Source organism: Actinomyces sp. B33 (assembly GCF_028437565.1).
In the GTDB taxonomy this organism is placed as follows: domain Bacteria; phylum Actinomycetota; class Actinomycetes; order Actinomycetales; family Actinomycetaceae; genus Pauljensenia.
The window spans coordinates 1-114,346 of the sequence record NZ_JAMRYR010000002.1 but is presented as its reverse complement, the minus strand read 5'-3'; the positions used below and the strand labels follow the sequence as shown (position 1 = coordinate 114,346).

Annotated in this window: 98 protein-coding genes and 1 tRNA gene (1 of these 99 cut by a window edge); 41 read left to right on the top strand and 58 right to left on the bottom strand. The window is 72.1% G+C overall.

The genetic code is table 11. The annotated features are described in order from the left end of the window. The 5 genes from aroA to M3T53_RS02980 form a co-directional block, all read left to right on the top strand. Positions 1-575 carry the end of a 3-phosphoshikimate 1-carboxyvinyltransferase gene (aroA, locus tag M3T53_RS03000; protein WP_272432976.1) on the top strand. The gene continues 721 nt to the left of window position 1, outside the view, so 575 of the gene's 1,296 nt are visible here — the last part of the coding sequence; its start codon lies off the left edge, out of view; the stop codon is at positions 573-575. After that, positions 572-1,654: a ribosome small subunit-dependent GTPase A gene (gene rsgA, locus M3T53_RS02995; protein ID WP_272432975.1), complete on the top strand. Its 1,083-nt coding sequence runs from the start codon at positions 572-574 to the stop codon at positions 1,652-1,654. Before aroA ends, rsgA begins: the two co-directional genes overlap by 4 nt. Before the next feature lie 99 nt (positions 1,655-1,753). Beyond that, a complete protein-coding gene (hisN, locus tag M3T53_RS02990; protein ID WP_272432974.1) occupies positions 1,754-2,551 on the top strand; it encodes a histidinol-phosphatase in 798 nt (265 codons plus the stop codon). Between the two features lie 424 nt (positions 2,552-2,975). Next, complete coding sequence (locus M3T53_RS02985) at positions 2,976-4,184, top strand: exonuclease SbcCD subunit D (RefSeq protein WP_272432973.1); 1,209 nt, start codon at positions 2,976-2,978, stop codon at positions 4,182-4,184. Next, positions 4,181-7,345 carry an AAA family ATPase gene (locus M3T53_RS02980; protein WP_272432972.1) on the top strand — a complete coding sequence of 1,055 codons (3,165 nt, stop codon included), beginning with the start codon at positions 4,181-4,183 and terminating at the stop codon, positions 7,343-7,345. Before M3T53_RS02985 ends, M3T53_RS02980 begins: the two co-directional genes overlap by 4 nt. 4 nt (positions 7,346-7,349) lie before the next feature. On the opposite strand, the gene M3T53_RS02975 is transcribed toward M3T53_RS02980, so the two are convergent. The 3 genes from M3T53_RS02975 to M3T53_RS02965 are packed head-to-tail and all read right to left on the bottom strand — an operon-like array spanning position 7,350 to position 9,793. Beyond that, a complete protein-coding gene (locus M3T53_RS02975) occupies positions 7,350-7,847 on the bottom strand; it encodes a DUF6912 family protein (RefSeq protein WP_272432971.1) in 498 nt (165 codons plus the stop codon). A 12-nt stretch (positions 7,848-7,859) separates the two neighbouring features. Then, a complete protein-coding gene (locus M3T53_RS02970) occupies positions 7,860-9,167 on the bottom strand; it encodes an AAA family ATPase (protein ID WP_272432970.1) in 1,308 nt (435 codons plus the stop codon). Beyond that, on the bottom strand, positions 9,164-9,793 hold the full coding sequence (locus tag M3T53_RS02965; protein WP_272432969.1) for an SAF domain-containing protein: 630 nt from the start codon (positions 9,791-9,793) through the stop codon (positions 9,164-9,166). The genes M3T53_RS02970 and M3T53_RS02965 overlap by 4 nt, the downstream gene beginning before the upstream one ends. A 162-nt stretch (positions 9,794-9,955) precedes the next feature. Between M3T53_RS02965 and M3T53_RS02960 the strand changes: the two genes are divergently transcribed. Continuing rightward, complete coding sequence (locus M3T53_RS02960) at positions 9,956-10,171, top strand: helix-turn-helix domain-containing protein (protein WP_272432968.1); 216 nt, start codon at positions 9,956-9,958, stop codon at positions 10,169-10,171. Here the strand turns inward: M3T53_RS02960 and M3T53_RS02955 are convergent. After that, complete coding sequence (locus M3T53_RS02955) at positions 10,166-10,729, bottom strand: hypothetical protein (RefSeq protein ID WP_272432967.1); 564 nt, start codon at positions 10,727-10,729, stop codon at positions 10,166-10,168. The genes M3T53_RS02960 and M3T53_RS02955 overlap by 6 nt on opposite strands. Positions 10,730-10,842: 113 nt before the next feature. On the opposite strand from M3T53_RS02955, the gene M3T53_RS02950 reads away from it, so the two are divergent. Next, a complete protein-coding gene (locus M3T53_RS02950) occupies positions 10,843-11,592 on the top strand; it encodes a LysM peptidoglycan-binding domain-containing protein (protein WP_272432966.1) in 750 nt (249 codons plus the stop codon). Continuing rightward, a complete protein-coding gene (locus tag M3T53_RS02945; protein WP_272432965.1) occupies positions 11,589-12,086 on the top strand; it encodes an Rv3235 family protein in 498 nt (165 codons plus the stop codon). The genes M3T53_RS02950 and M3T53_RS02945 overlap by 4 nt, the downstream gene beginning before the upstream one ends. Before the next feature lie 7 nt (positions 12,087-12,093). Here the strand turns inward: M3T53_RS02945 and secA are convergent, their stop codons facing one another. From secA to mtrA, 6 genes are all read right to left on the bottom strand, one after another. Continuing rightward, on the bottom strand, positions 12,094-14,928 hold the full coding sequence (gene secA / locus M3T53_RS02940) for a preprotein translocase subunit SecA (protein ID WP_272432964.1): 2,835 nt from the start codon (positions 14,926-14,928) through the stop codon (positions 12,094-12,096). Positions 14,929-15,163: 235 nt separating this feature from the next. Further along, positions 15,164-15,808, bottom strand: coding sequence for a ribosome hibernation-promoting factor, HPF/YfiA family (hpf, locus tag M3T53_RS02935; protein WP_272432963.1), 645 nt, complete (start codon positions 15,806-15,808; stop codon positions 15,164-15,166). 321 nt (positions 15,809-16,129) lie between these two features. After that, positions 16,130-16,810 (bottom strand): ComF family protein, encoded by a 681-nt coding sequence (locus tag M3T53_RS02930; protein ID WP_272432962.1) that lies wholly within the window; start codon positions 16,808-16,810, stop codon positions 16,130-16,132. Between the two features lie 136 nt (positions 16,811-16,946). After that, positions 16,947-18,617, bottom strand: coding sequence for an LpqB family beta-propeller domain-containing protein (locus M3T53_RS02925; RefSeq protein WP_272432961.1), 1,671 nt, complete (start codon positions 18,615-18,617; stop codon positions 16,947-16,949). Then, positions 18,617-20,254: an MtrAB system histidine kinase MtrB gene (gene mtrB, locus M3T53_RS02920; protein WP_272432960.1), complete on the bottom strand. Its 1,638-nt coding sequence runs from the start codon at positions 20,252-20,254 to the stop codon at positions 18,617-18,619. Before mtrB ends, M3T53_RS02925 begins: the two co-directional genes overlap by 1 nt. Beyond that, positions 20,235-20,915, bottom strand: a complete 681-nt coding sequence (mtrA, locus tag M3T53_RS02915; protein WP_272432959.1) for an MtrAB system response regulator MtrA — start codon at positions 20,913-20,915, stop codon at positions 20,235-20,237. The genes mtrB and mtrA overlap by 20 nt, the downstream gene beginning before the upstream one ends. 134 nt (positions 20,916-21,049) lie before the next feature. Between mtrA and M3T53_RS02910 the strand changes: the two genes are divergently transcribed. From M3T53_RS02910 to M3T53_RS02890, 5 genes are read left to right on the top strand one after another with little or no spacing between them, the layout of a single operon-like run. Next, complete coding sequence (locus M3T53_RS02910) at positions 21,050-22,288, top strand: DUF975 family protein (protein WP_272432958.1); 1,239 nt, start codon at positions 21,050-21,052, stop codon at positions 22,286-22,288. Beyond that, complete coding sequence (locus M3T53_RS02905) at positions 22,285-22,902, top strand: DUF4129 domain-containing protein (protein ID WP_272432957.1); 618 nt, start codon at positions 22,285-22,287, stop codon at positions 22,900-22,902. Before M3T53_RS02910 ends, M3T53_RS02905 begins: the two co-directional genes overlap by 4 nt. Further along, a complete protein-coding gene (locus tag M3T53_RS02900; RefSeq protein ID WP_272432956.1) occupies positions 22,899-24,077 on the top strand; it encodes a DUF4350 domain-containing protein in 1,179 nt (392 codons plus the stop codon). Before M3T53_RS02905 ends, M3T53_RS02900 begins: the two co-directional genes overlap by 4 nt. Next, positions 24,070-25,065 carry an AAA family ATPase gene (locus M3T53_RS02895; protein ID WP_272432955.1) on the top strand — a complete coding sequence of 332 codons (996 nt, stop codon included), beginning with the start codon at positions 24,070-24,072 and terminating at the stop codon, positions 25,063-25,065. Before M3T53_RS02900 ends, M3T53_RS02895 begins: the two co-directional genes overlap by 8 nt. Then, positions 25,065-26,399 carry a DUF58 domain-containing protein gene (locus M3T53_RS02890; protein ID WP_272432954.1) on the top strand — a complete coding sequence of 445 codons (1,335 nt, stop codon included), beginning with the start codon at positions 25,065-25,067 and terminating at the stop codon, positions 26,397-26,399. The genes M3T53_RS02895 and M3T53_RS02890 overlap by 1 nt, the downstream gene beginning before the upstream one ends. Positions 26,400-26,433: 34 nt before the next feature. Here the strand turns inward: M3T53_RS02890 and M3T53_RS02885 are convergent, their stop codons facing one another. After that, positions 26,434-27,426: a stage II sporulation protein M gene (locus M3T53_RS02885; RefSeq protein WP_272432953.1), complete on the bottom strand. Its 993-nt coding sequence runs from the start codon at positions 27,424-27,426 to the stop codon at positions 26,434-26,436. Positions 27,427-27,445: 19 nt separating this feature from the next. Between M3T53_RS02885 and M3T53_RS02880 the strand changes: the two genes are divergently transcribed. Further along, positions 27,446-28,291, top strand: a complete 846-nt coding sequence (locus M3T53_RS02880; protein WP_272432952.1) for an RDD family protein — start codon at positions 27,446-27,448, stop codon at positions 28,289-28,291. Between the two features lie 7 nt (positions 28,292-28,298). On the opposite strand, the gene M3T53_RS02875 is transcribed toward M3T53_RS02880, so the two are convergent. Continuing rightward, positions 28,299-28,775, bottom strand: coding sequence for a DUF3499 domain-containing protein (locus M3T53_RS02875; RefSeq protein ID WP_272432951.1), 477 nt, complete (start codon positions 28,773-28,775; stop codon positions 28,299-28,301). Positions 28,776-28,843: 68 nt separating this feature from the next. On the opposite strand from M3T53_RS02875, the gene M3T53_RS02870 reads away from it, so the two are divergent. After that, positions 28,844-29,266, top strand: coding sequence for a metallopeptidase family protein (locus tag M3T53_RS02870; protein ID WP_272432950.1), 423 nt, complete (start codon positions 28,844-28,846; stop codon positions 29,264-29,266). Positions 29,267-29,290: 24 nt separating this feature from the next. Here the strand turns inward: M3T53_RS02870 and M3T53_RS02865 are convergent, their stop codons facing one another. Genes M3T53_RS02865 through M3T53_RS02855 form a run of 3 tightly spaced genes read right to left on the bottom strand, consistent with a single transcriptional unit; the run spans position 29,291 to position 34,061 of the window. After that, positions 29,291-30,688, bottom strand: a complete 1,398-nt coding sequence (locus M3T53_RS02865; protein WP_272432949.1) for a DUF5719 family protein — start codon at positions 30,686-30,688, stop codon at positions 29,291-29,293. Continuing rightward, positions 30,685-33,795 (bottom strand): glycosyltransferase family 2 protein, encoded by a 3,111-nt coding sequence (locus M3T53_RS02860; protein ID WP_272432948.1) that lies wholly within the window; start codon positions 33,793-33,795, stop codon positions 30,685-30,687. Before M3T53_RS02860 ends, M3T53_RS02865 begins: the two co-directional genes overlap by 4 nt. Beyond that, positions 33,792-34,061, bottom strand: coding sequence for a WhiB family transcriptional regulator (locus M3T53_RS02855; RefSeq protein WP_442866920.1), 270 nt, complete (start codon positions 34,059-34,061; stop codon positions 33,792-33,794). The genes M3T53_RS02860 and M3T53_RS02855 overlap by 4 nt, the downstream gene beginning before the upstream one ends. Positions 34,062-34,277: 216 nt before the next feature. Here M3T53_RS02855 and M3T53_RS02850 point away from each other — a divergent pair, with 216 nt between their 5' ends. After that, a complete protein-coding gene (locus tag M3T53_RS02850; RefSeq protein WP_272432947.1) occupies positions 34,278-35,003 on the top strand; it encodes a TIGR03089 family protein in 726 nt (241 codons plus the stop codon). Between the two features lie 21 nt (positions 35,004-35,024). Here M3T53_RS02850 and M3T53_RS02845 read toward each other — a convergent pair whose 3' ends face one another. The 3 genes from M3T53_RS02845 to M3T53_RS02835 all read right to left on the bottom strand — a co-directional run bounded on the left by M3T53_RS02845 (position 35,025) and on the right by M3T53_RS02835 (position 38,033). Continuing rightward, entirely contained in the window at positions 35,025-35,954 is a 930-nt protein-coding gene (locus M3T53_RS02845; protein WP_272432946.1) for a glycosyltransferase family 2 protein, read from the bottom strand. A 15-nt stretch (positions 35,955-35,969) separates the two neighbouring features. Then, positions 35,970-36,977 carry a dTDP-glucose 4,6-dehydratase gene (gene rfbB, locus M3T53_RS02840; RefSeq protein WP_272432945.1) on the bottom strand — a complete coding sequence of 336 codons (1,008 nt, stop codon included), beginning with the start codon at positions 36,975-36,977 and terminating at the stop codon, positions 35,970-35,972. 87 nt (positions 36,978-37,064) lie between these two features. Beyond that, complete coding sequence (locus M3T53_RS02835) at positions 37,065-38,033, bottom strand: glycosyltransferase family 2 protein (RefSeq protein ID WP_272432944.1); 969 nt, start codon at positions 38,031-38,033, stop codon at positions 37,065-37,067. Positions 38,034-38,203: 170 nt separating this feature from the next. Here M3T53_RS02835 and M3T53_RS02830 point away from each other — a divergent pair, with 170 nt between their 5' ends. Next, positions 38,204-41,113 carry an N-acetylmuramoyl-L-alanine amidase family protein gene (locus tag M3T53_RS02830; protein ID WP_272432943.1) on the top strand — a complete coding sequence of 970 codons (2,910 nt, stop codon included), beginning with the start codon at positions 38,204-38,206 and terminating at the stop codon, positions 41,111-41,113. A gap of 15 nt (positions 41,114-41,128) precedes the next feature. Here M3T53_RS02830 and M3T53_RS02825 read toward each other — a convergent pair whose 3' ends face one another. From M3T53_RS02825 to rfbA, 6 genes are all read right to left on the bottom strand, one after another. Beyond that, positions 41,129-42,316 carry an ABC transporter ATP-binding protein gene (locus M3T53_RS02825; protein WP_272432942.1) on the bottom strand — a complete coding sequence of 396 codons (1,188 nt, stop codon included), beginning with the start codon at positions 42,314-42,316 and terminating at the stop codon, positions 41,129-41,131. A 1-nt stretch (position 42,317) separates the two neighbouring features. After that, positions 42,318-43,226 carry an ABC transporter permease gene (locus M3T53_RS02820; protein WP_272432941.1) on the bottom strand — a complete coding sequence of 303 codons (909 nt, stop codon included), beginning with the start codon at positions 43,224-43,226 and terminating at the stop codon, positions 42,318-42,320. 73 nt (positions 43,227-43,299) lie between these two features. After that, positions 43,300-44,247 (bottom strand): glycosyltransferase family 2 protein, encoded by a 948-nt coding sequence (locus tag M3T53_RS02815; RefSeq protein ID WP_272432940.1) that lies wholly within the window; start codon positions 44,245-44,247, stop codon positions 43,300-43,302. Then, positions 44,237-45,160 carry an NAD-dependent epimerase/dehydratase family protein gene (locus tag M3T53_RS02810; protein ID WP_272432939.1) on the bottom strand — a complete coding sequence of 308 codons (924 nt, stop codon included), beginning with the start codon at positions 45,158-45,160 and terminating at the stop codon, positions 44,237-44,239. The genes M3T53_RS02815 and M3T53_RS02810 overlap by 11 nt, the downstream gene beginning before the upstream one ends. After that, positions 45,153-46,439, bottom strand: a complete 1,287-nt coding sequence (locus tag M3T53_RS02805) for a rhamnosyltransferase WsaF family glycosyltransferase (protein ID WP_272432938.1) — start codon at positions 46,437-46,439, stop codon at positions 45,153-45,155. The genes M3T53_RS02810 and M3T53_RS02805 overlap by 8 nt, the downstream gene beginning before the upstream one ends. Positions 46,440-46,532: 93 nt before the next feature. Continuing rightward, positions 46,533-47,399, bottom strand: coding sequence for a glucose-1-phosphate thymidylyltransferase RfbA (rfbA, locus tag M3T53_RS02800; protein WP_272432937.1), 867 nt, complete (start codon positions 47,397-47,399; stop codon positions 46,533-46,535). Positions 47,400-47,586: 187 nt separating this feature from the next. Between rfbA and M3T53_RS02795 the strand changes: the two genes are divergently transcribed. From M3T53_RS02795 to M3T53_RS02780, 4 genes are read left to right on the top strand one after another with little or no spacing between them, the layout of a single operon-like run. After that, on the top strand, positions 47,587-49,032 hold the full coding sequence (locus M3T53_RS02795; protein ID WP_272432936.1) for a bifunctional dTDP-4-dehydrorhamnose 3,5-epimerase family protein/NAD(P)-dependent oxidoreductase: 1,446 nt from the start codon (positions 47,587-47,589) through the stop codon (positions 49,030-49,032). Positions 49,033-49,040: 8 nt separating this feature from the next. Then, the gene (locus M3T53_RS02790) at positions 49,041-50,654 is read left to right on the top strand and encodes a DUF2142 domain-containing protein (protein WP_272432934.1); all 1,614 of its coding nucleotides are present in this window, start codon (positions 49,041-49,043) and stop codon (positions 50,652-50,654) included. A gap of 42 nt (positions 50,655-50,696) precedes the next feature. Then, positions 50,697-51,440: a glycosyltransferase family 2 protein gene (locus tag M3T53_RS02785; RefSeq protein WP_272433290.1), complete on the top strand. Its 744-nt coding sequence runs from the start codon at positions 50,697-50,699 to the stop codon at positions 51,438-51,440. Continuing rightward, positions 51,437-51,814 carry a DUF2304 domain-containing protein gene (locus M3T53_RS02780; protein WP_272432933.1) on the top strand — a complete coding sequence of 126 codons (378 nt, stop codon included), beginning with the start codon at positions 51,437-51,439 and terminating at the stop codon, positions 51,812-51,814. The genes M3T53_RS02785 and M3T53_RS02780 overlap by 4 nt, the downstream gene beginning before the upstream one ends. 46 nt (positions 51,815-51,860) lie before the next feature. Here M3T53_RS02780 and M3T53_RS02775 read toward each other — a convergent pair whose 3' ends face one another. The 7 genes from M3T53_RS02775 to M3T53_RS02745 all read right to left on the bottom strand — a co-directional run bounded on the left by M3T53_RS02775 (position 51,861) and on the right by M3T53_RS02745 (position 60,243). Continuing rightward, positions 51,861-52,976, bottom strand: coding sequence for a glycosyltransferase family 4 protein (locus tag M3T53_RS02775; RefSeq protein WP_272432932.1), 1,116 nt, complete (start codon positions 52,974-52,976; stop codon positions 51,861-51,863). 74 nt (positions 52,977-53,050) lie between these two features. Continuing rightward, positions 53,051-54,304, bottom strand: a complete 1,254-nt coding sequence (locus tag M3T53_RS02770) for a lipopolysaccharide biosynthesis protein (protein ID WP_272432931.1) — start codon at positions 54,302-54,304, stop codon at positions 53,051-53,053. Next, a complete protein-coding gene (locus M3T53_RS02765) occupies positions 54,301-55,164 on the bottom strand; it encodes a LicD family protein (RefSeq protein ID WP_272432930.1) in 864 nt (287 codons plus the stop codon). The genes M3T53_RS02770 and M3T53_RS02765 overlap by 4 nt, the downstream gene beginning before the upstream one ends. Next, positions 55,151-56,047 (bottom strand): LicD family protein, encoded by an 897-nt coding sequence (locus tag M3T53_RS02760; protein WP_272432929.1) that lies wholly within the window; start codon positions 56,045-56,047, stop codon positions 55,151-55,153. Before M3T53_RS02760 ends, M3T53_RS02765 begins: the two co-directional genes overlap by 14 nt. Positions 56,048-56,136: 89 nt before the next feature. Then, on the bottom strand, positions 56,137-57,057 hold the full coding sequence (locus M3T53_RS02755) for a DMT family transporter (protein ID WP_272432928.1): 921 nt from the start codon (positions 57,055-57,057) through the stop codon (positions 56,137-56,139). A 1-nt stretch (position 57,058) separates the two neighbouring features. Next, positions 57,059-58,855, bottom strand: coding sequence for a MarR family transcriptional regulator (locus tag M3T53_RS02750; RefSeq protein ID WP_272432927.1), 1,797 nt, complete (start codon positions 58,853-58,855; stop codon positions 57,059-57,061). A gap of 53 nt (positions 58,856-58,908) precedes the next feature. Continuing rightward, positions 58,909-60,243, bottom strand: a complete 1,335-nt coding sequence (locus M3T53_RS02745; RefSeq protein WP_272432926.1) for a nucleotide sugar dehydrogenase — start codon at positions 60,241-60,243, stop codon at positions 58,909-58,911. 476 nt (positions 60,244-60,719) lie between these two features. Here M3T53_RS02745 and M3T53_RS02740 point away from each other — a divergent pair, with 476 nt between their 5' ends. Further along, a complete protein-coding gene (locus M3T53_RS02740) occupies positions 60,720-61,859 on the top strand; it encodes a hypothetical protein (RefSeq protein ID WP_272432925.1) in 1,140 nt (379 codons plus the stop codon). A gap of 407 nt (positions 61,860-62,266) precedes the next feature. Here the strand turns inward: M3T53_RS02740 and M3T53_RS02735 are convergent, their stop codons facing one another. Next, entirely contained in the window at positions 62,267-63,535 is a 1,269-nt protein-coding gene (locus M3T53_RS02735) for an alpha-hydroxy acid oxidase (RefSeq protein ID WP_272432924.1), read from the bottom strand. 588 nt (positions 63,536-64,123) lie between these two features. Next, complete coding sequence (locus tag M3T53_RS02730) at positions 64,124-65,359, bottom strand: glycosyltransferase (RefSeq protein WP_272432923.1); 1,236 nt, start codon at positions 65,357-65,359, stop codon at positions 64,124-64,126. Between the two features lie 423 nt (positions 65,360-65,782). Between M3T53_RS02730 and M3T53_RS02725 the strand changes: the two genes are divergently transcribed. Continuing rightward, positions 65,783-67,087, top strand: a complete 1,305-nt coding sequence (locus tag M3T53_RS02725; protein ID WP_272432922.1) for a lipopolysaccharide biosynthesis protein — start codon at positions 65,783-65,785, stop codon at positions 67,085-67,087. Then, positions 67,084-68,253: a glycosyltransferase gene (locus M3T53_RS02720; protein ID WP_272432921.1), complete on the top strand. Its 1,170-nt coding sequence runs from the start codon at positions 67,084-67,086 to the stop codon at positions 68,251-68,253. Before M3T53_RS02725 ends, M3T53_RS02720 begins: the two co-directional genes overlap by 4 nt. Positions 68,254-68,308: 55 nt before the next feature. Here the strand turns inward: M3T53_RS02720 and M3T53_RS02715 are convergent, their stop codons facing one another. The 3 genes from M3T53_RS02715 to M3T53_RS02705 are packed head-to-tail and all read right to left on the bottom strand — an operon-like array spanning position 68,309 to position 71,079. After that, positions 68,309-69,340, bottom strand: a complete 1,032-nt coding sequence (locus tag M3T53_RS02715) for a Gfo/Idh/MocA family protein (RefSeq protein WP_272432920.1) — start codon at positions 69,338-69,340, stop codon at positions 68,309-68,311. Between the two features lies 1 nt (position 69,341). Continuing rightward, on the bottom strand, positions 69,342-70,445 hold the full coding sequence (locus M3T53_RS02710; protein WP_272432919.1) for a DegT/DnrJ/EryC1/StrS family aminotransferase: 1,104 nt from the start codon (positions 70,443-70,445) through the stop codon (positions 69,342-69,344). Beyond that, on the bottom strand, positions 70,435-71,079 hold the full coding sequence (locus tag M3T53_RS02705; RefSeq protein WP_272432918.1) for an acyltransferase: 645 nt from the start codon (positions 71,077-71,079) through the stop codon (positions 70,435-70,437). The genes M3T53_RS02710 and M3T53_RS02705 overlap by 11 nt, the downstream gene beginning before the upstream one ends. 68 nt (positions 71,080-71,147) lie before the next feature. Here M3T53_RS02705 and M3T53_RS02700 point away from each other — a divergent pair, with 68 nt between their 5' ends. From M3T53_RS02700 to M3T53_RS02685, 4 genes are read left to right on the top strand one after another with little or no spacing between them, the layout of a single operon-like run. Continuing rightward, complete coding sequence (locus M3T53_RS02700; protein ID WP_272432917.1) at positions 71,148-71,831, top strand: glycosyltransferase family 2 protein; 684 nt, start codon at positions 71,148-71,150, stop codon at positions 71,829-71,831. Then, entirely contained in the window at positions 71,828-72,226 is a 399-nt protein-coding gene (locus tag M3T53_RS02695) for a DUF2304 domain-containing protein (RefSeq protein ID WP_272432916.1), read from the top strand. Before M3T53_RS02700 ends, M3T53_RS02695 begins: the two co-directional genes overlap by 4 nt. Before the next feature lie 18 nt (positions 72,227-72,244). Further along, positions 72,245-73,552, top strand: a complete 1,308-nt coding sequence (locus M3T53_RS02690) for an LCP family protein (RefSeq protein WP_272432915.1) — start codon at positions 72,245-72,247, stop codon at positions 73,550-73,552. Next, positions 73,549-75,033, top strand: a complete 1,485-nt coding sequence (locus M3T53_RS02685) for an LCP family protein (RefSeq protein ID WP_272432914.1) — start codon at positions 73,549-73,551, stop codon at positions 75,031-75,033. Before M3T53_RS02690 ends, M3T53_RS02685 begins: the two co-directional genes overlap by 4 nt. Before the next feature lie 92 nt (positions 75,034-75,125). Here the strand turns inward: M3T53_RS02685 and galE are convergent, their stop codons facing one another. The 6 genes from galE to M3T53_RS02655 all read right to left on the bottom strand — a co-directional run bounded on the left by galE (position 75,126) and on the right by M3T53_RS02655 (position 81,315). Further along, positions 75,126-76,124: a UDP-glucose 4-epimerase GalE gene (gene galE / locus M3T53_RS02680; RefSeq protein ID WP_272432913.1), complete on the bottom strand. Its 999-nt coding sequence runs from the start codon at positions 76,122-76,124 to the stop codon at positions 75,126-75,128. Between the two features lie 41 nt (positions 76,125-76,165). Then, positions 76,166-76,726 carry a 5-(carboxyamino)imidazole ribonucleotide mutase gene (gene purE / locus M3T53_RS02675; RefSeq protein WP_272432912.1) on the bottom strand — a complete coding sequence of 187 codons (561 nt, stop codon included), beginning with the start codon at positions 76,724-76,726 and terminating at the stop codon, positions 76,166-76,168. Continuing rightward, positions 76,723-77,925, bottom strand: a complete 1,203-nt coding sequence (locus tag M3T53_RS02670; RefSeq protein ID WP_272432911.1) for a 5-(carboxyamino)imidazole ribonucleotide synthase — start codon at positions 77,923-77,925, stop codon at positions 76,723-76,725. The genes purE and M3T53_RS02670 overlap by 4 nt, the downstream gene beginning before the upstream one ends. A gap of 156 nt (positions 77,926-78,081) precedes the next feature. Further along, positions 78,082-79,410 carry an ATP-binding protein gene (locus tag M3T53_RS02665; protein WP_272432910.1) on the bottom strand — a complete coding sequence of 443 codons (1,329 nt, stop codon included), beginning with the start codon at positions 79,408-79,410 and terminating at the stop codon, positions 78,082-78,084. Between the two features lie 88 nt (positions 79,411-79,498). Further along, positions 79,499-80,176: a response regulator transcription factor gene (locus tag M3T53_RS02660; protein ID WP_272432909.1), complete on the bottom strand. Its 678-nt coding sequence runs from the start codon at positions 80,174-80,176 to the stop codon at positions 79,499-79,501. A gap of 86 nt (positions 80,177-80,262) precedes the next feature. Then, positions 80,263-81,315 (bottom strand): adenylate/guanylate cyclase domain-containing protein, encoded by a 1,053-nt coding sequence (locus M3T53_RS02655; protein ID WP_272432908.1) that lies wholly within the window; start codon positions 81,313-81,315, stop codon positions 80,263-80,265. 180 nt (positions 81,316-81,495) lie between these two features. On the opposite strand from M3T53_RS02655, the gene M3T53_RS02650 reads away from it, so the two are divergent. Further along, positions 81,496-82,215, top strand: a complete 720-nt coding sequence (locus tag M3T53_RS02650) for a Maf family protein (protein ID WP_272432907.1) — start codon at positions 81,496-81,498, stop codon at positions 82,213-82,215. A 45-nt stretch (positions 82,216-82,260) separates the two neighbouring features. Then, the gene (gene dapD / locus M3T53_RS02645) at positions 82,261-83,241 is read left to right on the top strand and encodes a 2,3,4,5-tetrahydropyridine-2,6-dicarboxylate N-succinyltransferase (RefSeq protein WP_272432906.1); all 981 of its coding nucleotides are present in this window, start codon (positions 82,261-82,263) and stop codon (positions 83,239-83,241) included. Positions 83,242-83,720: 479 nt separating this feature from the next. On the opposite strand, the gene M3T53_RS02640 is transcribed toward dapD, so the two are convergent. The 3 genes from M3T53_RS02640 to fdxA all read right to left on the bottom strand — a co-directional run bounded on the left by M3T53_RS02640 (position 83,721) and on the right by fdxA (position 86,681). After that, complete coding sequence (locus M3T53_RS02640) at positions 83,721-85,088, bottom strand: citrate synthase (RefSeq protein ID WP_442866919.1); 1,368 nt, start codon at positions 85,086-85,088, stop codon at positions 83,721-83,723. A 104-nt stretch (positions 85,089-85,192) separates the two neighbouring features. Beyond that, positions 85,193-86,338 (bottom strand): succinyldiaminopimelate transaminase, encoded by a 1,146-nt coding sequence (gene dapC, locus M3T53_RS02635; RefSeq protein ID WP_272432905.1) that lies wholly within the window; start codon positions 86,336-86,338, stop codon positions 85,193-85,195. A gap of 1 nt (position 86,339) precedes the next feature. Then, positions 86,340-86,681: a ferredoxin gene (gene fdxA / locus M3T53_RS02630; RefSeq protein ID WP_272432904.1), complete on the bottom strand. Its 342-nt coding sequence runs from the start codon at positions 86,679-86,681 to the stop codon at positions 86,340-86,342. A 159-nt stretch (positions 86,682-86,840) separates the two neighbouring features. Here fdxA and M3T53_RS02625 point away from each other — a divergent pair, with 159 nt between their 5' ends. Next, positions 86,841-87,098 carry a putative acetyltransferase gene (locus M3T53_RS02625; RefSeq protein ID WP_272432903.1) on the top strand — a complete coding sequence of 86 codons (258 nt, stop codon included), beginning with the start codon at positions 86,841-86,843 and terminating at the stop codon, positions 87,096-87,098. Here the strand turns inward: M3T53_RS02625 and typA are convergent. Then, positions 87,061-88,980: a translational GTPase TypA gene (gene typA / locus M3T53_RS02620; RefSeq protein WP_272432902.1), complete on the bottom strand. Its 1,920-nt coding sequence runs from the start codon at positions 88,978-88,980 to the stop codon at positions 87,061-87,063. The genes M3T53_RS02625 and typA overlap by 38 nt on opposite strands. A 280-nt stretch (positions 88,981-89,260) precedes the next feature. On the opposite strand from typA, the gene M3T53_RS02615 reads away from it, so the two are divergent. Next, a complete protein-coding gene (locus tag M3T53_RS02615) occupies positions 89,261-89,833 on the top strand; it encodes a 1-acyl-sn-glycerol-3-phosphate acyltransferase (RefSeq protein ID WP_272432901.1) in 573 nt (190 codons plus the stop codon). 469 nt (positions 89,834-90,302) lie between these two features. Here the strand turns inward: M3T53_RS02615 and M3T53_RS02610 are convergent, their stop codons facing one another. From M3T53_RS02610 to ychF, 3 genes are all read right to left on the bottom strand, one after another. Continuing rightward, complete coding sequence (locus M3T53_RS02610; protein ID WP_272432900.1) at positions 90,303-92,120, bottom strand: hypothetical protein; 1,818 nt, start codon at positions 92,118-92,120, stop codon at positions 90,303-90,305. A 929-nt stretch (positions 92,121-93,049) separates the two neighbouring features. Beyond that, a complete protein-coding gene (locus M3T53_RS02605; RefSeq protein ID WP_272432899.1) occupies positions 93,050-94,021 on the bottom strand; it encodes a diaminopimelate dehydrogenase in 972 nt (323 codons plus the stop codon). A gap of 753 nt (positions 94,022-94,774) precedes the next feature. Further along, complete coding sequence (gene ychF, locus M3T53_RS02600; protein WP_272432898.1) at positions 94,775-95,857, bottom strand: redox-regulated ATPase YchF; 1,083 nt, start codon at positions 95,855-95,857, stop codon at positions 94,775-94,777. 266 nt (positions 95,858-96,123) lie between these two features. On the opposite strand from ychF, the gene M3T53_RS02595 reads away from it, so the two are divergent. Together M3T53_RS02595 and M3T53_RS02590 are read left to right on the top strand one after the other, a co-directional pair. Then, the gene (locus M3T53_RS02595; protein WP_272432897.1) at positions 96,124-97,155 is read left to right on the top strand and encodes a hypothetical protein; all 1,032 of its coding nucleotides are present in this window, start codon (positions 96,124-96,126) and stop codon (positions 97,153-97,155) included. Positions 97,156-97,310: 155 nt separating this feature from the next. Further along, complete coding sequence (locus M3T53_RS02590; RefSeq protein WP_272432896.1) at positions 97,311-98,627, top strand: DNA recombination protein RmuC; 1,317 nt, start codon at positions 97,311-97,313, stop codon at positions 98,625-98,627. A 240-nt stretch (positions 98,628-98,867) separates the two neighbouring features. On the opposite strand, the gene M3T53_RS02585 is transcribed toward M3T53_RS02590, so the two are convergent. Next, complete coding sequence (locus M3T53_RS02585; protein ID WP_272432895.1) at positions 98,868-99,944, bottom strand: 4-hydroxy-3-methylbut-2-enyl diphosphate reductase; 1,077 nt, start codon at positions 99,942-99,944, stop codon at positions 98,868-98,870. Between the two features lie 863 nt (positions 99,945-100,807). On the opposite strand from M3T53_RS02585, the gene xseA reads away from it, so the two are divergent. The 4 genes from xseA to M3T53_RS02565 are packed head-to-tail and all read left to right on the top strand — an operon-like array spanning position 100,808 to position 104,797. Further along, positions 100,808-102,091: an exodeoxyribonuclease VII large subunit gene (gene xseA / locus M3T53_RS02580; protein ID WP_272432894.1), complete on the top strand. Its 1,284-nt coding sequence runs from the start codon at positions 100,808-100,810 to the stop codon at positions 102,089-102,091. A 51-nt stretch (positions 102,092-102,142) separates the two neighbouring features. Further along, on the top strand, positions 102,143-102,373 hold the full coding sequence (locus M3T53_RS02575; RefSeq protein WP_272432892.1) for an exodeoxyribonuclease VII small subunit: 231 nt from the start codon (positions 102,143-102,145) through the stop codon (positions 102,371-102,373). A gap of 50 nt (positions 102,374-102,423) precedes the next feature. Beyond that, positions 102,424-103,371, top strand: coding sequence for a carbohydrate kinase family protein (locus tag M3T53_RS02570; RefSeq protein ID WP_272432891.1), 948 nt, complete (start codon positions 102,424-102,426; stop codon positions 103,369-103,371). Positions 103,372-103,390: 19 nt separating this feature from the next. Next, positions 103,391-104,797, top strand: a complete 1,407-nt coding sequence (locus tag M3T53_RS02565; protein WP_272432890.1) for an AI-2E family transporter — start codon at positions 103,391-103,393, stop codon at positions 104,795-104,797. Positions 104,798-105,021: 224 nt separating this feature from the next. Here the strand turns inward: M3T53_RS02565 and greA are convergent, their stop codons facing one another. Together greA and trhA are read right to left on the bottom strand one after the other, a co-directional pair. After that, the gene (gene greA, locus M3T53_RS02560) at positions 105,022-105,501 is read right to left on the bottom strand and encodes a transcription elongation factor GreA (RefSeq protein ID WP_272432889.1); all 480 of its coding nucleotides are present in this window, start codon (positions 105,499-105,501) and stop codon (positions 105,022-105,024) included. Between the two features lie 119 nt (positions 105,502-105,620). Continuing rightward, the gene (gene trhA / locus M3T53_RS02555; protein WP_272432888.1) at positions 105,621-106,301 is read right to left on the bottom strand and encodes a PAQR family membrane homeostasis protein TrhA; all 681 of its coding nucleotides are present in this window, start codon (positions 106,299-106,301) and stop codon (positions 105,621-105,623) included. Between the two features lie 196 nt (positions 106,302-106,497). Between trhA and M3T53_RS02550 the strand changes: the two genes are divergently transcribed. Next, positions 106,498-107,259 (top strand): isoprenyl transferase, encoded by a 762-nt coding sequence (locus M3T53_RS02550; RefSeq protein WP_272432887.1) that lies wholly within the window; start codon positions 106,498-106,500, stop codon positions 107,257-107,259. Positions 107,260-107,630: 371 nt separating this feature from the next. Beyond that, positions 107,631-108,239: a peptide-methionine (S)-S-oxide reductase MsrA gene (gene msrA / locus M3T53_RS02545; RefSeq protein ID WP_272432886.1), complete on the top strand. Its 609-nt coding sequence runs from the start codon at positions 107,631-107,633 to the stop codon at positions 108,237-108,239. A gap of 87 nt (positions 108,240-108,326) precedes the next feature. On the opposite strand, the gene M3T53_RS02540 is transcribed toward msrA, so the two are convergent. The 3 genes from M3T53_RS02540 to M3T53_RS02530 all read right to left on the bottom strand — a co-directional run bounded on the left by M3T53_RS02540 (position 108,327) and on the right by M3T53_RS02530 (position 109,858). After that, positions 108,327-108,722: an FKBP-type peptidyl-prolyl cis-trans isomerase gene (locus M3T53_RS02540; RefSeq protein ID WP_272432885.1), complete on the bottom strand. Its 396-nt coding sequence runs from the start codon at positions 108,720-108,722 to the stop codon at positions 108,327-108,329. A gap of 39 nt (positions 108,723-108,761) precedes the next feature. Further along, positions 108,762-109,670 (bottom strand): Bax inhibitor-1/YccA family protein, encoded by a 909-nt coding sequence (locus M3T53_RS02535; protein WP_272432884.1) that lies wholly within the window; start codon positions 109,668-109,670, stop codon positions 108,762-108,764. Between the two features lie 114 nt (positions 109,671-109,784). Continuing rightward, positions 109,785-109,858, bottom strand: a tRNA-Leu gene (locus M3T53_RS02530). A gap of 105 nt (positions 109,859-109,963) precedes the next feature. Here M3T53_RS02530 and nhaA point away from each other — a divergent pair. Continuing rightward, complete coding sequence (gene nhaA / locus M3T53_RS02525) at positions 109,964-111,202, top strand: Na+/H+ antiporter NhaA (protein ID WP_272432883.1); 1,239 nt, start codon at positions 109,964-109,966, stop codon at positions 111,200-111,202. A gap of 197 nt (positions 111,203-111,399) precedes the next feature. Here nhaA and M3T53_RS02520 read toward each other — a convergent pair whose 3' ends face one another. The 3 genes from M3T53_RS02520 to M3T53_RS02510 are packed head-to-tail and all read right to left on the bottom strand — an operon-like array spanning position 111,400 to position 113,703. Continuing rightward, on the bottom strand, positions 111,400-112,371 hold the full coding sequence (locus M3T53_RS02520) for a Ppx/GppA phosphatase family protein (RefSeq protein WP_272432882.1): 972 nt from the start codon (positions 112,369-112,371) through the stop codon (positions 111,400-111,402). A gap of 43 nt (positions 112,372-112,414) precedes the next feature. Further along, complete coding sequence (locus tag M3T53_RS02515) at positions 112,415-112,924, bottom strand: DUF501 domain-containing protein (protein ID WP_272432881.1); 510 nt, start codon at positions 112,922-112,924, stop codon at positions 112,415-112,417. Then, positions 112,921-113,703: an FtsB family cell division protein gene (locus M3T53_RS02510; RefSeq protein ID WP_272432880.1), complete on the bottom strand. Its 783-nt coding sequence runs from the start codon at positions 113,701-113,703 to the stop codon at positions 112,921-112,923. The genes M3T53_RS02515 and M3T53_RS02510 overlap by 4 nt, the downstream gene beginning before the upstream one ends. Positions 113,704-114,346 lie beyond the last annotated feature (643 nt).

Below are 114,346 nucleotides of genomic sequence, written 5' to 3'. Positions count from 1 at the left end.
ACCTGTCGAACGCCGGCCCCTTCCTCGCCGCCACCGTCGTGTGCGGCGGGACCGTGACGATCCCCCGCTGGCCCGGGCGCACCACCCAGGCCGGCGACGCCTGGCGCGACCTCCTGCCGCGCCTCGGCGCCCGCCTGGACCTCACGGGCCGCGGCCTCGTCGTGCGCGGCCCGGGGGCCGGCTCCTACCCCGGCCTCGACGTCGACCTATCCGACGCGGGCGAGCTCGCCCCGACCCTCGCCGCCGTCCTCGCCCTGGCCTCCTCCCCGTCGCGCCTGACGGGCATCGCCCACCTGCGCGGTCACGAGACCGACCGACTCGCCGCCCTCGTCGCCGAGCTCCGCCGACTCGGCGCGGGCGCCGAGGAGCTCGACGACGGCCTCGTCATCCGGCCCGCCCCGATGCGCGGCACCGCCGTCCGCACGTACGCCGACCACCGGATGGCGACATTCGCCGCGATCATCGGACTGGTCGTGCCCGGCGTCCTCGTCGAGGACATCGGGACGACCGCCAAGACCCTGCCCGGATTCGCCCGGATGTGGGGGGCCATGCTCGGCCGGGGGGATGACCGTTGATGGGGCGCGACACCGGGACCGACGACCCGCGCGTGCGCGTGCGCGCCGGGAGATCCTCGCGCCCGCGGACGAAGAACCGGCCGGACTGGTCCTCCGAGCCCCTGGGCCGGGTCGTCGGCATCGACCGGGGCCGCTACCGGGTGCTCCTCGACGACGGGACGCGTGTCCAGGCGGTTCGCGCCCGGGAGCTCGGCCGCGGATCGATCATCATGGGCGACCTCGTGCGCGTCACCGGGGACCTGAGCGGCAGGGTCGACACCCTCGCCCGCGTCGTCGCCGTCGAGGAGCGGACCCGCGTGCTGCGCCGGTCCCTGGAGGACGCCCCCGATCAGCGGGGGGAGAAGGCGATCGTCGCCAACGCCGAGGTCATGTGCATCGTCGTCGCCCTGGCCGATCCCCCGCCGCGCACCGGGATGATCGACCGGTGCCTCGTCGCCGCCTACGAAGCGGGCCTCGAGCCCGTCCTGTGCCTGACGAAGGCGGATCTGGCGGATCCAGCCGCCCTGGTCGACGCCTACCGCGATTTCGACGTCCGGGTCGTCGTCACGGGTCTGGGCGCCGACAGGGAGGCGGGTCCGGGCGGCGACTCCCCCGGCCTGGACGAGGTACGCGGCCTCCTGGCCGGCCGCTTCTCGGTCCTCGTCGGTCATTCGGGGGTCGGCAAGTCGACGCTCATCAACGCGCTCGTGCCCGGCGCGGACCGCGCGGTCGGCCGCGTCAACGAGGTGACGGGGCGGGGGCGTCACACGTCGACGTCGTCGCAGGCGTTCGAGCTGCCCGGCGGCGGCTGGATCGTCGACACGCCGGGGGTCCGGTCCTTCGGGTTGGGCCACGTCGGCGTCGACGACGTCCTCGGCGTCTTCCCGGACGTGGCCGAGGCGGCGACGTGGTGCCTGCCCCTGTGCACCCACGCGGCCGACGAGGCCAGGTGCGCCCTGGACGCCTGGCGGGCCGGGGATCCGCCCTTCGAGGCGGTCGACGAACCGGAGCGGGAGCGCCGGGGCGCGCGGGCGGCGTCGGTGCGCCGCCTCCTCGACGCGGTGGCGACGGCCGAGGCGGCCTCGAAGGCGGCGCGATGACCCCGGGTCCGAGCCGGGAGGGGCCCGCTCGGCCCTGAGCCCCGCCGAGCCGCGCCCGCGCGCACCGGATCGGGCGCCTCGGCGCGATACTGTGGGGTCATGGCCGACACCCCTTACAACGACGACCTGCGCCTCGCCCACATCCTGGCGGACCAGGCGGACCGGATCACCCTCTCGCGCTTCGGTGCCGCCGACCTCGCCGTCGAGGCGAAGCCGGACCTGACGCCCGTGACCGACGCCGATCGCGCCGCCGAGGACGCGATCCGCTCCCAGTTGTCCCACACGCGCTCGCGCGACGGCGTCCTCGGCGAGGAGCGCGGGTCGACGGGATCGTCGTCGCGCCAGTGGATCATCGACCCGATCGACGGGACGAAGAACTACGTGCGGGGCGTGCCCGTGTGGGCGACGCTCATCGCCCTCGTCGACGAGGGCGAGGTCGTCGTCGGCGTCGTCTCGGCCCCGGCCCTCAAGCGCCGCTGGTGGGCGGCCAAGGGGCAGGGCGCGTGGTCGGGGACGTCCCTGTTCACCGGCAAGAGGCTGGGGGTCTCGGCCGTCGAGCGGGTGGAGGACGCCTCTTTGTCCTACTCCTCCCTCGACGGGTGGCTCCACGCCGACCGGGGGTCGCAGTTCCTCATGATGCAGTCGCGCTTCTGGAGGACCCGGGCGTTCGGCGACTTCTGGAGCTACATGCTCGTCGCCGAGGGCGCTGTCGACGCGGCCTGCGAGCCCGAGCTCGAGCTCTACGACATGGCCGCCCTCGTCCCGATCGTCACCGAGGCCGGCGGCCGGTTCACGTCGTTGACCGGGCGGGACGGCCCGTGGGGCGGGCATGCCCTGGCGACGAACGGGCGCATCCATGACGAGGTCCTCGCCGCCCTCGACTGGCCCGAGGACTGATCCGACGCCGAGGCGGGTGTCCCTTCTGCCGCCGATGGGGCGAGCGGCGATCGCGCCGGGCCCGCCTCGTCCCGTCTCCGCCCCGCGAGCCTGAGGAGGGGCCCTCCCCTCCTCCCCTCGTCACAGCGTGCGAGAGCCCCGGCTCGCTGGTCCGGGGAGGAGCGCCGCCCCGAATGCGGTGGCTCCGATGTCGAGATCGCCGCCTCATGGGCTTGGGGAGAGGGCTGGTGGCTCCTCCGGTGAGCCCATTCAATGAGCGCCCGGGGCGCCGCAGCGCGCCCCCGATCCCCGAGGCCGTCGCCAGCGGCTCGACCACGACCGTCGCCCGGATCGACTGGCCGAGGGCCGCGGTCGTCGCGATGACGATCGGAGGGGCGACGATCCGCCGGACGCAGACGCCGGCGGGGTCGGGCACACTGGTGGCATGCGGATCCTCCATACCTCCGACTGGCACCTGGGGCGGACCCTCCACGGGGCCGACCTGGGCGACGACGTCGACGCGTTCCTCGACTGGCTCGTCGGCCTCGTCGAGGCGCGCGGCGTCGACGCGATCCTCATCAGCGGGGACCTGTACGACCGCTCCGTCCCCCCTCTCGACGCCGTCGCCCGCCTCGACTCGGCCCTCGCCCGCCTGACCCGCTTGGCCCCGGTCGTCGCGACCTCGGGCAACCACGACGGGCCGGTGCGCCTCGGCGCGCTCTCGGGGTTCCTGCGCGACGAGGTGCGGATCGTCACCGATCCGGCGTCCATCGGCTCGCCCATCGAGCTGACGGGCGCCGACGGCCTCGGCGTACTCGTCTACCCCGTCCCCTATCTGGAGCCCGACGCCGTGCGCTACCTCCTGTCGGATCTCGACCCCGTCCCCGGGTCGGACGCCCCCGCGCCCCTGGGCCGATCGCATGAGGCCGTCCTGGGGGCCGCATGCCGCAGAATCGGCGCGGATCTGGCCGAGCGCCGAGCCCACGGGGACCTGCGCCCGGCGATCGCGATGGTCCACGCGTTCCTCACCGGCGCCGCCCCGTCGGACTCCGAGCGCGACATCCAGGTCGGGGGCGTCGCCTCCGCGCCGGCGGGCCTCTTCGACCTCGACGGGGGCGCCGGCCCGGGCCTGTCCTACGTCGCCGCCGGCCACCTCCACCGCCCCCAGGACGTCCCCGGCGCCCGCGTGCCCGTGCGCTACTGCGGCTCCCCCCTCGCCTACTCGTTCTCGGAGGCGGACGCCGCCAAGTCGGTGACGCTCGTCGACGTCGGCCCCTCGGGCTGCGTCGACGTGACGGTCGAGGAGATCCCCGTCCTCCACCCGGTCCGGGTCGTCGAAGGCCCGATCGAGGCCCTCCTGGCCGAGGCCCCCGACGACGCCCCCGGGGCCTACTACTCGGTGACCGTCACCGACCCCGCGCGCCCCGAAAGGATGGTCCCCCGCATCCGCGGGGCCTACCCCCGCGCCCTCGTCGTCCAGCACCGCGGATCGGCGGCCGACCCCGATGCCGCCCGCCGGATCGTCCGCGCCCAGGACCCGGTGGCCACGACCCGGGACTTCTTCGCGGCGACCGGAGGACGCGGACTCGACGACGACGAACTGGCGGTGGTCCAGGACGCCTGGACGACGATCCGAACGGGGGCCCGCGCATGAGGCTCCACCGTCTCGACATCACCGGGATCGGTCCCTTCACCGGGCACGAGTCCATCGACTTCACGGCGTTCGACCAGTCGGGGATCTTCCTCCTGCGGGGGCCCACCGGCGCCGGCAAGTCGACGATCATCGACGCGATCACCTTCGCCCTGTACGGCGACGTCGCTCGCGGGGCCGACGCATCGAAGGACCGGCTGCGCTCGACGCGCCTGACCGACTCCTCCCCCTGCGAGGCCGCCCTCGTCTTCGAGGTCCCCCGGGGCCTGTACCGGGTGTCCCGGATCCCCGCGTTCCAGCCCGAGGGGCGCAAAACGCGGCGCCAGGCGAAGGCGACGCTCACGCGCGTCGCGGAGGATGCCTCCGACCCGTCGGGCTTCCGGACGGTCGAGGCAATCGCCTCGGGCCCCAACCAGGTCGGCCCGGCCGTCACCGACCTCGTCGGGCTCAAGCAGGATCAGTTCCTCCAGACGATCGTCCTGCCCCAGGGGAAGTTCTCCCAGTTCCTCACCGCGACGTCCTCCCAGCGCGAGGAGATCCTCCGCGACGTCTTCGGCACCCACGCGTTCGTCAGGGTCCAGGAATGGTTCGTCGACCAGGCGCGCCGCTCCGGCTCCTCCGTCGAGGAGGCTCGGCGCGCCGCCGTCGACGCCTTCCGCTCGGTGATGGACTCCCCCGTGCCGGAATCCTTCCCGGTCGACGCCGTCGAGGCCCCGGGCTCCCCGGTCGACGAGGCCCCGCGGGCAGCAGGCGCGCAGCCTCCCTCCTCCGAGTCGACGGGGGGATCCGATCCCGCGGCGGCCCGGTCCGGCGCCGAGGACCCGGACCCGACGGGAGAGGACGCCGCCCCGGCCTTGGCCGCCGTCGACTCCCGCGTCGCCCGCGTCGAAGCTCTGCGCGACGCCCACGATCGGATGCTGTCCCGTGCGGGCGAGCGGGTCGAGGTCGCGCGCGCGGCCCTCGCGCGCGACCGGGACGTCGTCGAAGCGATCGGCGAGCGCCGGCGGGCCCTGGACCGTCTCGAGCGCCTCATGGAGCGCGCTGACGACATCCGGGAGCAGCGCCGAGCCCTGGACCTGGCGGCGAGGGCCCGCTCCGCGGGCGCGGCCGTCGCGGCCCTCGACCGGGCGTCGGCGTCAGTGGGATCGGCGCGCCACGGGCTCGAACTCGCGTGCGCCGATCCGGCGCTCATCAGTGCCCTGGGACAGTCCCCCGAGGCGCCGGAGGACCCCGAGGGGGCCCGTTCTCTCGCCGACCGCGCCCGGCGCGTCGGGGCGGGCGCCGCAGCCGCCCGGACCCGCATCGAGGACCTCCTCGAGGTCGAACGGGGCCTGGAGGCCCGTGAGGACGCCCTCGACGCCCTCGACGCCCGGATCGCGAACGTCGAGTCGAGGATCACGACCCACCGCGCCCAGGTGGAGGCCCTGCCCGGTCCTCTCGACCGGGCGCGCCGCGGCTTGGAGCTCCGGCGCGCGGATGCCGCCGGCCTCGTCGGCCTGCGGGCCGACCGCGAGCGACTGGACGAGCGGATCGACGCGGCCCTCCGCGCGGATCTGCTCCGCCGGGGGCTGACCGACCGGGCCGAGGCCATCACCCTGGCGGTCGCCGAGGCCAGGGTCGCCGGAGCCGCCGCAGAGGACGCCCACGACCTGTGGCTGCGATCGACCGCCGCCGATCTCGTCGCCTCCCTGGCCGACGGGTCCCCCTGCCCGGTCTGCGGGGCGACCGAGCACCCGTCCCCGGCCGCCTCCGTCGACGCGTCGATCACCCTGGATCAGGTCCGCGCCCTCGACGAGGCCCGAGCCGCGGCCGAGGACCGGCTCCGTCGGGCGAAGGCCGAGCACCGGCGCGATATCGATCAGATCACGGCCCTCAACGAACGGGCCGGAGCCGATTCCGCCTCGCTGGCGATCGAGGCCTCCTCCCTCGACGAGAGGATCGGAGTCCTCGAAGCCGTCGCCGACTCCATCCCCGAGGTCGAGCAGACGATCCGCGACGCCGAAGCCGAGCTCGACGCCCACAGGCGCGCCCTCGCCGAGGCCGAGGCCTCGCTCGCGGGGCTGCGCGCCCAGCGGGGCTCGGACCTGCGGGGCCTCGACGCCGACCGCGCGAGGGTCGCCGCGGCCCGCGGGGACGGCGACTCCCTGGCCGCCAGCGACGCCCGGTGGGCCGGTCAGCTCGTCGCCGTGAACGCCCTGACCGGGGCCCTCGACTCCTGGGAGCGGGCCCTCGCGCAGGTCCGCGCCGAGCGGGTGGCCTGCGACGAGGCCCTCGACGAGAACGGATTCCCACCCGGCGACGAGGGCATCGCGCAGGTCCGCGCCCATACGATGCCGCAGGACCGGATCGACGCCCTGGACGAAGGGATCACCGCATTCGACGCGGAGCTGCGCGACGTCCGATCGGCCCTGGCCTCCGACCGTTTGACCGCCGTCGACGGCGTCGAGGAGCCCGACGTCGAGGCCTCGGCCGCGCGCCTGCGGGACGCGGAACGGACCAGGGACGAGGCCCAACGCGGCCTCGGCGCCCTCGACCAGTGCCTGGCCTCCCTCCTGGACGGCGCGAACCGGTTCCGGGCCCGGCGCGACGATCTCGACCGCCTGCGCTCGCAGGCCGGTCCGATCCGGCGGCTGGCGGCGATCGCCTCGGCCAGCGGCCCGGAGAACCTGCTGCAGACGCCCCTGGGCGCCTGGGTCCTCGTCTCGCGCCTCGAAGAGGTCCTGGCGGCCGCCAACCCCCGCCTGGCCGAGATCTCCTCGGGGCGCTACGAGTTGGTGCCGACGTCGGACGACGGCACCCGTTCCCACCGCTCGGGACTGGGAATCGCGGTCCTCGACCACGAGACCGACAGCGTGCGTCTGACGAAGACCCTGTCGGGCGGCGAGACCTTCTACACGTCGCTGGCGCTGGCCCTCGGTCTCGCCGACGTCGTCACGGCGGAGGCCGGCGGCATCGAGTTGCGGACGGTCTTCATCGACGAGGGCTTCGGATCCCTGGACTCGCAGACCCTCCACCTCGTCATGGGTCAGCTCCACGACCTGCGCGACTCGGGGCGCACGGTCGGCCTCATCAGCCACGTCGAGGAGATGGCCGCGCAGATCCCCGATCAGGTCCGCGTCCGTCCGCTGGCCGACGGCGGCTCGACCCTGTCCGTGCGGGCCTGAGCGCTCAGAGACCGGACCGATCGGCCCGGCCCGGACCCGCCGCGCCCGCGGCCAGGCGGGCGGCCAGCTCCTGGCGCTCCTCGATGTCGTACCACTGGAGGGCGTGATCCCACAGGGCGGCGACCGCCTCATCCGCCTCGTCCTGCTCCTGGGCCCCCAGGACCCGGCGCACCTCGCCCGCGGCCTCGTCCCCGTCGACGAGGATCGCGGCGACGTCCTCCCACCGGTAGGGGCCGACCGTCGCACGGGCCACGCCCTCGACGGCGCCGCCAAGGACCGCCGGCCCGTCGACCGCCAGGATCATCCGCACGGGGGCCTCTCCGGGGCCCCCGTCGCGCAGGAGGAGCAGGGAGGCCAGGGCCGCCTCGGTCTGGGCGTCGTCCTCGAGGACTTCGACGCCCTCGGCATCGGTCCCGGCCGCGGGAGCGGCCGCCCACCCGTCGCGTGCGGGAGGGAGCTCGGCCGACAGATCGGATTGGACGACGGGGACGTAGAGGCGCATGCGGAAAGTGTGTCACACCGGATGGCGCCGGCGCGCCGGCGCATCCCATCCGAGCCCCTCGACGAGCGCCCGGGCGATCTCCTCGACGGCGGCCGCCGCGTCGGACCCGGGGGCCGAGCGGGTGACGGGGGCCGCTTCGAGGCACGACCGGACGACCGAGGGGTCCTCCGGGACGACGCGCACCGCGCTGCCGGCCAGCAGGGGGCGCAGCGCCGCCTGGATCGCATTGAGGGGGCGGGGCCCGGCTCCGGCCGTCGACACCCTGTTGACGACGACCTTGAGGTCGACACCCGACCCGTAGTCCGACCACCACGCGCGCACGTGGCCGAGACGGTGGATCCCCACAGCGTCACCGCGCACGACGCACAGGACGTCCGTGGCGCGGCGCAGGACCGCCGCCGTCAGGTCGTCGCGCGAGCCCTGGTGCCGCAGGTCGTCGGGCACGGCGTCGAGACCGACCGCGGCGACGTCGACGACGACCCAGGGGGAGGCGGTCCGCGCGGCGTCGAGGACGTCGACGAGTCCCGCCGGCCCGGCCTCGCGCCATCGATGCGGAGTCGTCAATCCGGTGACGACGTCCAGCCCCTCCCCGGCGCTCACGGCGACGCCCCCGACGTCCCGGCCCGAGACCCCGGCCCTCGAGGCTCGACGGATCAGCGCAGACAGCCCGGAGGGGTCGACGTCGAGGCCGAGCATGTGGGCGATCGACGGATTGGACGTGTCGGCGTCGACGAGGAGGGCCCCTCCGTGACGCGACAGGGCGTCGGCCAGCGCCACGGCGATCGACGAGCGCCCGGGGGCCCCGGACGTCCCCCACACGGCGATGAGACGGCCCGGCTCCCGAGACGGCTCCTCGTCGATCGTGCCGCCCTCGTCGAACGGGTCCGTCGTCGGAGCGTCGTCGTCCTGCGGTGCGGGAAGACCCTCGTGCGCCCCCCGCTCCCGCATGGACGACGCCGGCCCGGCATCGCTCCTGACGATCGCCAGAAGCGATTCGACGACCTGGTCGGGCGCCCCTGCGGCGGCGCGCGCGTCGGCGCCGCATCGGTCGGCCCGTTCGAACGCCGTCCCCGGGACGACGAGAACCACCCGCATCCCATGGCGGTGGAGGTCCTCGACGACGCGCGGGTCGAGGTCCGGGTCGGTCGCGTCGAGGACCGCCAGATCGGCGATCCGGCTGCGGGCGGCGGCGCGGATCTCCGCGAGATCGGCGCAGCGCCGGACGACGTCGAGGCTGTCGCGGTGATCGGCGAGGGCGCGGATGACGTCGGCCTCCTCCTCGGCTCCCAGGAGGACGACGACGCCGTGGATCGCGCTCATCGGCCGCCCACCGGGACGGCCGCCAGGGCCGATGCCCCGGAGACGGCGTCGAGGACCCGCCCGATCGACCCGGCGTCGACGAGGATCTCGATGCGGGGCTGACCGCGGCCCACCGAGGAGGAGTCGTCGACGACGGCCACGAGGGCGACGTCCGCGGCGACGAGCTCCGACCCGGCCGTGCCGGCACCCCCTGCCGCGCGTCCGGGGAGGGACCACAGTTCGAGGAGGTCGCCGGCCTCGACGGATCCGGGCAGGCCGTCGGCGACGGAGACGACGAGGCGCCGCATCGAGGCGTCCGCCTCCTCGGAGACGGCGGATCGGGCGACGAGCTCCCCGGCCCCGATCGACCGGGCGGCGACCGCTCCGGGCGGCAGCGCCCCCTCGGCGACGTAGGCGTCGGAGCCGGGGCGGGCCTCGACGACAACGGTGTTCGAGGAGTCGAGGACGCTGCCCTGGGCGACCGCCCGCGTCGTCATGTACAGGGCGTCCCCCGACCGGGCGTCTGCGACGAGCCACGTGCACAGCCCGATCGAGACGGCCACGAGGAGCAGGCCCCCGACCAGGCGGGGATCCCTCCACACGGGGGTCGACGCGGGGATTCTCAAGGGCCGTGGTCTGCGTTTCACGGGGTCCATGATGCACGGATCGATCCGGGAGCGGAGCGCTATCCACAATCGGATCCGAATGCCACTCGTCACCGCCCGGCCCGACCGCGCGCGCCGAGCGGCACGATCCACAGCCGACGGCACGATCCGACGGGAACCCGGGACAAGTGAGATGATAGGGGCATGGCTCCTCGATTCCTCACCCTGGCCGACGTCGCCGAGACCCTCAACCTGACGATGTCGGCGACCCGCTCGCTCGTGTCCTCCGGCGAGCTGCCGGCGATCCAGGTCGGCGGCAAGCGCGTGTGGCGGGTGGAGGAATCCGTTCTCGAGCAGTACATCCAGGATCAGTACGCCGCGGCCCGCCGGCGCCAGGCCGAGGCCGTCAACGGCCTATGACCCCCACCGGTCCCGTACGACGCCGATGCACCGCACCCCCGACAGCGTCAGCCCGATGAGGGTCCGCGCATCCCGATCGCGGCTGTCGAGGGAGCCGGCGTCGACGGACGCCTCGATCTCCAGGTGGTCGGCGTAGACCGCTGAGATCACCCCGCAATGGCGCCCGGCGTCGTGGTCGACGACCACGGGGCTGCGCCTGTCGGCGAGGGCGCGCAGGACGTGCCCGATCCCCAGCCGCCTGGCGATCACCCCCTCCCCGGGAGCCGCCGTCGCCAGCGGCCATACCGCCGAGACCGCCGAGACCGGGATCAGGCGGTCCCCCGCGTCCTCGCGGATGAGGACCCAGGAGTCCGCGGCGTCGAGGACTCGGCCTCTGACGCTCCGGCCCCCGCGGACGACGACCGTCAGCGGCCCACCCCGACCTCCCCGGATGCGCGAGCCGAGATCGACCGAGGCCCTCTCGGCGTCCGCGAGCTCGCCGACAAGCCCATCCATCTCCTCGCGCCGCCCGGCGTCGAAGCGGGAGGCGAGGTCGGCGAGGAACAGGTCCATGTCCATACGCCCCACTGTCGCATAAACAGGAACGAACCGCACCTACTTGACATCTTCAAAAAAGTATTATCAGACTTCATCCACTACGAACCGATACGATCAGAGCGAATGGAGTCGCCATGAGCACCCCCGTCACCGCATCCTTCGACGCGCCCCGCCTCGAAGCGGCCCTCTGGCTCATCGGAGCCCCCGCCCTCATCCCCCTCGTCGCCTTCGTCATCGGGACGGCCCCACTGATCTCCCCCGCCCGGCCCCAGATCGCCCTGGCCTGCCTCGTCGCCTCGGCGGTCGGGGCGCTCCTGACGTGGAACCTCCTGTGGTCCCTCGTCGCCAGGATCTGCCTGCTCCCCAGGATCCCGGCCGCCGCCTCGTCCGCCATCGCCCGCCTCGTCCTCGCCTGCGGCACGAGCGGCGCCCGCCGAGTCGTCCTGCGATCCTCCGCGGGGGCAATGGCCGGCCTGGGACTGATGGGCGCCGGCGTGACGGGGGCATGGTCCGCCCCCGCCGACTCCCCGCAGCCCCCGTCCGTCGCCCGGGTCGACGCGATCCCGGGCGCGCTCGCGCCCCACGCGCACGGCGCGCCGGACCTCGGCCTCGGCTCCCCCTTCGAACGCGAGCCGGAGGAGGCCCCGTCACGACCGCCCCGCAGCGGCGAGGAGGCGGAGGAGGCGTCCGCGCCAACGGTCCTCGTCCGCCCCGGGGACACGCTGTGGTCCCTCTGCGCCGACCTCCTGCCCGCAGGGGCCTCCGACGAGCGCATCGCCGGCGCCTGGCCGATCCTCCACCGCGCCAACGCCGAGACCATCGGCGCCGACCCGTCGCTCATCCACCCCGGCACGACCCTCGTCGTCCCCCAGGAGCTCCGATGACCGCCCTCCTCGCCCCAGCAGTCCCCCGTCACGCGCCCCGCAGCGGGCACCACCGCCCGCCCGCGCGCGAACGACGGTGCCTGCGCTGGGACCTCGACACCGACGCCAGCATCAAAACCGTCTCGAAGACGCGCACCTGGCTCGCCTCCGCCGCCCCCCAGTCGGTCGTTCCCACCCTGCCCGAACCGGGGCCCTGGGCCGCGGCGATGGCGCGGGCGATCGTCGAGGCCGTCCTCGGCATGCGCCCCACCTCCCAATTGCAACGATGGCTCGTCCCCCCGCTGCTGACGGTCGTCTCCCGCCTGCGGGTCCCCCGCGACCCGGCGGCTCCTCGGCGCTCGTGCCGTCCCACCGCCTGGCGGAGCTGCGAGATCCGCCCCGGCGTCGTCGAGGCCGCGGTCGTCGTCAGCGCCCCCGACGGCCCCCATGTCGTCGCCCTGCGGATGGAGAAGAGCCGAGGGCGGTGGATCACCACCGCCCTCGAACTGACCTAGGAGGATCTCAGCGCCTGCGCTTCTTCGCCTGAGCCCTGCGCTGCGCGCGATTGCCCGACGAGGATGCCTGGGCCCCCTCGGACTCGCCCGACGAGTAGTTCACACGCGTCGCCACCTTCTCCTGCCCGACCGTTCCCATGACGGACCGCGCGCGGGCGACGCTCTGGCGGGCGGCGGCCTTGGCCTCGGCGGCGGCCTGCGCATTCGCGACCTCCTCGACGCTCGGCCCGCCCGCGTCGGACTCGGGCGCCCCCGAGGGCGCCGGGGCAGGCGACTGCTCGGCCTGGGCGAGCGCCTGCTCGTAGGCTCGCTCGAACTGCTTGGCGTAGGAGAACACCTGCTGGACGGACTCCTCGCGGATGCGCTCCATCATCGCCTGGAACATCTGGGCGCCCTCGTCCTTGTACTCGACGAGCGGGTCGCGCTGGCCCATCGCCCGCAGGCCGATGCCCTCCTTGAGGTAATCCATCTCGTAGAGGTGCTCGCGCCACAGGCGGTCGACCGTCGAGATGACGACGCGGCGCTCGAGGGTGCGCATCGGCTCCTCGCCGAGCTGGCTCAGGGCCAGCGGATTGGCGTTCAGGCGCTCCTCGGTGTCGGCGTAGACGGAGTGGATGTCGCCGATGAGCTCGGTGAGCAGGTCGTCGCGCACGAGGGAGGACAGCCCACCGTGCTCGGCCGCCACCTCGTCGGCCGTCACCGACGGCGGGTAGTAGCCGCGCAGCGTGTCCCACAGGACGTCGAGATCCCACTCCCGGGCGCTCAGACCCGCGGTCTTCTCGTCGATGATGCCGGTGACGAGGGACGTCATGAAGACCCTCATCTGCGACTCGAGGTCCTCCCCCTCCAGGACGCGGCGGCGCTCGTCGTAGATCAGCTCGCGCTGGCCGGTCATGACGTCGTCGTACTTGAGGACGTTCTTGCGGACCTCGAAGTTGCGCCCCTCGACCTGGTGCTGGGCGGAGGCGATGGACCTGGAGACCATCTTGTTCTCCAGCGGCAGGTCCTCCGGGTAGGCGCCCGACGCCATGATGCGCTGGGCCATGCCGGAGTTGAACAGGCGCATGAGGTCGTCTTCCATCGACAGGTAGAAGCGGGACTCGCCCGGGTCGCCCTGGCGCCCCGAGCGGCCCCGGAGCTGGTTGTCGATGCGGCGGGACTCGTGTCGCTCGGACCCCAGGACGTACAGGCCCCCGAGTTCGCGGACCTCCTCGCGCTCGGCGGCGACGGCCGCGTCGGCCTCCTCCAGGGCTTTCGGCCACGCGGCGCGATACTCCTCCGGGTTCTCCTTCGGGTCGAGCCCCTGGGAGGCGAGGGTGGCCTGGGCGATGAACTCGGAGTTGCCGCCGAGCATGATGTCGGTGCCGCGCCCGGCCATGTTCGTGGCGACGGTGACGGCGCCCTTGCGGCCCGCCATGGCGACGACCGCGGCCTCGCGGGCGTGCTGCTTGGCGTTGAGGACCTGGTGGGGGATGCGGCGCTCCTTGAGCATCCGGCTGAGCAGCTCGGACTTCTCCACGGAGGCCGTGCCGACGAGGACGGGCTGGCCCGCGGCGTGGCGCTCGGCGATGTCGTCGACGATGGCCCGGAGCTTGCCGGCCTCGGTCGGGTAGACGAGGTCGGGCTGGTCCTTGCGGATCATCGGGCGGTTCGTCGGGATGGGGATGACGCCGATCTTGTAGGTGGAGGCGAATTCGGCGGCCTCGGTCTCGGCGGTGCCGGTCATGCCCGAGCGCGACCCCTCCGGGTAGAGGCGGAAGTAGTTCTGGAGGGTGATCGTCGCGAGCGTCTGGTTCTCGGCCTTGATCTCGACGCCCTCCTTGGCCTCGATGGCCTGGTGCATGCCATCGTTGTAGCGGCGCCCGGGCAGGACTCGACCGGTGTGCTCGTCGACGATGAGGACCTCGCCGGCGTCGACGATGTAGTCCTTGTCGCGGTGGAAGAGCTCCTTGGCCTTGATCGAGTTGTTGAGGAAGCCGATGAGGGGGGTGTTCGCCGCCTCGTAGAGGTTCTCGACGCCGAGCTGGTCCTCGACCTTGTCGATGCCGTCCTCGAGGACGCCGACGGTCTTCTTCTTCTCGTCGACCTCGTAGTCGACGTCGCGCTGGAGGAGCCGGGCGATCCGGGCGAACTCGGTGTACCAGCGGTTGATGTCCCCCGAGGCGGGGCCGGAGATGATCAGGGGGGTGCGGGCCTCGTCGATGAGGATCGAGTCGACCTCGTCGACGATGACGAAGTTGTGGCCGCGCTGGACCATGTCCTCGACGCGCTGGGCCATGTTGTCGCGCAGGTAGTCGAAGCCGAACTCGTTGTTCGTCCCGTAGGTGATGTCGGCGGCGTACTGGAGGCGCCGTTCGGCCGGGGTCTGGCCGACGAGGACGCAGCCGCACGTCAGGCCGAGGAAGCTGTAGACGCGCGCCATGATGTCGGACTGGTACTTGGCGAGGTAGTCGTTGACGGTGACGACGTGGACGCCGTCGCCGGTCAGGGCCCGCAGGTAGGAGGGCATGGTGGCGACGAGGGTCTTGCCCTCGCCGGTCTTCATCTCGGCGATGTTGCCCAGGTGCAGGGCGGCGCCGCCCATGACCTGGACGTGGAAGGGTCGCATGTGGAGGATGCGCCACGAGGCCTCGCGAACGGTGGCGAAGGCCTCGACCATGAGGTCGTCCAGGGTTTCCCCCTCGGCCAGTCGCGCCTTGAACTCGGCGGTCTTGGCCTGGAGCTCCTCGTCGGTGAGCGCTTCGAAGTCCTCTTGGAGCGCGTCGACCTGGGAGGCGATCTTGTCGAGCTTCTTGAGCGTGCGGCCCTCGCCGGCACGCAGGATCTTGTCGAACAGTGACACGGGCGCTCCTGACGTCATGGCCGGGGGGATCCCCGGGTGCGCTGAGGCGCACCCGCACAGTCTACGAATTTCCTCGCCGAGTCTCGACCCCGGGGCCGTTCGCCCATCGCATACGGCTCCCGGTCGCGCCGCCCCCGATGCCGCATCGGGCGGTTGCGGGGCTCGCCGCCTCGTCGACGGGCGGCGCCCCGGATCCGCGCGGGATCCGGGGCGCCGACGGGCCGCAGGGCGCGGGTCAGACCCGGGTCGTCGTGTTGAGGCGCAGGACGCCGTAGGTCCAGCCGTGGCGGTGGTAGACGACGCACGGCTGGTGGGTCTCCTTGTCGACGAAGAGGAAGAACGGGTGGCCGACCATCTCCATCTGGTCGAGGGCCTCGTCGACGGTCATCGGCTGGGCCTCGTGGACCTTCTGGCGCACGATGATCGGGGAGTCCCCGAGCTGCTCCTCGCGGGCCTCGCCGACTTTGAGGTCCTCGGCCGAGCGCAGGGGCGGGGCCTCCTCCTCGGCGGCCTCGGGGGCGGCGTCGACCTGCTCGACGATCTCGAGGTCGTCGAGGTCGCGGGGGTAGCGGCGGCGGTGGTCCTTGGCACGGTCGTGCATGCGGCGCAGACGTTCGAAGAGCTTGCCGGCGGCGATGTCGACCGCGGCGTAGCGGTCGGCGGACTCGGCTTCGGCCCGGATGATCGGCCCCTTGCCGTAGACGGTGATCTCGATGCGCTCGGCGGTGTCGGCCTGACGGGGGTTGCGCTCATGGGTCAGTTCCACGTCGACGCGTTGGGCGCGGGGGTAGAACTGAGTGATCTTCGCGGTCTTCTCTTCGACGTATTCGCGGAAATTCGGGTGAATCTCGGCGTTGCGTGCGACGACGGTGATGTCCATGGTGTTCCTCCAAGGATGTCGGCGGGGCTGGCCCGCGGTAGTGGTCGTCCGGCGCCTCATCGCCCCGGACCGTGCTCTGGGCTATCACCTCCTGCCGAGCGGGCGTCCGGATCGGTCGTGACCCGCGTCCCGTCTTGTGTGACCCATAGCATAGTCGAGATCGGCCTGGTCGGCAGGGGTTCCGAACGGGGCCCGGCCTCGGGCGCCGGAGGCGTCCCCGTGTCCGCGGAGGCCTGCGGATCGCCGATCGTGCCCGGCGGCCGCGTCCTCCCGGGGCCGCCGTTCGCCGTCGTGCGCGTGCGCCCCGCCGGGCGAGCGGCTCTAGGCCCGGGCCATCGCGGCCATCGATACGGCGGCGGGCATGAGGCGGATCATCTCCCGGGCGGTGGCGCCGGTGGTGACGACGTCGTCGACGAGGACGACGGGGACGCCGGCCGGAGGGACGACGAGCGCCGCCATCGCGCCCTCGCGGCCTCCCCTGCGGTCCGCCGAGCCGCGTCCGGACTGGGAGCGAGCCCCGGGGCGCAGGACGAGGGCGTCGACGACCCTCACCCGCGCGGGGCCGAAAGACCGCGGCCCTCCCGCCGCATCGGCCAGTGCCCGGCCCACGGCCCGAGCCAGCCGGGGGACGACGGGTCGTCCGAGCAGGCGGCGCGCCCAGCTCGACGGCGCGGGCACCACCCAGACCTCCGGCGCCCCGTCCGCCGCCCCCGATTCGCGCAGGCCGTCGGCCACGGCGGCGCCGAGCGCCCCGCCGGCCCGGTCGAGGACGGGCCCGGGGTCGAAGCGCTCGGCGTGCTTCACGGCCAGGACGATGCCGCGCAGCGCCCCGTCGTAGGGGCCCAGGGCCACGAGCGGCACCCCGTCGACGTCCCCGGCTCCGACGGCCCGGCCGCACGCCCCGATGCACTGCGGGCACAGCCTCTGGTCCCACGCGCCGCAGCCGGCGCACTGCACCGGCCACAGGGCGTCCGCGAGCGCGGTCAGCGCGCCACCACTCATGGGGCGAGTGTGCGCGGGGCCGCCCCGCGTCCGCCATCCGCCGACGGACTCCTGTGGACCGGGCTCCTGAGAGTTCCCGGGGCGCGGTCCGCCCGGCGCCTCCTCCGGGCCGGCGCCGCCGGGGTCCTCGCGGCGCTCAGCCGGCGTGGCGCACGGCCCTCACGGCGGGGGCGAGGACCTGCCACAGGGCGCCCGATCGGCAGGCGCCGCGCCCCTCGGAGGTCGTCATGCACGGGGCTCCGGGGCCCGCGCCCGCGCTCAACGACACGGCCTCCGAGGGCAGGGGGGACGACGACGCGAGCCCGCCCAGGTCGATCGACGTGATCGTCTGCTCGGCCTGCTCGCCGACCCGACGGGAGGCGACGACGATGACGTCCCCGCCGGCCCACGACGCGTCGATCGTCGTGCCGAGCGGCGGGGCCGCCTCCTCCATCGAGGTCAGGGCGACCGGCCTGCCGGAGGCGTCCCGCTCGACGGTGGCGACGAGCAGCGCCGACTGATCTGCTCCGCCGGTGACGACGAGGGCGCGCGCCCCATCCGGGGAGATGCGCACCAGCCGGGGGTCGACGCCGCCCTCGGAGGGGACCGGGAGCGGCTCGGACTCGGGCGAGGCGGCGACGATGCCGGACTCCCCGACGGCCCACACCCATCCGAATCGATCGATGGAGGCCGCCGAGGAGGCGGGGATCCCGGGGACCTCGCGGACGGCGTCGGGCCCGTCGGCGATGCGGGTGATGACGAGGGTGTCGTCCTCGTTCCACGCGACGAGGTCGCGGCCGACGGGGGACAGGGCCGGCGAGGTCGCGGTCGGCGGAGGCGGGGTGTCGATCGGCAGGGGGGAGACGGCGGCGCCGGAGAGGACGCCGATCCCGTCATCGGTGAGGACGACGCGGGCGTCGAGGTCGTAGGCGGGGGGCTCGGGAAGGTCCTCGGTGCTGATCTGCTCGCCGCCGACCCGCAGGTCGACGGAGGTCACGGACGGGGCCTGGGTGAGGGTCTCGGCGATCTGCCAGGCGAGGAGCCGGCGCGAGGGCTCGTCGGCGGGGGCGGAGGCGTTGAGGACGACGCGCGCGGTGCGGTCGACGGTCTCGACTCCCTGGGAGGGGATCGTCGCCCCCCCGGGGATCGCGTTGACCACTCCCCCATCGAGGGCCTCGCGGGGCCCGTCGACGAGCCCGGCGAGGAGGTGGCCGGCGAGTCGGCGCGCGGGGTACCACCGGGGGTCGGCGACGAGGGCGTCGCCGGTGGTCGCGGGGAACCACAGGTTCGCCAGCTCGTAGGTCGACGTGAAGGAGGCCCGCGGGATGAGCAGTCCGTCCGGGGGCGCGTCGATCCTCCATTCGCCGCCCTCCCTGACGAGGTCGAAGGCCTGGTCGACCGACGAGCGCGGCGCGAGCGACATGACGCCGCGGGCGTCGACGCTGGCCAGGGCGGGGACGGTGACGGACACCGACGAGGAGTCCGGCGAGGGGACCCCGGTCTCGGCGATCCTCGGCGAGGAGTCGGCGTCGTAGACGACGATCTGCTCCTGGGGGTCCCAGGTCTGCGCCGAGGCGGCGGTGAGGAAGAGGCGGGCGGTCGCGAAGTCGTCGGTGGCGCCGGCCGCGCAGGCCAGGAGGAAGTCGCGCACGAGGGTCGTCGCGTCCGCTCCGGCGGCGGGGCCGTCCGCGGACAGCTGGATGGGGGCCGCGTCGGGGACGGACACGTCGAAGGGCTGGGGGGCCGAGGCCTGGGGCAGGGCGGTGCACCCGGCGAGGAGGAGGGCAACGCCGGCCAGGGCGGCGACGAGGCGGACGCTCCGGCGCATCAGTCCTCCTCCCACAGGCCCAGGGGCTGTTCCTCGATGGGGGCCCCGGCGACGCGCGGCAGCGTCATGAGGAAGGAGGCCCCCCGGCCGGGCTCCCCCCTGACGGCGAGGGTCCCCCCGTGGAGGGCGACGTCCTCGGTGGCGATGGCCAGTCCGAGCCCGGTGCCGCCGGTGGTCCTCACCCGGGAGGTGTCGGCGCGGTAGAAGCGGTCGAAGACGCGGGCGGCGACCTCGGGGGTCATGCCGACCCCGTGGTCGCGCACGCGCACGGCGACGGAGGTCGGGCCGACTCCCAGGTCGATGTCGACGGGCGTGGAGTCGGCGTGCTCGACGGCGTTGACGAGGAGGTTGCGCAGGACCCGTTCGATGCGCCTGGCGTCGATCTCGGCGGCGCAGCGCTCGCGAGGGGCGCGGACGCGCACGGGGACCCGGTTGCGCTCGGCGAGGTCGACGTGGGCGTCGACGACCTTGGCGACGAGGGGCCGCAGGTCGGTGACCTCCGGGTCGAGGAGGGCCGAGCGGGCGTCGTAGCGGGAGATCTCCAGGAGGTCGGCGAGCATGGACTCCATGCGCTCGGTCTGCTCGTGGAGGAGCTCGGCCGAGCGCTTGGCGCCGCCGTCGAGGCTGTCGCGGTTGTCCCAGATCACCGAGTCGGCCATGCGGATCGTCGTCAGGGGGGTGCGCAGTTCGTGGGAGACGTCGGAGACGAAGCGCTGCTGGAGCTGGGAGAGCTCGTCGTACTCGTTGATCTTCGACTGAAGGGAGGCGGCCATGTCGTTGAAGGCGCGCGACAGGTGGGCCATCTCGTCGGACCCGTCGGCGGGGACCCGGGCGGACAGATCGCCTGCGGAGATCTCCTGGGCGGCGGACGCGGTCCGGCGGACGGGGGCGAGGAGCCGGAAGAGCATCCAGGAGACCCCGACGGGCAGCCCGATGGCGACGGGGATCGCGGCGATCGCGAGGACGGAGAGGATCGTGTCGACCTGGGACTGGTCGGAGGCCAGCGAGTAGACGATGTAGAGCTCGTGGGCGCCGGCCCTGGGGAGGCGGACCTGCATGCCGACGAGGATCCCCGGCTCGGTCGCCGACGAGCCCGCGGACGCGGGGATGGCGATGGACTGCCATTGGGCGCCGCCCGATCCGACGACGGCTCGGCGCATCTCGTCGGAGACGACCCCGTCCATCGCCTGGTCGACGATCTGGTTGATCCGCAGGCTGGCGGTGGGGTCCTGCGAGCGCAGGAGGACGACGGAGACGGCGCCGGCGCCGGCGGCGGACGAGCGGATCGACGAGACGGTCTGCCGGGCAGCCTCCTGCACCTGGTCGGTCGTCGTCGCGGTCGATTGGTCGAAGAGGGACTGGGCGGCGGAGAAGCGCACGGACGCGTCGTCGAGGATCTGCTCGCGCCGGGACTCGAAGACCGAGGAGCGCAGGAGGGAGGAGGAGAGGAGGGCGAAGACGGTGCCGAGGACGACGAGGACGAGGCCGACGAGGATCGCGGCCCTCACCGACAGCGAGGACCGGACGGCCCGAGCCGGGCGGGAGGAGGCGGCGGACCGCCACAGCCTGCTCGACGCGATCCGATCGCGCAGGCGGTCGAGGGGGCCCGGGGGGGAGTCAGGACGCGGTTCCGGCACGGTAGCCGACTCCGCGGACGGTGACGACGAGCTCGGGCTTCTCCGGGTCGTGCTCGATCTTCGAGCGCAGCCGCTGGACGTGGACGTTGACGAGGCGCGTGTCGGCGGCGTGCCGGTAGCCCCACACTTTCTCCAGGAGCTCCTCGCGGCTGAACACCTTCCACGGGGCGCGCCCCAGGGCGACGAGGAGGTCGAACTCGAGGGGGGTCAGGGGGATGGGTGTGCCTTCCCGGCTGACGACGTGCCCGGGGACGTCGATGACGAGGTCGCCGAGCGCGATCCGCTCCTCGCCGGAGTCCTCGCGCCCGCGCAGCCGGGCGCGGACGCGGGCGACGAGCTCCTTGGGCTTGAACGGCTTGGGGACGTAGTCGTCGGCGCCGGCCTCGAGCCCGGCGACGACGTCGCTGGTGTCCGATCGGGCGGTGAGCATGACGACGGGCACGTCGGACTCGCGCCGGATCCGGCGGCACACCTCGATCCCGTCGAGTCCGGGCAGCATGAGGTCGAGGAGGACGAGGTCGGGCGCCAGGGAGCGGAACTCCTCAACCGCGTGGGCCCCATCGGAGCAGGTCGAGACCGCGTACCCCTCGGTCTCCAGGACGATCCCGATCATCTCTGCCAGGGCGACGTCGTCGTCGACGACGAGGATGCGCGCATTCATGTCACGATCGTGTCACGAGTCGGCCCCGGATGCACACGACTCGCGCGGCCCGGTGGATCCACACGCCCGTCGGGGGCTCGTCGACGGCCCCCGAACATGGCACGATGGGGGCGCTCGCCGTTTGAGGAGGACCGATGACCAACCCGATGGGGCCCAGTTCCCCGGATCAGCAGCCCGACCAGTGGGCGCCCCCCGGCGCCCCGACCGCGCCCCCCTCCCCCGTGGGCCCCGCGACCCCGCCTCCCCCGACTCCCGCGGGCCCCGGAGCCCCCCAGGCCCCGACCTCGTGGAGCGCCCCGGACCAGCCCGGGTGGACGACTCCCCCGCGTCCCGACGCGGTCGGCGGCGGACCCGCCCCGCGGGCCCCGCAGCCGGCCCCCGGGATCCCCGATCCGCGTGGATACGCGCCTCAGCCGGGCATCATCCCTCTGCGTCCTCTGGGCCTCGGCGAGCTCTTCGAGGGGACCTTCCGAGCGGTCCGCTCGAACCCCACGGTCCTCTTCGGCTTCTCCGTCGCCGTCATGGCGGTCGTCGCGGTCATCTCCGGGGTCGGCATGTTCCTCAGCTCCGACGCGCTCCTGATCGGCGGACTCGACGATCCGCAGGCCTCGATCGACGACGAACTGACCGCCGTCTCCTCCCAGATCGCCGGCCTGCTGACGACGTCGCTGCTGTCGTCCGCCGGGTCCTTCTTCGCCACCCTCCTGCTGTCGGGGGTCCTGTCCATCGCGGTCGCCGACGCCGTGCTCGGCCTCAAGCCGACGCTGGCCGAGGCGTGGTCGCGCTTCACGCCCCGGTTCCTCCCGCTGATCGGCGCGACGATCCTCGTCTCCCTGATCGGGACGATCGCCGTGCTCGTCGTCGGCGCGGTCCTCGTCGGCGTCGGGTTCCTCATCGCCAGCCAAATCATCGGCCTATCCGACGGCGGGGGCGGCATCGTCCTCGTCATCCTCATGGTCATCGTCTTCGTCGTCCTGGCGGTGGCCCCCTCCCTCTACCTCCAGATCCGCTTCCTCTACACGCCGATCACCGTCGTCCTGGAGGAGGCGGGCCCCGTCGAGGCCCTCAAGCGGTCGTGGGCGCTGACGCGCGGGGCCTTCTGGCGCACCGCCGGGCGCCTCCTCCTCATCATCGCCCTGACCGGGGCCGCCTCGGGCATCCTGTCGACGGGCACAGGCGTCATCACCGGGGTCGCCGCCGTCGCCCTGCCCCCCACGGTGTTCCTCCCCCTGTCGATGTCCCTGACGTTCCTCCTGACCTCCGTCATCATGCCGATCACCACCGCCTACCAGGTGCTGATGTACCTCGATCAGCGGTTCCTGTCGGAGAACCTCGCCCCCGCCCTGGCAGCGGCCGCCCAGGCGCGCCCATGACCCCGGCCGGCGCGCCCCTGACCCCCGACGACGACCAGGCCCGGTCCTGGCTGTCGGACGAGCTCGCGCGCCCGGAGTACTCCGAGGAGCTCAGCCCCCTGACCCGGGCGATCCGCCGCGTCCTCCAATACCTCGCCGACGTCCTCAGCGGCTCCGGCGACTGGAGGCCCCCCCTGGAGGTCGTCGTCCTCGCCCTCCTCGCCATCGCCCTCGTCGTCATCGTCGTCATCGTCGTGCGCAACCCGATCCGCGCGCGCAGGCGGGCCGCCGGCGCCGTCTTCGACGCCGAGACGACGGGCATCGTCGAGGCCCTCGGCGCCCTCGACTCCGCGCGCGAGGGGGCCCGGTGGGACGAGGCCTTCGTCTGGTCCTACCGGGTCCTCGTCCTGCGGCTCGCCGATGCGGGCCTCGTCCACGACGGCCCCGGCCTGACCGCCCACGAGGCCTCCGCCCACGCGGGCGCGCGCCTCCCGGGCCTGGCGGCCCCCCTGACCCGCGAAGCCGACGCCTTCGACGCGATCCGCTACGGCGACGCCGGGGCCTCCCCCGCCGACGTCGACCGGCTCTCCCGCCTGTCCGACGAGGTCATGACCGCCCTGGGGGCCCGCTCATGAGGGCCGCCGACGTCTCCATCGTCACGCCCACGGCGCGCACGCTCCTGGGGCGCGCCCGAGCGGGCCTGGCCATCGCCGCGATCGTCGTCGCCGCCTCGTTGGCGCTCCTCGTCCTCCCGCAGGCCTCCTACGACGACCGGGTCCTCGGGGCCGACAACAGGGGGCCCGAGGGCAGCAGGGCGCTCGTCAGCGTCCTCGAGGACCACGGCGTCGACGTCGAGGTCCTCGACGACGCCGCCGCCGTCGTCGATCGCGCCGACGAGGCGACGACCGTCGTCGTCGCCTTCCCGTCGCGCATGAGCCTGGAGATCGCCGACGCCATCGCCGGCCTCGACTCCCCGGTCGTCTACATCGGCACCGAGCAGCTCTACGGCGACGCGATCCCCGGGCTGCGCGCCGACATACTGTTCGACGAAGAGTCCGGGGCCCCCGTCGGCGCCTCGTGCGACGCGCCCGCGGCCCGGGCCGCCCGCACCCTGCCGGCCTCGACCTACGGGGTCGGGCCCGATGCGCGCGGCCTCGTCGACTCCCACTGGGACCTGTGCTTCCCGCAGGGGACCGACGTCGACGGGCTGGCGATGTACGGCTACGCCCAGAGCACCGGCGCCGGCCCGTCGCGCGCGGTCATCGCCGATTCGGCGATCGTGCGCAACCGGAGCATCCTCGACGAGGGATCGGCCGCCCTGGCTCTCCACGCCATCGGCGGCACCGACCGGGTGATCTGGTACGTCGCCGACTTCTCCGACTCCCTGTCGGAGGCCGCCGACGTCGACGCCCCCTGGACGATCCCCCTCCTCGTCCTCGGCTCGGCCGGGCTGATCCTCATCGGCGCCGCGCGCGGGCGCCGGCTCGGCAGGCTCGTCCCCGAGGAGCTGCCCGCCCACGTGCCGGCCGCCGAGACCCTCATCGGCAAGGCGCGCCTCCTGCGCCGGGCGAAGGCCCGCGGCCGCGCCGCCGACTCCCTGCGCGCCTCCTGCGCCGAACGACTGGCGCGCAGTCTGGGCGTCGCCCCCTCCGCCGACGCCAACGCCCTCGCCGGCGCCCTCGCCCGCGCCGGCGTCGAGCCCTCCCGCGCCCACGCCCTACTGTGGGGGCCCGCGCCCACGACCGATCGCGACCTCGTCGCCCTGATCCACGACCTCGACGACCTCGAGAAGGAGATCCGCCATGACTGAACCGACCCACGGCACGGGCCGCGCCCTGACCGACGACGAGCTCGCCACGCGCCAGAGCCTCATCGACGTGCGCGCCGAGATCGGCAAAGCCGTCGTCGGCCAGGACGGGGCCGTCACCGGCCTCATCATCGCGCTCGTCGCCGACGGCCACGCCCTCCTCGAAGGCGTCCCCGGCGTCGCCAAGACCCTCCTCGTGCGCACCCTCGCCACCGCCCTCGACATCGGGACGAACCGCATCCAGTTCACCCCCGACCTCATGCCCGCCGACATCACGGGATCCCTCGTGTGGGACGCGGGCTCGTCCTCCTTCGACTTCCGCCCCGGCCCGGTGTTCACCAACCTCGTCCTCGCCGACGAGATCAACCGCACGCCCCCCAAGACCCAGTCGGCCCTCCTGGAGGCGATGGAGGAGCACCAGGTGAGCGTCGACGGGCAGACGCACCGGCTCGCCGACCCCTTCATGGTCGTCGCGACCCAGAACCCCGTCGAGTACGAGGGCACCTACCCCCTGCCCGAGGCCCAGCTCGACCGGTTCCTCCTCAAGCTCGAGCTCCCCCTCCCCTCGCGCGAGGCCGAACTCGAGGTCGTCGCACGCCACCAGGGCGGGTTCGATCCAATGTCCCTGGGTGAGGCCGGGGTACGCGCCGTCGCCGGGCCCGAGCAGATCCTCGCGGCCCGGAGCGCCGCCCGCGCCGTCGAGGCCTCCCCCGCCGTCCTCTCCTACCTCGTCGACCTCGTGCGGGAGACCCGCTCCTCCCCGTCCGTCCGGCTCGGCGTCTCCCCGCGAGGAGCGACCGCGCTCCTGCGGGCCTCGCGCGTATGGGCGTTCCTCCAGGGGCGCGGCTTCGTCACCCCCGACGACGTCAAGGCGATGGCGCCCTCGACCCTCGCCCACCGACTGAGCCTGACCGCCGAGGCAGATCTCGAGGGCGTCACCGCGCGCGCCGTCGTCGAGGGGATCCTCGCCCGGGTCCCGGTGCCGCGCTGATGAGCATCTCGTGGCGCGTCGGCGCCCTCGCCCTGCTCGGAGCCCCCCTCGTCGTCGCCTTCCCCCACGTGAGGACCGCGTGGGCCTGGCTCGTGCTCGTCGCCGCCGTCTGCGCGCTCGACCTCGTCCTCGCGCCGAGCCCGCGCGGCCTGGGCGTGCGGCGCGAGGCCACCGGCCCGATCCGCGCCGACGAGACGGCCGAGTCCGTCCTCGTCGTGACGAACCCCCATCGGCGCGGCGTCCTCGTCGACGCCCGAGACGCCTGGCCCCCCTCCCTGCACCCCGAGCCCGGTCGGCACCGCCTGAGGATCGGCGCCGGGGGGAGCGCCCGCGCCGTCACCCTCCTGCGGCCCGAGCGCCGAGGGGTCCGCAGGGCCGACCACGTGACGCTGCGCGCGTGGGGGCCGCTGCGCCTGGCCGCCCGCCAGGTCTCCCTCGACGCCCCCCTGTCCCTCGCGGTCCTGCCGGCGTTCCGGGCGAGGCGCCTCCTCGCCTCCCGACTGGCCCGGCTCCACGAGCTCGAGGGGGCGTCGGCGACCGTCATGCGCGGGCCCGGCACCGAGTTCGACTCCCTGCGCGAGTACGTGCGCGGCGACGACCCGCGCGACATCGACTGGCGGGCGTCCGCCCGCTCCGACGGCCTCGTCGTGCGCACCTGGCGCCCCGAGCGCGACCGCCACGTCGTCATCGTCCTGGACTCGGGCCGCTGCGGAGCGGCGCTCCTGGGGGCTGGCGCCGACGACGGCGACGCCGACCGCATCGACCTGGGGGTCGCCCCCCGCCTGGACGCGGGGATCGAGGCGGGGCTGCTCCTAGGGGCCCTGGCGGATCGGGCCGGGGACCGCGTCCACCTCCTCGTCCTCGACCGCCGGGTCCGCGCCCGCGTGTCGGGCGCGCGCGGACCCGGGTTCCTCCAGGCGGCGGCCGACGCCCTCGTCGACATCTCCCCCGCCCTGGCCCCCCTCGACTGGAGCCTCGTCGTCGCCGAGGTGTCGCGCACGGTCCGCCACCGCGCCCTCGTCGTCCTCGCCACGGAAGTGCCCCCCGCGGGGGCCGACCCCGACTTCCTCGACGCCGTCGCCGCCCTGTCGGCGACCCACACGGTCGTCGTGGCCTCCGCTCAGGACCCGAGCACCGTCTCGGCCCTCGCCGGCCGCTCCGACGCCGACGAGGTGTACCTGGCGGCCGCGTCCTCCCGGGCCGCCCGCGAGGACGCGGCGGGCTGCGCCGACGCGTCGCGCTCCGGCGCGGTCGTCGTCGCCGCCGAGGCCGGGCTCCTGCCGGCGCGCACGGCCGACGCCTACATGCGGTTGAAGAAGGCCGGCCTGCTGTGAGACCGGCGCGGGGCCCGGACGGTCCCCGCCCGCCTCATCCGGCCACCGGGAGCGCGTAGCCGGCGTCGGCGTCGAGGTCCCCGTCCGCCCCGGCCTCCGCCGCGTAGGACCCGACGATGAGGATGTAGACCCACACGCCCAGGAGGACGAGGGAGCCCAGGCCGATCTTGACGATCGACGGCAGCCCGGACGGGGTGACGAACCCCTCGATGAGGCCGGAGACGAACAGGAGGATCACGCAGCCCACGCCGATCGTCGCCATCGCGCGCCCGGCCCGGGCCAGGGCCTCGATCCGGGGGACGGGTCCGGGGGCGACGAGCGCCCAGAACACGCGCAGCCCCGCGGCGCCGGCGATGAACACGGCCATGAGCTCGGGAAGCCCGTGCGGGAGGATGAAGCGGAAGAAGTGCCAGGGGCCCGCGTACTCGACGACGACGGCGGCGCTGGTGCCCAGGGACACGGCGTTGCGCATGAGGACGTAGAGCGGGTAGACGCCGGTGATGCCCCCGCCGACGCACTGCAGGGCGATCCACGCGTTGTTCGCCCACACGGACAGCCCGAACTCGGCGTTCGTGTCCTGGTGGTAGTAGGCGACGAAGTCGGTGTGCGCGTAGTTCTTCAGGGACTCCGGCGAGCCCATGGACGCGAGGACCCCGGGGGTGTGGATGACGTAGGCGGCCTGGGCGGCGGCGGCCAGGAGGAAGATCGCGGTGACGCCGATGATCCACCAGCGGATCGAGTACAGGGCGGCGGGCAGGCTCAGCCGGAAGAACCGCGAGATCGCGGCGGTCGACGCCCCCTGGGTGCCGGTCAGGCGGGCGCGGGCGGCGCCCAGGTCGCGCGACAGGAGGCGGATCGTGTCCGGGTCGGGCGAGGTCGTCCTGATGTCAGCGAGGTCGGCGGTGGTGCGCCGGTAGAGGAGGTCGAGTTCGTCGATCTGCTCGCCAGTCAGGGAGCGGGTCCGGGCGAGGTCGTGCAGGCGCGCCCACTGGGCGGCCCGCGAGGCTTTGAGCGCATCGATGTCCACGTCCGCTAGCGTGTCATACATGAGTGCCCCCGTCGCCCCGATCCGCCGGATCGACGCCGATTCGATCACGACCGGAGCCGCCGTCGAGCTCGACGTCCGGCCGGCCTCCCCCTTCCTGCGGGTGGCGGCCACCCTCGTCGACGTCTTCACCTCGGTGATGACGACCCTCCTGGCGGCCCTCATCGTCATCCCCGCCCTCGACCGCCCGTCCCAGTCGCTGGCTCGCGCCCTGGCCATCCTGACGTTCGCGACGATCGCGGTCGTCGTCCCGGTGTCCGTCGAGGCCTCGACGCGCGGGCGGTCGCTGGGCAAGTGGGCGTTCGGCCTGCGGGTGGTGCGCGACGACGGCGGGGTCGTCACCGTACGGCACTGCCTGGTCCGCGCCCTCGGGGGGATCCTCGAGATCTGGGTGTCCCTCGGGTCGATCGGGCTGACGGCGCTCATCGTCTCGCCGCGCGGCAAGCGCCTGGGCGATGTGGCGGCGGGCACGATGGTCGTCCCCGAGCCGCGGGGCAGGCGCCATCCGGTGATCCTCATGCCCCCGGACCTGGCGCCGTGGGCGCAGTCGGCGGTGGTCCTCGGGTGCCCGCCGGATCTTCAGTCGAGGGCCCTCGACTACCTGCGGTCGAACCGTCGGATGGCCCCGGCGATCCGCGAGCGGGCGGCGCGCGACCTGGCGGAGCGGATGCTCTCCTTCGTCGAGACCCCGCCTCCGGCCGGGGCGGACCCCGAGCGGCTCATCGCGGCGGTCCTCGTGATCCTGCGGGACCGCGAGTATTCTCGCGAGTCCGCCCGCCTCGAGGCGGCCAGTTCCAGGGCGTCCCGCGCGGTCCGCGCCCCCTTCGGCATCGGCGAGGGCGCCTGAGGGCCTCTCAGGGGGCCGCGGGGTCGGAGATCACGTGGAACCGGGCGCGCCGCTGGGCGTACGGGGATTGCGGATCGAGGGCGCTGCGGGTCTCCGGCTCGCCCGTCGCGCGCGCCGGTTGCGGCGCGGGGTCCGCGAAGGGCCCGAGGTCGGCGGCGCCCGGGGAGTGCGATGCTGCGGGACGACGGTCGGCGGGTCGCGCCTCCTGGGGGGCGTGGGCGGCTCGGCGCACGGCGTCGACGAGGGCCATGAGGTCGTCGCCGCTGGGCGGGGCCGGCTCGAAGCTCGTGGCGAGTCGGACGACCTGCCATCCGCGCGGGGCCGTCAGGTGCTCGGCGTGCTCGTCGCACAGGTCGTAGGCGTTCGGCTCGGCGCTCGTCGCCAGGGGGCCGAGGACGACGGTCGAGTCCCGGTAGTCGTAGGTCAGGGTCGCCACGGCGGAGCGGGAGCATCCGGGCTTGGAGCAGTGTCGGGCCGAAATCACCGTCCCACTGTACGCCCCGCGGGGCGGCGTCCGTGTGACCGGCGCCGTCGGGCCGCTAGGCTGGTGCGGTGCCGACGCCACTGCCCGCCCGACCCCGACGCGACCGCCACGGACGCGGCCCCCGGGGCCCGTTGTTCTTCCCCGGGACCCCGGCGCGGCGCACCCGGCGCGAGGCGTTCGACGAATCCGTCGCCTCCCTCATCGCCGAGCTCACCCGGATGTGGCCCGAGGTCGCGACCATCGAGTTCGCGACGGAGGACGTCCCCCCGTCGGACCCCGCCGCGTGGGAGTCCCATTCGTCGGTGCTCGCGAGGATCTTCCCCGCGGATCGGCGCAGGGGGCTGCGCGATCGGATCGTCGTCTACCGGCTGCCGATCGTCCTGCGCTCGGCGCCCGAGGAGGTCGAGGACGTCGTCCGCCGGGTAGTGGCCGACCGCGTCTCGCACCTCCTCGTCATCCCGCCCGACGAGCTCGACGACTTCCTCGCCTGATGCCGCCGCGGCGGCCGCGGCTCCTCATCCGTCGACTCGGACGGGGGCGCTGCGCGCCGAGACTCCCAGGGCCCCTACCGGCCAGGTCGCCTGCAGGGGGGCGGTCGCCGCGTCGGCGTCGATGAGGAGGACCGCCCGGATCGGCGCGTCCGAGGTCAGGGAGGAGTCCTCCTCCGGCAGGTCGAGGACGCGGGCGGTCCCGGCGCTCATCTCGATCCTCTCGTCGCCGAGCGCGACCCGCGCCGGGGCCTCGTCGGCGATGAGGAGCAGTCGGGCGCGGGACGGTCCGGCGCCGGACGGGGTGTCGACGGCGGTGGCCCGCAGGGCCGGCGCGTCGAGCTGGGCGGCGACGAGACGGGAGATCTGCGCGGAGCCGGGCAGGGCCGCCTCGGTGGACGCGGTGACGGGGCCCAGGTGGCCGCGGCTGGCCCAGCGGGCGTCTGCCTCGGGCCACTGCTCGCCCTCGAGGACCACCGAGGCCGAGGCGACGACGGGGGCGTCGGATTCGATGAGGAGGGCGACCGGGTCGGGGCCGGAGGCGATGCCGCCCATGGGGATGTCGAGGACGGTCGAGGCATCGACGTCGACGTCGGCGCCGGGCACGGGGCGCGTGGAGTCGCCGTCGATGACGGAGACGGCGACGTGAGCGGGGTCCGCCCCGGGAACGGCGATCCTCACGGAGGCGCGCCCGCGGGGGTCGAGCCCGCCGATGACCTGCCGGTCCAGGGGCCGGGTCGGGCTGATCCAGGAGGCTCCGCGCGGGGTCTCGCCGTCGAGCGAGGAGTATTGGGCCCAGGCGACGACGCCGGCGCCGTCGGCGGCGATGTTGAGGGCGAGCCGTTCCTCGTCGGGGAACCAGCCGGCGACGAGGACGGTGAGGGTCTGCCCGGCGGGCACGGTGACCTGCTGGGGGGTCTCGTCGATGAGGCCGGTGGCGCCGTACCCGGTGACGGAGACGATGGAGGCCGTCTGGGCCGAGTTCGACAGGACGAGGAGGAGGTCGTCGCCGACCGTCGTCGACCCGCCGACGACCCATTGGTCGAGGGACGCGGAGGCGCAGGACGTGGCGGACAGGCCGAGGAGCTCCCCGCCTCCCTGCCCGGCGAGGACGAATCCCGAGGGGACGTCGAGTCCGCCGTCGTCGGCGTGGGCCTCGAGGACGCGGGGGGCCTCGTCGTCGGCGCCGATCCCGGTGGTCGTCCACGCGGAGGCCGGGGCGGCGGGGGCGGCGGCGTCGAAGGGATTGAGGACCCCGGGCGGGCAGGCGAGGGCCACGGAGGCCGGGGACGCGGAGTAGACCGCGGGGGCGGGGGCCTCGGCGGCGACGGGGGGCGCCCACCGGTCGGCGGCGGCGGCCCCGACGATCGCGGCGAGGGCCGCGAGGAGGCCGGCGGCGGCGGGGAGACGGTGTCGGAGGCTCATCGGCGCCTCCGGCGCAGGGGCAGGGCGAGGGCGGCGGCGGCCCCGAGGGCCGTCAGGGAGGCGATCCGCCAGGGCAGTCGCCACCAGGGGCTGTGGTCGACGACGAGGCGCCCGGGGCCGGGGACCGCGAAGGCCTGGTGCCAGGCGGACGGGACGGGGTCCAGGGGGGCGCCGTCGAGGGCGGCGCGCCATCCGGGGTCCGCGCGCTCGGCGAGGAGGAGGGTCCCCGCCGCATCGATGTCGGCGTCGACGCCGAGGCTCCCGCCGGCGACCGGCGTCCATCCGGCGGCGCCGGAGGCGAGTCGCGCGCGGGCGGGCACGAGACCCCCCGGCCGCAGGCGCCACACCTGTCCGGCGTCGGTCGTCCCGACGCGTTCGAGGCCGGGGGCGCGGTTGAGGGATTCGGCGAGGGAGGGGGCGGCGTCGGCCCCGACGGGGACGAGGACGGTGTCGACGCCGTGATCGGCGAGGGCCGCGACGGTCGTCTCATCGGGGTAGACGGCGAGGGTGAGGGCGAGACGGGCGAGGTGGTCGGCCGCCTCGTCCGGGCCGTCGAGGCCGGTCAGGCGCGAGAGGGCGGAGGCGTCGGTGATCGACGGCCCGGAGCCCCGCCACAGGGCGACGTCGACGCCGCCGTCGTCGCGCCCGGAGAGGACGAGGACCCGTCCGGCGCGGTCGGACGCCTGGGCCTGGGCGGAGACCGCGGAGATCATCGGGACGGGCAGGCCGGCGACGTGGCGGCCCGCGGCCCTCGCGGTCGTGTCGAGAGCGGCATCGGCCCCGGCGTTGTGGAGTCGGGCGAGGACCGGGCCGGACAGGGCGACGGCGGCGACGAGGCCGAGGGCCAGGCCGATGCGCCCCGTCGTCCTCATCGCCTCGGAATCCCACGCGGCGCCGGCGGGCAGGGCGAGGAGGACGGCGGCGAGCAGGCCGAGGCCGGCCAGGGACAGGGCCGGGGAGTCCCAGGCGCGCGCGATCTGGCCGTGGACGACGGCGACGGGGACGCGGGAGATCATGACGGCGGTCCCGAGGAGGACGGCGGCGCCGACGAGTCCGAGGACGGGGCCAAGGGCGCGGACGCCCCCGGGCCGGGGCCGCAGGGCCATCAGCCCGACGGCGGTCAGGGCGGCGAGGAGGAGGGCGCCGGACGAGGCGAGGAGGATGAGGCCGAGGGGCTCCCAGTCGGGGGCCGAGGGCAGTCCGAGGACGGTCTGCCAGGCGGCCGGCTCCCCGGTGTCCCCCGCTCCCCCGCCGGTCGTCACGAGGGCGCGCCATCCGCCGTCGGCGCCAAGGGCCGACACGGCCATCGGGCCGACGAGGACGATCCCGGGGATCAGCGCGACGAGGAGGCCGCGGGCCCGGGCGCCGACGAGCGCCAGGGCGAGGAGGGCGCCGCCGAGGAGCGCGACGCCGGTCCAGGGGGCGCAGGCCATGAGGACGGCGCAGGCCAGGGCGAGGACGCCGAGGGAGCCTCCGAGTCTCCGACGCGGCAGGTCGATCGGGCCGAGCGCGCCGTCGGCGCGGACCCGCGTCGTCAGGCCGAGGACCGACAGGGCGGCGGCCGCGGCGAGCGGGGCGGCGATGTGGAAGAGGACGCCGGCCAGGCGCCCCTCGTACTGGGAGAGCGCCAGCGCCGGCCAGGCGGCCCACGTCAGCGCGCCGCCCGCACGGGCGTACGGCGAGGCGGTGAGTCGACTGACGAGGGGCCAGACGGCGGCGGCGGACAGGGGCGCCGCGGCGACGAGAAGGCCGACGGCCTGGGAGTCGGGCGAGGTTCCCAAGAGGTGGAGGGGCCACGTCACCAGGGCGAGGACGCCCAGGAGGGGGTCGGCGGGCGAGGGCCGGCCGTCGCCCCCGGGGGTCCAGGACGCCCAGGCGGCGTCCCACAGGTCGTTCCACGAGGCGGGCAGGCTCGTCCAGGCGCCGCCGGCGAGCCCGGCGCCCCCGCCCCACCAGGTCGCCACGGAGGCGATGGAGGTCGCGACGAGGACTGCGGCGAGGAGCGCGAGGCAGGACGCGCGGTGCGACCGCAAGGAGGCCGAGGCGAGGGAATCGGCGGGCTCGTGCTGGGCGCGGCCGCCGTCCCGGGCGGTCCTGCGGTCGAGCCGTTTGCGGGCGGCGAGGGCGCGGGGGCTGATCTCGAGGGGCCTGAGCACCCGCGCGGGCACGGCGGCGGCGCGCCGGGCCCGCCAGCGGCCGGCGATGAGGGGGCCGGTCGCGGCGACGACGCGCAGCCATGCGACGATCTCGGGGACGGCGAGGCGGCCGTCGCCGGTCATGGCCCGTCCGATGGCGCGGGCGGGGGTCCAGACGACCAGCCATGCGCCCAGGAGGGGGACGAGGGGTGCGGGGGCTGCTTTGAGCCAGTTGTAGAGCTGGGCGTAGCGCCGGTCCGCGTAGGAGGCGTCCGTTCCGGCGCCGTTGTCGTAGGAGGCCTGTCGGTGGCGGATCCGGGCCCGGGGGGCGACGACGACCCGTTTGCCGGCCCGGTGGAGGCGGCGTCCCAGGTCGAGGCCGTCGCCGAAGGGCCCGAGGGCGGGATCGGTGCCCCCGGTGAGGGCCCAGGCCTCGGGATCGATGAGCATCCCGGCGGTGCCGACGGCCAGGACGTCGCTCGTCGCGTCGTACTGGCCCTGGTCGATCTCCCCGTCGGTCGTGCGTTCGAGGCGGCGGGCGCTGCGGGTCGCGAGGATACCGACCTCGAGGAGGCGCTCGCCCTCCCAGTCGAGCTGTTTGGGGCCGACGGCGGCGATGGTCTTCCCCCTGTCGGCGACCTCCCACAGTTCGAGGAGGCAGTCGGGCTCGGGGGCCGAGTCGTCGTGGAGGATCCACCACCAGCGGGCCCCGGTCAGCTCATCGGGGGCGTCGGGAGAGGCGACGGCCCGGCGGATGGCGTCGCCGAGGGTGCGCGCGCCGGGGACCGTCAGGACGAGCGCGGATTCGGGCGCGGACCGGGCTCCGTCGCCGCCGGGGGAGGCGTCGACGAGGATGACGAGGTCGGGCGCCATCGTCTGCTCGTCGAGCGCGCTGACAACCGCTCGACAGTAGTCGTCGCGCCCGTCGGTGACGACGAGCGCGGCGATGCCCGTGCGCGGGCGAGGGGTCACCCTGCCAGACGGCGCAGGCGGCGCCGTTCGCGCTCGGACAGGCCGCCCCAAATGCCGAAGCGCTCGTCGTTGGCGAGGGCGTATTCGAGGCACTCCTGACGGACCTCGCAGGACTGGCACACGGCCTTGGCCTCGCGGGTGGAGCCGCCCTTCTCGGGGAAGAAGGCCTCGGGGTCGGTCTGGGCGCACAACGCGTGCTGCTGCCAGGCCAGGGGCCCGTCGGCCAGGGAGAGGACGTCGACATCAGATGCGCCGGACCATGCGATCGGCCCGTCACCCAGGATGTTCCACACGATGTCGTCTCCTCATTGCGATTGCGTCAATATGAGAATTACACGCGTGTCATCCTCGCAAGTCAAGCGGGCGAGGACTAATGAGATGAGTCCCGCTCCGACGGCGCCCGCCGCCTCCGGCATCCGCTCCGATCCGCCGAGGAAGGGCCGGAATCGGCGCGATGACGGCGCCGACGCTACGCTCGGAGCGTGACCGACCTCCCCGCCCTCATCTCCTCCCTGGCCTCCTCCCCCGGCCCGGCGCTCACGGCGTACGCCCCCCACCGCGTCGAGCTGTCCGGCCCCGTGGCCGCGCGGTGGCTCGCGAAGATCGCGAACCTCCTCGCCGACGAGCTCGCCGACCCGTTCAGCCCCGATCCGCGACCGGGGCGTCTCCGAGCCGCCCTCGACCCGTGGCAGCGGGTCGTCTGGGAGACCGCCGCCCGCGGAATGGGCTGGGAGGTCCTCGGCTCCAGGCCGGGGCCGCGCCCGCTCGCCGGCGACGTCCTCGTCTCCCACGAGGACGACGAGGAGGTCGCCGCGGCGCTGGCGGCGGGCGCGTGGGCCCTCCTCCAGCCGCGGGACTTCCTCGCCTTCGGCTGGGACGGGGCCGACCTGCCCGATGGCGCGGTCGACGCGCTCGCGGCGATCATGTCCCAGCCCGACTCCCTCGTCTGCGCTCCCCCCACCCCGACGCCGTCCCTCGAGGCCGCGGTCGCCGAGGGGCTGCGCGGCGAGGCCCCCGTCGCCCCGGTCGGCGGGACACGAGTCGCCCTCGTGACGACCGGCCCCTCCTACCCCAGCCGAGTCCTCGACCAGTGGCTGTCGGGCCGCAGCGTCGTCCTCGTCGATCCCCGCTCGGTGGCGCCGGACGAGGCCGAGCGCGCGCTCGCCGCCGAGCGCGTCGACGGAGGCTGGGTCGCCTACTCGGCATGAGGCGCGCGCCCGCGCCGCCGGTCACCAGATCCCCAGGACCCGCCCCGCGGCCAATTGGAGCCCCTCGACGGGGTTGCGCCGGATCTGGCGCCATCGGCGGGCGAAGCGCAGGCGCGCGCCGAGGCCGCCGCCCTCGAGCTCGTCGATGAGGGCGGCGAGGTCCGCCCTGACCGGCTCGGGGTAGGCGTTGCACGCGGCGACCGCGCGAGCGGTCAGGAGGAACTGCTCGGCGTAGAAGCCCGAGCGCAGCCTCGACACGCGGGAGGCGAGCGCCCCGGCGCCGCTGTTGGCGCCCTGGACGTTCGCCGAGTGCTGCCGGTAGTCCAGGGTCGGCTCCTCCCCGATGACCCACGTCGCCCCGACGGCTCGGGCCAGGGCGTACAGGTACCAGTCGTGGACGCCGATGCCCGAGTGGTCCAATTCGGCCAGGACGCCGACGAGGCGCTCGTGCGCCGACGGGCTGAACACGTAGGTCGATCCCGGTCCGGCCGCCTCGAAGAGGTGGTCCCAGGTCCGTTGGGGCCCCGACTTGCGGATGAGGAAGCGCCGACCCTCCTCGTCGAAACCGGTGACGTTCGAGGAGACGACGTCGGCCCCCTCGCGCGCCATGAGGGCGAGCTGGCGGCGGAGCTTGTCGGGGTGCCACACGTCGTCCTGGTCGCAGAAGGCGACGTGGGAGCCGTCGGGGGCGTGCCCGGCGAACAGGTGGAGGAAGTTCTCGGCGACGCCGGGGGGGCCCTCGCGCGGGGGCAGGAGGGTCAGGCGCGAGTCGGCCCGGGCCCGGTCGACGAGCCGCTCGCGGGTGCCGTCGGTCGACCCGTCGTCGGAGACGACGAGGCGGGTTTCGATCCCTTCCTGGGAGAGGACGGAGTCGATCTGCTCGTCGATCCACCGGCGGCCGTTGTAGGCCGCCATGAGGACGGTGACGCGGGGCGCGGGCTCGTGGGTCATCGCGGGGCGGCCGGGTCAGTGCCCCTCGGCGGCGTACTTGGCCTCGACCTCGTCCTTGAGGGGGGCCCACCACGCCTCGTTCGCCTCGTACCAGGCGATGGTGTCGGCCAGGCCCGAGCGGAAGTCGGTGAACCGGGGCTCCCAGCCGAGCTCCTCGCGCAGCTTCGTGTTGTCGATCGCGTAGCGCAGGTCGTGGCCGGGGCGGTCGGTGACGTGGTCGTAGTCGTCGGCCGGGTGCCCCATGAGCTCGTTGAGGATGGCGACGACCTCTTTGTTGCTCGTCTCGCCGTCGGCGCCGATGAGGTAGGTCTCGCCGATGCGCCCCTTGAGGAGGATGTCCCACACGGCGGTGTTGTGGTCGCGCACGTGGATCCAGTCGCGCACGTTGAGGCCGTCGCCGTACAGGCGCGGGCGCACGCCGCGCAGGCGGTTGGTGATCATCCGGGGGATGAACTTCTCGATGTGCTGGTAGGGCCCGTAGTTGTTCGAGCAGTTCGAGATCGTCGCCTCGACGCCGAAGGAGCGGACCCAGGCGCGCACGAGCAGGTCGGAGCCGGCCTTGGAGGAGGAGTACGGCGACGACGGGTTGTAGGGGGTCTCCGGGGTGAACTTCGCGGGATCGTCGAGCTCGAGGTCGCCGTAGACCTCGTCGGTGGAGATGTGGTGGAAGCGGACCTTATGCCGGCGCACGGCCTCAAGGAGGGTGTAGGTGCCGACGAGGTTCGTGCGGATGAAGGGCGAGGGGTCGTTGAGGGAGTTGTCGTTGTGGGACTCGGCGGCGAAGTGGACGACGGCGTCCGCGTCGGCGACGAGCGCGTCGACGAGGTCGGCGTCGGCGATGTCGCCCTCGGCGATCGTCAGTCGGCGGGCCTGCTCGGCGTCGATGTCGGTCAGGGAGCCGCGGTTGCCCGCGTAGGTGAACTTGTCGAGGACGACGACGTCGACGTCGGGGTGGTCCTCGATCAGGGTGTGGACGAAATTGGCGCCGATGAATCCGGCTCCGCCGGTGACGACGATCTTCACTGCAACTCCTTGGACGGCTGGCTCAGTCCGATCCAGTATGCCGGATGCCGGGGCGCGCGGGAGCCCGGTGGGACCCGTTGTCGCCGATCAGGGGCGCCATCTGACCTGGAGGAGGTCCCGCCCCAGGGTGAGCAGTCCCCGCGAGCAGCGGGCGTAGCGGCCCGAGAGGGCCTCCCGGAGGATCGTCGGGATGCGCGCGAGGCGCCCGGCGGGCATGAGGCTGCGGGCCCGCTGGTGGGCGGCGGCCTCGTCGAGGCGGGCGCGGTCGCCGGCGCCGCCCAGTCCCCGGTCCCGGGCGTGTGCGGCGGCGGTCGTCGCGCGCGTCAGGCGGCGGCGGTCGTCGTCGGGGTCGGGTGCCGTCATGCGCCGGAGGCGCTCGACGAGCCCCTCCTTGCGCGCCCCGATCTGGTTGGCGCCGTGCTGGCGGTAGTCGGTCAGGGCCTCGGGGATCAGTCGCAGGCGGTGGTCGAGGGCGGCGAGGATCCCGAGCCATTCGTCGTGGATCCAGCCGTCGGGGACCGGGACCGCGGCGCGGGCGAAGTCGCCGCGCACGGCGCAGGTCGCGCCGGTGACGAGGTTGCGCCGCAGGAGGACGGCGAGGGCGTCGCCGTCGGCGAGCCCGAGCCGCTCGCGTCGGCTGGCGCGCAGCTCGTCGAGGAGGAGGGCGCCGAGGGGCCGCCCGTCGGCGTCGACGAGGCGGGCGTCGGAGTGGACGAGGTCGACGCCGTCGAGGCCGCGCAGGAGGCGCTCGACCTTGTCGGGATGCCAGACGTCGTCCTGGTCGCACAGGAGGACGACGTCGCCGGTGGTGGCGGCGATGGCGTCGGAGAAGTTCGCGGCGACGCCGAGGGCGGGGTCGTGGCGCCGGACGACGAGGTCGATCGGCGCGCCCGCGAGGAGCCCCTCGACGATCTCGACGGTGGGGTCCTGCGAGGCGTCGTCGCCCAGGACGATCTCATCGACGCGACGGGTCTGGGCGAGGATCGACTCGACCTGCTCGGCGATGTAGGGCGCGCCGTTGCAGGTGCACAGGGCGACGCTGATGCGCTCAGTCATGGTGTCTTCTTACCTCCGCTCCGCAGATGTCCGGGGCCTCGTCGGCCGCGTTCCGGGCCTCCTCAACGTAGCAGAGGAGCGGGATCCGGGATGGTCTACCACAATCATTGCGGTTCGTGCTATTTTGCTCGGACTAGCATCACCAGTCCCATTCTTCACCGGAGCACTCCATGCCACTGGCCACCACGAGCGCCCTCGCGCTCGCCGCCCTCCTCGCCCTCTCCCCGCTCACCGGGACGGCCTCCCCGTCGCCGACCCCCCGGGCGGGCGACGACGGGGCCTCCCCCGTGCAGATCGTCGAGCTGACGACGCCCGAGGGCGACCCGACCCCGGCGGCGACCGCCGCCCTCGAGGAGGACTCCCCCGTCGGCGCCTCGGATTCCTTCGACCCGGCTCGCGGGGCCGCCGTCCTCACCCTGCCCATCGAGGTCGAAGAGTTCCTCGTCGCCGGGCTGACGTGGACCGGCGGCCCCGAGGTCGCCGCCTCGATGCTCATCCGCGTCGAGAGGGACGGACTGTGGTCCAACTGGTTCGCCATCGAGGCCGAGTCCTCCCCCGTCGCCGACGGATCCGTGCGCAACGGCACCGAGCCCTTCATCACGGGCGGCGCCCGGGCCGTCCAGGTGCGCATCGGCGACGAGGGCTCCGGCCTGCCCGAGGACCTGCGCCTCGCCCTCGTGCCCGCCGACCCCGACGGCGAGGAGGAGGTCCTCCCCTCCGCCTCCTTGAGCGCCGTCGACGCGCCGTCCACCGGCCTCGCCCCCGATGCGGCCGACGACCCGGGCGCACCCGACCCGGCGCCCTCTGTGGCTCTCGAGCCGAATGGGACGGGCGTCGGCGCCTCAGTCGCCTCGCCCTCCCGCCTCGCGGCCCTCGTGCCCGCGACAACCACCGCCAACGACCTGCCCGTCGGCGTCACCTCGCGCGCCCAATGGGGGGCGGACGAATCCCTGATGACGTGGGATCCCGAGTACTACCCGACCGCCCACGTCGTCATCCACCACACCGCCGGGACCAACGACTACACGATGGACCAGTCCGCCTCGGTCGTCCGCGGCGTCTACGAGTACCACGCGAAGACCCTGGGATGGGGCGACATCGGCTACAACTTCCTCGTCGACAAGTGGGGACGGGCCTTCGAGGGGCGCTCCGGGTCGGCGACCGCCCCCGCCGGGCAGATGGTCGAGGCCGGCCACGCCCGCGGCTACAACAGGGGGACCATGGGCATCTCGATGCTCGGGACCTACACCTCCTCGGCCCCCTCCGATGCGACGATCCGCACCGTCGGTCGACTCGCCGGCTGGCAGCTGGGCCGCGCCGGGGCGACCAACGCCTCGGGCAGCGGCCTCTACGCCCACAAGGGGGCGACCCTGGCGCGCATCGTCGGCCACCGCGACGTCAACGCGACCGCCTGCCCGGGCGACGCCGCCTACGCGAGGATGGCGGACTTCCGCCACTACGCGCAGGAGACCATCGACGCCGCGCCCGCCCATCCCTCCGCCGTCGTCCAGCCCGCGCAGCCCCAGGCCCCCTCGCCCAGCGCTCCCACCGCGCAGTCCGACGCGCCCCAGACCCTCGTCTCCCCGACCCCCGACGGCGCCCCCGACCTGTCCGGGAGCGGAGCGTGGGCCCGCGACGCCGCTGGATGGTGGTGGCGCCTCTCCGACGGGCGCTACCCCGCGGCGGGATGGTCGACCATCGACGGCGCCACCTACCACTTCGACCGCTCCGGCTACACGAGCACCGGATGGCTCCGCCTCGACGGCTCCTGGTACCGCCTCGCCCCCTCCGGCGCCCTCGAACGAGGATGGGTCCTCGTCGACGGCTTCTGGTACCTCATGGACGACAAGACCGGCGCCCAGCTCACCGGCTGGCGGACCTCCTCCGACGGCTGGCGCCACTACGGCGCCGACGGGTCGCGGACCGTCGGCTGGCTCCTCGACCGGGGCTCCTGGTACTACCTCGACCCGACGACCGCCCTCATGCGCACCGGCGCCCTCGACCTGGCCTCCGGCTCCTACTGGCTCTCGCCCACCGGCGTCATGGCGACCGGATGGGTCGACACCGACGACGGCTGGCGCCTCCACGACGACACCGGCCTGCGCCGGACCGGGTGGGTGAAGGACCGTGGCACCTGGTACCACCTCAACCCCGACACCGGCCTCATGACGACCGGATGGCTCGAGGACCGCGGCACCTGGTACCACCTCAACCCGGACACCGGCGCCATGACGACCGGATGGCTCGAGGACCGCGGCACCTGGTACTGGCTCGACTCGTCGGGGGCCATGGCCACCGGGACCCGGACCATCGACGGGGTCGCCCACGGATTCTCCTCCACGGGGGCGTGGACCGGCCGCACCGCCTCGTCGACGGCCTTCGCCGCCGGTCAGATCATCTCCGACGAGAAGATGTTCACCGGGGCCACTATGAGCGCCGCCGCCGTTCAATCCTTCCTCGACGCCCGCAACCCCGGCTGCGTCGCCGCCCCCGACGGCACCCCGTGCCTCAAGGACTACCGGACGACGACGTCGACGATGACCGCCCCCCACTGCAGCGCCTATACCGGCGCCGCCGACGAGAGCGCCGCGACGATCATCGCCAAGACCTCCGCCGCTTGCGGCGTCAGCGCAGAAGTCCTCCTCGTCATGCTCCAGAAGGAGCAGGGGCTCGTCACCGCGTCGGGTGCCTCCCTGCGCTCGGGGGCCTCCCTGTCGCGCTACGACAAGGCCCTGGGGATGGGCTGCCCGGACTCCGCCGCCTGCTCCGCGTCCTACCGGGGCTTCGCCCCGCAGGTCTACTACGCGGCGTCGCGACTCGTCGACTACGGCGCCAACCCCTCGTCCTACTCCTACGCCGCCGGCGGCACCTACTCGATCGCCTACCATCCGAACGCCTCGTGCGGGTCCTCCCGCGTGACGATCTCCAACCGGGCGACCGCCGCCCTCTACAACTACACGCCCTACCAGCCCAACGCCGCGGCGCTCGCCAACATGACGGGCAGCGGCGACTCCTGCTCGGCCTACGGCAACCGCAACTTCTGGCGGATCTACCGCGGCTGGTTCGGCTCGACGCTGTAAGGCGCCCCGCCGGTCCTACTCGGAGAACGTGATCGTCGGGGACATCGCGATCGGCCCCGTCCCCGCATAGGGGCCGGCCACGACGATGTCCCAGGCGTCATCGCGATGGTCGAGGGTCCGCCCCTCCCCGTCGGCGATGCCCGCATTGAGCCTGTACGTCCCATCGCCCAACGGCAGATCCGGGATCGAGAACACGACGACCGACTCCCCCTCGACCGGCGGCATGACGGAATTCGCCGCCCGCGTGTCGAACGTGAAGAGGTGCTGGCCCAGGTTCGTCTCGAAGGTCATCCCCGCCAGCCACTGGTCCATCCGCTCGTCGCAGGTGAATCGCATGCGGATCCTCACGTCGTCGCCGGTGGCGACCGAATGCGTCCGATTCCCCTGCGCGTCGATGACCTCGATGCTCGTGATCCGCACTTTGCCCTGGAGCGGCGGCGTGAGGTTCTTCCCCATGCGGCCCGCGCGCTCGAATCCCTCGCGCAGGACGTGGACCGCCTCCTGCGTATCCCCGTCGAAGACCATCCGCCCGTGATCGAGGACGATCCCCCGGGTGCACACCGCGTTGACCTGATCGGCGGAATGGGACACGAGGACGATCGACCGGCCCTCGCGCTGGAACTGCCCGATCTTATCCATGCACTTGCGCTGGAAGGGCTCGTCGCCGACGGCGAGGACCTCGTCGACGAGGAGGACGTCCGGGTCGGAGTGGACGGCGACGGCGAAGGCCAGGCGGACGTACATGCCCGACGAGTAGAACTTCACCTGCGTGTCGATGAACTGCTCGATCCCGGAGAAATCGACGATCGCGTCGAGTTGGCGCTCGGTCTCGGCCCGCGACATCCCCAGGATCGAGGCGTTGAGGAAGACGTTCTCCCGCCCGGTCAGATCCTGGTGGAAGCCGGCTCCGAGCTCGAGCAGCGCCGCCATCCTCCCCCGGGTCGTCACCCGCCCCGTCGTCGGCCGGATGATCGACCCCATGATCTTCAGCAGCGTCGACTTGCCCGAGCCGTTGTGGCCCATGAGGCCGACCGTCTGACTCATGGGGATCGCGATCGACACGTCGTCGAGGGCCTGAAACTGCTCGACGCGGCTCCTCGACGAATGGAGGACCCGCTCCTTGATCGACGTGTCCCGGTGGATCCTGAAGGTCTTGGACACGCCCTCGACTCGGACGACGTCTGGGTAGGCGGTGGTCACCATGTCACAGCTCCTGGGCGAAATTGCCTTCGAGGCGGATGAAGACCCGGTGGGCGGCGAACAGGCACACCAGGCCGACGACGAGGCTCGCGCACATCCGCAGGAGCATATGCGACGGGTACGGCTCCGCCGCGCCCGCCGCCCACAGCGACCTCTGGAAGCCGAGGATCGCGAGCGTCACCGGATTGGCCAAGTAGATCTCGAGGAGCCATCCGGATACCGCCTGGGCCACGTACTCGTAGGAGTAGACGATCGGGGAGGCCCAGAAGGCGAGGAACGTGGCGACCTCGACGAGGTGCTGGATGTCGCGCATGTACACGTTGAGGGCGCTGAGCGCCAGCGCCGCGGTCAACCCGTAGACGATGAGGATCGCGATGGCCAACGGCAGGTATCCGAGCAGGCTCGGCGACGGGATCCGCCCGGTGACGACGACCGCGAAGACGAGGATCGCGAACTGGATCGCGGAATTGACGACTGCCGTGCCCGCCGTGGCCAACGGGAAGACCTCGCGCGGCAAGTAGACCTTCTTCACCAATCCCGCATTGGCGACGATGCTGCCCGTCCCCCCGTTAACGATCTCCAGGACGAGCCCCCACGCGGTCAGGCCCGCGAAGACGAAGATCGCGAAATCCGGGATCCCGCGAGCCGCCCCGAGGAAATGGCCGATGACGATGAAGTAGATGAGAAGCTGGGCCAGCGGCTTGACCATCGACCAGGCGAACCCGAAGGACGAGTCCTTGTACTTCGCCTTGATCTCGCGATTGATCAGCAGGCCGAGGAGCTCTCTTCTGCGCCAGACGTCGACGATCGACTTCTTCGTTCCGGCGACCACGCCGGCTTTCTGCCCCAGCTCCCTCATCGGCTCGGCAGCGAGGCGGCGCGCGCGCTCGTCAACGGGACTCGTTGGATTCACCACCGCAGTATCGCACATGGTCCGGGCCGATTCGCCCTTCCGCGTCGTCGAACGCGGGCCGTCGGCGCTCGCCTCATGAGCCGTACCGCCGCAGCGGCTCGCGCACTCCCCGCCGGACCCCCCGCCACCGCTGGACGTGGTAGGCGGGATTGACGAGCAGTCCGCGCAGCTTCGAGACCGCCGTCAGCTCGCGGTCCCTGACGATCCGCAGCGCGTCGCGGACGGTCCCGCCGACGACCATCCGGACGACGGTCCTCATCGAGGGCATGGCCACGTCGATGCCGACCTCGCGCAGCCCCTGGGTCTCCTCGAACATCCGGTCGTCGTACTCGCCGACGGTCATCTCGTTGGAGTGCATGACCAGGGCCCTGGGGGCGTACGCCTTGATGAGGCCGGCGTCGATGACGTCGCGGCCCAGGAGCTGGTCCTCCGCGTAGGACACGTCGCGGTAGGGCACGGGACCCGTCAGGGTCGACCGGCGCGCCGCCGAGTTGACGTCGGAGTAGAAGGAGACGGCGTTGCGCACCCCCTCGTCCTGGATGAAGTCGTCGTCGTAGAACAGCGTGGTCCCGTATCCGGGGCCGAACCCGGCGAACATCGTGCGGATCTCGTAGCGCAGCAGGGGGAACGCGCTGGCGCGCGGCGCCTGGGCGCCCATGACGGCGACGATCCTGTCGCTGATGCCGAAGGGCGCGGTGATCTCGTGGAGCCACCGGTCGTGGGCGGGGGTCGCGTCGTGCGTCAGGTAGGCGACGATCTCGCCGCGGGCCAGGTGTGCCGCGAGGTTGCGGGTCTTGCCGTGCCCGAACTCGGAGTTGGGGATCTGGTGGAGGCGGACCCGAGGGTGGGCGGCGATGATGTCGAGGGTCGCGTCGGTCGATCCGGAGTCGATGACGAGGATCTCGTAGGAGCCCTCGAAGCGCTGGTCCTCGACGGCCCGGAGGATCTCGTCGATGTGGCGCTCGCCGTTGTAGGTGAGGATGACGACTGTCGCGTCGAGGCGGTCGTGTTCAGCTGCCATGGGCGCGGATCTCCTGCCAGGTCTTGTCGATCCCCTGGTCGAGGGGGGTCAGGGTGAAGGGGCCGAACTCCTCGGTGATCCGGGTGGTGTCGAGGACGGACCCGTGGACGTAGGTCGGGGGCGTGGGGCGGTGCTCGACGCGCGGGTCCAGTCCGGTGACGCGGCGGATCGAGTCGACGATCTCGTTGACGCTCGTTGCCTGGCCCGACCCGAGGTTGTACGTGTGGCCGGTGGCCCCCTGGGTGACGACGGCGGCGACGATGCTGGCCAGGTCGTTGACGTAGATGTAGTCGCGGTACATCGTCCCGTCGCCCATGACGGTCAGGGGTTCGCCGTGGAGGGCGTTGCGCAGGAAGATCGGGATGATCCCCTGGCGCTTGTGGGGGTTCTGTCGGGTGCCGTAGGGGTTGGCGATCCGCAGGCTCGTCGAGGCCAGGGCGTGCTTGCGCTCGAAGAACCGCATGTAGTTCTCGATGGCGAGCTTGCCGATGCCGTAGGGGGACACGGGCAGGGTCGGGTCGTCCTCGTGGAAGCGCCCCTGCTCGCGGTCCCCGTAGATAGTGCCGCCCGACGAGGCGAAGTACAGGTGCTCGACGCCCTCCTGGGCGCAGATCTCGAAGAGCTCGACGGATCCGAGGATGTTCGTGCGGATGTCGAGGGTCGGGTCGTTCTCGGCGGTGGCGGGGTCGGTCGTCGAGAGCATGTGGAGGACGACGTCGTGCCCGCGCACGGCTTGGCGCAGGTCCCCGGTGTTGAGGAAGTTCCCGTCGAACACGGCGACCCCGGGGGCGTCCCAGTGGACTTCGCCCGAGTACATGTCGAACGCCGTGATCCGGTGGCCGCGGGCCGCCAGGGCGTCGACGATGTGGGAGCCGAGGAAGCCGTTGCCGCCGATGACGAGGACGTCAGCCATGCATGGCCTCCTCGAAAGCCCGGACGAATTGGAGCCCCGAGTCGGTCCAGGAGAGCCCGTGGACGGACCGGGCGGCTTCTCGCGACCGCTCGAGCTGGTCGGGGTCGTCGAGGATCTCGACGATCTGCCGGGCGAGGGCCCCGGGCGACAGCGGGGTGTAGGCGATGTTCGGGTTGTCGGAGACGAGGCGGTTGTTCGGGGCGTCGTTGACGACGGGGATCGTCCCGCACGACAGGAGCTCGAGGGGCAGGAGCGACATGTTCGTCAGCGACATGACGAGGGCGGCGGCGCACCGGTTGTACAGGGGGCTGAGCTCGTCGATACGCATGGCGCCGTGGTTGACGTAGTCGAAGGGGATGTCCCAGTCCGCGACGTTCCACCCGGCCATGTGGATCGTCGTCTGCGGCCGCAGGCGCTTGACCTCGGCGAGCGCCATGACCCCCAGTTCGAAGCCCCGTCGGGTCGTCACGGGCCGGGCGTAGAAGAACACGTCGGAGCGCCGGGCGTCGTTGCTGCGCGCGTAGACCGTCAGGTCCGTCGCGAAGTCGAAGGGGTGGGTCGTCATCGAGTAGTCCGCGGCGAGCTTCTGGGCGAGCCACCGTCCGGCGGTGAAGGCCTCGAATCCGAAGCGGTAGGAGTTCTCGGCGAGCTTGTTCTCCGACCCGACGGGGTAGAACGACGGCTCGAAGTCCTGGACGAAGTAGAAGCGCCGGGCGTCGCTCGGATCGAGGTAGGCGGGGTAGGCCGTCTCCCAGCCGGTGGCGAAGATCGCGTCGGCGTCCGGGCCGACGCCCGACTCGGGCCGGTAGATCTCGATGGGGGCCCGCAGGTGCGGGTAGGCGACGGACTCGGCGAGCATGTCCCGCACGGCCTGCACGTCGATCGGCATCGGGTCGGAGGAGTAGAGGAAGATCTGGACCCGGTGGCCGGCGCCCTCGAGGAACGAGAGGAACCGGAAGATGTTCTGGTGCCCGCCGGAGGATTTGCCGGGCGGGGACATGATCCACGCGGTCGTGAACGGCCCCTCGCCGAGCTGGCGCGGCCGTTCGCGCCACGGGGGCGTCGTCGTCCAGTCCACGGCGGCGGCGTCGTCGAACGTCGTCAGCATGTGGAGGGGCTTGCGCCTGAGCAGTCGCTTCGCGGACGAGCCCGAGCGGGGCTGGGACAGGCGCGAGGACACCCCGAGGAAGAAGCGGGCGGCGGTCAGGCGCGCCCCGTTCTTCCGGTAGTAGGCGGCTCCGCGTCGCGCATAGCCCGCCACGGTGTCGAATGCAGTCATGGGGGTCAGTCTATCCGCCCGCGCCCTCGTTCCGATTCATCGGGGCGCGCCCGCCCCCGGCCGTGAGTCGTCGCGCGGCCGGGGGCGGGGGCGTCAGTCCGCGTCGAGCAGGTCGAGGAGGTACTGGCCGTACCCGGACTTGACGAGGGGCTCGGCGCGTCGGCGCAGGCCCTCGTCGTCGATGAAGCCCATGCGCCACGCGACCTCCTCGGGGGCGCCGATCTTCATGCCCTGGCGGGCCTCGACGGTGCGGATGAAGGCGGTGGCGTCGGCCAGCGAGTCGAAGGTCCCGGTGTCGAGCCACGCGGTTCCGCGCGGCAGGACCTCGACCTGGAGCCTGCCCGCCTCGAGGTAGGCGCGGTTGACGTCGGTGATCTCGTACTCGCCGCGCGCCGACGGGGCGAGGTTCTTCGCGATCTCGACGACGTCGTTGTCGTAGAAGTACAGGCCCGGCACCGCGTAGTTCGACTTGGGGCGGGCGGGCTTCTCCTCGATGGACACGGCGGTGAAGTTCTCGTCGAACTCGACGACCCCGTAGGCGCTCGGGTCGGACACGTGGTAGGCGAAGACGGCGCCACCGTCGGGGTCGGCGTGGCGGCGCAGCTGCGATCCCATGCCGGGGCCGTAGAAGATGTTGTCGCCCAGGACGAGGGCGGCGGCGTCGGTCCCGACGTGGTCGGCGCCCAGGACGAAGGCCTGGGCGAGCCCGTTGGGAACCTCCTGGACGGCGTAGGAGATGGCGACGCCCAGTTGGGACCCGTCGCCCAGGAGGCGCTGGAAGGAGGGGGCGTCGTGGGGGGTCGTGATGACGAGGACGTCCTGGATGCCGGCGAGCATGAGGGTCGACAGCGGGTAGTAGATCATCGGTTTGTCGTAGACGGGGACGAGCTGCTTGGAGACCCCCAGGGTGATCGGGTTGAGGCGGGTGCCCGAGCCTCCGGCGAGGATGATGCCCTTCATGCTGCTCCTTCAGGTTCTCAGTCGCTGCCCGACGCCGGTCGTCGGCATCGCCCCATTGTGCGCGGCCCGGGTCGTTTTTTCATCGAGGCGTGCCGGATGTCGGCCCTCATCGCCGTCGGGGCGTCCGGCTAGAATCGCCGAAGACCCCTGTCGCCCGACACGACCGATCCCGAGGAGACCACTGACCATGACGACGCCGACCGGCAAGCCCCTGGGCATCGAGGAGACCGCGATCCCCGGCTTCCTGAGGATCGATGTGACGGTCCATGGCGACACGCGCGGATGGTTCAAGGAGAACTGGCAGCGCGAGAAGATGGTCGCCCTGGGCCTGCCGGACTTCCACCCGGTCCAGAACAACATCTCCTTCAACGACGAGGCCGGCGTCACCCGCGGCATCCACGCCGAGCCGTGGGACAAGTTCGTCTCCGTGGCCACGGGGAGGGTCTTCGGCGCCTGGGTCGACCTGCGCGAGGGCCCCTCCTTCGGCACCGTGTACACCGCCGAGATCGACCCGTCGGTCGCCGTCTTCGTCCCCAGGGGCGTGGGCAACGCCTATCAGACGCTCGAACCGGGCACCGCCTACACCTACCTCGTCAACGACCACTGGTCGCCCGACTCCGTCTACACCGCGCTGAGCCTCGACGACGCGACGGCGGCGATCCCCTGGCCGATCCCCCTCGACCAGGCGATCATCTCCGACAAGGATCGGGCCAACCCCCCGCTCGACGCCGTCGTCCCCTTCCCCGCCCCCGAGTCGACGGGCCGCAGGGTCCTCGTCACCGGCGCCAACGGCCAGCTCGGGCGCGAGCTCATGCGGCGCCTGCCCGAGGCCGGGTTCACCGCGACCGGAGTCGACCTGCCCGACGTCGACATCGCCGACGCCGAGCAGATGAACTCCTTCCACTGGTCCGCCTACGACATCATCGTCAACGCCGCCGCGTGGACCGACGTCGACGGCGCCGAGACCCCCGAGGGACGCCGGCTCGCCTGGCGGGCGAACGCGACGGGACCGGCGAACCTCGCGCGGATCGGCGCCCAGCGCGGCCTGACCATCGTCCATATCTCCAGCGAGTACGTCTTCGACGGGACCGCCGGCCCCCACCTCGAGGACGAGGCCCCATCCCCCCTGGGCGTGTACGGGCAGTCCAAGGCCGGCGGCGACGCCGCGGTGACCGCCTGCCCGACGCACTACCTCGTGCGGACGAGCTGGGTCGTCGGCGACGGAAGGAACTTCATCCGGACGATGGCCTCCCTCGCCGATCGCGGGGTGCGCCCCTCGGTCGTCGACGACCAGGTGGGGCGCCTGACCTTCACCGCCGACCTGGCTGGCGGCATCATCCACCTGCTCTCCACGGGCGCCGCGTACGGGACGTACAACCTGTCGGGCGAGGGACCGGCGGTCAGCTGGGCCGACGTCGCCTCGCGCGTCTACGAGCTCCTCGGCCACGACCCGGCGGAGGTCGCGCCCGTCTCGACCGAGGAATACTTCTCCGGCCAGGACGGCATCGCCCCCCGCCCGCTCGACTCGCGCCTCGACCTGACGAAGATCGAGTCCACCGGGTTCCGCCCGGCAGACTCGATGGCGCGCCTCGACTCCTACGTGACCGGTCCGGCCGGCTCGGACCCCGCCTGAGGACCCGCATGCTCCGCCATCTCCGCCTCCCCTGTTTCGGCGGCCCGCGGGCCGCGTCCGCCCAGCCCCGCAGCCGGTGGACGGCCGCCCTCCTAGGTGCCCTCCTCGTCGTCTCCGCCCTGGTCACGGGCATCGGCTGGGTCATCGCCTCCCCGGTCGGAGCCTCCCCCGACGACGACTTCCACCTCGTGAGCGCCTGGTGCCCGCGGCCAGTCGAGGAGTCCTGCCCGACGCGGTTCAACGAGGAGCACGGCGTCGTCGAGGTCGAGGTCCCCCAGCCCATCGGGGACAACTCCGTGTGCTACGCGTTCATGCCCGATCGATCCGCCCAGTGCACGACGCGCTACAGCGACGCCAGGACCCGGTGGGCCATCCGATACGACGACGGGAACTACCCGACCGGCTTCTACCGCTTCCACCATCTCCTCGTCCAGGAGAACTCGCGGGCCGCGGCCCTGACGATGCGGCTGGCGAACCTGCTCATCGGCCTCGCCCTCCTGGCCTGCATCGGATCGCTGAGCCCGCGGCGGCTGCGCCAGCCCTTCCTCCTGGCGATGGCGGTCTCGTGGGTGCCGATGGGCCTGTACTTCATCGCGTCGAACAACCCCTCGTCCTGGTCGATCACCGGTGTCTTCGCGTTCGCGACGGGCCTGTACGCGGCGGCGCGCTCCGCGGGCGGCCGACGGTGGGGGCTCCTCGGATGCGCCGGCGCGGGGGCCATCCTGTGCTGCTCGTCGCGTCCCGACGCCGCGTTCTACCTCTTCGTCGTCACCGCTGCCTTCGCCTTCGCCCTGAGGTGGTCGAGGGCGCTGTGGCCCGAGGCCGCCCTCGCGCTCGCCGCGAGCACGGCGGGAGTGTGGCAGTTCCTCTCCAACAGGCAAGCCTCGCCCGGAGGGGGCCAGGGCCCCGCCGGCGAGGGCCTGCGGGGGGCCGTCGAGACCGCGGTCCGAACGGCCGTCGCCCTGCCCAAGTACTTCGCCGGGTTCTACGGCCTGGACCGGGGGCCCGGATGGTTCGACGTCCCCATCGACGGCACGATCACGGTCCTCGCCCTCGCCGTCGGCCTGGGGGCCCTGTTCCTCTCCCTGCGGGCCGGGACGTGGCGCACGTGGATGGCCGCGCTCATGGTCTTCGGCTCGATGTCGGGGCTGCCCGTCGTCGTGGTCGCCGCCGGGGTCTTCGACAGCATCTCCCCCTACCAGCCGCGCTACATCCTCCCGCTCCTCGCGGTGCTCTTCTTCCTCCTCTTCGCCGTCGACGCCCCGGCGCGGCGCATCCTGTCGAGGCCGCAGGCGATCCTCGCGGGAGCGTGCCTGGTCCTCGCCCACGCCCTGACCCTCCACGTCCTCCTCGCGCGGTACACCCGTGGGCTCGTCGGCCCCGAGGAACCGCTCGACCTCGACTTCCAGCTCCAATGGTGGTGGCCGATCCCCGTGACGCCGATGCAGGTCTGGATCGCCGTCTCCCTCGCCTTCGGGGTCGCCGTCGTGTGCCTCCTCGTCCTCGCCGGCCGCAGTGCCGACGCCGCCGACGAGGTCGAACGGCTCGACTGGACGACCCCTCGGGTTCCGGCGCCCGCTGACGGGCCCCGCCCCGCCCCCGATCTCCGCCCCTCGCGGTAAGATTCACGCGTTGTCGTCGTGAGGAGCATCGTGTCCGAGCCAATGCCGCGTGTCCTCGTCATCATCCCCGCGTGGAACGAGGAGGAGGTCCTCGCCGGCGTCCTCAGGGAGGTCCTGACGAGCGTCCAAGGAGTCGCCGACGTCCTCGTCGTCTCCGACGGGTCGACGGACCGCACCGCGCGGATCGCCCGCGACGCCGGCGTCGCCGTCCTCGACCTGCCCCTCAACCTCGGAGTCGGCGGCGCTATGCGCGCCGGGTACCTGTACGCCGCGCGCCACGACTACGACTACGCGGTCCAGCTCGACGCGGACGGCCAGCACGACCCCGCCGAGATCCCCGCGCTGCTCGACCGCTCCCGCTCCGAGGGCGCCGACCTCGTCATCGGCGCCCGCTTCGCCGGCAAGGGCGACTACTCGGTCCGGGGCCCCCGCCACTGGGCGATGAAGGTCCTGTCCGTCATCCTCTCGCGGGTGTGCGGCACGCGGCTGACGGACACGACATCGGGCTTCAAGCTGTGCACCCGGCGCGCAATCGGCCTGTTCAGCCGCGACTACCCCGCCGAGTACCTCGGCGACACCATCGAGGCCCTCGTCCTGGCCTCCCGCCGCGGCCTCGTCATCCGCCAGGAGCCCGTCGAGATGCGCCCGCGCGCCGGCGGCGAGCCCTCCCACGACCCGCTCAAAGCCGCGGTATTCCTCATCCGGGCATTCCTCGCCCTGGGGGTCGCCCTGTCCCGGCCCCGCGTCCCCTCCCCCGTCCCCCCCGCCGAGGAGGCCTCCCGATGAGCTCGACCTACTGGCTCGGAGTGCTCTTCGGCCTCATCGTCCTCGTCGCCGTATTCCTGAGGATGCGCAACTCGGGGATGAAGGAGCGCTACGCGACGTGGTGGATCGTCATCGCGGTCAGCGTCGCCGTGTTCTCTCTCTTCCCCGGGGCGCTCTCCTCCCTCTCCCAGCTCCTCGGGGTCCAAGTCCCCCTCAACCTGGGGCTCGTCGCCGCAGCGACCGTCCTCCTCCTGCTCACGCTGCGCCTGAGCGTCGACCTGTCCCGCGCCACCGAGGAGCGCCGTCGCCTGGCCGAGGAGCTCGCGCTGACGAACAACCGGGCCGACGACCTCGCCGACCGGGTCTGCCGCCTGGAGGAGCGCCTCCACGAGTGACGGGGCGCCGCCCCAGCGGGACCCCGCCTGAGCGCCGTCCGCGCCCCTACCGGGCCGAGCGGCGCTCGGCGACGACCTCCTCGGCGATCCTCGCGTATTCGCGCGAGCGCACCGGCCACGTCCACTCGTCGATGAGCTCCGCGGGCGCCGGCTCGCCCGGCACCGCGAGCATCCCCTCCAGGGACTCGACGAGGGACTCGCGGGTCTTCTCCGGGCAGATGACGATCGGTGCTCCCGCGTCGCGCAGGAGCTCGGCCCCCGGAACGACGTAGGTGACGACCCTCCCCTGTTCGGCCAGGGCCTCCAACAGGGTCGTCTGGAACCCTTCCGACAGGACCGTGGGGTTGACGAGCGTCGCGCCCGCCAGGCTCCGGCGGACCTCGTCGGCCGACACGCGCCCGCGCAGGTCGACCGCTCCGTCGAGCCCCAGGCTCGCGCGCAGCGCCCGCGCGTCCTCCAGGCAGGGTCCCGCTCCGAGGACCTCGCCGTCGACCTCGTGCCCGCGCGCGCGCAGAGCGGCCACGGCGTGGAGGAAGTCGTCCCACCCCTTCCCCTCGACGATGCGTCCGACGAATACGAGCCGCCCGGGCCGATCGACGACCTCCCCCCGGACGAGGGGCGGCGTGATCGCGTTGTGGAACACCCGTGCCGGCACCCCGCCGAGGCGCCCGGCGAAGTCGGCGGCCTGCGCGGACACGCCGAGCACCCGGTCGGCGTGACGGAGCACGTAGCGGCCGGCCGTCACGTCCACCAGGCGCGAGCACCAGGAGATCAGGGGCGACGGCGAGGCGACGAAACCCGATCCGTGCTCGGTGTGGACGACCGGGATCGCGCAGGCCCGGGCGGCGCGCACACCGATGAGGCTCATCGGGAAGAAGCGGGTGTGGACCGAGACGAGGTCGATGGCGTGGGCGCGCAGGAAACGGCTGATCGACCGGCGGGCCCCCGGGGCCGGGAAGGAGATGACGTCGGCGATCGGCAGGTGAGAGCGGCCCGTGAGGACCTCGACGCCGCCGTCGACGCGCCGTCCGGGGTCGGCGGAGATCGTCAGGACCCACACCCGGTGCCCCTGGGCGACGAGCCCCTCGGCGAGGTTCTGGATGTGGGATTCGAGCCCCCCCATGCGCGGCGGGTAGCTGTTAACGATCATCGCGATCCGCATTGAGTCCTCCTGCGCGCTTGCCGACGGGTCGGCCGTCGACTCCCCGTCGAGGGTACAGCACCGCCCCTCGGAGGTTAGGAGCCGGCGCCGCGCATGCGCCCGACCCGGTGGAGGAGCATCCCCGCGAAGACGAGGACGAGGACGAGGACGGCCTGGGCGTAGGCCAGGGAGGCGCCGAGCAGCCCGTGCTCGGGGACCCACAGGGTCGCCGCGACGTAGATGTCGACGGCGGCGACGAGATAGCCGACGCACACGAGGCGCTGGAGGCGGATCGTCGTCAACGCGTAGTAGATGATGACGCTCGCCGAGTTCAGGGCGCCGGCTCCGACGAGGACCAGCAGCTCCACCATGTAGGCGGAGACGTCCTGGCCGAAGACGAGCCGGAGGATCTGCGGACCGGCGAGGGCCGATACGGCGGCCACGACGATGAAGGCGAGGCCGGTCGTAGCCAGGCCCCGGCGGACGATCCTCAGGAAACCGGCGGCGTCCCCCTCGGCCCACCGCCGGGCCATCGGGGTGAGCAGCGGGCGGAAGACGAGGAGGGCGAGCATGTTGATGGCGACGGCCGGCATATAGATGATCGAGAAGTACCCCTGCTCCTCGACGCTGCGGTACTCGTCGATCGCGTACCGGGCCTCGTTCGTCAGGTACGTCGCCAGGAACGCCCCGAGGAACAGGGGCAGGCAGTCGGCGAGGAGGGAGCCCATCTGGCGCCAGTCCCAGGTCGGTGACAGGGGGAACATGCGCCGGGCGGGCGGCAGGTAGACGAAGGCGAAGACGATCGTCGAGACGCCGAAGGAGACCGCGGTGGCGACGAGCAGGTCGGCCGTGGCCAGCATCATCACGGAGAACACGCCGGTCGTCGTGAGGATCCGCCAGAAGCAGGCCCGTCCCCCGATGTCGAGCCTGTTGCCCCGCTGGAACTCGGAGTAAAACACGTCCTCGGCGGCGTCGAACAGCCTCAGCGCCGCGACGAGCAGCCCGGTGAGGACGGCGTGAGGGGACTCCCCCCCCTTGTAGAGGCCGTAGCCGACGATCCCGACGAGCATGAGCCCCGTCGTGACGATGCGCGTCGACGCGTAGACGCCGAAGGGGAACTTCCCCGTGACGTCGGTGACGTGGTAGGTCCGCACTTCGAACATGCCGACGGTCTGGAACTGCTGCCCCAGGGCGATGGCAAGGGAGAACACGCCGGCGGCGGCGACCCCCGCCGACCGGGTGACGGCCGTGAGCATGATGACGAACGACAGCGAGCTCATGAGCGAGGCCGCCGTGTTCCACAGGTAGTCGCGCCGGTACTGGCTCGCGGACTCGACGGTCGCGCTCATCTGTCCTCGTCCCAGTAGGGGCCGTAGACGACCGAGTGGGCCTCGTGGTTGACCCGTTGGTCGGCGGGGGGCAGCTCCATGTAGTCGCCGTAGCCTCGCGTGAGGATCGCGTCGTACTCCTTGGGGAGCATGACGGTGATGTCTTCGAAGGGGACGCGCGCGCAGGGGAAGAGCTCGTCGACGCGGACCGCCCAGTGCTTGGGGTCGCGGGTGGAGAAGTCCCCCAGGAGCGTCGAGCCCGAGTGCTCGTGGCGGCGCGCCGCCCGCTCCCACGCGCGTTGGAGGCGTCGGGGGCTGATCCGCAGGGCCCTCATCGTCGCGTGGACGGCGAGCATGATTCCTCCGGCCAGGGGGGCCAGGGGGCCGGGCAGTCCGGTCGCCGCCCTCGGGGTCCCCCTGAGGAAGAGGAGGCGCCCCCACAGCCACGTCGACCGGGACTGGCGCCTGTAGGCGGCCTCGTCGTCCGGGATCGGATCGAGGGGGAACAGGTCGACGCCGATGGGCATCCGGTAGGGCCGGTCCTTGGCGACCTGGGAGACGAATTCGCTGCCCTTGAGTCCCAGGACCGCGAAGGTCTGGGGGTAGTCCTCGCTGTGGCGGGGGGAGACGAGGACGTACGCCTCCCCCAGGAGGGCGGGGGCCTCGTCGAGCAGGCGCTCGTAGTCCGCGCGGGGCAGGCAGACGTCGGCGTCGTCGTCCCAGGGGATGAAGCCCCGGTGGCGGACGGCTCCGATGGCGGTGCCGCCGTAGACGGCGTAGCGGATGCCGAGCCGTTCGCACACCCGGTCGAGTTCGGCCAGGACGCGGGTGGTGGCGCGCTGGACTCCGTCGAGGCGGGAGGGTCCCTCAGGGGCGGTCATCTGCGCCTCCTCGGGCGGCGTCGGATCCGTAGGGGCCGAAGTCGATGACGTGGGCCCGGTGGTTGCGCCGCTGGTCGGCGGGGGGCAGCTCCATGTAGTCGCCGTACCCCCGGCGCAGGAGGGCGTCGTACTCGTTGGGGAGCATGACGGTGATGTCCTCGAAGGGGACGTCGCGGGTGGGGAACAGCTCGTCGTCGGTGACGATCCAGTTCTGGGGATCCCGCATGGTGAAGTCCGCCATGACGCCGGTGGGGGCGTCCTCGTACCTGCGGACGACGGCCTCCCATCTGCTCTGGAGCTTGCGCGGCGTCACGCGCAGCAGGCGCATCCCCCAGTGGGCGGCGGTCGTCGCGGTGTAGATCAGGGCCCTCTTCGCCCCGGTGATGCCGATGAGGTAGGGGCGGGGGGTGCCGACGAGGAAGAGCAGTCTGCCCCACAGCCAGGATCTGCGGCTCATCGAGGCGAAGGCGCGCGGGTCGTCGGGGACGGTGTCCACGGGGAGGATGTCCATGAAGAAGGGCATCCGGTAGGCGGAGTCTCGGTCGGCCTCGGGGATCAGGAGGGTGTCCTTGAGGACCATCTTGGTGAACATGAAGGGGAAGTCGTCGCGCGTTCGCGTGTTGTCCAGCCGGAAGCGCTCGTCGAGGAGGGCGGGCGCTTCGGCGAGGAAGCGCTCGTAGTGGGCGCGGGTCATGAGGACGTCGATGTCGTCGTCCCAGGGGATGAAGCCCCGGTGGCGGACGGCTCCGATGGCGGTGCCGCCGTAGACCGTGTAGGGAGTGCCGAGCCGGCGGCACACCCGGTCGAACTCTTCGAGGATCGTCTTCAAGAGCGCATGGACGCGGTCGAGGAGGTCCTGGTCGAGTCCCTGGTCGTTAGTCATGTCATCCCTTCGTCGTTCCCGGGGCGCGCCCGGCCTCCCGGCTCGCATTGTGCCACGGCGCGAGGGGGCGGGGCGCCGACCCGCCCGTCTCATCGCCGGACCCGCAGGTCCTTCCAGTCGGGCGTGGCCGCCAGGACGGTGAAGACGAGGATCACGAGGCAGCAGACGATCTGCAGCGGGGTCGGCGTGGTCCCCATGAGGACGAACGCGAAGATCACCGCCCACGCGGAGTAGGAGATGTTGAGGGCCATGCCGCGCGAGGCCCCGACCGTGTTGATCGCCGTGTAGTAGAAGAGGTAAGAGGCAGTCCCGGCCAGGGCCGCGAGCGCGATGACGCCGGTGCCGAAGCTGGGGACGGCCGTGAAGGTGAAGCCCAGGACGCCCGCGAGGGGGGCGACGACGGCGAGGTAGACGAGGGCGGATGTGGTCTCGCGGATCTGGAGGGCCGTCTCGTTGTCGACGGCCTCGTCGCGCATCCCCCAGGCGAGGATCACGGCCTCGGATCCCCATCCGACGACGCAGGCGAGGGCCGCGATGACGCCGATGACGGGGTTGCCCCCACCGTCCGAGGTCGACGAGTAGCCGATGACGACGATGGCGGTCAGGGCGATGAGGAGGGCGATGATCTGCCGGGGCCGCATCCGCTCCTTGAGGAGGAGGAAGGCGAGGAGGGTGCCGACGGCCGGGTAGAAGGTCGAGATGATCGCCGTGTACCCGGGGCCGATGTGGTTGATGGCGATGAGGTATCCGCTCATGCCGAAGGGGCCGCCGAGGAGGGCGGCGAGCATGACGGCCTTGCCGGATCGGGTGCGCAGGGCGGCGAGGGTGTCGCCGAGCCGGCCGCGGGCGCCCATGTAGATCAGGAGGATGAGGGCGCAGGCGGCGTCGTGGAGGAGGGCGCTGGCCAACGAGGCCTCGCCGGCGCCGAGGAAGGGCGCCAGTCCCAGGGCGATGCCGAGGACGACGGTGTCGAGGCCCCACAGGGCCCCGGAGAGGATTCCCCATCTCATGTCAGGCCTCCTGTCCGGCCGCGGCCTCGTAGCGGGCGAGGAGGGGGTCGATGTAGTCGGCGGCGTGCCGGTAGTACGTGAGGAGCCATTCCCCGACGTCGTCGCCCTCGGCCTCTTTGAGGAGCGCCCACACGTACCAGCACCAGCCGGCGAAGACGACGTGGGCCCAGAAGTGGCGGTGCTCGAGGGGGGTGGGGGTGCGCCCGAAGTAGTGGACGAGGGCCGTGTCGGCGAGGTCGTCGTCCATGTCGGCGGTGCACACGACCATGGTGCCGAAGTCGGAGGCCTCGTCGGACATGCCGGCGTACTCCCAGTCGATGAGGTCGATGCTCCCGTCGGGGGCGACGAGGAAGTTCGGGGGGAAGAAGTCGTTGTGGCTGGGGACGAGGCCGTACCCGTCGGCCTCGGTGAACGCTTTGAGGCGCAGGACCTTGTCTCGCAGCTCGAAGTAGCCGGGCACGCAGATGGCGCCCTCGCGGGCGAGGAGGTCTTCGTAGCGCAGGCCCTCGGCGACGAAGTCGAATCTGCGGGCGAGGCGGTGGTCGGATTCGTGGAGGCTGCGGCTCATGCGCATCGCGCGGGCCAGTTCGGCCTCGTCGGTGACGTCGAGGTTGCGCGCGTCGGGGACGAACCGGGAGATCTTCCATCCTTTGACGGGGTCGCCGGCGATGTACGTCCGGTCGACGCCGATGTCGCGGGCGAGTTCGAGTGCGGCGAATTCGGCGTCGCGGTCGACGATCTTGTCGGTGCCCGCGCCGGGGTGGCGGTAGACGTATTGGTCGTCGCCGAGTCGGAATCGGCACGACAGGTTGGTGATGCCCTGTTTGAGGGGGGCGAAGTCGTGGATGTCGGTTTTGTCGCAGCCGAGCGCCCCGGCGATGTTGTCGAAGGCCTCGGAGTCGATGTTCTCGATGAAGTTCGGGTCGAAGTCGCGCAGTTCGTCGACGGAGTCGAATTCGTTGATGACGCCGTCGGGGTAGCGGCGGATCACCATGTCGAGGTCCTTGACGTGGTCGAGGTAGATGCTCTCCCAGAGCTTGGGGGCGGTTTCGGGGCGGTGGTAGACGCGCTCGAGGATTGCGGCGAACCGGCGGGAGAACTCGCGGTCGAAGTAGACGTGGCCGAGCATGGTCCACGCGTCGGCCCCGCCGATGGTCGCGCCGGTGATCCGTCCGCCCGGGCCGGTGGACAGGCACCATTCATCGGTCGGCCCGTCGACGTGGACGGCGGAGTAGTAGGCGCGGTAGACGTGGGATTCGAAGGGGTTGACGGTGAAGTAGTCGTCGGAGGAGCACACGTAGGTGTTGGCGAGTCGGTCGCGCACGAGCCATAGGGAGCCGTTGTTGTTGCGGCTGGCGTAGTCGCGGTTGACGACGATGTTCACGCCGAAGGCGTCGATGAGGGAGAAGAAGTACTCCTTCTTGTAGCCGACGACGACGGTGATGTCGGTGATGCCGACCTCGTGGAGCTGGCGGATCTGGCGCTCGATGAGGACTTCCCCGCGCACGCGCAGCGTCCCCTTGGGGCGCTCGTAGGAGATGGGGGCGAAGCGGCTGGACAGGCCGGCGGCCATGATGACGGCGTTGTCGACCTTGTAGGGGTCCAGCGCCCGGCGGCCGGCGTCGGTCAGGGCGCGCGCGTCGATGTAGCCGAGGGCCTCGCATTCGCGCACCGCGGTGTTGACGCGGCCCAGGGAGATGCCGGTGCGGGCCTTGAGATCGCGCTGGGTCAGGGGGGCGTCCTCGCGCAAGAGCGCGTAGAGGACGTCGAATTGGGTCTGGGTCAGGGGCGTCGTCACGGGATCACCGATCGTTCATCTCAGGGGTCTCTCCCCATGCGTTCAAACATAGATCATAAATCTATATTTGTGAACACCGGTGTCGGCGCGTCCTCCTCCCCTCCTCCGCCGATGACGATCCGCGCAGTCCCCGCCCACCGCCCGGGATCGGTGATGCGACGCCCGTCGACAAGCAGGCGCGCGCCCGGCAGATCGAGGGGGCCGATCCGGCGGTACTCGTCATGATCGGCCTGGACGATCACCGCGTCGACCTCGTCGCCGAAGCGGTACGGCTCCCACCCGAGCGCCGCGATCTCCTCATCGGAGAACAACGGGTCATGGACCCCGACGCGGGCGCCGCGCGCGCGCAGCTCGGCGACGACATCGAACACCCCCGAGAACGCGGTCTCCTTGACGCCGCCGCGATAGGCCGCCCCCAGGACCGCCACACGAAGGCCCGACAGGCCGCCGAGAACCTCCTCGGCCCGCGACACCGCGTACGCGGGCATCGCCGCGTTGGCGGCTCGCGCCGCGCGCACGATCGACGCCTGCGGATCCGTCGACAGGTACAGGCGCGGGTAGACGGGGATGCAATGACCCCCCACCGCGATCCCGGGCCGATGGATGTGGCTGTACGGCTGGGAGTTGCACGCCTCGATGACGCGCTCAACATCGATGCCGATCCGGTCCGCGTAGCGCGCGAACTGGTTCGCCAGGCCGATGTTGACATCCCGATAGGTCGTCTCGGCGAGCTTGGCCATCTCGGCCGCCTCGGCGCAGCCCATGTCCCACACGCCGTTCGCGCGGGGCAGGTCGGGCCGCTCGTCGAAGTCGAGGACGGACTCGTAGAAGGTCCTCCCCGCCCGCGCACCGGCCTCGTCGAGGCCGCCGATAAGCTTGGGATAGGCCCTGAGGTCGGCGAAGACACGACCCGTGAGGACCCGCTCGGGGCTGAACACGAGATGGAAGTCCCGCCCCTCGACAAGGCCGGAGATCCGCTCGATCATCGGCCTCCACCGGCCCCGGGTCGTCCCGACGGGCAGGGTCGTCTCGTAGGAGATCAGGGTCCCGCGCTCCACATGCGCGGCCAGGGCGGCGGTCGCCGCATCCATCCGGGCGAAATCGGGCCGGGACTCGGCGTCGACGACCAGCGGGACGACGACGACGACCGCCCGGGCGCCGGGGATGGCCTCGGCGTACGAGGACGTCGCGCGCAAACGGCCCGAAGCCACCTCCTCCGCGAGGTACCCGCCCAGTCGGGCCTCCCCCGGGAACGGCTCGCGACCGGCATTGACCGCATCGACGACCGCCTCGTCGACGTCGACGCCGACGACCTCGTGCCCCTTGCGGGCGTACTGGACGGCCAGCGGCAACCCGATCTTGCCGAGCGCGACGACGGCGATGCGCATGACGGCTCCTCCCCTCCTGCGGCCGGCGCCGCACGCTCCACAGTATGCCCGGACATCGAGAACATCCCCGACCTCCCGGCCGCTCCATCCCGCCGGGCCCAGACCGACCGCACGATCGACAAGCGCCACCGGGGCCCATCGACGGTCGAATGAGCCGACACCACGTCAGCGCGAACGAAAGGGCAGCGGCAAGAATGCGTGTACGCGACTGTGTTCTTATGGCTTGAAGGCTGGGAAATGAGGGGGTGAACACGCTCTGAGAGCATGTTCGGTGCGTGTGACGAGGAACGCGCCGCGTTGCGATGCACGTGGCGCCACGATGGTCGAGAACGGCACGACGAGTACGCGCAGGACCCGCTGGCGGTGCAAGGCGTGCGGGTCTTCAAGCATCCAACGCCGCCCCCGCGCTACAGCAGGGCACCCGCCCATCACCCGGTTCACCGGCCCTCCCCGACCAGTGCACCTACACTGCCCCCATGCCCCGGATCCTCGACCTCTCCTTCTCCCCACTGACCCGGGACGCGCGAGTCCTGCGCCAACTGAGCGTGGTCAGCGAATTCGCAGAGGTGACCACCTGCGGATACGGCCCGGCCACCCCCTACTCCCACGACCACGTCGAGATCCCCGCCGACGCCCCCTCCCTGCCGCAGACCCCCCGGGGCGTCGTCGACCTCGCGCTGCGCCGGCACCGCGCCAGCGATCTCGCCGCCCCGGGATCCGCGGCCGTCCTCGACCGCCTCGCCATGCGCCGCTTCGACCTCGTCATCGCCAACGACGCCCGCGCCCTCCCCCTCGCCCACGCCGTCGCCGACGGAGCGCCGATCTGGGCGGACCTGCACGAATGGGCGCCCGAGGAGCGGACCCACGTCATCGCCTGGCGCCTCCTCGTCGCCCCGTGGATCGACTCCGTGTGCCGCCGCTACCTGCCCCTGACCGCCGCCCAGACCACCGTCGGCACTCGGATCGCCGCCCTGTACGAGGAGCGCTACGGCGTTCGCCCGCTCCTCATGCGCAACGCCGCACCCTACGCCGACCTCGCTCCCTCCCCCGTCGCCCCCGACGGGCCCCTCCGGCTCGTCCACTCGGGGGCCGCCATCCCCGGCCGCGGCCTCGACGCGATGATCGACGCCGTCCTCACGGCCGGGGACTCCTTCCGCCTCGACCTGTACCTCGTCGCCGGCGGGGACCGGGGCGCCCACCTGCGGGATCTGCGGGCGCGGGCCGCGGGCTGCGAGCGCGTCGTCTTCCACGACCCCGTGCCGCCCGCCGCCCTGCCGGCGACGCTCAACGCGTACGACGTCGGCGTCTTCTGGATCCCCCCGACGACCACGAACGCGCGCCTGACCCTGCCGAACAAGCTCTTCGACTTCGTCCAGGCGCGCCTGGCCCTCGCAGTGGGGCCCAGCATCGAGATGGCCGAGATCGTCGGCGAGCACCGCCTGGGCGTCGTCTCCGACGGCTTCGAGGTCGAGCGGATCGTCGACTCCCTGAGGACGCTGACCCCCCAACGGGTCGCCGCCTTCAAGGAGGCCTCGCATCGGGCGGCGCCTGCCCTGAGCTTCGAGCACGAGGCGCAGACTGCCCGACGGATCCTCTCCGACCTGCTCGGCGCCTGAGGACCCGGTCGGCGCGCGGGGCCCGGCGATCGTCCGCCGCGAGGAGCACCCCGAGGCCCCGCCGCCCGCTACGACCCGACGACCCCGCCGCGATGGCCGCCGTGCGCATCGCCGGATCGCAGTCGCGCCCGGCGCCCCCGGGAGAGACGACGCCGCTGAGGTCGTTGGTCTTTGAGGTGAGAGTCGCGCCCGGCGCCCGCGGAGAGAGACACGGGGCCCGGTGATCGTCCGCGGGCCTCGAACAACCCGAGCCCGCTCGCAGGGCCTCCCCCTCCCGCGGCCACCGCGGCCGTTGGCGTCCCGGCCGAGCGCAGACAGCTGCCGGGTCCGGTAGGAGACGCTCGTCGCCCACCGGACCCGGCTCGCGGGCCCCGCGCAAGCCGTTGAGGCCTCGCGGGGAGCAGCGCCTAGCGCGACATCGCGTCGGCGGCCGCCTTGACCTGGGGGCGCACCGGCGTCAGGCGGGTGAGCTGGGTGACGTGGCGCGGCTCCAGCTCCTCGATGCTCGACACGCCCAGGAGCTTCATCGTCCGGACGAGCTCCTCGCTGAGGATCGCCAGGGCGCGGTCGACGCCCTGGCGGCCCCCGGCCATGAGCCCGTAGAGGTAGGCGCGCCCGATGAGGGAGAACTTCGCGCCCAGGGCGCAGGCGGCGACGATGTCGGCGCCGTTCATGATGCCGGTGTCGATCATCACCGTCGCGTCGGAGCCGACCTCGCGGACCAGGTCGGGCAGGAGGCGGAAGGGGACGGGGGCGCGGTCGAGCTGGCGCCCGCCGTGATTCGACAGGAGGATGCCGTCGACTCCCAGGTCGAGCAGGCGGGTGGCGTCGGGGATGTTCTGCACGCCCTTGACGACGATCTTGCCCTTCCACATGCTGCGGATGACCGCCAGGTCCTCGTCGCTGATCGTCGGGTCCATCGCCGAGTCGAGGAGTTCGCCGACCGTGCCCCCCGTCGACGACAGGGAGGCGAACTCGAGTTTCGGCGTGGTGAGGAAGTCGAACCACCACCAGGGCCTGGGGATCGCGTTGAGGACGGTCCCGGCGGTGATCTGGGGCGGGATGGAGAAGCCGTTGCGGCGGTCGCGCAGGCGCGCGCCGGCCACGGGCGTGTCGACGGTGAACATCAGGGTGTCGAACCCGGCGGCCTGGGCGCGCTCGACGAGCCCGTAGGAGATCTCGCGCTGGCGCATGACGTAGAGCTGGAACCAGTTGCGCCCGTGCGGGTTGGCGGCGCGCACGTCCTCGATGGAGGTCGTGCCCAGGGTCGACAGGGTGAAGGGGATGCCGATGGCGCCCGCGGCCCCTGCGCCGGCGACCTCGCCCTCGGTCTGCATGAGTCGCGTGAACCCGGTGGGGGCGATGCCGAAGGGGAGGGCCGAGGGGCCGCCGAGGATCTGGCAGGAGGTGTCGACGTCGACGGCGGGGCGCAGGACGTCGGGGTGGAACTCGATGTCGCGGAAGGCCTGGCGGGCTCGGCGCAGCGAGATCTCGCCCTCGGCGGCGCCGTCGGTGTAGTCGAAGGCGGCCGCGGGGGTGCGCCTCTTGGCGATCGCCCGCAGGTCCCAGATCGTCTGGCAGGCGGAGAGCCTGCGGCGGCGCGCGTTGAAGTCCGGCTTCTTGAAGCGCAGGAGCTCGAAGATTTCCAGGGGATTGGGGACCTGGCGTTTGACCATGATGACCACCTCCGTTGTGGCGAGCGACGAACACCCACTAGGCCTAAAGACCCAGGAGCACGACGATGCTAGAGGGTTGATCTTCATCAGGCAAGGCTTGCCTAAATTTAAAGACTCCCGTTCCACCCTCCTCCAGGACCGCGGGGATCCGATGCCACGGTCGCACGGCACAGCAGGCGACGCCCCCACCGGCAATCGAGCACCTCCGTGGATCGAGCCTGTCGAGCGTCCGTCTCTCCGATGGGCGCCGTGCGCGTCATTCTGCGCGGGGTCGTTCACACGAGGGCGTCCTGGCCGTGGACGTCCTGGCCGAGAAGGGCTCCGCCGCAGTCCGGGCGGGCGCTGGGCTCGTCTCATCCCATCGGACACCTCGCAAGGACGGATTCTTCACGAGAGCAGGAGACTCCCGCCCACTGATGACGGCCTCACGGACAGGCGCCGTGCGCGGCATTCTGCACGGGGTCGTTCACACGAGGGTGTCCTGGCCCGGGACGGGTTCTGTCCACGACGACGGTCTACGGGGAAAGGCTCCACCGGCCCATCGACGACCCCGGGCGCCCGTCGCCGCGAGGACCCGGCCTCGGCCCGTCAGCGCCCCCGCCCCGCCGCCTCCAGGACGACGCGCGCCGCCCGGCCCGCGCTCACGCGCACCGACCGGTTGCCCTCCACCCACGCCCACAGCCTCGACCGGTCCCGGCGCTGATCCGATGCCGGGCACGCCGCCGCCTCCAGCAGGGCCTCGGCGACCGCCCCCGGATCGGCGTCGACCGCCCACCCCAGGCGGCCCTCGACGACATCCTCCCGGGCGCGGCCCGGCCCCGCGTAGATCACGGGGGTGCCGGCGGCCAACGAGGAGAGGATCTTCGTCGGATACGCGTAGTCGTAAGCGCCCGGGCGGATCGACGCCAGGCCCGCGCACGCGTGTGCCGCCCAGAGCCTCGCCTCGTCGGCGGAGACCGTCGGATGCCAGATGACGTCCCCTCGCCCGGCTGTCGCCCGCCTAAGGGCGTCCCAGGCGCTCCCTTGCCCGAGGAACACGAGGCGCGAGCCCGGCATCCGATCGGCGACGCGCGCGAACCCCTCGATGAAGACCTCCGGGGCGAGCCACTCGGCGACCGTCCCCGCGTAGACGAAGACCGGCCCGTCGGTGCCGGGCCAGTCGGCGGGCGGCTCCTGCTCCCGGGGATCCACCGGCCCGCAGGACGTGTCGATCCCGTTGGGGACGACATCTGCGCCGCGCCCGGCCAGGTCGAGGACGCGCGCCGCCACCCCCTCCGACACGGCGAGAACCCGCGAGGCGCCGCGCAGGGCGAAGGCCTCCAGGCGGGTGAGGACGGCGACGACGCCGGGCGCCACCCCCTGGGCGCGCGCGGCGTCGGAGACGATGTCGGCAACGAAGTAGACGCGGGGGATCCGCCGCAACGCGCAGGCGACCTTCACGACGGCCCCCGTCGTCGGCGGCGGCTCGTTGACCACCGCGTCGGCCCTGCGCGCGACCAGCAGCCGCGCGAGGAGCGGCAAGTCGAAGGACAGGTACGGGAGGTATCCGCGAACGGCGCCGGTCGCGTCCCTGAGCACGGGGGCGCGGCTCACGCGCACGCGGGCCCCGTCGGGGCCGGGGCGGGCGAGCCGGGCGTCGAGATCGGACGCCTCCTCGGCGAGGCCCGCCGGGGGGCGCGACGTGAGGACCTCGACGTCGGCGCCCCCGTCCTTGAGGGCCTCGACGAGGGCGAGGAGGCGCAGCGCCGCCGCCGCGGGCTCGGGGGCGAAGAGGCGGGTCGCGACGAGGATGCGCGGTCGCCGGACGGTCACTGGGGTGTGCACCCGCCCAGTGTGCCCCACCCGGCGCCCGACGGCGACGCCGACGTCTCCCGGTACGGCCCATGAGGCGGCCATGCCGCCCCGCCCGGCGATAGGACGGGGCGCATTCCTGCGGCGCAGGGCGGCTCCTCACACCCGGCCATGCTTGACACAAACTCAAACGCGCGATCCGACGACGCAGGGCGGCTCTCCCCGCCACGGACGCCCCCACCCCCTCTCCGTCGCTCAATCCGGCGGCGCAGGGCGGCTCCGGTCGATTCCTGTCCTCGCCCTCCGCAAGACCGCTCGGGACCGGATCGCACCGGCCCTGTGCACGCGGATGCGTCTCGGCGAGGAAACTGCGCCTTCCACGCTCGAAAACGCGTCGAAAAGCATCCGCGTGCACACTCTCCCCATATCCCAGCCGGGCGGTGCGACAATGACGGGGTGAAACTGCCCGGGCGCCTCCTCGACGCCGGCCGTCGTCATCCGACGCTGGTTCACGTGTCGACGCTGCTCACCGGGACCGTCCTCGCCCAACTCGTCGTCCTCGTGACGACCCCGATCATCGCGCGCCTCTACTCGCCCTCCCAGATCGGCGCTTTCGCCGCCCTCATGGCGATCCCCCAGGTCATCGCCCCCGTCGCCGCCCTGCGCTACGACATGGCCATCGTCCTGCCCGACTCCGAGGCCGAGGCCCGCCGCTTGATGCGCGCCGTCCTCGCCTGCTCCGGCGCCGTCAGCGTCCTCGTCTGCCTCGTGTGCGCCGTCTGGCGCGACCCCATCGCCTCCCTCCTCGGCCACCCCGAGGCCTCCGACTGGCTGTGGTGGTCCGGGCCGCTCGTCTTCTGCACGGCGACGACGACCGCCCTGGGCTACTGGATGACGCGACGCACCCGCTTCGCCCCGATCGGCCGGAACCGAGTCGTCCAGGCCGGCCTCGTCGAGTCGACGAGGATCGGCATGGCGCTGGCCGGCGCGGGGGCCGTCCCCGGGCAGGTGCTCAGCCAGGTCGTGGGCCAGGCGGGGGCCTCGGCGCTCCTGGCCTGGACGGGGCGCGAGGCGTTCTCCCCGCCGGGGACGGACGGACGCCCCCTGCGCCGCCTCTTCGCCCGCTACCGGCGCATGCCCCTGCTCAACGCCCCCAACGCCCTCGTCGACGCGGTGCGGGTCAACGGGATCGTCGTTCTCATCGGCGTGTACTTCGCGGCCGATCCGCAGGGGCAGTTCTCCCGGGCGTGGCTCCTCATGCAGGCCCCCGTCGCCCTCGTCACCGGCGCCCTGTCCCAGGTGTTCTACCAGCGCTTCGCGCGCGTCGAGCGCGGCTCGATGACGCGCCTCGTCATCCGGTCGGCGCGCGCCTCGCTGCTCGCCGGACTCGTGCCCTTCGCGGTCCTGTGGCTCGTCGCCCCCGTCCTCCTGCCCTGGTATCTCGGGCCCGGCTGGGAGGAGTCCGGGCTGATCGCCCGGGCCCTGGTCCCCTGGCTCCTCCTCAACGTCGTCACCTCCCCGATCTCCACGGTCTTCGTCGTCGCCGACCGGCAGGCGCTGATGCTCGGCTTCGCCGTCGTCTACGCCGCCGTCCCCCTGGCCCTCATCTCCTGGTTCGGGTCGTCCGGGACCTCGATCGTCGTCGCCGTCCACTGGGTGTCGGCGGCGATGGCCCTGCTCCTGGCGGGGCTCGTCGCCTTGACCGGGGCCGTGGCCCGCGCATGGGACCGCGCTCCCGCGGGCGAACGGGGACCCGCATGAGGGTCGCGCTGACGAAGGGCACCCTGTGGGTGCCGCCGACGTACTTCGCCGTGGAGCACGCCCTGGCCATGCCCGACATCGACTGGCGGGCGTTCGTCCTGTGCGCCGACATCACCGACCCCCGGGTCTCGTTGAAGGTCGACGAAGCGGCCCCCGGGGCGGGCCGTTGGCCCCGGCGCGCGCGCGAGCCCCTCAAGTGGGCGGCGCTCGGGCGGATGCGCCGCAGGATCGTCTCCTGGGGGCCGGGCGTCGTCCACCAGCAGCAGGCCACGTGGTCCCTGCCGGCCGTCCGGGCGGCCCGCGACCTGGGCGCCCCCCTGGTGACGACCTTGCACGGGGGCGACGCCTATTGGGGGCCGTCGGGGATCGGGGGCCGGGGGGCGGCGGGCGCCTGGAATCGGCGCAACGTCTCCGAGGCCTTCGCCGCGTCGCGCCTGCTCCTGGCGGTCTCGCGTCATCTGGCCGACGTGGCCCTCGACTCGGGGGCTCCGGCCGGGCGCGTCGAGGTCCACTACCAGGGGGTCGACACGGACTACTGGGCGCCCGGGCCCCCCGCGAGCACGACGCCCGGGCCCCCCGCGGTCCCGGCGCCAGGGCTCCTCCCGTCCGACGACGGCTCCCCCGTCCTCCTGCACGTCGGCGCCCTGTCCGCCCTCAAGGGGATCCCCGATCTGCTCGCCGCCCGCGAGCGCCTGCTCGCCCGCGCCCCGCACCGGCTCGTCCTCGTCGGCGACGGCCCCTGGCGGGCCGAGGCCGAACGGGCGGCCGCGCGCGATCCGGGGATCGTCGTCGCCGGGGCGCTGGCGCGCGACCGGGTGCGCGAGTGGATGCGCCGGGCCGACGCCCTCGTCCTGGCGACCCGGACGACCGGCGGGCGCTCCGAGGCGGCGGGGCTCGTCTCCTTGGAGGCGCAGGCCTGCGGGCTGCCCGTCGTCGTCACGGGAGCGGGCGGGGCGCCCGAGATGGTGTCCCCCGCGTGCCGGCCCCTCCTCGCCTCCCAGGCCGATCCGGACTCCCTGGCACGCAGTCTGATGACGGCGCTGTCGCTCGACGCCGGCGAACGCCGGACGATCGGCGCGAGCGCCCGCCGGTGGGTCGTCGAGCACCGATCGGTGGCGGCGGCGACGCTCCGCCTGCGCGACATCTACTCGCGGGCGGTCGACTGACGCGGTCGACTGATCGGCGTGCACCGGGATGCGTTTCGGCGCGCTGCGGGACGGCTCAGGGGCCCGAAACCTCGTCGAAGGGCATCCGCGTGCACACCGGTCGGCGGGACTGCCCCCGCGCGGCCGAGTCGAGCATCGCTTCGACGACGCGCAGGGCCTCCAGCCCCTCGCGCATCGAGACGTACTCGCGGCCTCCGACGGTGATCGCGTCGCGGAAGCGCTCCCATTCGACGGCCAGGGGCTCGCGCTTGCTCAGGGCGTAGCGGGTGACGACCCCCTCCGAGACTCCCCGGAACGCGGCGATCTGATCCCACAGGACCGGCATGTCGCCGTTCTCGTAGAACGTCAGGTCCCCCATCGCGGTGTCGGCGACGAGGGCCCCCCGGGCGCCGGTGACGACCGTCGTGCGCTCCTTGAAGGGAGACATCCAGTTGACGAGGTGATTGACGAGGACCCCGTTGGCCAAGCGGCCGGAGGCGACGAGGAGGTCCTCGTGCTCGCGCCCCGACCTCAGGGCGGTCTGGGCGTAGACGGACTCGTAGGGGGCGCCGGCCACCCATGCGGCCAGGTCGACGTCGTGGGTCGCGAGATCCTTGACGACCCCGACGTCGCTGATGCGCGCGGGGAAGGGGGACTGCCGACGCGTGACGATCTGGTAGACCTCGCCGAGCTGACCGGCGTCGAGCCTGCGGCGCATCTCGATGATCGCCGGGTTGCAGCGCTCGACGTACCCGACGGCGCCGACCAGTCCGGCTCCCTCGAATGCGGCGGCGATGCGCTCGCCAGCGTCGATGTCGGCGGCCAGGGGTTTCTCGATGAGGGCGTGGACGCCGGCCTCGGCCAGGGCCAGGGCGGCCTCCTCGTGGAGGGCCGTGGGGACGGCGACGACGGCCGCGTCGATCCCCCGTCCGATGAGCCAGTCGACGTCGTGGCCCACGTCGAGGCCTCCGGCGACCCCGTACCGGTCCCCCGCGGGGTCGGCGAGCGCGGCGAGCTCGACGCCGGGCAGGGCCCGGATGTTGCGGACATGGTGGCGCCCCATGGCGCCGATGCCCAGGACGCCGATCCTCAGCGGGGCCCTCGTCATATCAGGCCCCCGCCGACGCGCACGCGTTGACGGCCTCGACGATCCTGTCGAGGTCGTCGGGCGTCAGGGACGGGTGGACGGGCAGGGAGACGACCTCGCGCGCGGCCCTGTCGGTTTCGGGCAGGTCGAGGTCGCCGGCGAAGCCCTCAAGGGAGGGGAGCCGGTGGCACGGGGTCGGGTAGTAGACGCCGGTGCCGACGCCCCATTCGTCGCGCAGGGCCTTAGCGAAGCGGTCGCGCTCGGAGGCGTCGATGCGGATCGTGTACTGGTGGTAGACGTGGACGGCCCCCGGGGCGACCGGCGGGACGGCGACGCCGGTCAGGCGCTCGTCGAGGGCGGCGGCGTTGGCGCGCCGCCGCCTCGTCCACTCGTCGATCCGGGTCAGTTGGACGCGGCCGATGGCCGCGTGGACGTCCGTCATCCGGTTGTTGAATCCGACGAGTTCGTTGGCGTAGCGGGTCTGCATCCCCTGGTTGCGCAGGAGGCGCACGCGCCGGGCGAGCCGCTCGTCGCGGGTCGTCACCATGCCGCCCTCGCCGCTCGTCATGTTCTTCGTCGGGTAGAGGCTGAAGGCGGCGACCGCCCCGAAGGAGCCGACGGCGCGCCCGTCCAGGAGGGCCCCGTGGGCCTGGGCGGCGTCCTCGACGAGGAGGAGGCCGCGGGCGTCGGCCAGGCGGCCCAGCCGCTTCATGTCGGCGGGGTGCCCGTAGAGGTGGACGGGCATGATCGCGCGGGTCCGCCCGGTGATCGCGGCGTCGACGGATGCCGGGTCGAGGCAGAAGGAGTCGGGGTCGATGTCGGCGAATACGGGCGCGGCGCCGGTCAGGGCGACGGCGTTGGCGGTGGCGGCGAAGGTGAAGGAGGGGACGACGACCTCGTCTCCGGGGCCGATGCCGGCGGCGAGGAGCCCGAGGTGGAGGGCGGAGGTTCCGGAGTTGACGGCGATCGCCAGGGCGCCGGGGACGAGGCGGCGGGCGAACTCCTCCTCGAACGCGGCGACCTCTGGGCCCTGGGCGAGCATGCCGGTGCGCATGACGCGGGCGACGGCCGCGATCTCTTCCTCGCCGATGAGGGGCCGGGCTGCGGGGATCGTCTCACGCGTCATCTCGCGCCTCCGGGGTTTCTTCGACGAGGGCGCCGTCGGCGGTCAGGCGGTAGCGGGCGCCCGTCGCCGGGCAGACGAGGACGCCCTCCTCGTGCGGGTCGGGGTCGAGGGGGACGCCGGCGCGGCCGACCCAGCCGACGCGGCGGGCGGGGGCGCCGGCGACGAGGGCGAAGTCGGGGACGTCGCGGGTGACGACGGCCCCGGCGGCGACGAGGGCCCAGCGTCCGATCGTCACGGGGGCGACGCAGACGGCGCGCGCCCCGACGGAAGCCCCTTCGCGGACGACGACGCCGACGCGCTGCCAGTCCCGACCGGTCTTGACGGTGAGGTCGGGGTTGGCGGCCCTGGGGAAGCGGTCGTTCGTCAGGACGGCGGCCGGGCCGATGAAGACGCCGGGGCCCAGGTCGGCGGGCTCGTAGACGAGGGCGTGGTTCTGGATCTTCGACGCGGCGCCGACGCTCACGCCGGCGCCGATGTAGGCGCCGCGGCCGATGACGCAGTCGTCGCCGATGCGGGCCCCCTGTCGGATCTGGGCGAGGTGCCAGACGCGTGTTCGGCTGCCGACGACGGCGGTCGGGTCGACGTCGGCGCTCTGCTCGATGCTGGCCACGGCGCTCCTTTCTCCGCTCCTCATCGTAGGGGCACGGGGTCGGCCCGCGCACCGCCGGGGCCGCGCGGCCGGCGGGGTGCAAGAATGAGCCCATGAGCGCGCGCGAGGACGTCTGGGTGGTGGTCCCCCTGTTCAACGAGGCCGCCGTCGTCGCCGACGTCCTAGCTCCCCTGATGACGCTCTTCCCGCACGTCCTGTGCGTCGACGACGGCTCGTCGGACTCGTCGGGTGCGGCCGCCTTGGCGGCCGGCGCCCACGTCGCGACCCACCCGATCAACCTCGGCCAGGGGGCGGCGTTGCAGACGGGGTTCGACTGGGTGCTGGCGAGCACGTCGGCCCGCTACGTCGTCACGTTCGATTCGGACGGCCAGCATCGTCCCGAGGACGCCGCCGACCTCGTCGACCTGGCCGAACGGGAGGGGGCGGCCTTCGTCCTCGGGTCGCGTTTCCTCGACGGGGCCCCACGCGAGATGTCGCGGCTGCGTCGACTCGTCCTGCGGGCCGCCGCCTGCGTCTCACGCCTGCGCACGGGGCTGAAGCTGACGGACGCCCACAACGGGCTGCGGGTGATCCGGCGCGACGCGCTGACACGGGTGAGGTTGACGCACAACCGGATGGCGCACGCCACTCAGATCGTCGAGCAGTTGGCGGCGACGGGGCTGGCGTGGCGCGAGGCGCCCGTTCACGTCCGCTACACGGACTATTCGAGGGCCAAGGGGCAGTCGCTGCTGAACTCGGTCAACATCCTCGTCGAACTCGTCATGGGGGGCCGATGACCCACTACCTGCTGATCCGCGTGCTCCTGCTGGGGGGCCTGGTCGTCATCGCCTGGTGGCTGGTGCGCCCGGTCCGCTCGCAGTCGCATCTGGCTGTGCGCCGCCTGTCGATGATGGCCCTCGTCGTGTTCGCGATGGTCGCGGTGGCGCTTCCCGGGGCTCTCAACCGGGCGGCGTCGGCGCTGGGCGTCGAGCGGGGCGTCAACCTCCTCGTGTACGCGCTGGTCCTGGCCCTGTTGGCCCAGGCGGCGACGGCGTATCGCCGTGAGGCTGCGGCCGAGAGGCGGATCACGGACCTGGCGCGGGCCGTCGCCCTGTCGCACGTCTCCCATCCGGAGGGGTCGATTCCCGCAGATCCGGCGGGGAGGGGCGATCCGGCGGGATCCGACCGCTAGACTCTCGAGAATATGAGCATGCACGGCACTCGCGGGCGCAGTCGCACCGTCCAGCACGCGGCGACCTCCCCCTATCGTTTCGGCGTCGCCAGGTCGGTCGCCGCCGTCGCCCTGTCCGTCGCGCTCTTCGTCGTCTCGACCGCCGGATTCCTCTACCAGTCGTTCGCCCGCCAGGTCGAGGATTCGGCGCTCGACATCTCCGGGCTCGGGGCCTCCCCCCAGTCGGGCCCCCAAGAGCCGGAGCTGCCGGCCGACCAGTTCCAGGGTCGACCCCTCAATATCCTCCTCGTCGGTGTGGACTCTCGCGAGGGGGAGAACGCGAATGTCGGCGCCGGCGACTCCTCCGACGTCGAGTCCCTGCGCGGCGACACGACGATGGTCGTTCACGTGTCCGCCGACCGCTCGAGGATCCAGGTCGTGTCGATCCCCCGGGACACGTGGACGGACATCCCGTCGTGCACGCGGATGGACGGATCGGTGTCGGGCAGCACCGAGGGCATGTTCAACACGGCGTTCGCCATCGGCGCGAACTGGGGGACGGACATCGCCTCGGGTATCGCCTGCACGAAGTCGACGGTCGAGGAGATGACGGGCTTGACGATCGACGCCTTCGGGGTCGTCGACTTCGCGGGGTTCATCTCGATGGTCAACGCCCTGGGGGGCGTGTGGTTCAACCTCGATGAGCCCGCGTACGACGAATTGGCCCGGCTCGACCTGCCGGCGGGTTGCCAGCTCCTCAACGGTGACCAGGCGTTGTCCTACGCGCGTGCCCGCTACGACCTGGGCGACGGGTCGGACATCTCCCGGATCGGCCGCCAGCAGCAGCTCGTCTCGGCGATCATGCGAGAGCTCCTGGCGAAGAACTATGTGACGGACTTCCCGGCCCTCGTGTCCTTCCTCCAGGCGTCGATCGGCTCCTTGAAGATCTCCCCGAACCTCTCCGACATCAACACGGACGCCGGCCTGCTCCTGTCGCTCCTCGACATCGACAGGGCCCAGATCCAGTTCATCACCATGCCGAACGCGCCCGCCCCGTGGGACAAGAATCGCGTCATCGCCGTCGAGCCGATGGCGACGATGGTGTGGGATTCCCTCATCGCCGATCAGCCCCTGCCTCCCTCGACCGAGTACACCGACGGCAACGGCCAGGTCCTCGTCGTCCCCGATCCGGACCTGGCTCCTTCCCCGGGCGAGGGGGCCGAGTCGGGCGTCCAGTCGGATCCTGCCGACGGGTCCTCCCCCGCCGCTGACCAGCAGGAGCCTTCAGCCGATCCCGCCGCTCAGAGCGCGCCCGCTCCGACTCAGACCTGCCCGCCGAATCGATGAGCCCCACTCCCCCGTCCTTCGCCCCCGACCCGAAGCGCCGCAGGCCCCCGGCCCCGCAGGGCGCGGGGCAAGACCGCTCGTCCGCCCCCCGCGAGCACCCGGCCCCCGAACAGGGACCGGAGGCCCTTCCGCCGTCCCACGAGCCCGCTGCCCGCCAGTGGAGGATCCCGGTGGATCGGCGGGACCGCCCCCGCGCGGCGGGGGGCCTGGCGGCGTCCGACGGGGACGCACCGCAGACCGCTCCCCCCTCGTTCGCCCCGCAACGGGCCTCCGTGCGCGCCCGGGGCGACCATTCCATCGCCCTCTCCCCTTCCGTCGACTCCCCCTCGACGCGGTCGGGGTCGGCATCCGGGTCGGGCCCCCAGCAGATGCCCCCGGCCTACGCGCCCCAGCGCCGCCAGCCTCCACCGGCCGGCCCCGTGCCCGCCCACGCACCGGCGCGCGGCGCGGGTCGACCCTCGGGAGCTCCCGCGCCGCGGCCCGCGGCGGCCCGCCCCCAGTGGGCCCCGGTCTCGGCCGCCGGGCCGCGCCCGGCGCGGCGGCGCCGCAGGCCGGGGCGGGCCATCATCCGCCTCCTCGTCTTCGCCGTTGTCCTCGTCGTCGCCTGGGGCGGATTCCTCTTCTGGGACGTCAACGCGAATCTCGGGCGGACCCGGGCCCTGTCGGGGGAGCCGGGCACCGACGGCACGACCTACCTGCTGGCCGGGTCGGATTCGCGGGCGGACGGGGCCGTTCAGGACGGCTTCGAGGGCGGCGAGCGCTCGGACTCGATCATGCTCGTCAACATCGCGCCCAACGGGCAGGCGGTCGCCGTGTCGATCCCGAGGGACGCCTACGCCGAGATCCCGGGGTACGGGTGGGACAAGATCAACTCGTCCTACGCCTACGGGGGGTCGCGGCTGCTCGTCGAGTCCGTCGAGCGCCTGTCGGGCCTGACCGTCGACCACTACGTCCAGATCGGCATGGGGGGTGTCTCCGACATCGTCGACGCTGTCGACGGGGTGGAGCTGTGCTACGACTCCGACGTCGACGACCCCCTGTCGGGCCTGACGTGGACCGCCGGATGCTCGACCGTCGACGGGGCGACGGCGCTGGCGTTCTCGCGGATGCGCTACTCCGATCCGGAGGGCGACATCGGCCGGACGAAGCGTCAGCGCCAGGTGATCTCCCAGGTCGTCGGCAAGGCGATGTCCCCGTCGACCCTCCTCAATCCGGCCAGGACGCTGCGCGTCGAGAGGGCCGGGTCGTCGGCCTTCACCGTGGACGAGGACTCGTCGGCCCTGGACGTCGCCCGCCTGGTCCTCGCCTTCCGCTCCGCGGCGGGCGCCCAGATGATGGGGACGCCGCCGATCGAGACCATCGATTTCACGACCGACGACGGTGCTTCGGCGGTCCTCCTCGTCGATGAGACCGCGCCGGAGTTCTTCGCGGCCCTACGGGCCGGAACCCTGACCCCAGGAGACCTCAACCGGGTGGGTTAACGCATTCGCGCGTGCACGAGCATGCGTTTCGACGACGTTCTGGCGCCGTCGGGCGCTGAAACCGCGTCGAAACGCATCGGCGTGCACACGCGTCAGCGGACAGTCGGCGGATCGAAGCGCCGAGGCCCCGCCTGCCACCCCTCCCACGCCGATTCGAGGATCTCGTCGACCCCGCGATTCGCCTTCCACCCCAGATCGACCCCGATGCTCAACGGATCGCCGATGAGCTTGGGGGGGTCGCCGGCGCGGCGCCCGAGGACCTCGACGGGGAAGTCCCAGCCGATGACGCGGCGCAGGCCGTCGACGATCTCGCGCACGGACGTGCCCAGGCCGGTGCCGACGTTGTACGTGTGGTGCTCGGGCTGGCGGCCCTCGGAGAGCACGTCGAGGGCCGCGACATGGGCCTCGGCAAGGTCGAGGACGTGGATGTAGTCGCGGATGCACGTCCCGTCGGGGGTGTCGTAGTCGTCGCCGAAGATCTTCGCGGACTCGCCCCGCTCGAGCCGGTCGAGGAGCATGGGCACGAGGTTCATCACCGCGTCGTCGGCCAGGTCCGCCCAGCCGGCGCCGGCCACGTTGAAGTAGCGCAGGCCGATCCATTTGAGATCCCACGCCCTCTGGCAGTCCGCCATCATCCACTCGCCGATGAGCTTCGTCTCGCCGTAGGGGTTGATCGGATGGCATTCGGTGTCCTCGGCGACGGTCTCGACGGGCGGCATCCCGTAGACGGCGGCCGACGAGGAGAAGATCATCTGGTCGACGCCGGCCTCGTTCATGGCGGCGAGGACGTTGGCCAGCCCCCCGATGTTCTGCTGGTAGTACCACATGGGGCGCTCGACGGATTCGCCGACCTGCTTGCGGGCCGCGAAGTGGATGACGGCGGTCACGTCCTCGTCGACCATCGTGTTCGCCAGGACGGTCGGCGCCTCGTCGGAGGCGACGTCGAGGCGGACAAGGGCGGCCTCGCCGATCCGGTCGGCGCTGCCGGTCGACAGGTCGTCGACGACGACGACCCTCTCGCCGCGTTGGAGGAGGAGACGGACGACGTGGGCGCCGATGTAGCCGGCGCCGCCACACACGAGGATGCTCATGGCGCCAGCATAGCGGCGCCGGGTTCTCGCGGAAGGAGCGCTCAGTCGCGTCCGACGCGGGCGGCCAGCGCCGCGCCCTTGTCGACGGCGGCGCGTCGCAGGTCGGCTTGGAAGTCGCGCATCGCGGCGCGCAGCCGCAGGGCCCGGGGGTCGTCTCCGGCGCCGAGGATGCGGGCGGCGAGCAGTCCGGCGTTGCGCGCGCCCCCGATGGACACGGTGGCGACGGGGACGCCGGCGGGCATCTGGACGATCGAGTGGAGGGAGTCGACGCCGTCGAGGTAGCGCAGGGGCACGGGGACCCCGATGACGGGCAGTTCGGTCAGGGCGGCGAGCATCCCGGGCAGGTGGGCGGCGCCACCGGCGCCGGCGATGACGACGCGCAGGCCCCGCGAGGAGGCCGAGCGCCCGTAGGCGACCATGTCCTCGGGCATCCGGTGGGCGGAGACGACGCCGACCTCGCAGGGGATGGAGAACTCGGCGAGGGCGTCGACGGCTGCCGCCATCGTCGGCCAGTCGGAGTCGGATCCCATGACGACGCCGACGAGGGGGGCGTCCCCGGTGGGGGTCAGCGTGAGATCGGGGGGCGCGGGTCGGCTGCTCATCGGGGCTCCTGCGGGTCGGGGTCGGGCGCTGCGGCGGGCGGCTGCTGCTCGCCGCGCAGGGCGGCGACGGCCGCCCGGGCGAGTTCGAGGGCGCGTGCCGGGTCGGGGTCGACGACGGTGACGTGGCCGAGCTTGCGCCCAGGCCGCACCTCCTTGCCGTACAGGTGGATCCGGGCGGTCGGGCCGCCGGCCCGCATCGCGTCGCCGAGGGCGCGCGCGGGGTCGGGCAGGTCGGATCCGAGGAGGTTGACCATGACGGCGGACGACCCGGGGACGATGAGGTCGGTCGAGCCGAGGGGCAGGTCGAGGACGGCGCGCAGGTGCTGCTCGAACTGACCGGTGATGGAGCCGTCGATCGTCCAGTGGCCGGTGTTGTGGGGCCGCATGGCCAGTTCGTTGACGAGGACGCGCTCGTCGGCGCCGGTTCCGACGACGAACATCTCGACGGCGAGGACGCCGGTGACGTCGAGCTCGCGGGCGATGCGCTCGGCGATGGCGCGGGCCCGCTCGCGGGTCCGGGGGTGGAGGGCGCGGGCCGGGGCGGTGACGACCGAGCACACGGAGTCCTCCTGCTCGGTCAGGGCGACGGGCCACGAGCGGATCTGCCCGGAGCGGGATCGGGCGAGGAGGGCGGCGGCCTCGCAGGCGAAGGGGACGAGCTCTTCGGCGAGGAGGGGGCCGGGGGCGAACCAGTCGGCCGCGTCGCGGGCCCCGTGGGCGATGTGGACGCCGTGCCCGTCGTATCCGCCGGTGGGGGTCTTGACGATGACGGGCCATCCGACGTCGGCGGCGAATGCGGCGAGGTCGGCCTCGTCGCGGACGACCGCCCACCGGGGGCAGGGGATCCCCAGGGCGGTGAGCCTTTCGCGCATGGCGATCTTGTCCTGGGCGTAGACGAGGGCGTCGGGGGCCGGTTCGATCGGGAGGCGCTCGGCGAGGGCGTCGAGGACCTCGCGGGGGATGTGCTCGTGCTCGAAGGTGAGGACGTCGGCGCCGTCGACGAGGGATTCGACGGCGCCGGGGTCGGCGGGGCTCCCGGCGGCCTTGGTGACGACGACCCGCCCGGTGGCCCCGTCGTCGGCCTCGACGAGGGGGCGCAGTTCGATGCCGAGGGCGATGGCGCTCTCGTGCATCATGCGGGCGAGCTGGCCGCCGCCGATGACGGCGACGACGGGACGGCTGGTGCGCACTGGATCCACGCTCCCAACCTAGCGCGAGTGCGGGTCCGGGGAGGGGCGGCGCTCGATGGGGTGCGCCTCACGGGGGCCTGACGGGTGCGGGGGGCGGGCAGCGGGGCCCGGGGGCGCGGAGGCGGGGTCCTCCACGAGGGGCGCCTCCGCCTCGTTCGCGGGGTGTCAGAAGCGCCGGGAACGGCGCCCCATCGAGACGACGGGCCCTTCGGGCATGACCCGGTCGGGGTCGAGGGCCGCGGGGATGGCGGCGAGGGACACGGCGAAGACGGGGGGGCTCGTCTGGGCCAGTTCGAGTCGCCCTCCCATGGCGTTCGTCAGGTCCGTCGCCAGGGCCAGGCCGATGCCGGTGGACCCGTATCCGGAGACCCCTTTAAGGAAGATGTCGGGCGCGAGGGACTCGTCGACGCCGTCGCCCTCGTCGCTCACCTCGATGACGACGCCGCGCTTGTTCGCGCTGGCCCGGGCGAGGACCCGGGTGGTGCCGGCCCCGTAGTGCAGGGAGTTCTCGATGAGGGTGGCGAGCACCTGGGAGAGCTTGCCGCCATCGGCGAGAACCGGCACCTCCGCCTCGTCGAGGAACACGAGGGGGCGCCCGGCCCGATCGAAGGGCTCCTCCCATTCCTCGCGTTGGGCGTTGAAGACCTCGAGGATGTGGATCGCCTCGGTCTGTCCGGCGGCGCGGGCGTTCGTGTCGAGGAGCTCGGAGACGACGGCGGTCATGCGCTCGACCTGTTCGAGGCAGGTTCGCGCCTCGTCGCGCACCTGCGCCTCGGTGGAGATCATCTCGATCTCCTCCAGGCGCATCGACAGGGCCGTCAGGGGGGTACGCAGCTGGTGGGAGGCGTCGGCGGCGAACTGCCGTTCGGCGGCGAGCCGTCCGGCCATGCGCTCGCCGGTTCGGACGAGTTCTTCCTGGACGAGGTCGATCTCCTCGATGCCGGAGGGCTTGACGCGGGCCCGGACCTGACCCGATCCGATCTGCTCGGCCTGGGCGGCGAGGTAGATCAGCGGGGCGGAGAGCCTGCGCGACAGGCGCGCGGCCATCACGCCGCCGACGATCATGGCGGCCCCCATGCCGGCGATGAAGAGGGCGCAGATCAGGCCGATCCGGCGGATCGTTGGGATCGCGGAGACTTCCATGCGCACGGAGGTGCCGGAGGGGGCCGAGACGATGGTGGTCATCGTCGGTCCGGTGATGTCGTTGCCGGCGCTGATGAGCCCCCGCCCGCGGATCGTCACGGAGGTTCGGGCGCGCGCCTGGCCGTCGACGGGCTGGGACCACGATTCGATGGACCCGGGGCCGATGGTCTCGGGGCCGTCGAATTCGATGCGCCGGTCGATGACGCGCAGGAGGGTGTCGGCCCGGGTCTGGAGGCTCTGCTGATCGGAGATCCACACGGCGGTGGACGCCCCGAGGGCGCCGGGCACCCCGAGGAGGAGGGACACGGTGGTGACGGCGGTGAGGATCATCCGCACGGCCCGTTTGCGCATGGGAGTCCTCCTGCCTGGTCGTGATCACATGCGGGACGGGGCCGGCGCCGAGCGGGCGCGCGTCCCGAGGCGGCGGCGGGCGGCCGGGTCAGACGTCGGTCTCGAAGCGGAAGCCCATGCCCCGCACGGTGGTGATGTAGTGGGGGTGGGCGGCGTCGTCGCCGAGCTTGCGGCGCAGCCACGAGACGTGCATGTCGAGGGTTTTCGTCGAGCCCGAGGGGTCGGAGCCCCAGACCTCGCGCATAAGGGCCTCGCGCTCGACGACCGAGCCGGCGTCCCGCAGGAGGACGCGCAGGAGGTCGAACTCCTTGGCGGTGAGCTGGAGCTCGCGGTCTCCGGAGAAGGCGCGGTGGGCGGCGACGTCGAGGCGGATGTCCTGGGCGGTCAGGTCGGGGTCGACGGATTCGGGGCCGCGTCGGCGCAGGAGGGCGCGGACGCGGGCGAGGAGCTCGGCGAGGCGGAAGGGCTTGGTCACGTAGTCGTCGGCGCCGGCGTCGAGGCCGACGACCATGTCGACCTCGTCGGTGCGGGCCGTGAGGATGAGGATCGGCACGGCGCTCCCGGAGTTGCGGATCTCCCGGGCGACGTCGAGGCCGTCGAGGTCGGGCAGGCCGAGGTCGAGGACGACGAGGTCGGCGCCATCGATCTCATTCAGGGCGCCGCGACCGGTGCCGTGCGCGCGCACGGCGTAGCCCTCGCGGCCGAGCGCTCGGGCGAGGGGCTCGGAGATCGCGGGGTCGTCTTCAACGAGGAGAACAGTAGTCACGCGATCATCTTAGCCGTCTTCGATGTTTTCTTTCATCTTTCTTGACCAAGAAGACTGCGGGCGCACAGGCCTCCGCGAGCGCCGGATCAGTTGACGGCGGAGAGGAGATAGGGGGCGACGGGGCCGAATCCGCGCAGTTCGGCGGTGGGGAACTCCTCGACGAGGTACCCCTCCCCCGCGTCGCCGGCGACGACGGCGGTCGCCGTCGCAGGGTCGGTGAGGATCCTGCCGACGGGCGCGATGTCGACGAGGCGCGAGGCGAGATTCACCGTCGGCCCGAAGACGTCGCCCGATCGGGAGAACACGTCCCCGCGCACGAAGGAGGCCCTCACCGGGAGGATCTCGTCGTCGGCGCTCAGCCGCTCGATGAGGGAGGTCGCGACCCGCAGGCCCGTCTCCAAGTCGTCGGCGATGTACAGGACGGCGTCGCCGATCATCTTGACGACCCGGCCGCCGGCCTCGGTGATGGCGTTGCGGCTCTCCTCCTCGAACCGCTCGATGAGGCCGACGAGCGCGTCGCCGAGGATCGCCGACGACGAGGTGAAGGACACCATGTCGACGAAACCGAGGGAGCGGGTCAGGGGGAAGCGCGCGCGGGGGTTCTCGCGTCCCCGTTGGGCGACCTCCTTGTCGAGGCGGGTCAGGAGGGACTCCATCTGCCGCTGCCAGGAGTGGGTGAACGCCCGCTCGAAGACGTCGATCTTGTCGCGCATGTGGTCGAGGACGTAGAGGCGGGCGGTCGTGTCGTCGAGATCGAGGCGCCGGACGGCGTCCTCGACGAGCGCCTCGAACTGCCACAGGCTGAGACGGTCGGACAGGTGGGCGTTGGCCCGCAGGAGCGAACGGCTGGTGGCGTAGTCGACGACGCCGGAGGCGATGAGCCGGCTCCACTGGGCGAACACGTCGCGGTCGCGCTCGGTGTAGGCGACGTCGTCGGGGTCGGGGTTGGGGAACCCCATCGCGCTCCAGAACTCGTGGACTCTCTCCAGGGGGATCCCGGCGCCCTCGGCGAGCTGGCGGGCGGTGTACAGGCGCCGCCCCCCCAGGAGGCTGTCGCGGTAGGAGTCGATGGTCGTCCCGTCGCCCGCCGACGCGCTCTTGTCGACACGGAGGGCAGCGGGGTCCAGCGGCACTCCCATGCCGTCTCCTTCCGATTCGCCTGCCTCGTCTCAGTGCTCGTCGCGACCACTGTCGCACCCGGCCACGACGGGCGCGAGCGCTCTCACTGCCCCGATCGTAGTAGCCCAGATCACGTTTTGCCAGGAAAAGGCGTCGGACGCCGCTCCGCGCTCTGGTCGCCGACCTGGGACAATGACGCCATGCGCCTTCTCCTCGCCTCTCGCTCGCCCGCCCGCAGGGCCACTCTCGTCTCGGCCGGCGTCACCCCGCTGGTGCGGGTCTCCCATGTCGACGAGGACGCCGTCCTCGCCGGCCTCGCGCGGGAGAGGGGCCCCTTCGGAGGGGCCTCCCCCGCCGAGGAGGTGACGGCCCTGGCTGTCGCCAAACGCGATCGCGTCGTCGAGGACCTCCTGGCCGCTCCCCTGCCGGGAATACCCGAGGACGAGCCCCTCCTCGTCGTCGGCTGCGACTCGATGCTGGAGATCGGCGGCCGGATGGTCGGCAAGCCGGGAACCCCCGAGATCGCCGTCCAGCGGATCCGGGAGATGCGCGGGAGGACCGCGGTCCTGTGGACGGGGCACGCCGTCGCCCTCGTCTCCCCCGCCGCCGGCTCGGATCGGCCCGACCCGGACGGCGCCTCGCCCGCGACGGGGCGGACGGTCCTGGGCGCCGATGCCCGGGACGCCTCGACGCGCGTGGTCTTCGGGTCGATGAGCGACGCGGAGATCGACGCCTATGTGGCGACCGGCGAGCCCCTCCGTGTCGCGGGCTCCTTCACGATCGACGGGCTGGGCGGCCCGTTCGTCCGCGGCGTCGAGGGCGACCCTCATTCGGTCGTGGGGATCTCCTTGCCGCTCCTGCGCGATATGGCCGCCGACCTGGGGGTCTTCTGGCCCGACCTGTGGGATCTGAACCGTTAGCCCGATCAACGCGCCGTCGGGCCGGTTGCGCCCTACAGTGGCGACATGGACACGACGAAAGCCTGGGGCATCGGCCTCGCGACAATGACGGATGACGGCCGGACGCTCGACGTCTGGTACCCGCGCCCCCACCTGGGCGTCATGCAGCCCGGCGACGACGCCGATCTGCTCGAGACCCTGACCCGCATGGAGCGCAAGGACGAGGCGCGCGGCGTCCACACGACGGTCGTCACGTGCAAGTCGGATTTGGAGGATCAGCCGAATTCGACGGCCGGCACCTATCTGCGCCTCCATCTGCTCTCCCACCGGCTCGTCGTGCCGAATTCGATCAATCTCGACGGGGTGTTCTCCCGCCTGCCGAATGTCGTGTGGACGTCGGAGGGGCCGTGCCCGGCGGAGGACTTCGAGGAGACGCGACTGCGCCTGCGGGCCAAGCTCGGTCATCCGGTGACGGTCCAGGGCGTCGATAAGTTCCCGCCGATGGTCAACTACGTCGTCCCCACGGGGGTGCGCATCGCCGACGGCGCGAAGGTCCGCCTGGGCGCCTATCTGGCGGAGGGCACGACCGTCATGCACGCCGGCTTCGTCAACTTCAACGCGGGGACGCTGGGCCGGTCGATGGTCGAGGGGCGGATCGCCCGGGGCGTCGTCGTCGGCGACGGGTCGGACATCGGCGGCGGCGCGTCGACGATGGGGATGCTCTCGGGGGCCGGCCGCCAGCGGGTGAGCCTGGGCGAACGCTGCCTGCTGGGGGCGAACGCCGGTTTGGGGATTCCCCTGGGGGATGACTGCGTCGTCGAGGCCGGCCTGTACCTGACGCCCGGGGCGAAGATCACGGTGCTCGAGTCGGGGGGCGTGATTCCCGGATCGAACGGCCTGTTCGCCGAGCCGCGCACGTGCGCGGCTCGCGATCTGGCGGGGGCGTCGAACGTCCTGTTCCGCCGTAATTCGCAGTCGGGTCGCATCGAGGCGCTGGCGCGCGGCGGCAAGTCGATCGAGCAGCGCGAGCGGCCGACGACTCCGTGATCGACGTCGGGCCGATGCCGTGAACCGATGGGGGCGTGAAGGCCCCTGCCGGCGTCGTCGTTCGGCTTCGTCCGCTCGCCTCCCGCGCCGAGGACGCGCAGTGGACGCGCGATAGCGCAATGAGCCGAGGCTCCCATGGAATCCTCGCGAGAGCCGGAACGCCGCGATGCCCCGGCTGCGCCGCGGACGCCTCTCAACAGGGTCAGCCCCCGCCTCCGTGCGGCTCGTCGAATCCTCACGGGCCCGTCCCCGTATCAACGGGAGGGGCGGAGGTCGTCACCGAGGCCGTTGTCACATGGGATGTGAATATAACGGATCAATAACGAGGCTACAAACGCCCTGGTCAGAGCTCATTTCTTTGAGAGTTGAAACACCGGCCGCACGAGTCTCCACATCCTGCTTGTGGATAGAGCAGCTGACCGATCCACAGGATCAGGCCAGTATTGACGCCGCTGCCCGGCCTCCTGCTCACATCCCGTTCACAGACGCGGACCGCCACTGGCCCCGAAACCCCCGCAACGGTCCTCGCCCGCCGTCGCGCGCCGCTCGGGCAGCACGTAATCGCGCTCGACCTCGCCGACGTAGACCTGACGGGGGCGCCCGATCTTCGTCGCCGGATCGTGCGCCATCTCCACGTACTGGGCGATCCACCCGGGCAGGCGTCCCAGAGCGAACAACGGGGTGAACATCTTCGTCGTGAAGCCCATCGCCGAGTAGATCAGCCCCGTGTAGAAGTCCACGTTCGGGTAGAGGCGGCGCTCCTTGAAGTAGTCGTCCGACAGGGCGATCTCCTCCAGCTCCATCGCGATGTCGAGCAGCTCGTCCCTCTTGCCCAGGCGCGCCAGCACGTCGTGCGCGGTCTCCTTGACGATCGCCGCGCGCGGATCGTAGTTCTTGTAGACCCGGTGCCCGAACCCCATGAGCCGGGCGCCCTCGACCTTGTTCTTCACCTTGTCGACGAAGCTCTGGACAGGCTCGCCCGTATCGCGGATCTGATGGAGCATCCGCAGCACCGCCTCATTCGCCCCCCCGTGGAGCGGTCCGGCGAGGGCCCCGACCCCCGAGGCGACCGACGCGTACAGATTGGCCTGAGACGACCCGACGAGCCGCACCGTCGACGTCGAGCAGTTCTGCTCGTGATCGGCGTGGAGGATCAGCAGCATGTCGAGGGCGCGGATCAGCGCCGGATCGATGTCGTACGCCTGATAGGGCATCCCGAAGGTCATCTTGAGGAAGTCCTCGGTGTAGCCAGCCTGGGCGTCCGGATAGGTCAGGGGCAGGCCGGCGGCGCGCTTGGCGATGTAGGCGATCATCGTCGGCATCTTCGCCAGGAGGAGGACGAGGGCGGTGTCGAGCTGCTCGGGGTCGCGCGGATCGAGGGTGTCCTCGTAATAGGTCGCCATGCCCGCGACGCCCGCCTGGAGGATCGCCATCGGATGCCCGCGGTGCGGGAAGGAGGTGAAGAACGACAGGAAGTTCTCGTGGAGCAGGGAGTGCCCCTTGACGTCGCGCTCGAAAGCCGCGAAGCGCTCGAGGCTGGGCAGCTCGCCGTAGATCAGGAGGTAGGCGGTCTCCAGGAAGGTCGAGTTCTTCGCGAGCTGCTCGATGGGGTATCCGCGGTAGCGCAGGATCCCGGCGTCGCCGTCGATGTAGGTGATCGACGACTGGCAGGACGCGGTGTTGGTGAACCCGGGGTCGAGGGTGACGACGTCGCCTTGCGCCATGAGAGTCGAGACCCCCAGGCCGTCGGTGCCGATGCTCGCTCGCGTGCGCGGCAGGTCGATCCGCCGGTCGTCGATGGTGAGGATGCCGTCGGGGCGGGTCTGAGTCGTCTCGATGCTCGTCATGGCGGTCGTCTCCATCTTCTCGAAGCGCTCGCCGGGCTCCCCGGCGAGCTTGACCTGATCTTTACCCACTGTAGCGAGTCCGCGCCGCCCCCGCGCGGGCGGGGTCAGGAGCCCGTCCCCCACCGAGCCTCCAGCCGCCGCGCGGCGGCGTCGATCCTCTCATCGGAGGCCGTCAGGGCGACGCGGACCCGTCCTCGAGCGGCCGCGCCGTAGAAGTCGCCGGGGGCGACGAGAATCCCCAGTCGGGCGAAGCGGTCGACGAGCTCCCACGAGTCGTCGACGCCGGGCTGGTGGAGCCACAGGTACAGTCCCGCGCAGGAGAGGGGGTCGTTGACGAAGCCGGCCGCCTCGGCGGCCTCCAGGAGCCGGCGGCGGCGGCGCCGATACGTCTCCCGTTGGACGGCGACGTGCTCCTCGTCCATCAGGGCCGCGGCCATCGCGTGCTGAACGGGCGCGGGCACCATGAGGCCCGCGTGCTTGCGCGCCTCGACGATCGCGGCGACGAGGCGCGGGTCCCCGTAGACGAGGCCGGCGCGGTACCCGGCGAGGTTCGACTGCTTCGACAGCGAGTAGAGGACGAGCAGGCCGGCGGGGTCGCCGTCGCACGCGCGCGCGTCGAGGAGGGAGGGGACGCCCTCGTCGACCCAGGGGGCCTGCCAGGGCAGGGCGGCGTAGCACTCGTCGGAGACGACGACGGCGCCGCGCTCGCGCGCCCAGGAGACGGCGGCGCGCAACTCCTCGACGCTCAGGACGTGCCCGTCGGGGTTGCCGGGGGTGTTGAGGTAGACGAGGGCCGCGTCGGGCCAATCGTCGGGACGGCGCGGATCGACGGGGACGGGGGCGGCCCCGGCGAGCCGGGCGCCGATGTCGTACGTCGAGTAGGCGACCTCGGGGACGAGGACGGTGTCGGCCGGGCCGACGCCGAGCAGCCGGGGGATCCAGGCGACCGCCTCTTTCGAGCCGATCGTCGGCAGGACGCCCGCGGGGCCGACGTCGACCATGCGGCGCCGCCGCCCCCACGCGAGGATCGCCTCGCGCACGGCGGCGGTGCCGACGACCGTGGGGTAGCCGGGGGCGTCGGCGGCCTGGGCGAGGGCGTCGCGGATGGATCCGGGCGTCGGGTCGACGGGGGTGCCGACGGACAGGTCGCAGGCGCCGTCGGGGTGGGAGGCCGCGAGGGCCCGGGCGGGGTCGAGTAGGTCCCAGGGGAAGTCGGGCAGCCCGAGGCCGCGCGGCAGGTGGGGGGTCATGTCAGGAGTTGGCCTCGAGGTAATCGGCGTTCTGCGGGGGCAGGGCGGCGATCATCTCGTCGTCGTAGTCCTGCGGCCCGGTCTTCTGGGCTCCGCCCGGGGAGCCGAGGGCCGAGAAGAAGTCGGCGTTCGCGCGGAAGTAGTCGGACCATTCGGCGGGCAGGTCGTCCTCGTAGAAGATCGCCTCGGTGGGGCACACGGGTTCGCAGGCGCCGCAGTCGACGCACTCCTCGGGGTGGATGTAGAGGGTGCGGGCCCCCTCGTAGATGCAGTCAACCGGGCATTCATCGACGCACGCGCGGTCCTTGACGTCCACGCAGGGCTGAGCGATGACGTAGGTCATTGACGTCTCCTCGTCGGTCATCGGATGAAGAACTGGTTCTATTATCCCCCTATGTCGACAGCGCGCCCGAGACCCTCAGCACACCGGCCCCCTCGCCGGGCGGACGCGCCCGAGGCGACCGGGGAGGGCGCGGCGGCGCGCACGCCCAATACGTCACCGGTGCGCGACGCAAATCCCCGCGCCCTGCCGTGGATGCAGTGGGAGGCGGGCGAGAGGGTCGTCCTGCGCTACCGGCTCGCCGACGGTCTGCACGACGCGCTCGGCACGGTCGTGCAGGTCGCCGCGGACCACGTGTCGATCGAGACGAGGCGGGGCCTCGTGCGGGTCGAGGCGTCGACGATGGTCACCGGCAAGCGGGTGCCGCCCGCGCCGGTTCCGCTCACTTCTGGGCGCGGCGCTCCCGGGCGGCGATCTTGAAGCGCTCCTGGGCGTCGAGGACGACCTTGCGCACGCGCACGGCCTCGGGCGTGACCTCGACGCACTCGTCGTTGGCGGCGAACTCGAGGGACTCCTCCAGGGTGAGTTTGCGCGACGGGGTGAGCGACTCGTAGACGTCGGCGGTGGCCGAGCGGGTGTTCGTCTGCTTCTTCTCCCGGCAGATGTTGACGTCCATGTCCTCGCCGCGGGGGTTCTCCCCGACGACCTGCCCCTCGTAAACCTCGGAGGAGGGCTCGATGATGAAGGAGCCTCGCTCCTGGAGGTTCGTCATCGCGTACGGCGTGGCCTGCCCGGCGCGGTCGGCGACGAGCGAGCCGGTCAGGCGCTGCTCGATGGGGCCCTGCCAGGGGGCGTAGCCGTCGGCGATTGACGAGGCGATGCCCGTGCCGCGGGTCTCGGTGAGGAAGCGGGTGCGCAGGCCGATGGTGCCGCGAGCCGGGACGACGAACTCGAGACGGATCCACCCCGACCCGTGGTTGGACATCGTCTCCATGCGGCCCTTGCGGGCGGCCATGAGCTGGGTGACGGCGCCGAGGTGCTCCTCGGGGATGTCGATCGTCATGCGCTCCATGGGCTCGCAGCGCACGCCGTCGATCTGGCGGGTGACGACCTGGGGCTTGCCGACGGTGAGCTCGAAGCCCTCGCGGCGCATCTGCTCGACGAGGATCGCCAGGGCCAGCTCGCCGCGCCCCTGGACCTCCCACGCATCCGGGCGCTCCGTGGGCAGGACTTTGAGGGAGACGTTGCCGACGAGCTCGCGGTCGAGACGGTCCTTGACCTGGCGGGCCGTCACCTTGGCGCCCTTGACGCGCCCGGCCATGGGCGAGGTGTTGATGCCGATGGTCATCGAGATCGCCGGGTCGTCGACGGTGATGAGGGGCAGCGGGCGGGGGTCGTCGAGGTCGACGAGGGTCTCGCCGATCATGATGTCGTCGATGCCGGCGATGGCGACGATCTCGCCGGGGCCCGCGGAGTCGGCGCTGACCCGTTCGAGGCCCTCGGTGCGCAGGAGCTCAGTGATGCGGACGCTCGCGATGGTCCCGTCGGTGCGGGCCAGTCCGACGGCCGTCCCCTTGGCGAGAGTGCCGTTGTGGACGCGCAGGAGGGCGAGGCGCCCGAGGAAGGGGGAGGCGTCGAGATTGGTGACGTGGGCCTGCAGGGGCGCGGACTCGTCGTAGGAGGGGCCGGGGATGCGGCTGAGGATCGTCTCGAAAAGGGGTTCGAGGTCCCCGTCGGGCAGCTGGCCGTTGCCGGGGTTGGTCAGCGAGGAGGCGCCGGCCTTGGCGGAGGCGTAGACGACGGGGACATCGAGGAGGGAATCGACGTCGGTCTCGACGCCGTCGTTCATCAGGTCCTCGCCGAGGGCGAGGAGGAGGTCCGTCGTCTCGGAGACGACCTCGTCGATGCGCGAGTCGGGGCGGTCGACCTTGTTGACGACGACGACGACGGGGAGCTGGGCCTGGAGGGCCTTGCGCAGGACGAAGCGGGTTTGGGGCAGGGGCCCCTCGGAGGCGTCGACCATGAGGACGACGCCGTCGACCATGGACAGGCCGCGCTCAACCTCGCCGCCGAAATCGGCGTGGCCGGGGGTGTCGATGACGTTGATCGTCACGCCGTCGTCGAGCCCGAGGGCGCGGGCGGCGGGTCCCCGGTAGTGGACGGCGGTGTTCTTGGCGAGGATGGTGATGCCCTTCTCGCGTTCGAGGTCGCCGGAGTCCATGACCCTCTCGCCGGTCTTCTCGACGGTGTCGCGTTCGGAGAAGGCGCCGGACTGCCAGAGCATGGCGTCGACGAGGGTGGTCTTCCCGTGGTCGACGTGGGCGACGATCGCGACGTTGCGCAGATCAGAGCGCGTGGACATGTGGGTACTCCTCAAGCAGTGGGCGGCCGCCGTCGCGCGGGTCGGCTGCGGCCGGCCTCGTGTGCGGCGAATAAGGGGGCTTCCCCCGAGACGACACGGCGTCCAGGATATCGGCTCGCCGCAGGCGCCCCTCGTCGGGTTCTTGCGACATGCACCACGTCGTCGCCGGTGCTCGCGGGGCGATGCGGCGACTACCCTGGGGGCGTCATCATGCGGCCGACGCCCGGGCCAGTCCCGGGGTGAGGCCCACGTCCCCGTCGCACCACCACCGGAGCACCCCTTGGGTTTTAAACGCGCTATCGCCTCCCTCTACTTGGCCGTGTCACGATGGACCCTCGTCGCCGAGCCCCTGCCGGACAAGGTGATCATCGTCGGCGCCCCGCACACGTCGAACTGGGACGGGGTGTTCATGGCGGTGTCGTTGTGGAGGGCCGGACGCGATTTCCAGTTCCTCGTCAAGGACTCCCTGGCCCACGCCCCCGTCCTCGGGTGGTTCATCCGGGCGATCGGCGGGGTGGCGGTCGAGAGGACTCATCCGCATGGGATGGTCGGCGAGATCTCGGATCGGATCAGGAGCGCCGATTCCTACGCGCTGGCGATCACGCCGAAGGGGACGCGCAGCCCGCGGCCGTATTGGAAGTCGGGTTTCTACCGGATCGCCGTGGAGACGGGCACCCCGATCCAGTTCGGGTTCATCGATTCGAGGACGAGGACGTTCGGCTGGGGCGGCTCGTACCGGCTGACGGGCGATGTGCGCGCCGATATGGAGGTGATCCGCGCGTTCTACGCGGATAAGGAGGGCATCAGGCCCGAATTGGCGTCGACGCCCCGCCTGCGGGCCGAGGAGGAATAGGCGCGCTCCTGCGCGTCCGCGGACGCGCCGCCCGCCTCTCGCCCCCCGCATTTCCCTCGCCAAACCGACGCCCGCGACCTCGCCGCCACGCCCGCCCACCTCTCGCCCCCCGCATTTCCCCCGAAAACGAACACTTCCCACCAAAAACAGGCCCAGAAATTCGTTTTCCGGGGAAACCAAGACCACTCTCGCACGCCCTCGTGACAATCGAGAACGCGGTTTCGGTTCGACTCCTCAAGTCTTGGATAGCGCCCTGGTGATGCGGTAAGCGGAAAGTCGGATGCCGGGCTGGGGCGGCTCATATCGGTTGGCCGGCGACGCGCTCACGCGGAGGCGCTGGGACGGTATCGGCGGTTCCTGTCGGTGCGGACTGCGTATTATCCGCCCGCTCCCATGAGCGATGCCGCCGTCGCGGTCGCGACGGCGGCATCATCGTGTCGAGCTCTTGCTCGATGCGAAGGCGTGGGGCCTAGTGCTTGGGGAGGTAGTAGGCGCGGGCGCGCCGCATGACGACGCCTCCGGCGATGGCGATGCCCATGAAGGCCAGGAGGTCGTCGACATCAGCACCGGTCGCGGCCAGGGTCCGGCCCGCCCGAGCGGGAGCGGCGGCCGCCGCCGTTGTCGAGGCGGCGTGGCCGGGGGCCGACGCGGGCGTCTGCCGATCGGCCGCCGAGGGGGCGCTGGGCTTCTCGGGCGCTGCGGGGGCGTCGGGGACGACCGGTTCAGCGGGAGTCAGCGGCACCAGCGGAGTACCAGGCTTGACCGGATCCGACGGCTTCAACGGCACCAACGGAGTACCAGGCTTAACCGGATCCGACGGCCCCAGCGGCACCAACGGAGTACCAGGCTTAACCGGATCCGACGGCCCCAGCGGCACCAACGGAGTACCAGGCTTAACCGGATCCGACGGCTTCAACGGCACCAACGGCGACCCCGGCTTAACCGGATCCGACGGCTTCAACGGCACCAACGGAGACCCCGGCTTAACCGGATCCGACGGCTTCAACGGCACCAACGGCGACCCCGGCTTAACCGGATCCGACGGCTTCAACGGCACCAACGGCGTGCCCGGGCGGTTCGAGCCGTACTCCTTCAGCGCGCGCTCGAGGCGGCGCTGCGCCACGTCATGCTCCTGGGCGGCCGCCACACGACGCGCCTCGGCGGCAGCAGCCCGCTCCGCGAGTTCCTTCGACGTCTTCGCGGTTTCCTCAGCCGTGCGAACGACTTCAGGGAGGGCCTTGCGAAGCTTGTCGAGTTCTACTACAGCCTCCGCCACGCGAGTGGCAGAGTCATCCGACTCCTTCTTCAAACGATCCCGTTCGGCGATCTTCTGCAGAACGGAATCGCGAACCTCCCGAGCAGCAATGAAACCGGCCTTCGCTTCCGTCAGCTTCTCAGCAGCCGCATCCGCGGCTTGCTGGAGCTCGGCCTCCTTCGCCTCTTCCTGCGCAAGTTCTCCGAAAGCGTGGGCGAAATTCGCATTGTGCGCTTCGATATCCAGAGTCAGCTTCTCAAGCTTTTCCTTATTCTTGAGAATCTCTTCCTCAATCTTGTCTTTATCAGCTGGGCCGTACGTTTCCTCCGGAGCGGATTTAAGCTCGCTCAAGCGATTCTCAGCTGCTTCTAACGCTTCACCGAGCGCCATCTTCTGATCGCGAAGCTGGGTCAGAATATCGGCGATATTCTCAACCTCCGCACGTTTTTCCAGAGTCTTCTCGCGCTGCTCATCCAATTCCTTCTGGGCCTTATCGGCCACAGCCTGAGAATCCTTGAGCCGTTCAACGGACTGGTCGTAAACCTGACCAGCCCTGAGCTTCGTCAGATCGTCAGGCACCCGAGTCTCAGCCTCGACGTAGCGGTGAGCGTCAGCGTCGGCAGCATCTTTCAGGGCCTCGATATCCCCTTCGAGCTGCTCGATATCTTGCCTGGCCTTCTCGGCAGCGTCCTCAGCCGCATCGGCACGATCAGCGCTCTCCCGAGCCGCCGCTGCCGCCTCCTGGGAGGCCTGGGTCGCCCGCTCCAATTCCTCGGCGGCTTCCTTCTCATCGGCCTTCGCAGCATCGAGATCGCGCTTCGCGGCGCGATCGGCTTCCGATTCTCCGGCCGGATCCGCGCTGGGGGCTTCGACGGCGGCGGGCCCGCCCTCAGGCTGGGCGGCGTCCTCCGCGGGAGCCGCGACTGCCGCAGCGGCCGGGGCGACGATCAACGCGCCGGCGAAGAGGCCGGCCGCGGCGTAGCCGCGCGGGGAAGACAGTCCGATCGATCGACGGCGTCTCTGATGCTTCATGCGGATCCTCACAGTATTCACTCAGTATTCACTCGGGGTCACTGTCCCCGACCTTGATTCAACGTGCGACGGAAGACTACCCGACGCCTGTTTCAAATATGAGAAAAGAACATGGAAGAGTGATCGACAACATCCGCACATTCCCTGAATAATCAGGGCTCTCACCGATGAATAGACTCAGAGGGCGAAAACATTCAGGGGATACCCTGATTTCATCCCTGAAATAGAATCCAGGGGTTTTCCCCGACTCTCCCTCGTTTCATATCGGAAGCACTGACGAATACCTGCCGCACGGCGGCGGCCTCGCCGCGACCCCACCGCGCCTCGCGACGCCACAGAACGCGACCGATCACCGACGATGCGACGATGGCCTTGAGGAAACGCGCCGCCCCGGACGCGCACCTGCCTGCCGTCCCCTCCCCACCAGCCTCACAGCCCCCAGACGCACCCATTACCGGTGACACCACCGCGCCCCCACCACAGCGGATATGGACCGGTTCCCAGCACCGCCCGCCCCCGGGTTCGCGCAACGCGGGCTTCAGGGCGTCGTCGAGAAAGACAGTTGCCAGCCCCCCCGATTCGCGCAGCGCAGGCCCAGACATAGCCTCTGTTCAGACTCGCCCCACACGACAACCTGACGGTCACACCCGCACTCCCCCTCGCGCTCATCGATCACCGCCACACACGGCCGTCGCACTCCTCACACGACACAACCCCCGCACCCCCAGGCGCACCCACCACCGACGACACCACCGCGTCTCGCCACGAGACGACCCGCACGAGGGGCGCGAACGATCAGCACGCGCCTCGCCTCCCCGCCTCGCCGTGAGAAGCGCACACTGACGCCGAGAGCGCGCGACGCGGGGCCCAGCGCGCAACCGCACGCCAGGCCCCGCCGACTCCCCCGGGGAATCCTCACACGGCGGTTCTCACAGGCTATGAGCGCGCAGATCCTCGGCGGAGCGCGCCGACAAGTCCCCCAGCGTCACATCGAAGACCGTACGAGCCCCGACCTCCCCGCGCGCAGCCATCCGCGCCACCGCCCGGGCCACGGCCACGAGAACCGACCCCGTGAACTCCGGATTCGAATCGAGGGCCAGCTCGAAGCCCACCGTCGCCCCCGTCCCTTCGGAGGTCAGCCCCCGCCGGATCACCTGCCCCCCGTGCGGGATGCCCGCATGCTCGGCGGCCAACTCCTCGGCCGTGACGAAAGTGACCGTCGTGTCGTAATCGGCGAAATAGTTCGGCATCTCGACGATCTGCCGCTCGATGGCATCGCGATCCGCCCCCTCGGCGGCCACGACATAGCAGTCGCGCGTATGCATCGACCGGGTCGTCAGTTCGACCTCGCGCCCATCCTTGACCGCCTCGACGGTCTGAGGAACCGGCCGCGTGTACTGCTTGGCGTCAACGACCCCGTCGATGCGGCGCAGCGCATCCGAATGCCCCTGGGACACTCCCGGCCCCCAGAAAGTCGTCGAGGCGCCCTCCGGCAGGACGGCCTCGCCGAGGACGCGCAACATCGAGAAGAGCCCCGGATCCCATCCCGCCGAGATGAGGGAGACCCGCCCGGCGGCGCGCGCCGCCGCGTCGACGGCGGCGTAGTGCTCGGGGATACGCGCGTGGGTGTCGAAGGAGTCGACGGTGTGGAACAGGATGCTCGACGCCGGGGTCTGCTCGATGAGATCGGTGGCCGAGCCGCCGCAGTTGATGCACACGTCGACCCGGTCCGCCCAGGCCGAGGCCTCGTCGAGGCGGGCGACCGGAGCGCCGCCCGTCATCACCGAGGACGGGTCGCGCCGGGTGAAGACGACAACGAGCTCCATGTCGTCGTTACGGGCGATGGCCTGCTCGACGCCGCGGCCGAGGTTTCCGTATCCGTTGATCGCGATCCTGATCATGGGGCCTCCTCGTGAGTAGTGGACGAGGCGAGCATAGGCGCGCTCGTGTTCCCCCGTCCCAGCGGGGTCACGGATCGGGCGGAGTGCGCTATCGGCCAACCCGCCATCGACCGAGGGCCCCGTCCGGCTTGCTGGCGGCCAAGCGCCCTCATCCCAGCGGGGTCACGGATCGGGCGGAGTACGCCGTCGTCCAACCCGCCATCGACCGAGGGCCCCTGTCCGGCTTGCTGGCGATCAAACGCCCTCGTCCGACCCACCACCGGCCAAGCACCCTCGTTCGCCCCGCTGCCGTCCGAGGGCCTCGGTCGCGTCGCCTCCCGCGCCCATCGCGACTGAGGGCCGGATCATCTTCACTGCTTCACTGCGCATCGTCGGCGCGGCTATACCGACACCAGAGCCTTGAACGCACCGGGGTCTTCAGAGGCTTTGGAGCCGGACGCTGCCCGTGCGGACCAGTCACGAGGGCGCGCAGGTGCACGCACGGCGGGCCGCCACCGCGTCTTGTCGACGGAGGCGTTCAGATGGATCGTCCCGGAGGATCTCCTGATGCCGGCCGGGTCGCGCCTACTTCAACGGTTCACGAGCGTCGGCCGGGCCGACAGGAACCTCTCCATGACGGATTATTCAGCGCGAGTCTATGCGCTGACACGGGTCGAGGCCTCACGGATCCGGGGCTCCGTCATACCGGCTGGCCACGCGTACCCCTGCGGACGTCGTCGGATTTCCGGAATCCCCAGGACCCCAAGCGATCCGTCACACATTGAATTTAAACTCGACGACATCGCCGTCGGCCATGACGTAGTCCTTGCCTTCCATGCGGACCCGACCTGCCGCCCGCGCCTCCTGGACCGACCCGAATTCGACGAGGTCGTCGAAGGAGACGATCTCGGCCTTGATGAACCCGCGCTCGAAATCCGTGTGGATGACGCCGGCCGCCTTGGGGGCGGTGTCGCCTCGGTGGATCGTCCACGCACGGGTCTCCTTCGGCCCGGCGGTCAGGTACGTCTGCAGGCCCAAGGTGGCGAAGCCGACGCGGGCCAGCTTGTCGAGGCCGGACTCGTCCTGTCCCGATTCGGCGAGCATCTCGCGGGCGTCGTCCTCGTCGAGCTCGACGAGCTCGGCCTCGAACTGGGCGTCCAGGAAGATCGCCTCGGCGGGGGCCACCAGCGCTTCGAGGTCGGCTTGGAGCGCTTCGTCCTCCATTCCGGCGGCGTCCATATTGAACACGAAGATGAACGGCTTGGTCGTCATCAGCTGGAAGGACTTCAGGGCCTCCTGATCGAGGTCGGCACCCGCCGGCCCGCTCAGCAACTCGCCCCTTTCCAGGAGGGCCAGGGCCTCGCGCGCGGTTTCGAGGACCACGGGTTCGGTCTTCTTGCCGCGGACCTCCTTCTCCAGTCGCGGGATCTGCTTTTCCAGGGTCTGCATGTCGGCGAGGATCAGCTCGGTCTGGATCGTCTCGATATCCGAGGCCGGGTCGACCTTGCCGTCGACGTGGACGACATCGGGGTCGGCGAAGGCGCGAGTGACCTGGCAGATCGCATCGGCCTCGCGAATGTTGGCGAGGAACTGGTTGCCCAGGCCCTCGCCCTCGGAGGCGCCTCGGACGATGCCCGCGATGTCGACGAAAGACACTGTGGCGGGGACGATCCTCTCCGAGCCGAACTTCTCGGCGAGGACACCCAGACGCGGATCCGGCAGGGGCACGACCCCGACATTGGGCTCGATGGTGGCGAAGGGGTAGTTCGCCGCGAGCACGGTGGCGCGGGTCAGGGCGTTGAACAGGGTCGACTTGCCGACGTTCGGCAGTCCGGCGATTCCGATGGTGAGAGACACGCCTGCGATCCTAGTCGACCGCGCCCCGCAGGGCCTCGCGCGCTCTCCCCCCCGTCTCCCTCGCTCGCCTCTGCCCTCGCCCCGGACCTCGTCCCACCGTTTCCCCCGAAAACGAACATTTCCCACGGTATCGGGGCCCGAATTTTCGCTTTGGTAGGAAAAGACGGGCCAACGCCTCGTCTCCACAGCCGGACGACGACCCGAACCGTCCACAGCCCCGCCCCTCCCTGCTCCTCCTGAAGATGAGCACCAGCCACCCTGTGAGGATGCACCTCAGCCTCGACGACATCGTTCCCCTGACCGGCAGACACGAGACCTCCATCGCCCGCGCGGATCTCATCCGCATCCGGCACGGCTTCGGCCTGCGGAAATCGGCGATCCCGACCCCGCTCCCCGCATGGGGCGCACGCTCGATCGCCACCGAAGCGCGCATCCTCGCCACCGGCCTCGCCCATCGGATCGCCCCCGTCTTCGCCCTCGAATCCGCGATGGTCATCCACGGCATCCCCGCCCTGTCCTCGCCCCCGGAGATCAGATTCCACCGACCACGCTCGAATCGAGTCGTCGAGCTGCCCCAGATGAGCCTGGCCGGAACCAGCGTCCGCGCAGTTCGCGCCTGGTCGTACCGGCGACCGCCAGCCCATCCTCCCTGCGCAGTCGCAGGGATCGAGGCCACCGGGCTGATCGACACGGCCGTGCAAATGGCTGTTCAGAGGCCGTTCCTCGACGGATTCGTCACCGCCTGCGCGATCTTGCGACGACTCAGCCGATTCGACCGCTTCTGCGTCGAGCAGTCGCGCGAGCGCGAGGCGGCGGTCCGGCGCGATCTCCTCGAGACGCTGGACGCCTATGGCCCCGTCAGCCGAGGAACCGGTGCCGGGCTCATCCTGGCTCATGCCGATGCCGCCTGCGAGAGCATCGGCGAGCAAGCCCTCCTCGGCGTTCTCCTGAGTCTGAGCGGGGAGAAGATCCGGACCCAGGTCGAAGTCCACTCCCATGGGAGGATCTACTTCCTCGATGCCGCGCTCCCGGAGAGAGGGATCGCCTTCGAGTTCGACGGGGTCGTCAAGATGGGCTCGGACTCGGAGGAGTTCCGGAGGGCGCAGATCGCGCTCATGGCCCGGCAACGAGACCTGGAGGACCTCGGATGGACCGTGATCCGCGTGGGATGGCCCGATCTCAAGGATCCCAGAGCACTGAGAAACAGATTGCAGACCCGTATCGAACGAGCATCCGGACGCCCACTGCAGATCGGTCCTCTGGAACGGAGTTTCCACGCGCGGCTCCCCGTCGTCTGATTCATCGGGACGGCCCTTCTTTCGCGCCCATTTCCACCGTTTCCCCCGAAAACGAACATTTCCCACGGTATCGGGGCCCGAATTTTCGCTTTGGTAGGAAACGCCTGGATAAGCCGGCGACCGCAGATGCCAGTGCCGCCTCGTACCCTGCCGATATGACCCTCCCGATCGGCATCCTCGTCCTCCTGCTCCTCCTCGCCCTGGGCCTGGGCGCGGCCCTCGGTTGGGCGGTCGCCTCCTCGCGCGCGCCCTCCGCCCCGGATTCTGAGCGTCTCGAACTGTCCCACACCCGCGCTCGCCTCGACGAGGCCCTCAACGGCCTGGCCTCCGCCAACGCCGAACTCGGCCGTCTGCGCGACGAAGCCTCGCGCAGCGCCAAGGAGGCGCACTTCTACAAGGGCCGTTCCCTCCAGCTCGACCAGCAGGCCTCAGAACTCCAGGAGCGGATCGACGCGGATCACGCAGTCCTACGGGCTCTGACCCCGATCACCCAGAAACTCGGCGAGGTCGACCGCTACGTCCGAGCCCTGGAGTCCGCCACCGCCGAGCGCTTCACCCGCATCGACCAGCACCTCTCGGACGACGCCGCCGTCGCCGCGCGACTGGCCCGCACGACGCAATCCCTGTCAGACGCCCTCCACCACTCGTCTTCTCGCGGCTCCTGGGGAGAGGTCCAACTGCGGCGCGTCATCGAATCGTCGGGCATGCTCGAACGGGTCGACTTCGACTCCCAGAAGGCGAGTTCGGGCTTCACCGGCCCCCGTTCCGGCTCGGCCGACACACCCTCGCGAGGTCGTCCGGATGTCATCGTCCACCTCCCGAACGACGCTCACATCGCCATCGATGCGAAGGCCCCGATGTCCGCCTATCTCAAGGCGCATGAGATCCCCGCTTCCGACGACGACCGCGCCGACGAGCGGAGAGCCCTCCTCGCCGAGCACGCGAGGGCCGTGCGCACTCATGTCCTGGCCCTGAAGAAGCGCGACTACCCAGCGGATTTCCCCGATTCCCCGCAGGTGACCGTCATGTTCCTGCCCTCGGAGGCACTCCTGTCGGAGGCTCTCGACGCCGATCCCGGCCTGCTCGACGAGGCTCTCAACGCCGGCATCGTCCTCGTCTCTCCCGCCTCCCTGTTGGCCCTCCTGAGGTCGATCGCCGCGGTGTGGAGGTCCGCTCAGGCGACGCAGGAGGCCCGCGACATCGTCGTCGCCGGACGCGAACTCGTCGAGCGGCTGTCGGTGTTCGTCCGGCACCTCGAACAGTTGGGAGCGGGATTGGCGAAGTCCGTCAAATCCTACAACGCGGCGATATCGTCCCTGGAATCCCGTGTGCTCGTCACCTTCCGCCGGTTCGACGCCCTGGGTGACAAGGCCCTGGGTCTGGGAACCGGGGCGGGGCCCCTCGACTCGGATGCGGCGGCCGTTCGGTCGCTGTCCCAGCCGGAGTTCCTCGACAGGTCAGACATCGATTGAACCGCGGGTCGGCGATGCCGCGCCGTCGCCTCCCCCGTCGTCCGGCCGGCATCTGGGGACGGTCATCCGGCATCTGCATCTGACCCGCACGACTGCGAGTCGGCCGGTCTCCGGGTCCTCGTCCGCCTGTGGAGACGAGGCGTTGGCCCGGTTTTCCTACCAAAGCGAAAATTCGGGCCCCGATATCGTGGGAAATGTTCGTTTTCGGGGGAAAAGGGCGGAGAGGGCGCGCGCAGCCGGTCAGCTCGTGTGGTCCGGACCCGCCCGGCGGGGGGCGTGAGGCCGCCCATCAACCAGACCGGACTTCGACAGCTCGGAGCGCAGATTACGGGGCAGGGCGAAAGTCGTCGTCTCGGTCTGCGTGCGCACGACCTCGACGGTGGGGAACCCCCTGGCCTGGAGCCATTCGACGACGTCGCGCACGAGGATCTCCGGGACCGACGCCCCGGAGGTCAGCCCCACCTTCCTGGCCCCCTCGAACCACTCCTCGCGCAGCTCCTCGGCCTTGTCGACGCGGTGGGCGCTGCCCGCCCCGGCTTCGAGGGCGACCTCGACGAGGCGCACGGAGTTCGACGAGTTCGCCGAGCCGACGACGACCATGACGTCGACGTCGGGGGCGATGTGCTTGACGGCGACCTGCCGGTTCTGCGTCGCGTAGCAGATGTCGTCGGACGGCGGGTCGATGAGGCGGGGAAATCGCTGGCGCAAGCGGTCGACGGTCTCACGGGTCTCGTCGACTGACAGGGTCGTTTGCGAGATCCACACGACGCGCTCGGGGTCGCGCACGACGACGGAGTCGACCTCGTCGGGGCTGCCGACGACCTGGATGTGGTCGGGCGCCTCGCCGAAGGTCCCCTCGACCTCCTCGTGGCCCTGGTGGCCGACGAGGATGATGTCGTAGTCCTCCTTGGCGAAGCGGACGGCCTCGCGGTGGACCTTGGTGACCAGGGGGCAGGTCGCGTCGATGGTCGCGAGGTTGCGCGCTGCGGCGGAGGCGTGGACCTGGGGGGAGACGCCGTGGGCGGAGAAGACGACGCGGGCCCCCTCGGGGACCTCGTCGGTGTCCTGGACGAAGATCGCTCCGCGCTTGGACAGGGATTCGACGACGAATTTGTTGTGGACGATCTCCTTGCGGACGTAGACGGGAGCGCCGTAGAGGTCGAGGGCCTTCTCGACGACGTCGACGGCCCGGTCGACGCCTGCGCAATAGCCGCGGGGGGCCGCTAGCAGGATCCGGCCCGCTCCTGTTGGGGCGGGGGTCGCGTCGTCGAAGGTGTCGTCTGCGCCGGCGCGCAGGTCGACGGGAGCGTCAGTCATGGCGTCCAATCTAGTGGCGGGGGCGCGCGGGCGCCGCACAGGGGACGGATGCCACAGGCCGGCGGATCCGGGTCGGGCGCGCGGATGCCGGTCGTGGGGCCGCGGGAGGGCGGTCCCGTCTGAGTCGCCTGCTGGGCCGGCGCCTCCGTTGCGCATCCGCGAGCGGGGGCGGGGCGGGGTCGGCGGAATTCGGATCGAATGGACGAGGCATGCCTGGACTCGGGCGCCAACAGCGGCGTTCGGCGGACGAGGCGAGGGGTGGCGACCGAGCCGGACGGACGAAGCCTGGGCGAAACGGTCGCCGCACGAGCGGGGGCGGGATCGACGGGGTACGGGTATCCATCCGGCGTCCGGATCGGATGGACGAGGCGGACCCGGACCCAGGCGCCGGCAGCGGAAGATATCGCCGAGCTGCTCCACTGCTCCCGCACGCGCAAGGACCGGGTGACGACGACGCCGCCCACCTATTCGGGCCCTCGACCGCGCCCGCGCGTGCCAGGACCCGGGCGCCGACAGCGGCGTTCGCCGGACGAGGCGAGGGGCGGCCGACCGAGCCGGACGGACGAGGCCCAGACGAAACAGTCGCCGCACGAGCAGCAGGAGAGCCCCCGGGACCCACGACCGCAGAACCCGGGCCCCGCGATCAGCCCCGAGCGGACCGCGCCGTCGCAGGCGATCCCCTCGATCATGCGCCGGTCAAGATCGGTCCCGAGCGGGCCGGGCCGCCTCGCACGGCGCTGGTCGCCAGGAGGCTGAAGTGGATCGACCGCGAGCGGACCGGGCCGTCGGGCTCATTCGGAGCCGGGCGGGGCCCCGCGGAGCGCAGGACCGCAGATGGGGGCGGCCTGTGGCATATTGATCGGGTGCCAGACGACCTGCCCGACCACAGCCCACGCCCCGCCGCGGCGCGCGCGGCGGACACGACGCGCGACAACCCGTGGCCCCTGCGCCGTCTGACCGAGAACATCAGGATCTACGTCGACCGCATGTCCCCTCTGTGGGTCGAGGGCCAGGTCGTCGAGTACAAAGTCCGCCCCGGCGCGAAGATGCACTTCCTCACCCTGCGCGATCTCGACACGGACACCTCGATGACCGTCACCGCATGGGCCGGCGTCATCGACGCCGTCGGCGCCGGCCTCGAGGAGGGCGCGCGGGTCGTCACCCGGGTCAAGCCCGTGTTCTGGGAGCGCTCCGGGCGCCTCAACCTCCAGGCCGCCGAAGTCCACCTCCAGGGGCTCGGGGATCTCCTCGCCCGGATCGAGCACCTGCGCCGGGTCCTGACCGCCGAGGGCCTCTTCTCCTCCGATCGGAAGAAGCCCCTGCCCTTCCTCCCCCGTCGGATCGGCCTGATCTGCGGGCGCAACGCGAAGGCGAAGGACGACGTCCTCATCAACGCGCGCGACCGCTTCCCCGGCGCCGACTTCGAGGTGCGCGAGGTCGCCGTGCAGGGCGACCACTGCGTGCGCGAGGTCTGCCGGGCGTTGGAGGACCTCGACTCCCTCCCCGACATCGACGTCATCGTCATCGCTCGAGGCGGAGGCGCCGTCGAGGACCTCCTGCCCTTCTCCGACGAGACCATGGTCCGCGCCGTCGCCGCGGCCCGCACGCCCGTCGTCTCGGCCATCGGGCACGAGGGGGACTCCCCCCTCCTCGATCTCGTCGCCGACTACCGCGCCTCGACGCCGACCGACGCGGCCCGCCGGATCGTCCCCGACCGGGTCCGCGAGCTCGACGGCATCGGCCAGGCCGTCTCGCGGGCCCGCCAGGCTCTCGCCGCGCGCCTGTCCGCCGAACGGCATGGCCTCGACCTGCTCTCCTCCCGACCGGTCCTCCAATCCCCCGGCGCTGTCCTCGAAGGGCACCGGGAGGCCGTCGAGGCCCGCGTCCTCGGGATGCGCGCGGCCCTCGAAAGGCGCCTGTCCGTCGAGGCCCAGCATCTCGCCGCCGCACGGGCCTCCCTGGCGGCCCTGTCCCCCCAGGCGACCCTCGACCGCGGGTACGCCCTCCTCAGGCTCCCCTCGGGAGCCCTCGTCACCGACGCCGCCGACGTGAAGAAGGGCGACCTCGTCGAGGGCGTCCTCGCGCGCGGCCGCATGGTCGCCCAGGTCTTCGGGACGGCCCCCGTCCCCGACCGCTCCCCCGACTGACGCCCCACCCCCATCCCCCGTCCCACCGTTCCGACCATTCGGAGGCCGCCCATGTCATCGCCCGCCGACCGCCCAGACCCCGCCGCCCTGACCTACGAGCAGGCGCGCGACGAACTCGTCGCGATCGTCCGCGACCTGGAGTCCGGCCAAGCCCCTCTCGACGACACCCTCGCGATGTGGGAGCGCGGGGAGGCCCTGGCGTCCCGCTGCCGCACGATCCTCGACGACGCCCACGCGCGCCTGGCCCGCGCCTCATCGCAGGGCGAGGGCGACGGCGACTAGAATCACTCTCGGATCCGGCGCGGCGGCGCGCCGCCAGACGAAGGAGAGCCATGGACATCGAGCGCGACGCGCACATCCTCGCCATCGGTGAGACCCTCATCGACATCGTCTCGCCCGCAGGACGCCCTCAGGACGCCACGGAGATCCCCGGCGGTTCCCCCGCCAACGTCGCCATGACCCTCGGCCGCCTCGGCCGCCCGGTCGCTCTGCAGACCTGGTACGGGCACGATGCGCGCGGGCGCGTCGTCGAGGAGCACTTCGGCGCCTCCCGCGTGACCATCACCCCCGAATCATCCGGGGCGGATCGGACGATGACGGCCCTGGCCCTCCTCGACGAGAACGGCGCGGCGACATACACCTTCGACTTCGATTGGGCCCCGCCCGCCCCCATCCGGGTCTCCCCCGCCGCGCAGATCGTCGAGGCCGGGTCGATCTCCGCCGCTCAGCTGCCCGGCGCCCTCGACATCCTCGCCGCCCTCGAAAGGGCCCGCGACCACGCCCTCATCGCCTACGACCCGAACGCCCGGCCGTCGATCATGGGGTCGCCGCAGGAGGCCCTCTCCCTCGTCGAGCGCTTCGTCGCGGTCTCCGACCTCGTCAAGGTCTCCGACGAGGACATCGCCTGGCTGACCGGCGGCCACGACCTCGACACGACGATCGAGCGCTGGCTGGCCCTGGGCCCGTCACTCGTCGTCGTCACCCGCGGCAAGGAGGGCGGCCTGGGCGTCACCCGCTCGGGAGTCCGCCTCGCGCACGCCCCGAAGAAGGTCGAGGTCGTCGACACCGTGGGGGCCGGAGACTCCTTCATGGGAGGCCTCCTCGACGCCATGTGGGGCCTGGGACTGCGCGGCGCACAGGCCCGCGAGGCCCTCGCCTCCATCGACGAGGAGACGGTCGCGCGGATCCTCGCGCGCGCCTCGTCGGTCTCCGACGTCACCGTCTCGCGCGCCGGGGCGAACCCCCCGTGGGCGGACGAACTGGACGAACTCGACGCCTGAACGAGGAGAGAGGAAGCCGATGAACATGATGCCCCCCGGTCGCAGGGCCCGCGTCGCCGCCGTCTTCGAGCGCCTCGCGGCGCGCCGGGGCGAACGCCCCGGCGCGCCCTCGCGAGATGACGTCCCCTTCCTCCCCGGGGACTCCCTCAGGGGGGATCGGGATGCGACGACGGCGGTCCCCTGGAGCCTGCGTGTCGCCGCCGCCCTGTCGTGGCGGGCCATCGTCGTCGCTGTCGCCGCTGCGGGGATCATCTGGGCGGCTATGCACCTGTCGATCATCATCATGCCGGTCGCGATCGCCCTGCTCCTGGCTGTCCTCCTCGAGCCCCTCGTGTCGTGGCTGGTCAACCGGCTGCGCGTGCCGCGCACTCTTGCCGCGGTCCTGGGCCTCCTGTTCCTCCTCGTCCTCGTGGTCGCCGCCCTGTCGCAGGCCGGCAGTGAGATCTTCCAGCAGATCCCGCGTCTGTTCGCTCAGGCGTCGGGGGGGTTCGGCGCGATCTTCACGTGGATCCAGGAGGGGCCGCTGAAGTTCGACGCGACCGTCATCGACTCGGCGCTGACGACGGTGCAGAACGAACTGACCGGGTGGGTCCAGCAGAATACCCAGCAGCTCGCCACCGGCGCGCTGTCGGTCACCTCCTCGGTCGTCTCCCTGTTCTCCAGCCTGCTCATCACCGCCTTCTGCCTGTTCTTCTTCCTCAAGGAGGGGCGGCGCATCTGGCTGTGGTTCGTTCGACTGTTCCCCGCGCCCGCGCGCGTGCCGCTCCACGAGTCGGCGATCCGCGGGTGGGTGACGCTCGGCTCCTACGTGCGCACGCAGATCCAGGTCGCCGCCATCGACGCCATCGGCATCGGCTTGGGAGCTTTCTTCCTCGGGCTGCCGCTGGTCCTGCCGATCGCCGTCGTCGTGTTCTTCGCGTCCTTCGTGCCGATCGTCGGCGCACTCGTGTCAGGCGCCATCGCGGTGTTCGTCGCCCTCGTCGACCAGGGACTGACGGCCGGCCTCATCATGCTCGTCGTCATCCTCGCGGTCCAGCAGGTCGAGTCGAATCTCCTGCAACCCCTGCTGATGTCGAACGCCGTGTCCCTGCACCCGATGGCCGTGCTCCTCGTCGTGGCGGCGGCGGGGTCCCTCGCGGGGATCCCCGGCGCCGTGTTCGGCGTGCCGATCGCCGCGTTCCTCAACGCGACGTTCCTCTACCTCCACGGCTACGACCCGATGCCGGCGCTGGCGGCGAGGAGTGACCGTCCCGGAGGGCCCCCGGGGATGCTCGACGAGATGGTGCGCGCCTCCTACGGGGCGGCGACGCGCGATCAGAAGGGGGATCCGGCCGACGGCGCCGCCGAGGGCGAGGGCGCTGGGACGTCCGGGGCCGACCGTGCGCTGGAGGGGACCTCGGAGGAGGAGAAGCCCGAGGAGAAGTAGGCCCAGTCCTCACTAGGGGCGGGCCGCCGCTCATCCGAACGGGGAGCGCACCCCGTATCGATCCGATGCGCCCGGCCCCTCCGAGGCCCCGCCGGGGCGGGGTCAAGAGCCGGGCGGCGGCGCCGGGATCGCCACGACCGTTGCGCAACGCGCGAGTCGGCGCCGCCGACGAGGAACGGCCCCGCGCCGGCGCTTTTGCGCCGGCCCGGGGCGCCGACGGCGGGTCAGCCGAGGAAGGGCGTGGCGTCGAGGATCTCGACCTCGATGGTCTTGCCGTTGGGGGCCTCGTACGACAGGGTGTCGCCGGGCTTGTGCCCGAGGACGGCCGCGCCGAGAGGAGCCTGGGCGGAGAACACCTGGATCCCCAGGTCTCCGCCGGCGTCGCGCGACCCGAGGAGGAATTTCTGCTCGCGCCCGGCGACGAGGGCGGTGACGACCATGCCGGGTTCGACGACGCCGTCGTCGGCGGGCGTCTCCCCCACCTCGGCGCTCTCCAGCATCTCCTGAAGGGCCTGGATGCGGGTCTCGTTGAGGGACTGCTCGTTGCGGGCGGCGTGGTAGCCCCCGTTCTCGCGCAGGTCGCCCTCCTGGCGGGCCGCGTCGATGAGTCGGGCGATCTCGACGCGCTTGACCTCGACGCGTTCGGTGAGTTCGTTCTTGAGCAGGTCGTACTGGGCCTGGGTCAGCCACTGGGTGTCGGCCATGGGTTCCTCCGAATGAAATGCCGGCACCTGACAGGCGCCGGCGGGGATATGAGCGCCATCATACCAAGGAGGGGTCCGACTCGCGGCGAAGCGGCGCCGGCGTCCGTCGGTCGGCCCGGTCAGCCGAGGACCGCGAGGTAGACGGCGACGCAGTGGCAGGCCCACGCCAGGACGGTCAGCAGGTGGAAGATCTCGTGGAATCCGAACCAGGCGGGCCACGGGTCGGGGCGCTTGATCCCGTAGACGAGGGCACCGAATGTGTAGAGGACGCCGCCGGCGACGATGAGCCAGACGATGGCCGGGCCGCCGGCGGCCCACAGCTGGGGGAGGTAGGCGATGGCGACCCATCCGAGGGCGACGTACACGCCGGTGGCGACCCACCTGGGGGCCGCGGGCCACAGGAGGTTGAGGAGGATCCCGGCGAGGGCGCCGGCCCAGACGACGCCCAGGAGGACAGCGGCGTCGTCCCGGTCGAGGAGGGCGACCGTCAGGGGCGTGTAGGTCCCGGCGATGAGGAGGAAGATGTTGGAGTGGTCGAGGCGCCGCCAGAAGCGCTCCCACGGGGGTGCCCAGTAGAAGCGGTGGTAGGCGGCGGAGACCCCGAAGAGGATCAGTGAGGCGACGAGGTAGACGACGGACGCCCATGCCGTGGCGGGCGTCGGAGCGAGGCACACGAGGACGATCGAGGCCGCGAGGGACAGGGGCGCGGCGACGAGGTGGAGCCATCCGCGCAGCCGGGGCTTGACGGCGATGATCTGGTCGGACATCCATTCCGGCGGTTTGAGCGACGCGATCTTCACTGAATCCTCCCGTCGACGACCACTTCCCTACGTGACCGTAGGTTACTACGCCGTAGGTTATGTGTCCGATCCGGATCCGCCGGACCGTCTCCCGTGGCCTCCAGGCCTCCTCGAATGACGATACGCTGGCCCGGACGCGCGCGCCGCCGGCGCGCGCCCAGGAACGACACGCCGAGGAACGATCGGGAGGCCCCTCATGGCGCAGTGGAATCTGCTCTACGACCTCTACGAGCACCGCCTGCGGTCCGAGCTCTCGGGCGCGCGGGTCCCCGCCCACGTCGGCGTCATCCTCGACGGCAACCGCCGGTGGGCCAAATCCATCGGCACCACCCCCTCCCAGGGGCACCGGGCCGGAGCCGGGAAGATCTCGGAGTTCCTCGGATGGGCGCGCGACGCCGGCGTCGACATCGTCACCCTGTGGCTGCTGTCGACCGACAACCTCGGGCGCGCCGAGGGGGAGCTCACCGAGCTCCTGGGCATCATCTGCGACGCCGTCGACGCCCTGGCCGCGCAGGGCTCCTGGCGCCTGGCGATCGTCGGCGACCTCGGACTGCTGCCCGAACCGGTCGCCGATCGCCTGACGGCCGCGGTCGCCTCGACGCGCGGCGTGGACGGCATGAGCGTCAACGTCGCCGTCGGATACGGGGGCCGCCACGAGATCACCGAGGCCGTCCGGGCCCTCATGCGCGACGCCGCCGCCCAGGGGCGCTCGCTGACGGATCTGGCCGACTCGCTGAGCGACGCCGACATCACCGCCCACCTGTACACGAGGGATCAGCCCGACCCGGACCTCGTGATCCGCACCTCGGGGGAGCAGCGCCTCTCCGGGTTCATGCTGTGGCAGTCGGTCCACTCCGAGTACTACTTCTGCGAGGTCTACTGGCCCGACTTCCGCAGGATCGACTTCCTGCGGGCCCTGCGCTCCTACTCGCAGCGCGAGCGCCGCCACGGCCGATAGCCCGTCGATTCGGCCGACCAGCGGTGCGACTGCGCGCCTTGCTCGCACGTGGACGAGGATCATCCGCTTCTCAACGGAGAAAATCACCCGTGGCACCCTGCGCGCGGGCGAGGACGTCGGCGAGTCTCCTCGACGTAGCGGCGCTTGCTCGGCACCCTGCGCGCGGACGAGGAACGCGCGTCGCCGAGGACACGTCCGACCCGGTGCGTGGCACCCTGCGCGCGCGGACGAGGAGGAACCCCCGTTCCCGCGCCTCGCGCCGACCGGTCGGCGTCCAGCGTCCATCCGGGTCCGACTCGGCCTCGCGAGGCGTCTCAGGGGTGAGGAGGACCACTGGGCGCGGACCCGCGGGCCGTGGTCCAATGAGCCCCATGAAATTCCTCTTCAAAGCCTCAGACTCCCCCGTCCGCCTGACGACCCACATGGTCCTCGGGACCCCCGTGGACCTGGAGCCCACCGGCTCCCAGCAGGCGATCCACCTGGCCGCCGGCTGCTTCTGGGGCGTCGAGAAGGCCATGTGGAGCCTCCCCGGCGTCGTCGCGACCGCCACCGGCTACATGGGCGGCGATGTCGAATCGCCGACCTACGAGCAGGTGTGCACGCGCGCGACGGGCCACGCGGAGACCGTCCGCGTCGTCTTCGACGCCGATCTTCTCGCGCCGGACCGGCTCATCGCCTCGTTCTTCGAGATCCACGACCCGACCCAGGCCGACGGCCAGGGCAACGACGTGGGGCCCCAGTACCGCAGCGCGATCTGGACGACCACCCCGGATCAGGCCGAGGCCGCCGTTCGCGTCCGCGACGCCTACGGGCGCGAACTGGCGGAGAGGGGGTTCGGCCCGATCACGACGACGATCGCGCCGGCCGCCGAGGCCGGCCCCTTCTGGTACGCCGAGGACTACCACCAGCAGTACCTTTTCAAGAACCCCGGCGGCTACGAATGCCACGCCCGCACGGGGATCCCCTGCCCCCTGTCCTGACGCGGCCCCGGGTTCCCCGGGCAGCGAAACGGGCCCCGGCCGATCCGAGTGCGGACCGGCCGGGGCCTCGTATCAGCGGGGCGGATGTCAGGCGATGCCGAGAATGTCCGTGACGAACACGAGCGTGTCTCCGCCGCGGATCCCCGCCTGCGGGACACCGCGCTCGCCGTAGCCGTACTCCGACGGGATCGACAGGAGGACGCGCGAGCCGACCCGGTGGCCGACGAGCCCCTCGTCCCACCCGCGGATGACCATGCCGACCCCGATCTGGAAGCTCAGGGCCTGGCCGCGGTCGTAGGAGTTGTCGAAGACGTCGCCGCCGAACACTTGACCGAGGTAGTGGCAGCGGATCGTGTCGCCGGCCTCGACCTCCTGGCCGTCGCCCTCGTGGAGGACGTCGACGAGGAGGTCGTCGGAGGGGTCGCCGACGAAGTCGAGGGCGGGTTTGCGGCCGAAGTCGCCGGTGACGGTGATGTTCTCCATGGGGTGTCCTTCCGATGTCTGGGGGCCGAGCGGCCGATGTCAGTTGTTGCGCAGGTACGACAGGAGACGGAGGATCTCGACGTACATCCACACGACGGTGACCATCATGCCGAATGCGCACGACCACGCGTAGATCGACGGCATACCGCGCTCGACCCCGGTCTTGGCCTGATCGAAGTCCTGGATCAGGCAGAACGCTCCGATGAGGACGGCGACGACGCCGACGACGACGCCCAGCGGCAGCCCCATGACGGTCATCGAGTCGATGCCTCCCGACAGGACCCCGGTCAGCGACAGGACGAGATTGATGAGGCGGTAGACGAGGAGGGCGACGAGGGCGATCAGAGTGAATCGGGCGAGCTTGGGCGAGTTGCGCACGCGCCCGGAGGCGAAGAGGGCCAGGGTGACGCCGAAGACGGCGACCGTCGCGATGAGCGCCTGGACGACGATCCCCGGGTACATGAATTCGAACACGGCCGACAGCGTGCCGAGCGCCAGGCCCTCGACAGCCGCGTAGGCGAGGATGAGGGCGGGTCGGATCGTCTTCGAGAAGGAGTTGACCATCGCGAGGACGAACCCGACGAGCAGGGCGCCGGCCGAGACGGCGAGTCCGAGGGCGGGGGCCGCTCCGACGAGCATCCATCCGGCGGCGGCGACGACCAGGAGGACCCCGAAGGACATGCCGGTCCGCATGATGACGTCGTCGTAGGTCATCCGGCCCCGGTCGACCGTGTCGGCCGAGGAGGCGTTGAACCGGTGCTCGAAATCGTCGTCCGACGGGGGCCGAACGGACGACTGGTAGGGGGATCGCGGGTCGGCCGTCGGGGCGGGATCGGTGTTCGCGCCGACGGTGTAGCCGGGCATCGTCGGGTAGCCGGCGGGCGTGGTCGACGAGGCGGGGGCCTGCGCCCATTGGTTCTCAAGCTTGGTGAAGACGGGGTTGCCCATGGCAAGTCTCCCCTCGGGTCAGGGACGTGAACGGGATCAGTGTCCCATGGGCGGCTGGGAGTTCGCTCGACGGGGCCGGGGGCGTCGTCCGACGAGGTCGAGCGGGGCCGGTCGTACCCCCGGTGGGACTCGAACCCACAACACGCCGATTTTAAGTCGGTTGCCTCTGCCGATTGGGCTACGGGGGCCCGCGGGCGGGGTCTGAGCCGCCCATTCGCCGGGCCGCATTCTATCGAGATCGTTAGACTGCTGCGGGCATTCTCTCATCACCGACATGGAAGGACTCCGCGTCCATGAGCCCCTCCTCCCGCACCGGGACCCGGCGTCTGACCCCCTCATTCGTCGGGCGCCTGCGCTCCCTGCTCGCCGACGAGACGGTCTCCGGCATGATCGTCATCGTCGTCGCGATGATCGCGCTGCTCGTCGCGAACTCGCCGCTGTCCCACGCCTATCACCACCTCGCCCACATCGAGTTCGGCCCGGCCTCTATCGGCCTGCACCTGTCGGTCCACGAGTGGGCCGCCGACGGACTGTTGACGATCTTCTTCTTCGTCGTCGGCCTCGAACTCAAGACGGAGTTCGTCACCGGCGCCCTGCGCGACATGAAGGAGGCGGCCCTGCCGATGCTCGCCGCGGCCTTCGGCATGATCGGCCCGGCGCTGCTCTACGTGCTCGTCCAGGCGGCGACGGGGTCGACCGCGTGGAACGGGTGGGCGGTCCCCACGGCCACCGACATCGCGTTCGCCGTCGCGATCCTGTCGCTCTTCGGCAAGGGGATGCCGCCGACGGCGCGGACCTTCCTCCTGACGCTGGCGGTCGTCGACGACCTCTTGGCGATCATCGTCATCGCGGTGTTCTACTCGTCGGGCTTGAACTTCCTGGCACTGGCGGGGGCGCTGGCGGTGATCGCGGTCTTCGCGGTCCTCGTCAATCGCCGGATCACCCATTGGTGGCTGCTGATCCCCCTGGGGGTCCTCGCCTGGGCGCTGATGCTCAACTCCGGCGTTCACGCGACCATCGCGGGCGTCGCCCTGGGTCTCGTCGTCCCGGCGACGAGGACCCGTCAGGGGCAGATGACCCACGACTTCGTCGAGGCCGCCCAGCCGTGGTCGGCGGGCCTGGCCCTGCCGGTCTTCGCGTTCTTCGCGGCGGGCGTGACGATCATCGGAGCGCCGGGCGGGGTCGCGTCCGCGGTGACCGATCCGGTGACGATCGGTATCGCCGTGGCCCTGCCGCTGGGCAAGCTCCTGGGCATCTGGGGGTCTGTCGCCGTCTTGACGCGCACGACGAGGCTGCGCCTGGGCCACGGCGTCGACCTGCCGGATATCGCGGCGATCGGCCTGCTCGCCGGCATCGGTTTCACCGTCGCGATGCTCATCGGCGGGCTGGCGTTCACCGATGAGACGATGGTCGCCCACGCCCGCTTCGGCGTCATCATCGGGACTTTCGCCGCGGCGCTGCTCGGGGCCCTCGCCCTGCGGATGCGCCTGCGGGTCCACGCGCGCGGATCGGCTCCGCATCGCGAGCGCTGACGGCCTCCCATTGGGGCGATGAGGCGCCGGCCCCCGGGCGGGCGCCTCTCCTCGCCCGGGGCACGATCCTCTTCGCCCGGCTGGGCGGCGTCCGGCCGATAGGCCCCTTCCCATGCCCGAGGGCGCGCCCTGCGCGACGCATGCGACGGGGGTGCCGGAGAGTGGGCTTCCCTCGCCCGTATTCGGCTGGGCCGGGCTCAGGCCATGGACAGGGCGATCCCGTCGAGGATGTCGTGCTCGGAGGTGACGACCCGGTCGATGCTCGTCCCGGCGGAGGCGGCGCGGTCGATGACGCGGGTGACGATCCGGCTCCAGATCAGGGATCCGGCGGCGATGACGTCCTCGCGCCCGGCGGGCATGAATCCCAGGGCGGCCTTGACGGCGACCGGCTGGTCGAGCATGAAGCGCACGGCCTCGTCGATCTCGTCGGGGCTCAGCCGCGCCGAGTGGATCCTCTCGGGCTGGTAGGAGGAGAGCCCGAGGGCCTGGGCGGTCAGGGTGGTCACGGTTCCGGCGACGCCGACGAGGCTTCGGACGCGGGGCAGGTCGACGGTCCTCTCGGCGCGGTCGAGCTGCTCGTCGATCCATTCGGCGGCGCCGGCCCGGACGTCGGCGGGGATCGGCTGGTCGGGGTCGCAGCCGGCGAGGAACTTCTCGGTGACGCGCACGGCGCCCATGTCGACGGAGACCGCCTGCTCGACGGCGTCCGATCCGAGGACGAGCTCGGTCGAGCCCCCGCCGATGTCGACGACGAGCATGGGGGCCTCGACGTCGTCGCCGAGGCCGGCGACGGCTCCGGCGAAGGACAGGGACGCTTCCTCGGTGCCCTCGACGACTTCGGGGGCGGTTCCCAGGACGGCGGTGATCTTGTCGACGAAGTCCTGGCGGTTGCGCGCGTCGCGGGTGGCCGAGGTGGCGACGAATCTGATGCGCTCGGCGCCCAGCGCCTCGATCATGCGGGCGTACTCGACAGCGGCCTCGACGGCGCGGTCGATGGCGGCGGGGTCGAGGAGCCCGGTCCGGTCGACTCCCTGCCCGAGGCGGACGATGCGCATCTGGCGGGTGAGGTCGGTCAGGCGGGGGCGTCCTCCCGGGCCCTGGGCGTCGACGTCGGCGACGAGGAGTCTGATGGAGTTCGTTCCGCAATCAATGGCTGCTACTCGGGTCACCGGATGATTCTTCCATACCCGCTCGCGGCTCCGACCGGGGCGGTCAGCAGGTGCAGCGCTCGGGCGCCCACAGGCCCCGTCGGCGCATCTCGTCGATAGCGAGGTCCCCGATGGGGTTGACGCCGGGGCCTGCGGCGAGGGAGTGGCCGACGAGGGCGTGGAGGCATTTGACGCGTGTCGGCATGCCGCCGGCGGAGACGCCGGCGATCTCCTCGACGTCGCCGAGGGCGCGGCGCCGGGCGATGTAGTCCTCGTGGGCGGCGCGGTAGCGGGCGGCGAGGTCGTCGTCCTCGGCCAGGAGGGCGTTGTAGTCGTCCATGAGGTGCTCGGCCTCGAGGGTGGAGCATCCGCGCACGGCCGGCGGGCAGGTGAGGTAGAAGGTCGTGGGGAAGGGCGTGCCGTCCTCGAGGCGGGGAGCGGTCTGAACGACGGTGGGCCGTCCGCACGCGCAGCGCGCCCCGATGCCGACGACTCCTCGGGGCAGGCGCCCGAGCTGGTCGCGCAGGACGACGAGGTCCGTCTCGGTGGCGGGGTCGGTCGGCGGGGTCGTCATCTGCTCTCCTCCTGAGCGGGTGCGGCGCCCGAGGGCGCGATCTCGTCCTGCGGCTCGGTACCGGATTCGTCGGCCGCGGGGGCGGGCGCGGCGTCGGCCGCATCGGCCTCGCGCATGAGGATACCGACGATCTGGAGCCAGGGGCGAGCCGGGCCCTCGTCGAGGGCGGCGCCGACCTGGGCCGCGTCTCGGTAGTCCTCGCCGGGGTCGACGACGGCGTACTGGGTTTGCCCGGGTTTGACGTAGCCGAGTCGTTCGCGCGCTTGGGAGGCGATGTAGTCGGGGTTCTGCCACAGGTCGAGTTGCTCGCGCATGTGGGCGTTGCGCTCCTGGGCGTCGGCGACGCGCTGCTGGATGGCCCGGTACTCGGTCTCCTGGCGAGCCCATTGGAGCCCGGAGGGGACGAGGAGGACGAGGAGCGCGAGGGCCGTCAGCCCCAGGGCGATCATCCGCACGGAGATCTCGAGGCCGCCGATGGCGAAGGAGCGGGGGTCGGGGGAGCGCCGGGTCGACTGCGGGTCGGGGGCCGTCCGTTCGCGTTGGGCGGTTGTGCGATCGCCGCGCGCGCGTGCGCCGTCGGCGCGGCGGGCGCCGGAGCGTTCGGGCGCCCGGGGGGAGCGGGAGGTCGAGGGGGCGTCGTCGTGGCCGGTCGAGCGTCTAGGCGCCGCGCCGGAGGCGGGTCTCGGGGTGCCAGCGGTCCGCCGTCGACCGTGGTCGGCGGCGTCTGGCTTCGAGCGCCTGGGGGCGCGGGGGCGCCCGGGGCGCGGAGTGCGGGGCATGGGTCCCATGGTGCCCTATGTCCGTTCCGGTCGGCGCCTGAGGGCCCGGCATGTCCGAGCCGGCCGCGCGCGTGAGTGCATCCTCACCCGCTTGGGCCTGACAGGCGACACACTCGAGAGACGGCCGCGCGCGAAGTGCGCCCCTCCCCCAAGTTGGGGCCATTGCCGAAGACCGCCCGAGCCGACTGAGCGCGTGATGGATCACCCGACCCACCCACCGCGACGCCGACGCCCGGGCTGGTCGTGGGTATGGGCGGATTGCGACTGCGCAGTGTTCAGTGTGAGCGTCCTGGGCCTGTTCGCGCTCGTGCGCTCGTGCGCTCGTACAGGCGAAGCTTCAGCCCAAATCACGCCACCCGCGCATGTGGCTGCTCGTGCGTGGGGGTTTGGTTGTGGTGGGTGCCGCCCCGCCGGCAGTCGGGGCTGTTGCGGGGTTCGTCTCGTGCGAGCCGCGATTGTGAGGTCGTCTGGGTCGGGGGTGGTGGTGAGGGTGCGTCGGTCATTGTCCGAGCTTATTCCCCGATGGGTGTGCGGGGTTTGTTCCGTGCGGGTTGTGGTTGTGGGGTTGCTTGTGGGTGTGGGTGGTGTTCGCGTGCGTGGGTGTGGGTTGGGGGTTCATGGGTTGGGCGGGGTGCGGGGTGTT

Bases quoted from the DNA above. Each gene is read 5' to 3' on its own strand.
- M3T53_RS02715 (WP_272432920.1), bottom strand. From the start codon at position 69,340: ATGACGAGGGCCCCGCTGAGGATCGGCGTCCTGGGCATCGGCGCCATG.
- M3T53_RS02810 (WP_272432939.1), bottom strand. From the start codon at position 45,160: ATGGCTGACGTCCTCGTCATCGGCGGCAACGGCTTCCTCGGCTCCCAC.
- M3T53_RS02745 (WP_272432926.1), bottom strand. From the start codon at position 60,243: ATGCGCATCGCCGTCGTCGCGCTCGGCAAGATCGGGTTGCCGCTGGCC.
- M3T53_RS02970 (WP_272432970.1), bottom strand. From the start codon at position 9,167: ATGAGCGCGATCCACGGCGTCGTCGTCCTCCTGGGAGCCGAGGAGGAG.
- M3T53_RS02550 (WP_272432887.1), top strand. From the start codon at position 106,498: ATGGCGCAGTGGAATCTGCTCTACGACCTCTACGAGCACCGCCTGCGG.
- M3T53_RS02710 (WP_272432919.1), bottom strand. From the start codon at position 70,445: ATGACGCGTGAGACGATCCCCGCAGCCCGGCCCCTCATCGGCGAGGAA.
- dapC (WP_272432905.1), bottom strand. From the start codon at position 86,338: ATGACCCCCCACCTGCCGCGCGGCCTCGGGCTGCCCGACTTCCCCTGG.
- M3T53_RS02865 (WP_272432949.1), bottom strand. From the start codon at position 30,688: ATGAGCCTCCGACACCGTCTCCCCGCCGCCGCCGGCCTCCTCGCGGCC.
- M3T53_RS02605 (WP_272432899.1), bottom strand. From the start codon at position 94,021: ATGATCAGGATCGCGATCAACGGATACGGAAACCTCGGCCGCGGCGTC.
- M3T53_RS02565 (WP_272432890.1), top strand. From the start codon at position 103,391: ATGAACATGATGCCCCCCGGTCGCAGGGCCCGCGTCGCCGCCGTCTTC.
- M3T53_RS02830 (WP_272432943.1), top strand. From the start codon at position 38,204: ATGCCACTGGCCACCACGAGCGCCCTCGCGCTCGCCGCCCTCCTCGCC.
- purE (WP_272432912.1), bottom strand. From the start codon at position 76,726: ATGAGCAGCCGACCCGCGCCCCCCGATCTCACGCTGACCCCCACCGGG.
- M3T53_RS02655 (WP_272432908.1), bottom strand. From the start codon at position 81,315: ATGGGAGTGCCGCTGGACCCCGCTGCCCTCCGTGTCGACAAGAGCGCG.
- M3T53_RS02880 (WP_272432952.1), top strand. From the start codon at position 27,446: ATGAGTGCCCCCGTCGCCCCGATCCGCCGGATCGACGCCGATTCGATC.
- M3T53_RS02700 (WP_272432917.1), top strand. From the start codon at position 71,148: ATGAGCGCGCGCGAGGACGTCTGGGTGGTGGTCCCCCTGTTCAACGAG.
- M3T53_RS02720 (WP_272432921.1), top strand. From the start codon at position 67,084: ATGAGGGTCGCGCTGACGAAGGGCACCCTGTGGGTGCCGCCGACGTAC.
- mtrA (WP_272432959.1), bottom strand. From the start codon at position 20,915: ATGAATGCGCGCATCCTCGTCGTCGACGACGACGTCGCCCTGGCAGAG.
- M3T53_RS02905 (WP_272432957.1), top strand. From the start codon at position 22,285: ATGACCCCGGCCGGCGCGCCCCTGACCCCCGACGACGACCAGGCCCGG.
- M3T53_RS02895 (WP_272432955.1), top strand. From the start codon at position 24,070: ATGACTGAACCGACCCACGGCACGGGCCGCGCCCTGACCGACGACGAG.
- greA (WP_272432889.1), bottom strand. From the start codon at position 105,501: ATGGCCGACACCCAGTGGCTGACCCAGGCCCAGTACGACCTGCTCAAG.
- M3T53_RS02780 (WP_272432933.1), top strand. From the start codon at position 51,437: ATGAGCTCGACCTACTGGCTCGGAGTGCTCTTCGGCCTCATCGTCCTC.
- M3T53_RS02610 (WP_272432900.1), bottom strand. From the start codon at position 92,120: ATGAAGCATCAGAGACGCCGTCGATCGATCGGACTGTCTTCCCCGCGC.
- galE (WP_272432913.1), bottom strand. From the start codon at position 76,124: ATGAGCATCCTCGTGTGTGGCGGCGCCGGCTACATCGGCGCCCACGTC.
- hisN (WP_272432974.1), top strand. From the start codon at position 1,754: ATGGCCGACACCCCTTACAACGACGACCTGCGCCTCGCCCACATCCTG.
- M3T53_RS02755 (WP_272432928.1), bottom strand. From the start codon at position 57,057: ATGAGATGGGGAATCCTCTCCGGGGCCCTGTGGGGCCTCGACACCGTC.
- M3T53_RS02640 (WP_442866919.1), bottom strand. From the start codon at position 85,088: ATGACGAGCATCGAGACGACTCAGACCCGCCCCGACGGCATCCTCACC.
- M3T53_RS02735 (WP_272432924.1), bottom strand. From the start codon at position 63,535: ATGGTCAAACGCCAGGTCCCCAATCCCCTGGAAATCTTCGAGCTCCTG.
- hpf (WP_272432963.1), bottom strand. From the start codon at position 15,808: ATGGACATCACCGTCGTCGCACGCAACGCCGAGATTCACCCGAATTTC.
- dapD (WP_272432906.1), top strand. From the start codon at position 82,261: ATGGACACGACGAAAGCCTGGGGCATCGGCCTCGCGACAATGACGGAT.
- M3T53_RS02825 (WP_272432942.1), bottom strand. From the start codon at position 42,316: ATGGTGACCACCGCCTACCCAGACGTCGTCCGAGTCGAGGGCGTGTCC.
- M3T53_RS02910 (WP_272432958.1), top strand. From the start codon at position 21,050: ATGACCAACCCGATGGGGCCCAGTTCCCCGGATCAGCAGCCCGACCAG.
- M3T53_RS02595 (WP_272432897.1), top strand. From the start codon at position 96,124: ATGCACCTCAGCCTCGACGACATCGTTCCCCTGACCGGCAGACACGAG.
- M3T53_RS02785 (WP_272433290.1), top strand. From the start codon at position 50,697: ATGCCGCGTGTCCTCGTCATCATCCCCGCGTGGAACGAGGAGGAGGTC.
- M3T53_RS02540 (WP_272432885.1), bottom strand. From the start codon at position 108,722: ATGGAGAACATCACCGTCACCGGCGACTTCGGCCGCAAACCCGCCCTC.
- M3T53_RS02975 (WP_272432971.1), bottom strand. From the start codon at position 7,847: ATGCGCCTCTACGTCCCCGTCGTCCAATCCGATCTGTCGGCCGAGCTC.
- M3T53_RS02835 (WP_272432944.1), bottom strand. From the start codon at position 38,033: ATGACTGAGCGCATCAGCGTCGCCCTGTGCACCTGCAACGGCGCGCCC.
- M3T53_RS02575 (WP_272432892.1), top strand. From the start codon at position 102,143: ATGTCATCGCCCGCCGACCGCCCAGACCCCGCCGCCCTGACCTACGAG.
- M3T53_RS02740 (WP_272432925.1), top strand. From the start codon at position 60,720: ATGCCCCGGATCCTCGACCTCTCCTTCTCCCCACTGACCCGGGACGCG.
- M3T53_RS02985 (WP_272432973.1), top strand. From the start codon at position 2,976: ATGCGGATCCTCCATACCTCCGACTGGCACCTGGGGCGGACCCTCCAC.
- M3T53_RS02535 (WP_272432884.1), bottom strand. From the start codon at position 109,670: ATGGGCAACCCCGTCTTCACCAAGCTTGAGAACCAATGGGCGCAGGCC.
- M3T53_RS02805 (WP_272432938.1), bottom strand. From the start codon at position 46,439: ATGACTGCATTCGACACCGTGGCGGGCTATGCGCGACGCGGAGCCGCC.
- M3T53_RS02945 (WP_272432965.1), top strand. From the start codon at position 11,589: ATGACCGCCCTCCTCGCCCCAGCAGTCCCCCGTCACGCGCCCCGCAGC.
- M3T53_RS02515 (WP_272432881.1), bottom strand. From the start codon at position 112,924: ATGACGACCCCGCCGACCGACCCCGCCACCGAGACGGACCTCGTCGTC.
- fdxA (WP_272432904.1), bottom strand. From the start codon at position 86,681: ATGACCTACGTCATCGCTCAGCCCTGCGTGGACGTCAAGGACCGCGCG.
- M3T53_RS02570 (WP_272432891.1), top strand. From the start codon at position 102,424: ATGGACATCGAGCGCGACGCGCACATCCTCGCCATCGGTGAGACCCTC.
- msrA (WP_272432886.1), top strand. From the start codon at position 107,631: ATGAAATTCCTCTTCAAAGCCTCAGACTCCCCCGTCCGCCTGACGACC.
- M3T53_RS02685 (WP_272432914.1), top strand. From the start codon at position 73,549: ATGAGCCCCACTCCCCCGTCCTTCGCCCCCGACCCGAAGCGCCGCAGG.
- nhaA (WP_272432883.1), top strand. From the start codon at position 109,964: ATGAGCCCCTCCTCCCGCACCGGGACCCGGCGTCTGACCCCCTCATTC.
- M3T53_RS02690 (WP_272432915.1), top strand. From the start codon at position 72,245: ATGCACGGCACTCGCGGGCGCAGTCGCACCGTCCAGCACGCGGCGACC.
- typA (WP_272432902.1), bottom strand. From the start codon at position 88,980: ATGTCCACGCGCTCTGATCTGCGCAACGTCGCGATCGTCGCCCACGTC.
- M3T53_RS02930 (WP_272432962.1), bottom strand. From the start codon at position 16,810: ATGAGTGGTGGCGCGCTGACCGCGCTCGCGGACGCCCTGTGGCCGGTG.
- M3T53_RS02815 (WP_272432940.1), bottom strand. From the start codon at position 44,247: ATGGCAGCTGAACACGACCGCCTCGACGCGACAGTCGTCATCCTCACC.
- M3T53_RS02590 (WP_272432896.1), top strand. From the start codon at position 97,311: ATGACCCTCCCGATCGGCATCCTCGTCCTCCTGCTCCTCCTCGCCCTG.
- M3T53_RS02510 (WP_272432880.1), bottom strand. From the start codon at position 113,703: ATGCCCCGCACTCCGCGCCCCGGGCGCCCCCGCGCCCCCAGGCGCTCG.
- M3T53_RS02650 (WP_272432907.1), top strand. From the start codon at position 81,496: ATGCGCCTTCTCCTCGCCTCTCGCTCGCCCGCCCGCAGGGCCACTCTC.
- M3T53_RS02955 (WP_272432967.1), bottom strand. From the start codon at position 10,729: ATGGACATGGACCTGTTCCTCGCCGACCTCGCCTCCCGCTTCGACGCC.
- M3T53_RS02760 (WP_272432929.1), bottom strand. From the start codon at position 56,047: ATGACTAACGACCAGGGACTCGACCAGGACCTCCTCGACCGCGTCCAT.
- M3T53_RS02960 (WP_272432968.1), top strand. From the start codon at position 9,956: ATGGCTCCTCGATTCCTCACCCTGGCCGACGTCGCCGAGACCCTCAAC.
- M3T53_RS02790 (WP_272432934.1), top strand. From the start codon at position 49,041: ATGCTCCGCCATCTCCGCCTCCCCTGTTTCGGCGGCCCGCGGGCCGCG.
- M3T53_RS02925 (WP_272432961.1), bottom strand. From the start codon at position 18,617: ATGCGCCGGAGCGTCCGCCTCGTCGCCGCCCTGGCCGGCGTTGCCCTC.
- rfbA (WP_272432937.1), bottom strand. From the start codon at position 47,399: ATGAAGGGCATCATCCTCGCCGGAGGCTCGGGCACCCGCCTCAACCCG.
- M3T53_RS02900 (WP_272432956.1), top strand. From the start codon at position 22,899: ATGAGGGCCGCCGACGTCTCCATCGTCACGCCCACGGCGCGCACGCTC.
- M3T53_RS02980 (WP_272432972.1), top strand. From the start codon at position 4,181: ATGAGGCTCCACCGTCTCGACATCACCGGGATCGGTCCCTTCACCGGG.
- M3T53_RS02665 (WP_272432910.1), bottom strand. From the start codon at position 79,410: ATGCGCAAACGGGCCGTGCGGATGATCCTCACCGCCGTCACCACCGTG.
- M3T53_RS02770 (WP_272432931.1), bottom strand. From the start codon at position 54,304: ATGAGCGCGACCGTCGAGTCCGCGAGCCAGTACCGGCGCGACTACCTG.
- M3T53_RS02795 (WP_272432936.1), top strand. From the start codon at position 47,587: ATGACGACGCCGACCGGCAAGCCCCTGGGCATCGAGGAGACCGCGATC.
- M3T53_RS02845 (WP_272432946.1), bottom strand. From the start codon at position 35,954: ATGACCCACGAGCCCGCGCCCCGCGTCACCGTCCTCATGGCGGCCTAC.
- M3T53_RS02705 (WP_272432918.1), bottom strand. From the start codon at position 71,079: ATGAGGAGCGGAGAAAGGAGCGCCGTGGCCAGCATCGAGCAGAGCGCC.
- M3T53_RS02950 (WP_272432966.1), top strand. From the start codon at position 10,843: ATGAGCACCCCCGTCACCGCATCCTTCGACGCGCCCCGCCTCGAAGCG.
- M3T53_RS02775 (WP_272432932.1), bottom strand. From the start codon at position 52,976: ATGCGGATCGCGATGATCGTTAACAGCTACCCGCCGCGCATGGGGGGG.
- M3T53_RS02890 (WP_272432954.1), top strand. From the start codon at position 25,065: ATGAGCATCTCGTGGCGCGTCGGCGCCCTCGCCCTGCTCGGAGCCCCC.
- M3T53_RS02585 (WP_272432895.1), bottom strand. From the start codon at position 99,944: ATGACTGACGCTCCCGTCGACCTGCGCGCCGGCGCAGACGACACCTTC.
- M3T53_RS02765 (WP_272432930.1), bottom strand. From the start codon at position 55,164: ATGACCGCCCCTGAGGGACCCTCCCGCCTCGACGGAGTCCAGCGCGCC.
- M3T53_RS02695 (WP_272432916.1), top strand. From the start codon at position 71,828: ATGACCCACTACCTGCTGATCCGCGTGCTCCTGCTGGGGGGCCTGGTC.